92 protein-coding genes, 1 riboswitch and 1 other annotated feature (2 of these 94 cut by a window edge) are annotated in these 115,343 nt (G+C 47.1%); of the genes, 78 read left to right on the top strand and 14 right to left on the bottom strand.

Going from position 1 to position 115,343, the window contains the following annotated elements:
• The 3 genes from Q0339_RS05695 to Q0339_RS05685 all read left to right on the top strand — a co-directional run.
• Positions 1 to 769, top strand: partial view of a hypothetical protein gene (locus Q0339_RS05695; protein WP_298077852.1) — the 3' portion only. Its footprint begins 53 nt before the window's first position; only the last 769 of its 822 coding nucleotides appear in the window; the start codon falls outside the window, past its left edge; it ends in the stop codon at positions 767 to 769.
• Positions 770 to 999: 230 nt separating this feature from the next.
• Complete coding sequence (locus Q0339_RS05690; protein ID WP_298077851.1) at positions 1,000 to 1,842, top strand: MurR/RpiR family transcriptional regulator; 843 nt, start codon at positions 1,000 to 1,002, stop codon at positions 1,840 to 1,842.
• 403 nt (positions 1,843 to 2,245) lie between these two features.
• Positions 2,246 to 3,145, top strand: coding sequence for a haloacid dehalogenase-like hydrolase (locus Q0339_RS05685; protein ID WP_298077850.1), 900 nt, complete (start codon positions 2,246 to 2,248; stop codon positions 3,143 to 3,145).
• A 57-nt stretch (positions 3,146 to 3,202) separates the two neighbouring features.
• Here Q0339_RS05685 and Q0339_RS05680 read toward each other — a convergent pair whose 3' ends face one another.
• A complete protein-coding gene (locus Q0339_RS05680; RefSeq protein WP_298077849.1) occupies positions 3,203 to 4,390 on the bottom strand; it encodes an ROK family transcriptional regulator in 1,188 nt (395 codons plus the stop codon).
• A gap of 208 nt (positions 4,391 to 4,598) precedes the next feature.
• Here Q0339_RS05680 and Q0339_RS05675 point away from each other — a divergent pair, with 208 nt between their 5' ends.
• The 26 genes from Q0339_RS05675 to Q0339_RS05550 all read left to right on the top strand — a co-directional run bounded on the left by Q0339_RS05675 (position 4,599) and on the right by Q0339_RS05550 (position 31,873).
• Positions 4,599 to 4,916 carry a PTS sugar transporter subunit IIB gene (locus Q0339_RS05675; RefSeq protein ID WP_070756269.1) on the top strand — a complete coding sequence of 106 codons (318 nt, stop codon included), beginning with the start codon at positions 4,599 to 4,601 and terminating at the stop codon, positions 4,914 to 4,916.
• 12 nt (positions 4,917 to 4,928) lie between these two features.
• The gene (locus Q0339_RS05670) at positions 4,929 to 5,246 is read left to right on the top strand and encodes a PTS lactose/cellobiose transporter subunit IIA (protein ID WP_298077848.1); all 318 of its coding nucleotides are present in this window, start codon (positions 4,929 to 4,931) and stop codon (positions 5,244 to 5,246) included.
• Between the two features lie 87 nt (positions 5,247 to 5,333).
• Entirely contained in the window at positions 5,334 to 6,698 is a 1,365-nt protein-coding gene (locus Q0339_RS05665; RefSeq protein WP_023391244.1) for a PTS transporter subunit EIIC, read from the top strand.
• Positions 6,695 to 8,497 (top strand): beta-galactosidase, encoded by a 1,803-nt coding sequence (locus Q0339_RS05660; RefSeq protein ID WP_298077847.1) that lies wholly within the window; start codon positions 6,695 to 6,697, stop codon positions 8,495 to 8,497. Before Q0339_RS05665 ends, Q0339_RS05660 begins: the two co-directional genes overlap by 4 nt.
• Entirely contained in the window at positions 8,494 to 9,423 is a 930-nt protein-coding gene (locus Q0339_RS05655; protein WP_298077846.1) for an aldo/keto reductase, read from the top strand. Before Q0339_RS05660 ends, Q0339_RS05655 begins: the two co-directional genes overlap by 4 nt.
• Positions 9,424 to 9,579: 156 nt before the next feature.
• On the top strand, positions 9,580 to 10,758 hold the full coding sequence (locus tag Q0339_RS05650) for a nucleotide disphospho-sugar-binding domain-containing protein (RefSeq protein ID WP_298077845.1): 1,179 nt from the start codon (positions 9,580 to 9,582) through the stop codon (positions 10,756 to 10,758).
• A gap of 171 nt (positions 10,759 to 10,929) precedes the next feature.
• Complete coding sequence (locus Q0339_RS05645; protein ID WP_298077844.1) at positions 10,930 to 12,012, top strand: spermidine/putrescine ABC transporter substrate-binding protein; 1,083 nt, start codon at positions 10,930 to 10,932, stop codon at positions 12,010 to 12,012.
• A 9-nt stretch (positions 12,013 to 12,021) separates the two neighbouring features.
• A complete protein-coding gene (locus Q0339_RS05640) occupies positions 12,022 to 13,644 on the top strand; it encodes an amidohydrolase (RefSeq protein WP_298077843.1) in 1,623 nt (540 codons plus the stop codon).
• A gap of 246 nt (positions 13,645 to 13,890) precedes the next feature.
• On the top strand, positions 13,891 to 14,742 hold the full coding sequence (locus tag Q0339_RS05635) for a PRD domain-containing protein (RefSeq protein ID WP_298077842.1): 852 nt from the start codon (positions 13,891 to 13,893) through the stop codon (positions 14,740 to 14,742).
• Between the two features lie 5 nt (positions 14,743 to 14,747).
• On the top strand, positions 14,748 to 15,209 hold the full coding sequence (locus tag Q0339_RS05630; protein WP_298077841.1) for a PTS sugar transporter subunit IIA: 462 nt from the start codon (positions 14,748 to 14,750) through the stop codon (positions 15,207 to 15,209).
• A 15-nt stretch (positions 15,210 to 15,224) separates the two neighbouring features.
• Positions 15,225 to 15,503: a PTS sugar transporter subunit IIB gene (locus Q0339_RS05625; protein ID WP_023391235.1), complete on the top strand. Its 279-nt coding sequence runs from the start codon at positions 15,225 to 15,227 to the stop codon at positions 15,501 to 15,503.
• Between the two features lie 50 nt (positions 15,504 to 15,553).
• On the top strand, positions 15,554 to 16,906 hold the full coding sequence (locus Q0339_RS05620; protein WP_070756280.1) for a PTS transporter subunit IIC: 1,353 nt from the start codon (positions 15,554 to 15,556) through the stop codon (positions 16,904 to 16,906).
• Between the two features lie 3 nt (positions 16,907 to 16,909).
• Positions 16,910 to 17,710, top strand: a complete 801-nt coding sequence (gene rhaD / locus Q0339_RS05615; protein WP_298077839.1) for a rhamnulose-1-phosphate aldolase — start codon at positions 16,910 to 16,912, stop codon at positions 17,708 to 17,710.
• Positions 17,711 to 17,961: 251 nt separating this feature from the next.
• Positions 17,962 to 19,431, top strand: a complete 1,470-nt coding sequence (locus Q0339_RS05610; protein ID WP_298077838.1) for a PRD domain-containing protein — start codon at positions 17,962 to 17,964, stop codon at positions 19,429 to 19,431.
• A complete protein-coding gene (locus Q0339_RS05605; RefSeq protein ID WP_298077836.1) occupies positions 19,432 to 19,908 on the top strand; it encodes a PTS sugar transporter subunit IIA in 477 nt (158 codons plus the stop codon).
• 17 nt (positions 19,909 to 19,925) lie between these two features.
• Positions 19,926 to 20,798 carry a ketose-bisphosphate aldolase gene (locus Q0339_RS05600; RefSeq protein WP_298077835.1) on the top strand — a complete coding sequence of 291 codons (873 nt, stop codon included), beginning with the start codon at positions 19,926 to 19,928 and terminating at the stop codon, positions 20,796 to 20,798.
• A 17-nt stretch (positions 20,799 to 20,815) separates the two neighbouring features.
• The gene (locus Q0339_RS05595) at positions 20,816 to 21,127 is read left to right on the top strand and encodes a fructose PTS transporter subunit IIB (RefSeq protein ID WP_291430188.1); all 312 of its coding nucleotides are present in this window, start codon (positions 20,816 to 20,818) and stop codon (positions 21,125 to 21,127) included.
• Positions 21,128 to 21,153: 26 nt separating this feature from the next.
• Positions 21,154 to 22,245, top strand: coding sequence for a PTS fructose transporter subunit IIC (locus Q0339_RS05590; protein WP_298077833.1), 1,092 nt, complete (start codon positions 21,154 to 21,156; stop codon positions 22,243 to 22,245).
• A 22-nt stretch (positions 22,246 to 22,267) separates the two neighbouring features.
• Positions 22,268 to 22,789, top strand: coding sequence for a D-lyxose/D-mannose family sugar isomerase (locus Q0339_RS05585; RefSeq protein WP_298077832.1), 522 nt, complete (start codon positions 22,268 to 22,270; stop codon positions 22,787 to 22,789).
• A 17-nt stretch (positions 22,790 to 22,806) separates the two neighbouring features.
• A complete protein-coding gene (xylB, locus tag Q0339_RS05580) occupies positions 22,807 to 24,282 on the top strand; it encodes a xylulokinase (RefSeq protein WP_298077830.1) in 1,476 nt (491 codons plus the stop codon).
• A 179-nt stretch (positions 24,283 to 24,461) separates the two neighbouring features.
• On the top strand, positions 24,462 to 25,568 hold the full coding sequence (locus Q0339_RS05575) for a competence protein CoiA family protein (protein WP_298077829.1): 1,107 nt from the start codon (positions 24,462 to 24,464) through the stop codon (positions 25,566 to 25,568).
• 142 nt (positions 25,569 to 25,710) lie between these two features.
• Positions 25,711 to 27,522, top strand: coding sequence for an oligoendopeptidase F (gene pepF, locus Q0339_RS05570; protein WP_298077828.1), 1,812 nt, complete (start codon positions 25,711 to 25,713; stop codon positions 27,520 to 27,522).
• A gap of 157 nt (positions 27,523 to 27,679) precedes the next feature.
• A complete protein-coding gene (locus tag Q0339_RS05565) occupies positions 27,680 to 28,372 on the top strand; it encodes a sugar transferase (RefSeq protein WP_070756291.1) in 693 nt (230 codons plus the stop codon).
• Positions 28,373 to 28,385: 13 nt separating this feature from the next.
• On the top strand, positions 28,386 to 29,615 hold the full coding sequence (locus Q0339_RS05560) for a DegT/DnrJ/EryC1/StrS aminotransferase family protein (protein ID WP_298077827.1): 1,230 nt from the start codon (positions 28,386 to 28,388) through the stop codon (positions 29,613 to 29,615).
• Positions 29,616 to 29,619: 4 nt separating this feature from the next.
• The gene (locus Q0339_RS05555; protein ID WP_298077826.1) at positions 29,620 to 30,657 is read left to right on the top strand and encodes a glycosyltransferase family 2 protein; all 1,038 of its coding nucleotides are present in this window, start codon (positions 29,620 to 29,622) and stop codon (positions 30,655 to 30,657) included.
• 22 nt (positions 30,658 to 30,679) lie between these two features.
• Entirely contained in the window at positions 30,680 to 31,873 is a 1,194-nt protein-coding gene (locus Q0339_RS05550) for a pyridoxal phosphate-dependent aminotransferase (protein ID WP_298077825.1), read from the top strand.
• A gap of 98 nt (positions 31,874 to 31,971) precedes the next feature.
• Here the strand turns inward: Q0339_RS05550 and galT are convergent, their stop codons facing one another.
• Positions 31,972 to 33,471 carry a UDP-glucose--hexose-1-phosphate uridylyltransferase gene (gene galT, locus Q0339_RS05545; protein ID WP_298077929.1) on the bottom strand — a complete coding sequence of 500 codons (1,500 nt, stop codon included), beginning with the start codon at positions 33,469 to 33,471 and terminating at the stop codon, positions 31,972 to 31,974.
• A gap of 57 nt (positions 33,472 to 33,528) precedes the next feature.
• Complete coding sequence (locus Q0339_RS05540; protein WP_298077824.1) at positions 33,529 to 34,704, bottom strand: galactokinase; 1,176 nt, start codon at positions 34,702 to 34,704, stop codon at positions 33,529 to 33,531.
• 190 nt (positions 34,705 to 34,894) lie between these two features.
• Here Q0339_RS05540 and Q0339_RS05535 point away from each other — a divergent pair, with 190 nt between their 5' ends.
• The 6 genes from Q0339_RS05535 to Q0339_RS05510 all read left to right on the top strand — a co-directional run bounded on the left by Q0339_RS05535 (position 34,895) and on the right by Q0339_RS05510 (position 41,307).
• Positions 34,895 to 35,803 carry a magnesium transporter CorA family protein gene (locus tag Q0339_RS05535; RefSeq protein ID WP_298077823.1) on the top strand — a complete coding sequence of 303 codons (909 nt, stop codon included), beginning with the start codon at positions 34,895 to 34,897 and terminating at the stop codon, positions 35,801 to 35,803.
• A gap of 15 nt (positions 35,804 to 35,818) precedes the next feature.
• Complete coding sequence (locus Q0339_RS05530; RefSeq protein ID WP_298077822.1) at positions 35,819 to 36,730, top strand: magnesium transporter CorA family protein; 912 nt, start codon at positions 35,819 to 35,821, stop codon at positions 36,728 to 36,730.
• Positions 36,731 to 36,757: 27 nt separating this feature from the next.
• The gene (locus Q0339_RS05525; protein ID WP_298077821.1) at positions 36,758 to 37,354 is read left to right on the top strand and encodes a CYTH domain-containing protein; all 597 of its coding nucleotides are present in this window, start codon (positions 36,758 to 36,760) and stop codon (positions 37,352 to 37,354) included.
• Between the two features lie 354 nt (positions 37,355 to 37,708).
• Complete coding sequence (locus tag Q0339_RS05520) at positions 37,709 to 38,377, top strand: DsbA family protein (RefSeq protein ID WP_070756299.1); 669 nt, start codon at positions 37,709 to 37,711, stop codon at positions 38,375 to 38,377.
• A 364-nt stretch (positions 38,378 to 38,741) separates the two neighbouring features.
• Positions 38,742 to 40,385, top strand: coding sequence for an AAA family ATPase (locus Q0339_RS05515; protein ID WP_298077820.1), 1,644 nt, complete (start codon positions 38,742 to 38,744; stop codon positions 40,383 to 40,385).
• Positions 40,386 to 40,440: 55 nt separating this feature from the next.
• Positions 40,441 to 41,307, top strand: a complete 867-nt coding sequence (locus Q0339_RS05510) for a DNA adenine methylase (RefSeq protein WP_298077819.1) — start codon at positions 40,441 to 40,443, stop codon at positions 41,305 to 41,307.
• A 324-nt stretch (positions 41,308 to 41,631) separates the two neighbouring features.
• Here the strand turns inward: Q0339_RS05510 and Q0339_RS05505 are convergent, their stop codons facing one another.
• Positions 41,632 to 42,258, bottom strand: coding sequence for a CpXC domain-containing protein (locus tag Q0339_RS05505; protein WP_298077818.1), 627 nt, complete (start codon positions 42,256 to 42,258; stop codon positions 41,632 to 41,634).
• Positions 42,259 to 42,482: 224 nt separating this feature from the next.
• Here Q0339_RS05505 and Q0339_RS05500 point away from each other — a divergent pair, with 224 nt between their 5' ends.
• From Q0339_RS05500 to Q0339_RS05485, 4 genes are all read left to right on the top strand, one after another.
• On the top strand, positions 42,483 to 43,793 hold the full coding sequence (locus Q0339_RS05500) for an alpha-L-fucosidase (RefSeq protein ID WP_298077816.1): 1,311 nt from the start codon (positions 42,483 to 42,485) through the stop codon (positions 43,791 to 43,793).
• A gap of 164 nt (positions 43,794 to 43,957) precedes the next feature.
• Positions 43,958 to 44,785, top strand: coding sequence for an MBL fold metallo-hydrolase (locus Q0339_RS05495; RefSeq protein ID WP_298077928.1), 828 nt, complete (start codon positions 43,958 to 43,960; stop codon positions 44,783 to 44,785).
• Positions 44,786 to 44,985: 200 nt separating this feature from the next.
• Positions 44,986 to 49,551: a bacterial Ig-like domain-containing protein gene (locus Q0339_RS05490; protein ID WP_298077814.1), complete on the top strand. Its 4,566-nt coding sequence runs from the start codon at positions 44,986 to 44,988 to the stop codon at positions 49,549 to 49,551.
• 158 nt (positions 49,552 to 49,709) lie between these two features.
• A complete protein-coding gene (locus Q0339_RS05485; RefSeq protein ID WP_298077812.1) occupies positions 49,710 to 52,748 on the top strand; it encodes a glycoside hydrolase family 2 TIM barrel-domain containing protein in 3,039 nt (1,012 codons plus the stop codon).
• Positions 52,749 to 52,827: 79 nt separating this feature from the next.
• Here Q0339_RS05485 and Q0339_RS05480 read toward each other — a convergent pair whose 3' ends face one another.
• The 4 genes from Q0339_RS05480 to Q0339_RS05465 all read right to left on the bottom strand — a co-directional run bounded on the left by Q0339_RS05480 (position 52,828) and on the right by Q0339_RS05465 (position 55,633).
• Positions 52,828 to 53,430, bottom strand: a complete 603-nt coding sequence (locus tag Q0339_RS05480; protein WP_298077811.1) for a hypothetical protein — start codon at positions 53,428 to 53,430, stop codon at positions 52,828 to 52,830.
• Between the two features lie 16 nt (positions 53,431 to 53,446).
• Positions 53,447 to 54,043 (bottom strand): hypothetical protein, encoded by a 597-nt coding sequence (locus tag Q0339_RS05475; RefSeq protein ID WP_298077810.1) that lies wholly within the window; start codon positions 54,041 to 54,043, stop codon positions 53,447 to 53,449.
• 94 nt (positions 54,044 to 54,137) lie between these two features.
• Positions 54,138 to 54,725 carry a serine O-acetyltransferase EpsC gene (gene epsC / locus Q0339_RS05470; RefSeq protein ID WP_070756490.1) on the bottom strand — a complete coding sequence of 196 codons (588 nt, stop codon included), beginning with the start codon at positions 54,723 to 54,725 and terminating at the stop codon, positions 54,138 to 54,140.
• Complete coding sequence (locus Q0339_RS05465; protein WP_035363955.1) at positions 54,725 to 55,633, bottom strand: cysteine synthase family protein; 909 nt, start codon at positions 55,631 to 55,633, stop codon at positions 54,725 to 54,727. The genes epsC and Q0339_RS05465 overlap by 1 nt, the downstream gene beginning before the upstream one ends.
• A gap of 191 nt (positions 55,634 to 55,824) precedes the next feature.
• Here Q0339_RS05465 and pcrA point away from each other — a divergent pair, with 191 nt between their 5' ends.
• From pcrA to Q0339_RS05430, 7 genes are all read left to right on the top strand, one after another.
• A complete protein-coding gene (gene pcrA / locus Q0339_RS05460; RefSeq protein ID WP_298077809.1) occupies positions 55,825 to 58,224 on the top strand; it encodes a DNA helicase PcrA in 2,400 nt (799 codons plus the stop codon).
• 198 nt (positions 58,225 to 58,422) lie between these two features.
• On the top strand, positions 58,423 to 60,432 hold the full coding sequence (ligA, locus tag Q0339_RS05455; protein WP_298077808.1) for an NAD-dependent DNA ligase LigA: 2,010 nt from the start codon (positions 58,423 to 58,425) through the stop codon (positions 60,430 to 60,432).
• Positions 60,433 to 60,446: 14 nt separating this feature from the next.
• Positions 60,447 to 61,682 carry a CamS family sex pheromone protein gene (locus tag Q0339_RS05450; RefSeq protein ID WP_298077807.1) on the top strand — a complete coding sequence of 412 codons (1,236 nt, stop codon included), beginning with the start codon at positions 60,447 to 60,449 and terminating at the stop codon, positions 61,680 to 61,682.
• Between the two features lie 60 nt (positions 61,683 to 61,742).
• Positions 61,743 to 62,039, top strand: a complete 297-nt coding sequence (gene gatC, locus Q0339_RS05445; protein WP_070756494.1) for an Asp-tRNA(Asn)/Glu-tRNA(Gln) amidotransferase subunit GatC — start codon at positions 61,743 to 61,745, stop codon at positions 62,037 to 62,039.
• Between the two features lies 1 nt (position 62,040).
• Positions 62,041 to 63,507 carry an Asp-tRNA(Asn)/Glu-tRNA(Gln) amidotransferase subunit GatA gene (gatA, locus tag Q0339_RS05440; RefSeq protein ID WP_298077805.1) on the top strand — a complete coding sequence of 489 codons (1,467 nt, stop codon included), beginning with the start codon at positions 62,041 to 62,043 and terminating at the stop codon, positions 63,505 to 63,507.
• A gap of 9 nt (positions 63,508 to 63,516) precedes the next feature.
• On the top strand, positions 63,517 to 64,950 hold the full coding sequence (gene gatB, locus Q0339_RS05435; RefSeq protein WP_298077804.1) for an Asp-tRNA(Asn)/Glu-tRNA(Gln) amidotransferase subunit GatB: 1,434 nt from the start codon (positions 63,517 to 63,519) through the stop codon (positions 64,948 to 64,950).
• Between the two features lie 45 nt (positions 64,951 to 64,995).
• Complete coding sequence (locus tag Q0339_RS05430; protein ID WP_298077803.1) at positions 64,996 to 66,375, top strand: L,D-transpeptidase/peptidoglycan binding protein; 1,380 nt, start codon at positions 64,996 to 64,998, stop codon at positions 66,373 to 66,375.
• A gap of 140 nt (positions 66,376 to 66,515) precedes the next feature.
• Here Q0339_RS05430 and Q0339_RS05425 read toward each other — a convergent pair whose 3' ends face one another.
• Both Q0339_RS05425 and Q0339_RS05420 read right to left on the bottom strand, forming a co-directional pair.
• Entirely contained in the window at positions 66,516 to 67,730 is a 1,215-nt protein-coding gene (locus Q0339_RS05425) for a serine hydrolase (protein WP_298077802.1), read from the bottom strand.
• A gap of 101 nt (positions 67,731 to 67,831) precedes the next feature.
• Positions 67,832 to 68,131, bottom strand: a complete 300-nt coding sequence (locus Q0339_RS05420) for a hypothetical protein (protein WP_298077801.1) — start codon at positions 68,129 to 68,131, stop codon at positions 67,832 to 67,834.
• A 153-nt stretch (positions 68,132 to 68,284) separates the two neighbouring features.
• Here Q0339_RS05420 and Q0339_RS05415 point away from each other — a divergent pair, with 153 nt between their 5' ends.
• From Q0339_RS05415 to Q0339_RS05390, 6 genes are all read left to right on the top strand, one after another.
• On the top strand, positions 68,285 to 69,265 hold the full coding sequence (locus tag Q0339_RS05415; RefSeq protein WP_298077799.1) for an aromatic acid exporter family protein: 981 nt from the start codon (positions 68,285 to 68,287) through the stop codon (positions 69,263 to 69,265).
• 362 nt (positions 69,266 to 69,627) lie between these two features.
• Entirely contained in the window at positions 69,628 to 71,571 is a 1,944-nt protein-coding gene (gene thrS / locus Q0339_RS05410; protein ID WP_298077798.1) for a threonine--tRNA ligase, read from the top strand.
• 296 nt (positions 71,572 to 71,867) lie between these two features.
• A complete protein-coding gene (locus tag Q0339_RS05405; protein ID WP_298077796.1) occupies positions 71,868 to 73,100 on the top strand; it encodes an O-antigen ligase family protein in 1,233 nt (410 codons plus the stop codon).
• Between the two features lie 117 nt (positions 73,101 to 73,217).
• Positions 73,218 to 73,484 (top strand): co-chaperone GroES, encoded by a 267-nt coding sequence (locus Q0339_RS05400; RefSeq protein WP_268442103.1) that lies wholly within the window; start codon positions 73,218 to 73,220, stop codon positions 73,482 to 73,484.
• A gap of 35 nt (positions 73,485 to 73,519) precedes the next feature.
• Positions 73,520 to 75,139: a chaperonin GroEL gene (gene groL, locus Q0339_RS05395; RefSeq protein ID WP_070756504.1), complete on the top strand. Its 1,620-nt coding sequence runs from the start codon at positions 73,520 to 73,522 to the stop codon at positions 75,137 to 75,139.
• Between the two features lie 95 nt (positions 75,140 to 75,234).
• Positions 75,235 to 75,927 carry a DUF6796 family protein gene (locus Q0339_RS05390; protein WP_298077793.1) on the top strand — a complete coding sequence of 231 codons (693 nt, stop codon included), beginning with the start codon at positions 75,235 to 75,237 and terminating at the stop codon, positions 75,925 to 75,927.
• A 42-nt stretch (positions 75,928 to 75,969) separates the two neighbouring features.
• On the opposite strand, the gene uvrC is transcribed toward Q0339_RS05390, so the two are convergent.
• Positions 75,970 to 77,784 (bottom strand): excinuclease ABC subunit UvrC, encoded by a 1,815-nt coding sequence (uvrC, locus tag Q0339_RS05385; RefSeq protein WP_298077792.1) that lies wholly within the window; start codon positions 77,782 to 77,784, stop codon positions 75,970 to 75,972.
• Between the two features lie 177 nt (positions 77,785 to 77,961).
• On the opposite strand from uvrC, the gene Q0339_RS05380 reads away from it, so the two are divergent.
• From Q0339_RS05380 to Q0339_RS05355, 6 genes are all read left to right on the top strand, one after another.
• On the top strand, positions 77,962 to 78,732 hold the full coding sequence (locus Q0339_RS05380) for a hypothetical protein (RefSeq protein WP_298077791.1): 771 nt from the start codon (positions 77,962 to 77,964) through the stop codon (positions 78,730 to 78,732).
• A gap of 22 nt (positions 78,733 to 78,754) precedes the next feature.
• Complete coding sequence (locus tag Q0339_RS05375) at positions 78,755 to 79,906, top strand: alpha/beta fold hydrolase (protein ID WP_298077790.1); 1,152 nt, start codon at positions 78,755 to 78,757, stop codon at positions 79,904 to 79,906.
• A gap of 40 nt (positions 79,907 to 79,946) precedes the next feature.
• Positions 79,947 to 81,161, top strand: a complete 1,215-nt coding sequence (locus tag Q0339_RS05370; RefSeq protein WP_298077789.1) for an acetyl-CoA C-acetyltransferase — start codon at positions 79,947 to 79,949, stop codon at positions 81,159 to 81,161.
• Between the two features lie 134 nt (positions 81,162 to 81,295).
• The gene (locus tag Q0339_RS05365) at positions 81,296 to 82,141 is read left to right on the top strand and encodes a DegV family protein (protein WP_298077788.1); all 846 of its coding nucleotides are present in this window, start codon (positions 81,296 to 81,298) and stop codon (positions 82,139 to 82,141) included.
• Positions 82,142 to 82,183: 42 nt separating this feature from the next.
• Positions 82,184 to 82,810 carry a hypothetical protein gene (locus tag Q0339_RS05360; RefSeq protein ID WP_298077787.1) on the top strand — a complete coding sequence of 209 codons (627 nt, stop codon included), beginning with the start codon at positions 82,184 to 82,186 and terminating at the stop codon, positions 82,808 to 82,810.
• 140 nt (positions 82,811 to 82,950) lie between these two features.
• Entirely contained in the window at positions 82,951 to 83,472 is a 522-nt protein-coding gene (locus Q0339_RS05355; RefSeq protein ID WP_298077785.1) for a hypothetical protein, read from the top strand.
• Between the two features lie 474 nt (positions 83,473 to 83,946).
• On the opposite strand, the gene Q0339_RS05350 is transcribed toward Q0339_RS05355, so the two are convergent.
• Positions 83,947 to 84,747: a hypothetical protein gene (locus Q0339_RS05350; RefSeq protein ID WP_298077784.1), complete on the bottom strand. Its 801-nt coding sequence runs from the start codon at positions 84,745 to 84,747 to the stop codon at positions 83,947 to 83,949.
• Between the two features lie 62 nt (positions 84,748 to 84,809).
• A riboswitch (SMK box riboswitch) is annotated at positions 84,810 to 84,898 on the top strand.
• Here Q0339_RS05350 and metK point away from each other — a divergent pair.
• A complete protein-coding gene (gene metK, locus Q0339_RS05345) occupies positions 84,896 to 86,077 on the top strand; it encodes a methionine adenosyltransferase (RefSeq protein ID WP_298077783.1) in 1,182 nt (393 codons plus the stop codon). It overlaps the preceding riboswitch by 3 nt.
• 41 nt (positions 86,078 to 86,118) lie before the next feature.
• Here the strand turns inward: metK and Q0339_RS05340 are convergent, their stop codons facing one another.
• On the bottom strand, positions 86,119 to 86,688 hold the full coding sequence (locus Q0339_RS05340; protein WP_298077782.1) for a class I SAM-dependent methyltransferase: 570 nt from the start codon (positions 86,686 to 86,688) through the stop codon (positions 86,119 to 86,121).
• A 137-nt stretch (positions 86,689 to 86,825) separates the two neighbouring features.
• Between Q0339_RS05340 and Q0339_RS05335 the strand changes: the two genes are divergently transcribed.
• The 15 genes from Q0339_RS05335 (at position 86,826) to Q0339_RS05265 (ending at position 107,859) form a co-directional block, all read left to right on the top strand.
• Positions 86,826 to 88,826 (top strand): LysM peptidoglycan-binding domain-containing protein, encoded by a 2,001-nt coding sequence (locus tag Q0339_RS05335; protein WP_298077781.1) that lies wholly within the window; start codon positions 86,826 to 86,828, stop codon positions 88,824 to 88,826.
• 29 nt (positions 88,827 to 88,855) lie between these two features.
• Positions 88,856 to 89,057: a binding site (T-box leader), on the top strand.
• A 62-nt stretch (positions 89,058 to 89,119) separates the two neighbouring features.
• Positions 89,120 to 91,528 carry a leucine--tRNA ligase gene (gene leuS, locus Q0339_RS05330; RefSeq protein ID WP_298077779.1) on the top strand — a complete coding sequence of 803 codons (2,409 nt, stop codon included), beginning with the start codon at positions 89,120 to 89,122 and terminating at the stop codon, positions 91,526 to 91,528.
• Between the two features lie 13 nt (positions 91,529 to 91,541).
• Positions 91,542 to 94,907, top strand: a complete 3,366-nt coding sequence (locus Q0339_RS05325; protein ID WP_298077778.1) for a polysaccharide biosynthesis protein — start codon at positions 91,542 to 91,544, stop codon at positions 94,905 to 94,907.
• The gene (locus tag Q0339_RS05320) at positions 94,904 to 95,635 is read left to right on the top strand and encodes a pseudouridine synthase (protein ID WP_298077777.1); all 732 of its coding nucleotides are present in this window, start codon (positions 94,904 to 94,906) and stop codon (positions 95,633 to 95,635) included. The genes Q0339_RS05325 and Q0339_RS05320 overlap by 4 nt, the downstream gene beginning before the upstream one ends.
• A 17-nt stretch (positions 95,636 to 95,652) precedes the next feature.
• Positions 95,653 to 97,062: a dipeptidase PepV gene (gene pepV, locus Q0339_RS05315; RefSeq protein WP_298077776.1), complete on the top strand. Its 1,410-nt coding sequence runs from the start codon at positions 95,653 to 95,655 to the stop codon at positions 97,060 to 97,062.
• A gap of 8 nt (positions 97,063 to 97,070) precedes the next feature.
• Positions 97,071 to 97,838, top strand: a complete 768-nt coding sequence (locus Q0339_RS05310) for an RNA methyltransferase (RefSeq protein WP_298077775.1) — start codon at positions 97,071 to 97,073, stop codon at positions 97,836 to 97,838.
• 185 nt (positions 97,839 to 98,023) lie between these two features.
• On the top strand, positions 98,024 to 98,761 hold the full coding sequence (locus Q0339_RS05305; protein WP_298077774.1) for an excalibur calcium-binding domain-containing protein: 738 nt from the start codon (positions 98,024 to 98,026) through the stop codon (positions 98,759 to 98,761).
• Between the two features lie 65 nt (positions 98,762 to 98,826).
• The gene (locus Q0339_RS05300) at positions 98,827 to 99,303 is read left to right on the top strand and encodes a thermonuclease family protein (protein ID WP_298077772.1); all 477 of its coding nucleotides are present in this window, start codon (positions 98,827 to 98,829) and stop codon (positions 99,301 to 99,303) included.
• Between the two features lie 191 nt (positions 99,304 to 99,494).
• Positions 99,495 to 100,505, top strand: a complete 1,011-nt coding sequence (locus Q0339_RS05295; protein WP_298077771.1) for a LacI family DNA-binding transcriptional regulator — start codon at positions 99,495 to 99,497, stop codon at positions 100,503 to 100,505.
• 155 nt (positions 100,506 to 100,660) lie between these two features.
• Positions 100,661 to 101,971, top strand: a complete 1,311-nt coding sequence (locus Q0339_RS05290) for a sugar ABC transporter substrate-binding protein (protein WP_291428750.1) — start codon at positions 100,661 to 100,663, stop codon at positions 101,969 to 101,971.
• A gap of 62 nt (positions 101,972 to 102,033) precedes the next feature.
• Positions 102,034 to 102,912, top strand: a complete 879-nt coding sequence (locus Q0339_RS05285; protein ID WP_070756527.1) for a sugar ABC transporter permease — start codon at positions 102,034 to 102,036, stop codon at positions 102,910 to 102,912.
• Between the two features lies 1 nt (position 102,913).
• Positions 102,914 to 103,759, top strand: coding sequence for a carbohydrate ABC transporter permease (locus Q0339_RS05280; protein WP_268442065.1), 846 nt, complete (start codon positions 102,914 to 102,916; stop codon positions 103,757 to 103,759).
• Between the two features lie 15 nt (positions 103,760 to 103,774).
• Positions 103,775 to 105,256, top strand: a complete 1,482-nt coding sequence (locus Q0339_RS05275; protein WP_298077769.1) for a glycoside hydrolase family 32 protein — start codon at positions 103,775 to 103,777, stop codon at positions 105,254 to 105,256.
• A gap of 232 nt (positions 105,257 to 105,488) precedes the next feature.
• Positions 105,489 to 105,770, top strand: coding sequence for a DUF6110 family protein (locus tag Q0339_RS05270; protein WP_023391164.1), 282 nt, complete (start codon positions 105,489 to 105,491; stop codon positions 105,768 to 105,770).
• A gap of 1 nt (position 105,771) precedes the next feature.
• Positions 105,772 to 107,859: a heavy metal translocating P-type ATPase gene (locus Q0339_RS05265; protein ID WP_298077766.1), complete on the top strand. Its 2,088-nt coding sequence runs from the start codon at positions 105,772 to 105,774 to the stop codon at positions 107,857 to 107,859.
• 141 nt (positions 107,860 to 108,000) lie between these two features.
• On the opposite strand, the gene Q0339_RS05260 is transcribed toward Q0339_RS05265, so the two are convergent.
• On the bottom strand, positions 108,001 to 109,854 hold the full coding sequence (locus Q0339_RS05260) for an amidase family protein (protein WP_298077765.1): 1,854 nt from the start codon (positions 109,852 to 109,854) through the stop codon (positions 108,001 to 108,003).
• A gap of 536 nt (positions 109,855 to 110,390) precedes the next feature.
• Here Q0339_RS05260 and pheS point away from each other — a divergent pair.
• The 4 genes from pheS to mgtE all read left to right on the top strand — a co-directional run.
• A complete protein-coding gene (gene pheS / locus Q0339_RS05255; RefSeq protein ID WP_298077763.1) occupies positions 110,391 to 111,452 on the top strand; it encodes a phenylalanine--tRNA ligase subunit alpha in 1,062 nt (353 codons plus the stop codon).
• Entirely contained in the window at positions 111,452 to 113,878 is a 2,427-nt protein-coding gene (gene pheT, locus Q0339_RS05250; protein WP_298077762.1) for a phenylalanine--tRNA ligase subunit beta, read from the top strand. The genes pheS and pheT overlap by 1 nt, the downstream gene beginning before the upstream one ends.
• Positions 113,879 to 113,995: 117 nt before the next feature.
• Positions 113,996 to 114,526, top strand: coding sequence for a hypothetical protein (locus tag Q0339_RS05245; RefSeq protein ID WP_298077761.1), 531 nt, complete (start codon positions 113,996 to 113,998; stop codon positions 114,524 to 114,526).
• A gap of 331 nt (positions 114,527 to 114,857) precedes the next feature.
• On the top strand, positions 114,858 to 115,343 hold the start of the coding sequence (gene mgtE / locus Q0339_RS05240; protein ID WP_298077760.1) for a magnesium transporter. Its footprint extends 849 nt past the window's final position; the window shows 486 of its 1,335 coding nt (coding positions 1-486); the start codon lies at positions 114,858 to 114,860; the stop codon falls past the right edge of the window.

Genomic DNA, 115,343 nt, shown 5'->3' with positions numbered 1-115,343 from the left:
AGTCTTCAAGGTCTTGGCTGGTTTATGGATTTACCAGAACATCTTCAACTGGGACTTCATTAACTTGCCTTTTGCTGCCTGGTTGCTAGCTATGGCAGTCACCTGGCTGGCCTGGTTATTCCAATCTGGGGCTAGCATGCGATGGGCCTATCGATTGGAGTGGCTAGGGCTAGTGGTGCTCTGGGGGCGTCTACTGATGGGGCTGCTTGTGCCAGGGCAAGGAAGCACAAAACTAAGGACTGCTTACGAAGTCGACTTGATGATTCGGTCAGGGGTCTTCTTCCTCGCTTCGCTAATATGGAGCCATCGACTTAAAAACTTTGCCCAAGCTTGGCCTAAAACAGAAGGGGCTCGAAACAAGAAGCCAGTAGCCTTGGAACGTTATCAGTTGGGCTTGGCTTACTTACAGACGGGGATGTTGCTCTATTTCTTAGTCCCTTTATTGAATAATCTGCGTTTTGGCTTTAATAATTTGGATTGGCGTGAGGCAGCGCTTCTCAATGGTCTATTAGTCTTGGGTGCTATTCTAGCGACGGTGGCTCGTTATGGTCAGACCTGGCGGCTTTATCTTGGGCTCTCTGGAGTCAATCTCCTGCTCTTCAGCTATCCTTTTCTTTTTTGGCTCATGATGCGGAGCGGTGTGGGCGTCGGTCCTGCCTATTGGCGAAGCCTGGTCTTGTACCTGCCTTTTGCCTATTTGTCGGCGCAAAGCGTATGGCTGGCGAAATGTCTGGGTAAAAAGGCGCTACAAAATAAACAGTGTGGATAGAGAAGAATGTAAAATACGACCATGATGTAAAATTAGTCAGCTAAAAACAGGCTCTTAGAGCCTGTTTTCTTTTGGATAACGACAAAAATATCTCTCTGTTTGTGAATCACCATAGGTAAAGCTAGTTGCTGTAAGCGATTTATTGTGATATACTGTAGGCGAAAATGGGCTAGGCGTGGCTATCATGGAAAGTAGGATTCAGTGTTTGGTATAACAAAGGAGAGAATCGTATGAGTTGTATTACCAAGATCAAAAGTGCCCTAGGATCAATGACAGCGACTGAACAGATGATCGGTCGCTATATACTGGAGCACCGGCATGAAGTGTTAGATATGAATACTGTGGAGTTAGGTTATGCTTCTGGAACATCGGGGGCGGCCTGGACTCGCTTTGCTAAGAAGATGGGTTATAAAGGCTTGCCTGCCTTAAAATTGGACTTGGCACAGGACCGGACTGATGAGGAAATGCCTGAGGTGGATCTCTTTTTAGATCCTAAAGATTGTCTGTCTAAGCTCATCCATAAGACCCAAAGTATCCTAGAACAGAATCTACGTCAGACCTATGAGCTCATGGATGAAACAGATCTTGCGCAAGCCATTGATTGGATGGCTAACGCCCATCGTCTCTTTCTCTGCGGAATTGGAGGCAGTGGCGTAGTCTGCATGGACTTAGTTCATAAGTTGACGCGAATTAATCGTCCAGTCACCTATGATCGTGACACTCATATACTCATGGCGCAAATGGCGCACTGTATGCCTGGCGATGTGGTGTTGGTAGTCAGTTATAGTGGTAGCACCCATAGTGTCAATCAAATGGCCTACCTTGCTAAGGAGCAGGGTGCCAAAATAATCGCTATCACGGGACATAATCTCAAGGCGCCCCTCGTCAGTCTAGCTGATATTTGCCTTTTCATCCCCCAAGACGAAAAAGAAATACGCCTAGGCTCAGTTACCTCCCGAGACGGGTCCTTGATTATTACCGACTTGCTCTACTATGGGGTGGCTCAACGCCAATTTCATGCAACCAAGGAGCATTTGGTTAAAACTCGGAAGATGATTCGAAAGATGGATTAAAACAAAAGGTTGGGTTTAGGCCCAACCTTTTTTGTCCATATGGGGTGAATAAACTAGGAGCTCAAGTTCCTAATGATTAGCAGATTTTATAAGTCAATTCAACAGATTTTTTAAAAGGCGTTTTGAACAGAATTTATTTCGACCAATGCTTATATAAAGGAGAAATGAGCCTGAAATATAATTTTCTTAAGCGGTCACGATTTTATGGTGAGTTTGGGTTAACCCGAACTCGATGTATAAAATTGAACTAATATAGTTATTCTAGGCGCTATGCCCCTACGATATAAACCGTTTACATATCCGGCGAATCATGCTATACTAATTAGTAACAAAATGTAAACAAAAGGGCGTAATCAAAGGTTAGTCTTATCTTTATTATTATCAAAAAGAAAGAAGGATTTACATGGTGAAACGTTTGATTAGTGCCAACACGTCGGAAATTCTGGCCATGTCGGCGGCAGAATTAAAGCAGAGTATTAAGGCCTGTGAGGGCCGAGTGATATTGTCGGAAAATGTGGGCTTTAAGGAGTCCTATATTGGGGATATTACCAACTCAGAGATGGCTCGCGCCTTTGGGGCGGATCTCATTTTACTAAATGGGGTAGACTTACTAAACCCTGTTATATTTGCTATTGATCCTGATGCACCCAATTTTGTCGCAGAGCTCCATCGACTGGTGGGCCGCCCGATTGGCGTCAATTTGGAGCCTGTCGATCTTAACGCTAAGATGAATGAAGAACGGCAAGAATTAGTGACTGGGCGCCAGGTCAATGTGGCATCGCTACAGGCGGCCGAAGCTTTTGGTCTTGATTTTATCTGTTTGACGGGTAATCCTGGGACTGGTGTGACCAATCATACCATAGCGGAGGCCATCCGACTAACCAAGCAGCACTTCTCAGGTTTAGTCATTGCCGGTAAAATGCACGGGGCAGGCGTTGATGAGCCGGTAGCAGACCTTGAAGCAGTCAGCCAATTCATTGAGGCTGGAGCCGATATTATTTTGGCGCCGGCTGTAGGCAGTGTACCAGGCTTCGATGAGGCGGATCTCAAGGCCATAGTTCAGCGAGCCCATCAAGCAGGGGCCCTGGTGATGAGCGCCATTGGAACTAGCCAAGAAAGCTCGGATACCGACACTATTAAGCAGATGGCTATCCGCAATAAGATTTGTGGGGTAGACATCCAGCACATTGGGGACTCTGGCTACGGCTGTCTGGCTCCTGTGGAGAATATTTTTGCCCTCAGCAAGGCAATCCGCGGTCAACGGCATACCATTTCCATGATTGCCCGTTCCATTAATCGCTAATTAAGGCAATAAAAAGAGCGGACCTACTACTAGCTTCAGTAGATGGTCCGCTTATTTTTATGCTGATAAGAAGCTGGCTTTGACACAGAGGCTAGTGGCTGCCCGCGCGATATTGAGTGGGCTATAGGCCAGGGGAATGAGTCGTATTTTCTTTTGCTTGTGGAAGAGCGGGGTGGTCGCCGCTAGCTCCTGGTGCAAGAGGGTGTCGACTAGTGGATAGGAGAAGAACTGGCCGTCAAGGTAGATAGCATCACTGTCAATCAGCTGACTGAGATTGGATAGGGCAATCGACAGGTAGTGACAGGCTTGCTGAATCAATTGGAGACAGCTAGTATCGCCTAAGGCGCAGGCATCCATAATAGTAGCAAGCGTAATCGCTTCAGACTCTGATACCAGGCTAGGCAGGAAGGTGGATTGGGCTACCCGATAGAGGGTTTGGGCCTTAGCAATCAAGTTAGATTCGCTAGCATAGACTTGCAGACAACCCCGTTTACCACAGGTGCAGGCTTCCCCTTGTGGATTCAAAATCGTATGGCCGATTTCGCCAATCAGGAAGTTCTGTCGCCCGTAGATTTGCCCTTGATACATATAGGAACAATGAATACCGTTAGCGACATGGAAGACGATAAAATTATGATCGTTTTTGTCATCTTGGCCATAAAGTCTTTGGGCCAGGGTCAAGCAGTGAGACTTATTATCAAAATAAAGCGGCAGTCTAAAGGCCTGGGCTAGCTCTTCCAGATTGAGATTCTGCCAATGCTGATTGTTGGATTGAATATAGGGACTCAAGTCGAAGTCTACGTGGCCCGGTAGCCCGACGCCAATGGCGGTCAAGGGAAAGTCAGGGTGTTGCGCTATAAATTGATGAATGAAGTCGGCTAAGTCAGCGCTAGTCGGGTAGTTACCTAGCTGTTGGAAGGTCATGCTGTAGTCGCTGGCTTGAATCTCGCCAAGGTTATCAGTAATGACCAAGGCTAGGTATTTCTCAGAGATTTCGACACCTAGATAGTAGGCACGATGGGGCATAAGACTAAGTAAGGTTTTCTTGCGGCCTACAGTATCATCTTCAGCTTCCCCAACTTCATAGACGAGTTCTTGACGAATTAAATCCCCGATAATAGACCCCGTAGTAGCAGGCGTTATGCCCGTTTCTTTGGCAATATCAATACGTGATAGTGGTGCTTTTGCATATAGTTTATCTAGAATGGTGGCCCTTAGTGTGGCCTGTTTTTTGGTTATTGTCATGTCTGGTCACTTCCTCACGAATATCATAACAAAAAACAAATAAATCCTCAAATGAAAACGTTGACATTTAGGATCTCATGTCCTATAATATTAATAGAAAGTAAATAATTGTTGAGAATCGGTTCCTTTTCACGCCTGCTTGTTTACATTTTCAAAATAATAGGGACCGATTATTTTTCTTTCGAATTTTAAGGAAAGGGTGTTGTAAATGGAAACTAAGCAAATCATGTTAGTCTGTGCTGCTGGCATGTCGACCAGTCTCATGGTATCCAAGATGGAAAAGGCCGCGCAAGATCAAGGGTTAGATGCCCATATTTTTGCTGTGCCAGTGCCAGAAGCCAAGGAATATCTCCAAAACAATGCAGTAGATGTCTTATTGTTAGGCCCCCAAGTCCGCTATTTGAAGAACGAGTTTTCCGCTGACTTGTCAGCCCGTGGCATCCCAGTGGAGGTCATCCCCATGACAGATTATGGCATGATGAAAGGCGATAAGGTCTTGGCCTTAGCCGTAAGTCTCATGGGATAAAGGAGCAAGCCTATGTCACAAGAAGCCGCATTAGAAGTAGCCATGCAGTTAATTATGTATGGCGGCGAAGCCAAATCCTGTGCCATCGAAGCCATGGCAGCAGCTAAGAAGCGAGATTTCCAGAGCGCGACGGAGCGAATGGCAGCGGCTCGAGCAGCCCTCTTAGAAGCCCATCACGCCCAGGCCGGAGCCTTGGCTCAAGAAGCGCAAGGGATTGAGCAGCCCCTCAGTCTCTTTATGATTCATGGTCAGGATCATCTCATGACCAGTATCGCCTTTGTCGATTTAGCTCAGGAATTAATCGAAGTCTACCAAGTCTTACCCCAATAAGTGGCTTGGGAGCAGTCCGAGCTAGGTTGGTAGACACCCAAACCGTGGTTTTAATTAATTTATGTAAAAATTTAAGGAGGAATTATCATGGCAAGTTTAGTCGATCGTTGGCAAGAGCGTCTGATGCCTATCGCCAACAAAGTCGGGAACCAACGGTTCCTTGTTGCACTTCGGGATTCATTTATTGGGACCATGCCGGTTATTATGGCCGGATCATTCGCTCTCATGATTAATGCCTTTTTGGCGGATTTACCTGGCCAATTTGGCAATACCTTCATCCCGCAGACTTTTGGTTGGTTGATTGATATCAACTACATCCTCTTCAAAGGGTCTATCCCAATTGTTGTCTTCCTCTTTCTCTTTAACTTTGGTGTTAATATCGCCAAGATTTACAAGGTGGATACAGTCTCCGCTGGTTTGGTGGCTGTTGCTTCCTATGTCATTACCATTGCTAATACGGTAACGCAGAACTTTAAGCTAGAAAATGTTGACTCTAAGGCCTTAGCTGGCCTTCTGGGTGATAAGCTACAAGGTGTAGCAGTTCAAGGGGAGGAATTAGCGGTTACGGTACGTAATGCCATTCCACTAGACCAAATCGGGGCCAAGGGTTACTTTACAGGGATTATCATTGGTTTCGTATCGGTTATCATCTTCTGTAAGGTCATGAATCGGAACTGGACCATTAAGTTGCCAGATTCAGTACCACCTGCTATTGTTAAGCCTTTCCTATCCATCATTCCGGCAGCTATTGCCATGTATGTAGTCGCTATTGCCACTTATGCCTTCAATCAATTGACCGGTGAATTGATGATTACCTGGGTTTATAAGGTCTTACAAGCGCCACTGCTTAATATGTCGCAAAGCTTCTTGGCTGTCCTCATTATTGTCATCTTAAACAAGATTTTCTGGTTCTTCGGCCTCCACGGCGGCAACGTCTTGGCGCCTGTTATGTCCAGTCTCTTCGGGGTGACCATGCTAGCCAATTTAGAAGCTTACCGCGCTGGTACCACTATTCCTTATCTATGGACAGATAACTCCTTCGGTGCCTTTGTATGGTTCGATGCCATTGGCTTAGCTATCTCCATTCTCTGGATGGCACGTAGTCGTCATTTGCGTGAAGTGGCTAAATTAGGGATCTTCCCTATGGTCTTTAACATTGGGGAACCTGTCATGTACGGGGTACCAATCGTCCTTAACCCAATTATGTTCATCCCCTTTGTCCTCAGCCCAGTGCTGATGGTAACAGTGGCTTATTTTGCGACAACGATGGGCTTGGTAGCACCGGTTACTCAGAACGTAACTTGGGTAATGCCACCTGTCCTCTATGGTTTCTTCGCAACAGCCTTTGACTGGCGGGCTATTGTCCTGTCCTTGATTAATATCGGGATTTCCACTGCCGTCTACTATCCATTCGTTAAGATTGCTGATAAACAACAGGAGATGGGCGCATGACACAGTTCGAAATTCGCGACCAATTCTATTTAGATGGTCAGCCCTTCAAAATCTTGTCCGGGGCTATCCAGTATTTCCGTCTGCATCCAGATCAATGGGAAGACACCCTCTACAATCTCAAGGCGCTAGGTTACAATACCGTCGAGACTTACATCCCTTGGAATTTGCATGAGCCTCATGAAGGGGTCTTTGAAGACCGCGGCTTGCTGGATTTCAAAGCCTACTTTGACCTAGTCAGTCGTATGGGCCTTCACTTGATTGTCCGCCCCTGTCCCTATATTTGTGCGGAGTTTGATTTTGGGGGCCTGCCGGCTTGGTTGCTCAACTATCCCGGCATGCGATATCGCACCTATGATCAGGCCTTTCTGTCCAAGGTAGCGGCTTATTATGATTGGCTTCTACCACAGCTAGTACCTTATCAGTTCACTCATGGGGGCCCTATCTTGATGATGCAAGTCGAGAACGAGTATGGCTCCTATGCAGAAGACAAAGACTATTTACGGGCCGTGGCCCAAATGATGCGTGACCGGGGTATAGATGTGCCACTCTTTACCTCGGATGGCACCTGGATTGAAGCGCTAGAGTCCGGTACCTTGATTGAAGATGATATCTTTGTCACTGGTAACTTCGGCTCGGATGCACCGGGCAATACCCAAGCCCTCCAAGCCTTCTTCGACCGTCATGGCAAGCAATGGCCACTAATGTGCACGGAGTTCTGGGATGGTTGGTTCAACCGTTGGAATGAGCCTATTGTCCGCCGTGACCCGGAGGACTTGGCCCATGATGTTAAGGAAATGATGGCTGTCGGCAGTGTCAACCTCTTCCTCTTGCGAGGCGGGACCAACTTTGGCTTTATTAATGGCTGTTCTGCACGCAAGCATCGGGATCTCCCACAGGTCACTTCTTATGACTTTGATGCCCCAATTAATGAATGGGGCCAACCAACTGCCAAATATTATGCAGTTCAGCGGGTGATCCATGAGCTTTTCCCAGACTTACCTCAGTTTGAGCCCCGTAGTCGCCAGGCTAGAGCCTATGGCACCTATCCAGTGCTTGGCTGGGCCGACTTGTTAGAAGTCGCCGACCAGTTAGGAACCGGCCAAGAAGTGGACTACCCGCTAGCCATGGAAGCCTTGGGTCAACACTATGGTTATACTCTCTATCGGACGCGGGTCGCACACCATGGCCATCCGGAACGACTTAAAATCATCAATGCCCATGACCGGGTTCAAGTCTTTATCCAAGGCAAGCACCTAGTGACCCAATACCGAGAAGACATTGGCGATGAAGTGCTCTTTGATTCCGACCAAGCTTCTGCTCAAGTCGATGTTTTGGTAGAAAATATGGGGCGCGTCAATTACGGCTTCAAACTCAATAGTCCGACTCAATCTAAGGGCATTAAGGGCGGCGTTATGATTAACCACCAGTTCCGCAAAGGCTTCAGACAATATGCCCTAGAATTCAAGCCAGACATGCTAGCAGCAGTTAGCTATCATGAAGGTCCGCGACCTACACAACCAGAAAGTCCCCATTTCTACCGCTTCGAGGTTGAGCTGGATCAGATTCAGGATACCTTTATTGATTGCTCTGCCTATGGTAAGGGTTGCGTCTGTGTCAATGGTTTCAACCTTGGCCGTTACTGGTCTCAGGGACCCATCCAATACCTCTATGTTCCGTCAGGCTTCCTCAAGAATCACAACGAGTTCGTGGTCTTTGAGACGGAGTCGGTGCCAGTAGAGAGCTTGAATTTAGTAGATCGGCCTGTTTATCGCCCAGAAGAAGGGGAGGTTGAGGCATGAAGACCTTAAACTTAGGAGGTCAGCTAGCAGGTGCCAGTGCCATCGCCTTAGGTTGTATGCGCATGGATAGCCTAAGCTTGGCTGACAGCCAAAAGGCCCTAGCGACCTGCCAAGACCTAGGGATTAATTTCTTCGACCATGCTGATATTTATGGCAAGGGTCAATCTGAATTACGTTTTGGCCAAGCTTGGACAGGCCTGGGCCTAGCTCGACAGGATCTCTTAATTCAATCCAAATGTGGCCTGGCCGATGTCTGGTCTAACTACCATTTCGATTTCTCCAAAGCCCACATTATCCAAGCGGTGGAAGGCAGCCTCAAGCGACTCCAAACAGATTACCTAGACGTCTTGGCCCTGCATCGGCCAGATGCCTTGATGGAACCAGAAGAAGTAGCCGAGGCCTTCCATGACCTTCATCAGTCGGGTAAAGTCCGCTACTTTGGCGTCAGCAACCAGAATCCAGGACAAATGAGTCTCTTGTCTTCCTACTTAGATCAAGCCCTCATTGTCAATCAGTTGGAATTTGGGCCAGCCCACACGGTGCTTTTAGATGCTAGCTTGAATGTCAACACCAAAGGCTCGGAAAGTATCAATCGTGATGGCGATGTCCTCAATTATTGTCGCCTTCATCAGATAACCGTTCAGGCTTGGTCGCCTTTCCAAGTGGATTTACACCAAGGCCCCTATATGTTACACCCAGACTATCAGGACTTAAGGGATTGTTTAGCTAGCTTGGCTTTAAGCTATGGTGTCAGTTCGGATGCCTTGGCTCTAGCTTGGATTCTACGCCATCCTGCTAAAATGCAAGTCTTAGTTGGTTCCATGCAGCCTTGGCGCTTAGTGGATTTGGCTCAAGCCTGTCGCATTGAAGTCAGTCGTGAGGACTGGTATCGTATCTATAAGGCGGGGGGCAATCGGCTCCCATAAGTAAGTCAGTCACCATCCTATGCTGCCTAGCATAGGATGGTGTTTGTCTATTTTGGCTAGGGTAATTTTATTGGGGTTTAGTGGGGCACCATGTTATAATAGGATTAGTATATTGTCTCTATTATTTGCTCTTGTCTTGTAAATGAGGTGATAAGAATGAAAATTGCATGGTTCTGTATACCAGCTCAAGGCCATACCAATCCAACTCTAGGTTTGGTGCGCTATCTGATGGAAGCCGGGCACCAGGTAACTTATTTTTCCTTTGAGCGCTTCAGACAAGCCATTCAGGCGACAGGTGCTCAATTTGTGGCTTGCGATGACTATGGGGATTTTGACTTGGGGCTAGATGAGCGTGAGAGCTCAGACCGCTCGGGCAAGGACTTGGCTTTTGCCACACATTTGCTAGTCCAATCTACCTTGGCGTTTGAAGGGCCAGCTCTAGAGGCCTTGAAAGAACTCCAACCGGATTTAGTTGTGGGAGACTCGATGGCAACCTGGGCCAAGCTTCTAGCTAAGAAATTGAATCTGCCTTATGTTTGCTCCAACACGACCTTTGCCTTCAATAAGGAGTCCTCACGTTATATGAGGCAGAGTATCTGGGCCTTATTGAAATTGCTCTGGTCCATGCCAAGTATTAATCGAGAGCTCAATCGCTTGCGGGAGCGAGGCTATGAAATTGGTAGTGTCCTAGACCTCATTCAAAATGATGAGGCTACCCCTACCATGGTCTATACTTCCCCTTACTTTCAACCATGTTGGGATAGTTTTGGCTCCAACTATCGCTTTATTGGACCGTCAATTCGACCGGTTGAAAAACCTTATCCTAAGACACGAGCCAAGACCATCTACGTGTCCTTGGGGACAGTCGTTCATAATGAGGACTTCTATCGTGCCGTAATAGAGGCCTTTAGGGATTTGCCGGACTATCAAGTCATCATAGCTTTAGGCCAGAGTGAGCTTAGCGACTGGCAGGGCTTGCCTGACCATATAGAAATTCACGATCGAGTAGACCAAATGGCGGTATTGGCCATTGCTGACGTCTTTATGACCCATTGTGGTATGAATTCTGCCTCAGAAGGGCTCTATCATCAGGTACCCCTTATTCTCTGCCCCCAAACGCCTGAACAAGGAGCCGTAGCCAAACGGACTGCTGAACTGGGAGCCGGTTACTGGCTCAAGCTCATGACACCAGTCACCATTCGGCATGCCGTCCTAACCGTTTTGGAAGAGCCTCATTATCGTGATGCAGCGGGACGTGTGGCCAAGAGCTTTAAGGCCAGTGGCGGTTATCAAGAAGCCCTTGCCTTTATGGAGCAAGTGGCCCAAAATACTTAAGTATCAGGTGCTCTACTGAATGGTAGGGCGCCTTTTTTGATAGCTTAGCTAGGAAAAGCCGAACGTTTAAGGCCTCCGCTACTAAGACCGGCAAACAGGGCTAGTAGCGGAGTGGCGACTATGATAGAATGAAAGAAGTGAATGAATCAGGTTTAGAAAGGGGGACGCGCAGTGCGGCGTTTGGTACAAGGATTAGTAATTTTGGTAGGGGTAATGGCTGCCCTGTGGGGGATACGCCATCATTTGGAGCAGTCCCTTCAAACAACCGCCCAAGGGGTGGAGCGTCAGCCCCTCTATATCTTTAACTGGGGGGATTATATTGACCCTGAACTGATTACTGCCTTTGAAGAAGAGACTAATTATCGGGTTATCTACGAGACCTTTGATTCCAATGACGCTATGGAAGCCAAGCTTAAGCAAGGCGGAACACCCTATGATTTAGTCTTTCCTAGTGAGTCGATTGTTGCGCGTCTTAAAAATCAAAACTTACTTAAACCGCTAGATTATAGCCGCTTAGAAGGGACAGAGCATCTAACGCCTTGGTTACTCAATCACGCTTTTGATCCAGGTAACCAGTATAGCTTGCCTTATTTCTGGGGGACCTTTGGGATCATGGTCAATACAGAGCAAGTTGACCCAGCCACTATTGAGAATTGGTCGGATTTATGGAAACCAGAATTTAAGAATTCTATCCTAGTCCTAGATGGCCATCGCGAGACTTTGGGGATGGCCTTGCAGGCGCGCGGCTATTCGCTTAACAGCCAAGATCCAGGGGAGTTAGCCATTGCCGGTACCTACCTCAAGGCACTGGCACCTAATGTTCGAGCAGTCTTGACCGATGAAATCAAACCCCTCATGCGCTTAGGCGAAGCGCCGATTGGCATGGGTTATTCCGGCGATGCTGCTAGTGTCATAGCGGACAATCCTAATATTGTTTATATCTTGCCAAAAGACGGCTCGGCTGTATGGACAGATAATTTCGCTATTCCTAGCACCAGTAAAAATGAAGCCGGGGCCTATGCCTTCATTAACTTTATGCTACGACCAGAAAATGCCGCTAAAAACGCAGAATATGTAGGTTACGCCACTCCAAACGAGTCGGCTAAGGCCTTACTGCCGCAAGAGACGCTGGACAACCCCGCCTTCAATCCGCCTGCTGAAATCTTGCAACAACTTGAACACTATGAGTTCCTACCGGCGGATATCATTAAGGAATTTAACGAACAATTCTTAGGCTTCAAGATGGCCTTATAGGAGGAAATCATGCACTATCTATTGAAGACACAGGCCCTCTATAACCCGACTAAGGGGACCATCGGGCCAGCCCTTGTGGAAATTCGTGACCAACGAATTGCGGCTGTCTATGAGCCAGACAAGCAAGTGACTATGGCAAGCCAAGCTGATGTTGATAGCTTAGTGCCAGAAGCACTCAAGCACTTGCCACTTAAGGACCTAGGTCAGCAAATGTTGCTGCCTGGCTTTATTGATGCGCATGTCCACTTCTATCCTTCTAGCTTGATTCAAGCGGGCATTTTGGGGCAAGTAGGGGGCGCGACGCCCGAAATAGTCGCGCGCCAGGCCCAGGAGCTACCTCTGCGCCAGGGTTGGCGCTTAGGCATTGGTTGGTATGCTAGCGAGTTTCAACCGTCTCAGCAACCCCATCGTCGTATGCTTGATCGTTACTGTTCGGAGCCGACTATGCTCTTGTCCGGCGATGCCCACTCTATTTGGCTCAATACCGCGGCTTTGGAGGCCTTGGGCTTGAATCCTGATAATGTTGTGACCCTGTCAGGCCAGGCTCTAGTTGATGAGGCAGATGGCCAATTAACGGGAACTTTCCTAGAAGCTGCCGCAGTCTACTATCAGACGGAGGTCTTCCGACGCTTCCATGAAGAAGCAGTTCTAGCAATGCAAGATTTTAGTCGTCACCTTCATGCTATGGGGGTAACGGCGGTAGGGGATGTCGCCATTACGGGTGAGAGTCCTGATGATATGGTCTATCCGGAACTCTATGAACGCGCCCTAGCCCAGGTTCCTCTGCGTCTTAGCTTTTTCCCAGCTATGCGAGCCAATCGTGAGCCTCTGCGTCAACTCTATCAGCGCTATCGTGGCCCTTGGCTACAAATGGGCGGGGTCAAGCAGTTTTTTGACGGCGTGACTTCTTCTCATACAGCCTATCTCAAGTCAGAGTATCCGGAACCCTATTACCCGGGAGATGTGGGCGGGCCCTTAATCCCGATTGAGACCCAGCATGACTTTATCTTAGCTGCCAGCCAAGAAGATTGGCCGATGCGGATCCATGCCATTGGTGACCGGGCCATTGAGTTGACCTTGACCTATTACAAAGAAGCCCTAGCCAAATTCCCTCTCAGTCTGGGAAAATTCCACACTATTGAGCACCTAGAAGTAATGGATTGGGACGATTTAGACCTAGTGGCCCAAGAGCAGCTAGTGGTTTCGGTACAACCAAGCCATCTGATGGTGGGCTATGATAGCTTGGATGAAGAAGTAGGACCTGAACGTGCTAAGCACATGTTTCCTTTTAAGGAATTCTTGAAGCAAGGCGCAACTCTGGCCTTTGGAACCGACACGCCCGTAGTGGTCAATGTAACACCATTGGAGAGCCTGCATTACGCAGTCCATCGCCAGACCTGGGATGGGCTACCGCCTCAAGGCTTGATGCCAGAACAACGCTTGACACTCGAAGAGTCCCTCTATGCCCATACACTTGGGGCAGCTAAGGCCTTAAGTCGAACCGATATTGGGGGAGTGGAAGCTGGTATGTGGGCAGACCTAGTTGTCCTGTCCCATGATTTGCGAAGCGTCAAGGACTGGCGACAAGTCAAAGTGACCGCCACCTATTTGGCCGGTCAGCAAGTTTATTAAGAACATAGAAACTGAGACCTGTTTAGGTCTCAGTTTTGCTTTTAAGAATGGCTTAACAAAGGGCTTTTGCTGGAACCAGTTCTGAATATTGTAGGCAAAAAGATGGATTTGTAAAGAAAATACCCTTGAATTTAGGTAGCGCATACATTATAATGTAGATAATAAGTGGTGTAACTATTAGATTAGGCATAACTTTCCCATATAGGGAGAGTTGTGCCTATTTTTTGTCGAAAGGGGAGGTGCGCAGTGAAAGTCATTCAATCACTCAACCAAAATGCTGTCTTAGTCGCCAGAGATGATGGGGCGGAATTGGTAGCATTAGGGAAAGGTGTAGGGTTTGGCAAGAAAAAAGGGGACACCATTGACCCAACTGCTGTGACCAGGGTCTTTAGTTTAGCGTCTAGTTACCGGCAGGAACAGTTGCTAGGCTTAATTAAGGAACTGGAACCATGGGTGTTCGAACTAGCGCAAGACATTACCGTCATCGCCGAGGCCTGTTTGAAGAAATCCTTGATGGAAACCTTCATTTTCACCATTGCTAAACATTTGCAATATGCCTTGGACCGGGAGCCTAATGAAGGGGACGATTACGACCCTTTCCAGTACCAGCTCCATTATCTTTATCCGGATGAGTATCAGGCGGCGGCCGAGGCCATTGGTCAGGTCAATGCCAAGTATCAACTTCGACTGGCCCAGGAAGAGGTTTCCTTCCTGACCTTGCATTTGGTCAATGGCCAGATTGATCAGGCGGGCTTCCATAATGTAGTAGAACTGAGCGAAATCCTTAATCGTTTGATTCAAGTGATTGAGACTCAGACGGGAGAGCCCCTTGATAAGGAGTCACCTGACTATGGGCGCTTCGTGGTCCATATCCGCTACTTCCTGATTCGGACCCTAAGCCATCAGCCAGGCCAAGAGGCCGTCTCACCACAAAAAATCGAGACTGTCTTAGAGACGACTGCAGGCGTCTTTCCCCGGGAATGGGACTTAGTAAAGGCCCTTAAGGAGACCCTGCAAGAGGAATTCAATCTAAGCTTTGGCCAGGATGAAGATTTTTATCTCTTATTGCACCTTGTACGTATTCTAGGAAGGAAGTGACCCGAATGGGGGTTGTAGCAAGTTTAATTCAGTCGGAATTGATTGATTTGGCGTGTGAGGAGACAGACCAAGCCCTCTTCTTCGCCCACCAGGCTGCCAAGTTGCAAGACTTGGGCTATGTGGCCGATAGCTTCGGTCAGGCTTTGGCGGAGCGCGAGGCAGAGTTCCCGACAGGATTGGCCTTGGAACATGTGACAGTGGCTATTCCCCATACCTATGTTGAACATGTCAAACGTCCCTTTATCGCCTTTTACCGTCTGGTAGAGCCGGTAATGCCTTTTATCCAGATGGGGACCGATGATTTGATAATTTATCCGCGTTATATCATGATTTTGGGCATAAAAGAAGCCAAGGCTCAGGTGGATCTCCTAGCAGAGCTCATGGCACTTTTAAGCCAGGGGGACTTGGTAGCCAAACTAGAAGCTGCCCAGTCGCCAGAAGCAATTGTAGACTTATTAAGCCATTAGAAAGGATGATTGATTATGAAAAAGATTATTGTTGCCTGTGGTTCTGGGGTTGCGACCTCTCAAACAGTAGCGTCCAAGTTAGATAAGTTGCTCAAAGGCAAGGGCGTACCTGCTCAAGTCGAAGCAGTGGATATTAAATCACTCAAACATCATGTCAAAGATGCGGATGCCTATGTCTCCATCGTTAAAACTAAGGATCAAATCGACATCCCAACCTTTAACGGCATTGCCTTCCTGACAGGTATGGGGCAAGATGCTGAATTACAAAAGATAATTGATTTCTTAAAGGCCTAGGACCTAGCTTCCTAGCAACGACGACCGTGTGAATCAAGGAGGAATGACACATGGATATCTTACAAACAGTTGTTAATTATGTCTTAAATGATTTGGGAGCAGCCGTTTTTGTTCCCCTCTTAATGTTGATTATCGGTCTTCTTATGAAGATGAAATTCTCCGAGGCTTTCCACTCAGCGCTGACCTTAGGGGTAGCCTTCTCTGGGATGGGGCTATTGATTGGTTACATGATGACCTCTATGGGGGATGCAGCTGCCTCTATGGCTACGAGAACAGGCTTCTCCTTGCCAGCCGTAGACGGGGGCTGGCCTGGTATGGCGGCCATCTCTTGGGCTTGGCCATATGCCTTTCTCATGTTCCCACTGACCATTGGGGTCAACATTGTCATGCTGATGCTCAAACAAACCAAGACCGTCAACGTGGACATGTGGAATGTCTGGGGTAAAATCTTTACCGCCGTTATGGTTTCTTATATTACCGGCAATGTCATCATGGGCTTTGTCGCAGCCACGATTCAAATTATTTTCGAGCTCAAGGCGGGCGATATGTACGGACCTGAAGTGGAACGTTTGACCGGGATTCCAGGGGTAACCGTGCCGCACTTTATTGTCTTAATCTCCGTTATTCTCTATCCAATTGATGAGTTGCTGAAGAAGATTCCTTTCTTCAACAAGCCAATGGATGCCGATGCTCTTAAGGAAAAAATCGGGATTTTTGGCGAAAACTCCGTTATGGGGGCCATCATTGGTTTCGTCTTGGGCTTGGCAGCTGGTTATGGCTTATCCGGTTCCCTCAAGTTAGCCGTCCAAGCGGCGACCGCTATGACCCTCTTCCCGATGATTTCTAAGCTCTTCTCTCAAGCCCTATCGCCTGTATCTGAAGCCATCTCTGAGTTTATGCGGACTAAATTTAGCGACCGTGAAGTCTTCATCGGTTTGGACTGGCCTATCTTGGCAGGGCGTAACGAGCTATGGGTAGCCGTGATTATTACCATCCCAGTGCTCTTGATTATGTCTGTTATCTTACCTGGTAACATCGTCTTACCATTTGCGGGGATTATCAACTTGTCCTTCGTTGTAGGGGCCTTGCTCCTAACCAACGGGAACTTGGCGCGGATGATCTTCCATGGGGTGGTGTCTGCACCGCTCTTCCTCTATGGGGCAACTTTCTTCGCTACTTATATTACCCGTTTGGCTAATGAAACAGGGGCTGCGGTAGTAGAAGCTGGCAAGCTCTTGTCTTGGTCAACCTTTGAAGGTCCTGATTTCCGTTATCTCTTATCTACTGGTTTGTCTGGCAATATTGTCAGCATCCTACTCTTCGTCTTATGGGCTGGCCTCTTCTATGTGCTCTACCGTGCACGTATGGCCTACAACAAAAAAATGGAAGAGGCAGGTGAATAGAAGATGTTCCAAAACAGCACCATCGTTGCGGAATTTGCTGATATTACACACGTTATGTGGTCTATGGGTTGGGATGAGAAGAATGGGGGCAATATCTCCGCTATTCTGACTGAAAAGCAACTCACACAAGTTGATCAAGTGGCATCCCCACGTTTTGTTCCCTTGGAACATGTGCCGGAGAATATGGTAGGTCGTCATGTCCTGATTACAGCGTCAGGCTCAGAATTTCGCCGGGTACGGGATTCCCTGACGGAGACTTTGGGTGTGATTCGAGTAGAGCCCAATGGTTACGCCATTGTCTGGGGCTTCGAAGGGGACAATAAACCAACATCAGAGATTTATATGCACCTACTCAGCCATAGCACCCGACTGGCGGTGGATCCTCATCATCGAATTGTCCTCCACAACCATGCGACAGAAGTATCTGCCCTCAGCTTTATCCTGGATCAGACAGACCAAGCCTTCACTCAGACCCTCTGGCGTATGATTACCGAGTGCTTGATTGTCTTCCCGGATGGTATCGGGGTCGTGCCTTGGATGGTCTGCGGGACCGAAGCCATTGGTCAGGCGACAGCAGCCAAGCTCAAGAACAGTCGCATCGTCGTCTGGGCTTATCATGGCATCTTAGCCACTGGCTCAAGCATTGCGGACTGCTTTGGCCTCATTGAGACCGTCAACAAGGCAGCCAAGGTCTACCTCAGCATCGCTCACTTGCCACATCAAGATGGCATTAGCGATAGCCAATTACATGCCCTAGCTGACTTCTTCAAAGTAACCCCACGTTGGGAACTACTAGAAAAATAGCCCACTAGTAGGTGGCGGGCACCAGCCCCCGGCAGCCTTATAGCTGTCGGGGGCTTTTTACATAGAGAAAAGTTGAAGACTACTAGGAAAAGAGAGGAGACTAAGGACATTTTGGTTAATAAATTTCAAAGGTTGTCTATAGATAAGGCCACCTTCCAGTCCCAATACTAGCAGAGTGGCTCGTCCTAAAGACAGTGATTGACGTAAAAAATGCAGTATCTTAACTATAATAAAGATAAGAGGTGACAAGTATGACATTCAGTTTGAAAGAAGAGTCGGTCTTGAAGGCTTTGAATTTCGATGACTACGTGTCCGCATCTGATTTATCCAAGCATATGTCTGTATCATCTAAGACCGTTTATCGAATGGTTAAAAAAATAAATGAGGTGGCGATTAGCCAATATCAAGAACCAATTATTCTAGCAGAGACAGGCAAGGGCTACAAACTCAGCAGTTATTACCTCGATAAAGATTGGACGCAACTTTTCGAGGGCGACAGTGATGAGACCAATCGATTATTGCGCCTACTCTTTAAGTATCCTTACCGTCTAGATTTGACTAGTATCATGTCAATTGATTACATGAGTAAAAGTACAGTTGAACGCCATTGCCGAAAAATGGAGGATACGCTAGCGGCCTTTCAGCTTAAACTGGTTGTAGAAGGACAAAAAGTAAGAGTTGAAGGTAGTGAACAACAGGTTAGAATAGCCATCAACACCTTATTTATACAGCAAAATAAAAGCGCCTATATGAATAATGCTGAGCACGAAGTAAGTTCTTTTGATCATCATTTTATTATGAGTCAACTGACTTATATCGAGACCGAATTAGGACAAGCTATTTCTTATCCTTATGATGTGAATTTATACTCGCATCTCTATATGGTGATGAAGCGATATAGAGAAGGGAATGTCAGTTTTCTAAAAAGTCAATCCCCCTTAACAACAGAAGAGGAAGGATTAATGCAAGATAACCAAGCTTTAGTGAATTTGTCCCACCAAATTATTGGTCATATGGAGCAGTTTCTGCATCAAGAGTTACATGAATTAGAAGTTTATTTTCTCTTCCAAAACATCTATGCCATTAACTTAAAGGAACGTTCCACTAGCCAGTTTGACCAAAGCCTAGCAGCACTCATGACAGAGTATTATATTTTGAATTTCTTTTCTCTTGAGCAGTTTAATAGAGAAAACAAATTCTACTCTAGTCTTTATAACGACCTCTATTATCATATACTACCCATGATTCATCGACTCAAAACGGGGATCAAAGTAGGCAACAGCATGTTGGAAGAGGTCAAGGTAGAGTTCCAGGCAACTTTCGAACGTATCAAGCAAATCACAGAACGGTTGAGCCGTGACATACCGGGTAATCCCCTTATTAATGAAGCTGAAATGGGCTACTTAACCCTATATTTTGAGAAATTTAAACTGAAGCATCCAGATATAAACCGTGTGCTACTTATTTGTTCTACAGGCATTGGAACCTCAGAACTGCTCAAGATTCGCCTTAAGCATCTCTTTCCCACTTTGGAAGTGGTGGCTACTATGGGAACACGGCAATTAGAACGGCAGGCCGAAATACTAGACCAGGTGGATGTGGTGATTTCTACGGTACGAACAGTGCCGGGATTTATAACCCAGCCTGTCATAATCATTAGTCCTGTCTTGATAGAAAAAGATATCCAATTAATTCGCAGTATCTTGGAAGGAGGAATATAGATGACGACACTTAGCCTAGATCAGCTAATTGATAAAGATATTATGGTCGTCAATTCTACGGCTAGAAACAAACAGGAGGTGTTAGAAGAACTTGGAAGGCTTTTGGAAACCAAAGGCTATCTAAAAGATGTTGATACCTTCATTGAGGATGTTTACCTTAGAGAAAGTGAGGGTATTACAGGTATTGGAGGGGGAGTTGCAATTCCTCATGGCAAGTCGAAAGGAGTGAAACAAACAACAGTTGCCATTGCCAAATTAGCGCATCCTATTGAGTGGGAAACACTTGATGAGGGAAAGGTGTCAGTGGTTTTTCTCTTTGCAGTGAGGGATGTAGATGCCAATACGACACATATTCTTTTGTTACAACAAGTAGCGATTCTACTTGCGGATGATAGCTTTATTCAAGCGGTTCAAGAAGCCAAGTCAGTAGATGAACTCTATCAGTTAATTGTTAGCCATCAAGCTAATATCCAATAAACTAAGGAGGAAAATATATGTTAATCAGTGGTAAAAAAATTCTAAGTGTAGCAAATCAACATGGTTTTGCTGTTCCGGCCTTTAATGCGGGCTCCGGTCAATTATTAGAAGCTGTCATGCAAGCCTGCGAAGAATTGCAGTCACCTGTTATGATTGCCATCCACCCAGATGAACTCTCATTCCTAACAGACTCATTTGTCGATCAAGTCAAGTATTATGCTAACCATACAAAACTACCGGTCTGCATTCATTTAGATCATGGGGCATCCTATGAACAAGTAATTCACGCCATTCAACTAGGCTTTACCTCCGTTATGATTGATGCTTCTCATCTCCCTTATGAGGAGAATGTGGCAATCACGCAAAAAGTGGTGGCAGCCGCTCATCCTGTGGGCGTATCTGTAGAGGCAGAGCTTGGGACTATAGGTGACACAGGGAATAGCATTGAAGGAGGGGTGACAGAAGTTATTTATACAGATCCTGATGTGGCGCAAGATTTTGTAGAACGGACGGGCACTGACAGTTTGGCAGTTGCCATTGGCACTGCGCATGGTATTTATCCGAAAAATATTAAGCCTCATTTACGGCACGATATTCTAGAAGAAATCACCAAGAAGGTATCTATTCCACTTGTTTTGCATGGGGGATCAAGTAATCCAGATGAAGAAATTGCTAAGGCGGTGAAGATGGGGATTAATAAGATTAATATTTCGAGCGATATCAAGATTGTATTTGCCAATAGATTGCGGGAGCAACTTAATAGTGGGGATAGCGAAATGCGTGAGCCAAATGTGCTATTTCCACCATGTATGCTAGAAACTAAGAAAGTGGCAGAAGATAAGATCCGTCTCTTTAATTCAGCAAATAAAGCACAGCTCTACTATCAATAAGGTGAGGAGGGTTTCGTATGAAAATTGTTGGGATTGCAGCTTGTACAGCTGGAATTGCTCATACCTATATTGCGAGGGAAAAAATCATGAAAGCCGCGCAAGCCTTAGGGCATGAGATAGCCATTGAAACACAGGGATTAGCAGGTACGCAGAATAATTTATCTGCCCAAGAAATTTCAGAAGCGGACATCGTTTTAATTGCAGCTGATATTAAGGTTGGTGGCCGTGAACGCTTTAACGGTAAGAAAGTAGTGGAAGTTCCAACAGGTGTGGCGGTTAAGTCACCCACAAAATTAGTTGAGAAATTACAAGAACTCGTTCAACAATAACCTCAAATCTAAAAGGAGTGAGTCTTATGAGCAAGAAGATTGAAATTAAAAAGCACTTGATGACCGCTATTTCCTTCTTTCTTCCTATTGTTGTAGCCTCAGGTTTCTTATTGGCTATCGGGAATATGATGGGAGGTACGACCATTACGGACTTCAAGGCAGGCTTTAGTTTTGCAGATACGATGACGACCATGGGGGGCTATGGTTTAGGCCTCTTGCCAATGATTGTTTCTACAGCAATTGCCTACTCTATTGCGGATAAACCAGGTATTGCTCCTGGCTTAATCGTTGGGATGGTAGCCTCAGGGATTGGGGCTGGATTCCTTGGTGGCTTGGTAGGGGGCTACCTTGCAGGTTATACCGTGGTTACGATTGTAAGGAGTCTTAAGGTGCCGGAATGGATGCAAGGTTTAATGCCAACCTTAGTGATTCCATTTACTAGTTCTTTCATTGCCGGGCTAATTATGTATTACATTATCGGCACGCCAATTAACTGGGTAGCTTCTCAAATTACTGGCTACCTAGGTGGACTGGATCGGTCTCAATTACTCTTTTATGGCGCTATTATTGGGATTCTTAGTTCAATTGACTATGGTGGCGCTATTAACAAGGTCGTTTTCGCCTTTGTCTTCACGCTGTTCTCTGAACAAATCTATGAGCCTATCACCGTCTTAATTTTAGCTTCTATGGTGACACCATTTGGCTTGACCATGGCTTACTTCATCGGCAAGGTATTTGGTAAGAATATCTTCAATAAACAAGAAGTTGAGACCCTAAAAACAGCCTTTCCTATGGGGGTATGCCAAATTACAGAGGGTTGCTTCCCAATTGTCTTGAATGACCTCTTTAAGAATGTCATTGCGACAGGTGTCGGCGGAGCTGTTGGTGGTGCGCTCAGCATGCTCTGGGGAGCAGATAGCCATATCCCAGCCTCTGGTATGTTTGCCGTCTTTACTATGACTCGTCCATGGGCCTTTATTGGAGCCTTGCTATTAGGTTCCTTGGCAACCGCCATCACAATTTTAATTTTACGTCCACAAGTGGATCCAGAAGCAGAAGTTGTAATCCAAGAAGTGGAAGAAGACGAGCTATCATGGGATGATTTGAAAATTAGTTAGATTGCGAAAGGAGGGGTACTGTATGATATCACCTGAAGTGAAGTTAGCCGTTCAACAACTATATCGTGAGTCAGGAATGGTTTTTCGCCCAGATGAGCTAGAAGCAATTGAGTATGCAGATTTTGGGCTTAATGATTTTGAACGAGAAGGATTAAGTCTTATCATTTATGATAATAACGAACGCTACTGTGCTAAAGAACTTGTATTATTACCAGGGCAAATTTGCCCTGAACATCGTCATCCTGAGAGAAATGGTCAGCCAGGAAAGCAGGAAACTTTTCGCTGCCGCAAGGGCTCAGTAGACTTATTCGTTGAAGGTCCTGAGTCAGGTGGAAGAGATCAGGTTCCTTCAGGCAAAGAGTCAGTATATACGGTTTTCCACCATATTCATTTGGAACCAGGGCAGCAGTTTGTGATTAGTCCTAACACAAAACACTGGTTTAAGGCAGGACCTGAAGGCGCGATTGTCTCGGAATTTTCTTCTTCTAGCGATGATGCTAGCGATATTTTCACGGATCCTAATATTCGACGTGTGGAACCATAAAAAGGAGGTGAAGTTTCATGGCGTATGTGCTAGGGATTGATTTAGGAACAACGAGCCTTAAAGGCTTAGTCGTGGATAAACAAGGACAGCTTGTTGCCCAGGCGCAGGTTGGCTATGAAACGCAGCACCCACAGCTAGGTTATTCTGAGCAAGATCCGGCTGTCTGGACAGGCGCTATGGATGAGGTGATGGAGCAATTAATCAGGTCTTTACCTGAGATTGCGAGTGGCTTAGAAGCCATCTCTTTCTCTGGGCAGATGCATTCACTTGTTATGCTAGACCAGAAAGGCCAAGTTTTGCATCCCGCTATCTTATGGAATGATGGTAGGACCCACGAGGAGTGTCAAATTCTGGAACATACTTTAGGGAAAAGGCTAATCGAAATTAGTAAAAACGTTGCCTTACCTGGATTTACACTACCTAAATTACTTTGGGTAAAAAGAAACTTACCTGAAATTTGGGCTCAGATACAATATTTTCTCCTGCCAAAAGACTATTTGCGCTATTGGTTGGGTGCTCCTATGCAAATGGATTATTCAGATGCCTCAGGCACCTTGTTACTTGACATGAAGCAAAGCAAATGGTCGGAAGAATTGTGTCAGAGTTTGGATATTTCATTGGAATGGTGCCCGCCTTTGGTCGAATCTAAGTCGGTTGTTGGTTGGCTTCGGCCGGAACTTGCCCAAAAGTGGGGGCTGAAAAAGCCTGTTAAGTTGGTAGCCGGTGGAGCAGATAATGCCTGCGGAGCTTTAGGGGCTGGATTAGTTTCAGAACAAGGCCTTGTAAGTATCGGGACTTCGGGAGTCTATCTGCAACTAGGGGCCTTACCTGATGAAACTTCTGGACGGACTCATGTTTTCCAACATGTTGTGCCTGACCAGTACTATCAAATGGGGGTTACGCTAGCAGCAGGAGATAGTCTCAAGTGGTATAAGACACAGTTTATGCCTGACTTAAGTTATGAGCAGTTATTTGAAGCAATAGCAGAACATGACGCTAAGGAGGCTATTCCATTATGGTTCACTCCTTACTTACAAGGTGAACGCTGTCCTTATCCTGACAGCATGGTGCGAGGAAGTTTTATGCATCTCGATATTAGTCACGGCCCGCTTGATTTAGCGCGTAGCGTCGTAGAGGGGGTTACTTTCTCCTTACGAGATCTGATTCAACTAGTAGAAGAAGAAACTAAGGTCACCCCGACTTTACTTCGATCTATTGGAGGTGGAAGTCAATCTGGCTATTGGTGCCAGCTCCAAGCTAATATCTTCGCTAAACCTATTGTCACGATTCAGCCTGAACAAGGTCCTGGCTTAGGAGCTGCCATGCTAGCTGCGATGGCGATGGGATGGTTCGAGAGTTTTCAGGCCTGCCAGGAACAGTTCCTAAGACTGAATCAGCAGTTTAATCCTGAAGAGGATAAAGTCCAACATTATCAAGAATTATACGAGGTATACGGACAGATTTATTCTCGTACGCGCAACCTGACAGATTAGTTTTTTGGTCTGACCATAAATAGCCGAGCCATAGCAAATGAATGGAGCCAAGATCTTAGGGAAGATAAGGTCTTGGCTCTATGATTATTCTAAGAGAACCCTGCTCTGTAACCAAACTGTAAGCCACAAAAAAATGCGAGAGGCAGCTCTTTGGGCTATATATAGAGGGAGGGGTCTTTATGTATGCGGCTTTGAATGGAGCAGGTAAGTTGGTCTATGCCAGTCAGGTGGCGGGATTAGTGGGGGAGGGGCCCTGGTTCTGTCCACGCTGCCATCAACCGCTTAAATTGCGGTCAGGGAGACGGGTTAGACCCCATTTTGTTCATGTGGAAGGGGTCTGTGGGCAAACTAAATTAAGTAAACGCCAGGTCATGGAGTCGGAGCGGCATCAAGCGGCCAAGCGCCTTTTAGGTCAGACCTTCCAAGCCCAAGGCGAGCGTGTTAATTTGGAGTATTATTTGCCTTCTTCGGGGCAATTTGCGGACCTCTACCTGCCCCAACGTCAGTGGGTGGTGGAGTACCAACAATCGATTATTTCTGCTCAGCTTCTAGCTAGTCGGCAGGCGGATTACCAAGCCTTGGGTCAGACAGTGGTCTGGCTACTATCAGCTGATGTTCTAAGCGGTAAGTTTAAGACCCGTTGGAAACAAACTTGCCTGCATTATGCCCCTGCTTGGGGCTATTATTGGCTAGCCCTAGATGTGGAGGGCGCCTGCCTAGTTCAGGATTTTAATCTGCCCTTGGTCTATTCTCGCTTGTCCTATACTTACCAAAGTCGTACCCTCTTACTGAAGTCTTTGTCTCAGCAGGCCTGGCAGGCGGATTGTCTGGCTTATAGTGCTTGGCTGTGGCCAAGGGCTTGTCACTGTCGAGAAGGCCAAGCTGTTAGCCAGGTACGTAGCCATTTGCTGGCTGGTCACCAATCTTATTGGCGTCAACTCTATCAGGAGAGGATTCAGGTAGGCGACTTGCCGGCTTGGTGCCTGCAAGGGTGCTATCAAGTCCTAGTCAGCCCTGAGCCTGGCTGGGTCTGGTTGGCCTATCAGGCTACTTTTTTGAAGGAAGTTAGGGAATCTAATCAAGGTTTTACAAGACATGACTGGTTGCTTTTCCATGAAAGGCTAGTTCGGTCTGGCAAAGTTCATCTTGTTCCAACGCCTTTGTTAGGCGAGGAGGGGCGAGCTAGACTGCTGCCTGAAATTTGCCAATCATTCCTTCGGCTGTGGCAGTGGCAAGGCCACCTAGCCTTTGATCGAGATAGGGGGCTTTATCGCGTTGTTAGCTAAGGATTGGCATGTCAAACATGATCCATGTGACTAAAAGGGCACTTCTTCCTCCTCTTCAAGGGCTTTCAATTCAATTTACAAGTGAATTGTGCTAGAATTTATTATGTCTAACTATTTACTAACTTTAAGATGAGGTGACCTTATGTCAGAAGAAACATTACGCACGCGTGAACAACAACCTGAAGCCTTTACCTGGGACCTGACTTCGCTCTATGCCGATGCCGACCAATGGCAGGCTGAATATGACAAGGCAGAGGCCATGGTAGCGGACTTAACATCCTACAAGGGCACCCTGGATCAAGGTGGCGCCCACTTAGTGACTGTTATTGAGGCTATTCAAGCGGCTTGCTTAGTGGTTGAGCGTCTCTACGCTTATGCCCACTTGACCTATGATCAAGATTCAACCAATAGTGCCTCTCAAGTTCTCAATGCTCGAGCTATGCAACTATACAGTAAGTTGGCAGAAGCCATTGCCTTCTTCGACCCTGAACTTTTGAGCTTGCCATCCGAAACGCTGGAAGCTTACTTCCAAGAAACACCTGAATTGGATTTCTACCGTCAGTACTTGGATGATATTACCCGTGGGCGTGCCCACACCTTGTCGGCTTCTGAGGAGACGCTCTTAGCGCAATTAGGTGAGATTTTCAGTAGCTCTTATTCTACTTTCTCCTTGTTGGACAATGCTGACTTTGTCTTCCCAACCATTGAAGGGCCGGAAGGGCAAGCGGTACAATTAACACACGGGACCTATGGTCGTCTCTTGGAAAGCACTGACCGCCGTGTTCGCCGCGATACTTTCCAACAATACTACACTGTCTACAACCAGTTCAAGAATACCCTGGCCAATGTCTTATCCACTAACATTAAGACCGATAACTACAAGGCCAAAGTCCGTCACTATCCATCAGCGCGGGCAGCCGCTCTTTTCCGCAATAATGTGCCGGAATCCGTTTATGACACCTTGCTAGAGACAGTGGGCGATCACTTGGGCTTACTCCATCGTTATACCGCCTTACGTAAGGATCTCTTAGGTCTAGATTCGCTAGAAATGTATGACCTTTATACGCCACTTCTTGGGGATGCTCCAATCAAGTTCAGCCAAGCGGAAGCGCGGGATATCGTTATGGAAGCTCTGGCGCCGATGGGACCAGATTATTTGGAAATCATGGCTAAGGCCTTCGACGAACGTTGGATTGACTGGTATGAGAACAAGGGCAAACGCTCAGGCGCATACTCAGGTGGGATGTATGACAGCAAGCCTTATGTCTTACTCAACTGGCAAGACAATATTAATTGGCTCTTCACCTTAGTTCATGAGTTGGGTCACAGTGCGCATTCTTACCTATCTCGCACTAACCAACCTTATGTTTACAGTGATTATTCAATTTTCTTGGCTGAGATTGCCTCAACTACTAATGAAAATCTCTTGACGGACTACCTCTTGAAGAAATATCAAGATCCGCAAATCCGCCTCTATGTCCTCAACCACTTCTTAGATGGGGTTAAGGGGACGGTCTTCCGTCAAACCCAATTTGCGGAATTCGAGCACTTCATGCACCAAGCAGATGCAGACGGGACACCATTAACTCACGAATTCTTGACGGAGAACTACCGTAAATTGAATGCTAAGTACTACGGACCAAGCGTTAACTCTGACTCTGAAATCGGGCTAGAGTGGTCGCGGATTCCACACTTCTACTACAACTATTATGTCTTCCAATATGCGACTGGCTTCTCTGCGGCCACCTTCTTCGCAGACAAGATTGCCGCTGGTGACAGTGACTTACTTGAAGCCTACAAGGGCTTCCTTAAGTCAGGTTGCAGCCTCTATCCAATCGATACCATGAAGAAGGCTGGTTTGGATATGACGCAACGTGATTATATTGAGGCAACCCTCAAAGTATTCGAAGCACGTTTGAACGAGTTTGAAGCCCTCTTGGCAGAAACTAAATAATCCAATAAACTGGGGAAGCGAGCCTTCTCCAGTTTTTTCTTAGCTATGGGGTTTAGAACTGAGCACTACTTTTATTTTCCCACCACAACTGCTAGAAATCTGGCGCTATCCGTGATAAAATTTAAGTATGCGACTTTCTGAGAATATGAGGGATTGAATGAAAAAATTTGAATCATTACCGGCGGAACTGCAGACCGAGCAGGTGCGCCCATATTACGAGGCCTTGGCCGCTAAACGCGGGCAACTATTCTTGAAACGGGCCTTCGATATCTTGGTGAGTGCTATCTTGCTACTCTTACTCTCACCAATTTTACTCTTCTTCGCTATTTGGATTAAGCTGGACTCACCAGGGCCTGTCTTCTATCGCCAGGAGCGGGTGACAACCTACGGCAGAATCTTCCGGATTTTCAAGTTCCGGACCATGAAGGTGGATGCGGATAAGATGGGGTCTTTAGTGACCCTCAAAAATGATGACCGTATTACCCGTGTTGGACATGTCATTCGCCGTTATCGCTTAGATGAACTACCTCAATTGTTGAACATCTTAACAGGGGATATGAGTCTGGTTGGTACGCGACCTGAAGTAGCCAAGTACGTGGCTGCTTATACGCCTGAGATGAAGGCTACCTTGCTCTTGCCAGCAGGGGTAACCTCTACGGCCAGCATCCTCTTCAAGGACGAGGAAGAATTGATTGCTAAGTTCATCTTGGAGGGGATGGAAGTGGATGATATCTACATCACCAAGGTCCTACCAGAGAAGATGCACTATAACTTATCCTATCTCAAGAATTATAGCTTTCTAGGCGATTTGAAACTCATGGTTCGAACTGTCTTGAAGGTCTTCAAATAAAGGAGCGTTTGCTATGAAAAAATGGAATATTCCCTACTCACCACCTGACTTAGGCCAGGAAGAAATTGATGAGGTAGTGGATACCCTCAAATCCGGTTGGATTACCACCGGCCCTAAGACTAAAAAATTAGAAGTAGAGCTTTCCAACTACACTCAGACGCCACGGACAGTCTGCTTAAATTCAGCTACTGCAGCATTAGAATTAATCTTACGCGTCTTAGGCATTGGGCCTGGCGATGAAGTCATTGTGCCAGCCTTGACCTATACGGCTTCTTGTGCGGTGATTGAACACGTAGGAGCGACGCCTGTCTTAGTTGACTTGCAGTCGACTGGCTTTGAAATGGATTATGACTTATTGGCAGCTAGCCTAACGGCTAAGACCAAGGCGGTAATCCCGGTTGAAATCGCTGGGATTCCTTGTGACTATGACAAACTCATGTCAGCCCTAGAAGCCAAGAAGGATCTCTACCAAGCTAATCCTGATCATGCGATTCAAGCGCTTTTTGATCGAGTGATTGTTATTTCGGACTCTGCTCACGCCCTAGGGGCAACTTATAAGGGTCAACCAGCAGGGACTTGGGCGGACTTCACTTCCTTCTCCTTCCATGCTGTTAAGAACTTTACGACTGCAGAAGGCGGAAGCGTGACCTGGAAGGCTCGTCCAGGCCTTGATGATGACGAACTCTATCGTCTCTTCCAAGTCTTCTCCCTACATGGGCAAACCAAGGATGCCTTGGCTAAGACCCAGCTAGGGGCATGGGAATATGATATTGTCATCCCAGGTTTCAAATGTAACATGACCGATATCATGGCCAGCATCGGCTTGGTACAATTACAACGTTATCCAGGTCTCTTGGCTCGTCGTCAAGAATTAGTGGCACAATATGATCAAGGTTTCGCTGGCACAGCCATTAAGCCTTTGCCTCATCAAGGCGCGGATTATGAATCTTCTCGCCACCTCTACATTACCCATATTGAAGGGGCTAGTCTGGAAGACCGTAACCGCATCATCAACTTGATGGCGGAGCGGGGCATTGCAACCAATGTCCACTACAAACCACTGCCACTGCTCACCGCCTATGCTAATATGGGCTTTAAGATGGCGGACTACCCAAATGCCTATGCTTATTATGAAAATGAAATTACCCTACCTTTACACACCCGTTTGACGGATGAAGAGCTAGCCTACATTATTGAAAGTTTCCGTGAGGTTGTGACCCAAGTCCTTGAGAAAGGAGCCTAGTCCTATGTTAGTATCAATTATCACGACAGCAATGAACGAAGAGTCCTATTTGCCAGGCCTCTTCTCAGATTTCCTCAATCAGACCTATCCCCACGATCAAATTGAAATTATCCTCATGAATTCCATGTCGACCGATAAAACCCGAGATCTGATGCTAGATTTTCAAGCTCAGTTCCGCGATGAATTCTACGATATCCAAGTCCATAACAACCTACGCAAATCACTGGCGGCCGGCTTGAATGAAGGCATTAAGGTGGCACGCGGGGAATGTGTCCTTAAGGTAGATGCCCATGCGACCATTCCTGAAGATTTTGTGGAACAGAACGTGGCGGTTATTTCTCAGGGAGAATTCATCTGTGGCGGTAAGCGTCCGACCATCATTGAATCAGATGATCCATGGAGCAAGACCCTGCATCAGGTGGAAGAAGCCATGCTAGGTAGTAGCATTGCCTCTTACCGTAAGGCTGATAGCCCTCGCTATGTCAAATCGATTTTCCATGGCATGTATAAGAAGTCTGTCTTCGACCATGTTGGGGAACTAGATGAGCGTCTAGGCCGAACAGAGGACAATGAAATCCATGACCGTCTGCTTAAGGCTGGTTATCAGATTAAGTACGATCCTAGAATTGTCTCCTATCAATATATGAGACCTAACTTCCAAAAGATGGTTAAGCAAAAATATAGCAATGGTTACTGGATTGGCATGACCAGTCATGTTCGGCCATCTTGCCTATCGCTCTATCATTTTGTACCATTTGTCTTCACCTTAGCGGTGATTTTCTCTATCCTTATGTTGCCTGTAACAGGCTGGTTCTTAGGACTCTTGGCCCTGGCCTACTTTGGCGCTATGGCTACCGTAACAGGTCTCACGATCCGTAAGGAAGGCTTCCTACCACACTATTTGGCCATGCCCTTCCTCTTGTTAGCAGTCCATCTAGCCTATGGGGTAGGAACCATTGTAGGGCTCTTCAACGGTTTACGTTGGCGACAAGAATACTTTGCTGCTGAGCAAGACCAAGAAGAGACAAAGAAATCCGTCTAGCCCTTATGAAAGGAAGATATCTATGTATTCAAAACAAATCGTAAAGAACTGTGCTAATGCAAGTTTTATCCGTAAGATGTTCGAAAAAGGCCTGGAGTTGGCCAAGCAATATGGTCCAGAGAATGTCTATGACTTCTCCATCGGGAATCCCTTTGCTGAACCACCAGTAGACTTGCGTGAACGCATGAAGGAATTGGTCGACCAACCTGGTGTACACCGCTATATGCCAAACGCTGGTTTCCCAGATGTACGCGAGAAGGTGGCTGCTTATTATAGCGCACGCTCTGAAAAGCCAATCCCTGCTAGCCATATTGTCATGACGACCGGGGCAGCAGGTGCTCTTAACGTCTTGTTCAAGGCTATCTTGAACCCAGGCGAGCGCATCGTGACCTTCGCACCTTACTTCGTTGAGTATGGTTTCTATGCTCAAAACGTGGGCGCTCATTTGGATACAGTAGAAACCGAATCAACTGACTTCTTACCAAATATCGAAGGCTTGCGCCAGGCCATTCAACCTGATACTCGGATTCTCTTGTTGAACTCTCCTAACAACCCAACCGGTCGCATCTATTCACGTCAAGATTTAGAGGCAGTAGCTGGGGTATTACGTGAAAAGTCAGCAGAATTTGGTCAACCAATTTTCTTAGTGTCAGATGAACCTTATGCGACCATTACCTACGATGGCCACCAAGTGCCGAATGTTCTCGATATTTATGAACATGCTATTGTGGTTAACTCCTTCTCCAAGTCCCTAGGCTTGGCGGGTGAACGGATTGGTTACATCGCGGTTGGGGCAGATGTGCCAGAAGTGGAAACTTTAATGGATGCCCTGATCTTCTGTAACCGGACCTTGGGTTTCAACAATGCGCCTGCTTTGGCTCAAAAGGTCGTAGCAGAGTTCCTGGATGTCTTGCCTGATGTAGCGGACTACCAAGCTAAACGTGACCTGCTCTATAAGGAACTAACGGCCCTTGGTTTCGAGACCAACTTGCCAGAGGGGGCTTTCTACTTCTTCATGAAGGTGCCAGCTAATTTTGAAAGTTCTGTTGAATTTGCTAACTATGTAGCGGACAAACACCAAATCCTGGTCGTGCCAGGTTCTGGTTTCGGCTGTGAAGGTTATGTCCGTCTGTCCTACTGTGTCAAGATGGAAGTAGTTGAGCGTTCGCTCAAGGCTTGGCAGGCTCTAGCGGCTGAGTTAGGCCTCAAGAAATAAGCAAATTATTTAAAACTCCTCCTTGTATCGACAAGGAGGAGTCTTTTTGCATAAAGTAAATCCCAAGTGACATTGAGCCACTTGGGATAATCATTGCTTTAAGCCTGGTTAAAGGCATCTAGAAAGCGACGAAGTCCGGCGCGACCTTCTGAGGTTTGTTTGTAGACTCCAGCGTCTTCAAGGACGCGGGCGAATTTAGCGCCCACAGCTGCTTGGAGTAGACGATCGACTTGGTCAGGGATTACATCAGGATGGCTAGCAGCCAAGTCTTGAGCCCAGCTTTGATGATAGTCAGCTACTTGATCCAAGGAGGCTTGGCCTAGTAAGAAGTCCTTGATGGTGGCTAGCTCGCCCACTAGGCGAGGTGGCAAGATTGCCAAGCCCATGACTTCAATCAGGCCGATATTTTCTTTCTTGATGTGTTGCACGTCAGGATGTGGATGGAAGAGGCCATCCGGATAGGTCTCGCTGGTCCGGTTGTTGCGCAGCACCAAGTCCAACTCGTAGGCGCCATCTCGACGTCTAGCGATTGGCGTAATAGTATTATGCGGGGTTTCTCCACTAAAGGCCAGGATGTCACAGGATTCATCACTGTAACCACGCCAGAAGTCGAGGAGCGCCGTCGCTGCATCCACCAGTGGGGCTTTATCCTGGCTACGTAGGCGAATAACAGATAAGGGCCATTTGACTAACTCAACGCTTAAATCTGGAAAGGCAGTGAGATTGGCAGTGTCATAGGCCGGAGCCTGATCCATAGGGAAGGTGTGACGCCCGCCCTGATAGTGGTCGTGGGAGAGAATTGAACCGCCCACAATTGGTAAGTCGGCATTGGAACCGGCGAAATAATGTGGTAGTACCTCGATAATGTCCAGCAGATGCTCAAAGCAAGCACGGTCGACCTTCATGGGCACATGCTCCTGGTTGAGGAAGATGCTGTGCTCGTTATAGTAGACATAAGGCGAGTACTGCATGCCATAGTTTCCGCCACCTAGCGATAGACGAATCAGGCGGTGGTTCTGGCGAGCGGGATGATTGGTGCGTCCACGGTAGCCTTCGTTCTGCATACAGAGCAGGCACTTAGGATAGTGGCTTGGCTTAGCTAATTTAGCCGCGGCAATATCCTTGGGATCCTTCTCAGGTTTGGAAAGGTTGATGGTAATCTGTAAGTTGCCGTAGTCGCTGGCCGCGCTAAAGGCAATATTCTTGGCAATGTGGCGGGTCTTAATATAGTCATTGGCCCGCGACAAGGCATAGAAATAATCGGTCGCCCGTTCAGGCGCTTCTTGGTAAAGAGCCCAGAAACGTTGGTTGAGCACAGAAGGTAGAGGCGTCAACAAATCCATAATAGCCGCCTCAAAGGCTTCGCGGCCGAAGGCAGAGTCTGCAATTAAGCCTTGTTCCAGGGCATAGGCTTCTAACTGGTCTAGATAATCCAAGAGAGTCAGCCCAGAATCTAGGGCTTGGTCACAAGGATCTAGTCCGTCTAAAGCTAGACGTGCTAAAAGCTGGTTGACGGTGTAATCGTAATCTAAGGGGTCTAGCCAGCCATCTTGGATGGCGCGGCTGACAAAATGGTGGATGGTTTGGTCAATTGGAATAGTCACAGCGTTCGTCCTCTCTGCTTGCCTGGTTTTTTGACAAGCATTCATCATGATTTAGTCAGCTAGAGCGTGGGCGCCAGCGCCAACTTGGGCAATATAGAAGCTAGCAGGGTAGCCAATACTTGCCTCATAGGCTTGGCCAATGGCTGCTTGAACAGCCTCAACGGCATCTTTAGCTACTAAGGCAATGGCACATCCGCCCATGCCGGCACCCGTCATGCGAGCGCCTAGGACGCCTTCTTGTTGCCACGCCGTGTGAACTAGGGTATCGAGCTCACGACCGGTCACTTCATAGTCTTCCTGTAAGCTCAGATGAGAAGCATTAAGGAGTTGGCCGAAAGTCTCCAAATCACCAGCAGTCAAGGCTTCTTTGGCTTGGACCGTCCGTTGATTCTCGTAGACCGCGTGTTTAGCCCGGCGCTCTAAGACTTCGTCATTAATCAGATGACGGCTAGTTTCAAAGCCATCAGGGCTCAATTGGCCCAGACTTTGGATTTGCATGCCACCTGCTTGCAGACGGCGCAGGGCTTCCTCGCACTGGCTACGACGTTCATTATATTTTGAATCTGCTAACTCGCGGCGTTTGTTGGTATTCATAATCAGTACTAGGTGTTCGCCGAAAGCCGCAGGGACTAGTTCATAATCTAGGCTATTAGTATCCAGATAGATGGCCATGTCTTTGGCCCCCATGCCGATGGCGAATTGATCCATGATACCAGAATTAACGCCAATGAAGTGGTTCTCGACTTGTTGGCCAATCTTGACTAAATCTAGACGGGTTAAGGTCAAGTCGAAGAGGGATTCCAACGTAATACCTACCAATAATTCCAAGGAAGCAGAACTTGAGAGACCTGCCCCGTTAGGGATATTGCCATATACCAAGAGGTCGAAGCCTTGGTCGATGGTGTGGCCGGCTTGGCGCAAGAATTTGACTTCGCCTTTGACAAAGTTAGTCCAGCTATCTTCTGGTCGATTGACTAGCTCTTGTGATAGATCAAAGCTGATGAGGCCAGCTTCTTCGAAGTTGAGAGAATAGCAACGAACTAAGCTATCTTGACGTCGACGGGCAATACCGTAGGTCCCTTGGGTGATGGCACAAGGGAAGACCCGTCCACCATTATAGTCTGTGTGTTCACCAATCAGGTTAATTCGCCCAGGCGCGAAGAAGGCCCGGCCGGGTTCAGATTCAAAAACTTCTTGAAATCGAGTGTGTAAAGCAGATAATTCCATACAAGTTCCTCCTAGTACTAGCTAGATAATTGAGTAATATAGTTCTATTATACGACTAAATGTAAGGGTGTTCAATGTTATTTCTAACAGAATTTTTATCCTTTTTGGGTAAGGACCCTTTACGTTTACTTTTTAAGTCCAATTTCGGTATAATAAGGAGGTGAGAAAAATAGGAAAGGAGGGTGGCGCCATGATTCGCAGTGTCCCCCTGAACGCCCAGGATGTCTGGATTAATATTGAAGCGGATGCCCTAGAAAAACATCCCGAGTGGATCGAGGAGTTCGACTTGGACGATGAGATAATCGAATATGCGGCCGACCGTAATGAGCGGGCTCGGGTGGATTATGATCGCCAGAGCCATACCTTCGTCCTGATTTTCAATGTGCCCAATCGCATTAAGCAGACCCGGCACTATGAGACCGTACCGATGACCTTCATCGTTCAAAAGCATCGCCTGATTACAATCAGTAACGAGGAAAATGCCTATATTTTACAACGTATGCATCGCAATCTAGAGTTAGAGCCAGAGCAAAGCCTCTTCGGCTTTCTATTCGAAGCCCTCTATCGGGTGACGGATGAGTACTTCCCTTTGGTTGAAGAAATCAACCGTGAACGAGATCAGTTGACCCGGCTCTTGCGTGACAAGACCACGAGGGAGAATCTCCTGGCCTTATCGGATATGGAGACCGGCATGGTCTATTTCATCACTGCCAGCAAGCAGAATACCGTCCTCTTGGAGCAATTACGGACCTTATTGGTTTTCCGCTCGCTAACAGAAGTGGAGCGGGAGCAATTGGAAGATACCCTGATTGAAGCGCGCCAGTTAGTGGAAATGACCCAGTTGACCGGCCAAACCCTACAACAACTGTCAGACACCTATAACAATGTCTTAAATAATAACTTGAACGATATTTTTCGAATTCTGACCAAGCTAGAGATTATCCTCATGGTACCGACCTTTGTGACCGGCTTCTTCGGTATGAACGTGCCGATTCCCTTTGCCAATCATCCTCTGGGCTGGTTGATTACCTTGATTATTAGTATTGCTGGATGCTTAGTGATTAATGGCGTCCTCAAAAATCTCTTGGCCCGAAAATAAGAAAGGAGGCTCCCCATGATTAGCATGCGACCAATCAACGAGACAGATAGCTGGCTCAATATTGACGTGGACACCATTGCCTCCCGGCCGGACCTCCTCAGTCAATATGGCTTAGATGAAGAGATTGTCGAATACGCCCTGGACCGTAATGAACGGGCTCGGACCGAATATGACCGTGAACGCAATACCTTTATTATCATCTATAATGTCCCTAATCCCATTAAACAGGATTACCACTATGAGACGGTGCCAATGACCTTTATTGTCCAGCCCAACCGACTCATTACGATCAGCAATGAGGCCAATGCTTACCTAATCCCAGAATTCAGCCGTTATCTAGATGCCAACCCTGGGGTTTCGGTCTTTACCTTCCTATTCGCTTCACTCTATACCGTGTCTGAACAGTATTTCCCTTTGGTTGAGAAAATCAATCAGGAGCGCGACCAGCTTAACCAGGTTCTCAGACAGAAGACCACCAAGCAGAACCTCTTCGCCCTGTCGGACTTGGCTACTGGGGTTGTTTACTTTGTCTCCGCCACCAAGCAGAATGTGGTGTTGTTGGAACAACTGCGGACCCAGTTCATGTCTCGCCTGCTAGATGAGGCAGCGCGCGAGGAGTTGGAAGACTCCTTGATTGAAGCCAAGCAATTGGTGGAAATGACCCAGTTGACCTCGACTATTTTGCATCAATTGTCGGGCACCTATAACAACGTCCTGAACAACAACCTGAATGACACCATGAAACTCTTAACCATTGTGTCCATTCTCCTGACGATTCCAGATATTATCACCTCCTTCTTCGGGATGAATATGCCTTTGCCTTTTGAGCAAGATGCCATGGGCTGGGTCTATATCTTGTTAATCTCGGCAATTGGCTGGGTGATTGGCCTAAGAATCCTCAACTATCTCATGGATAAGAAACAATAGCGATTAAGAAAGGGGGGTAGGCGCCGTATGGCCTTGATTGAACAAGAAGTAAAAATTGCCTTGGAGGCTGAGAGCTTTGCTCGACTTAAGGCGGGTTTGGGGCTAGATGGGGTGGCTCCGCGCCAACAGGTTAACCACTATTACGATAGTAAGCAGAGCGCCCTTAAGGATGCCCGGGCTGCCTTGCGCCTACGGCAATATGACCAAGTGAGTGAGTGGACCTTCAAGCAGGCTTTGGATCAGTTCCAGGCTCTGGAGATTACACAGACTAATGTGGGGCGTCTTGATTCGGTGCCTACTAGCCTGGCAGGCGCTTGGATTGAGGATAAGGGCCTCTTAGCCGCCTTAGCCCAAGTAGGCCTAGAGCCCAAGGACTTAGTTATGCGCTATGGTTTTCAGACTCATCGCTGGACCCTAGACTTAGGCTGGGGTGAGTTGGTGCTAGATCAGACTCTTTATGGTGATCAGGTCGATTATGAGCTAGAGTTAGAATCTCAAGACCTGTCCTTGGCTCAAGACTATATAGCCAAATTAAGCCACACCTACGATTTTCCGCTCCTAGCAGCTGATAAGAAAATTGCCAGAGTTAGCGCCTATTACGCCAAATTAGAGAAGAATAAATGAGCCAGTGGTCCACTCTTTGGAGTGGACCACTAGCAGCATGGGAAAAGGACGAAAAGGGCCCAAAATGCCGAGAAAGCCGAGAGCCAGTGGTCCACTTTAAAGAGTGGACCACTGGCTGCATGGAAAACGTCGGAAATAGCCCAAAACGATGAAAAAGCCGAGGGCTAGTGGTCGATTTAAAGAGTGGACCACTAGCTAACTGAGAAATAAAGGAGAACAGTCCGCTTGATCCCAGCAGAGCAAGATTCAGTCTCAATGTCTTTTAGCCGGGCTATAAGGCATTTCATTAGAACTTGTCTATTCTTTGTGTTAAGATAAATTTAAGAAATCCAGTCGGAGAGGAGGGAATGTCGCATGCCACAAGAACAAGTGGCCTATCAAGTATCAGGCCATGGTCAGGCCAGATTATTTGAGTTGTATCTCTTTGTTAACCCCCTAGGGCAAGATTGCCGCAGAGTAGAACGCGAACTCAGCCGTGCGATTAAGCAAATGCCGGCCAAGACGGATGTGCATATTCTCTGCTTTACCAGTCAGCCCCTCATTGCCCGTTACATGATGCAGCTAGGTTATGAACCTCAGGATTTGCGTCATCGCAACGAGATCTTCCAGAAGATTTATTCTGCCACCTTGGCTTACCGGGCAGCGGGTCTGCAAGGCAAGCGCCGTGGCCGTCAATACCTCTACGAAATGCAAAGCCGCATTAATTCTGATTTAGAACGGCTGACGGATGACTTTTTGGCCAACTTAGCCTGTGATATTGGCTTGGACTTGGCTCTCTTCGAGAGCGACCGACGTTCTCAATACGTCAAGGAACTCTACTATCGTGATCAAAAGATTGCGCTCGAGATGAAAGTACAAGATACACCGTCACTCATTATTTTTGAACAGTGTTCCGGAGACTCCGGCATCCTCTTACAAGGACCGATGGAGTGCCAACACATTCTGGAACAAGTGGACTTATTAATGGATAAAACCTGCTGCCCTCGACCTACTCGGTTGAAGCTGGTCGCAACAAAAAAATAATAAGAGAGAGGCTAGAACTTGGTTCTAGCCTTTTTTTATACAGCAAAGAAAGTCATGAAAATATATCATAATAATTGAATTATTTAACTTTTTAATCGATGGCGGATATATAGGGCTCTATATGCACTAATTCAAGTAAGTTAGGTATATATATTAAGATAATATAAGAAAGCTAAAAAAGATAATAGATCCACTAAAAATGACGCAGAGGGATCTATTGTGACAATATTCTTCTTGGTATATACTAGGGTAAGGTTATATAGTTAATCATTGAATGTGGACAATGAGTTTTTATTCGAGTCTTTTATGGAACTCTCAGTAGGTAATGAATATCATATCCACTGCAAATATAGGAGGGGTTTGAATGGTGAAAAAACTACAAATAGAAAAATACCGAAAGTTAAAGAATATAGACATTGACTTTTCTGAAAATGTAAATATTATTGCGGGTACGAATGGGACATGTAAAAGTTCAATCTTGCATTTGGTAAGTAACTCATACAAGGCGCCTATTGCGAAACGTAATCCCATTATGAAATTGATTAGCCAACTAAATAAACTAACTAATCCTAAGATAGAGTCTTTAACTCGAGGAGATAAAAAAACATACAAAGATCCAGCTAAAGGTGTGACAGGGACATTATATACTGCGTACTATTCGGAGAATAAGAAGCTAGGCTTTCGACGGCATAATTCAGATAAGAATATGCGTTTTGCAATAAAGCCAAAGTACGGTAATAAAAGTGGAGAAAAGCTCCCAGAACTACCCGTAATCTATCTTGGACTCTTCAGACTTTTCCCATATGGAGAGTTTCTTTTAGATGAATCTTTAAAAAAAATAACAGGACAATTACCGGACGAAATGCTTAAGGTGTTAAGTGATTTATATTATGAGTTTACAAATTTTCAGATTGAGTTTTCTCGCCCTCAAAATATGGGTGGGATTAAGACTAGGCAAGAGTTTGATTCCACATCCCCCGGAATAGATTCTAATACTATTTCCGCTGGAGAAGATAATCTTCTAATTATTTTGTTGGCATTAGTATCTTTACAATATTATTTTAAAGAGCATACTGATAAAAAAGAAGGGATCAGTAGCATATTACTTATAGATGAATTTGATGCTTCTTTGCATCCTGCTTTTCAGATTAAGTTATTAAAAAAGATAAAGGAATATAGTAAAGACTATGGAATTCAGGTTATGTTTACGACACATAGCTTAACGTTATTAAAAAGAGAAAACATAAAGGATGATAAAATAAAACTCATATATCTAATTGATGATAGCAACAAAGTAAGGCTAATGCAGGATCCTGACTACTATAAAATTGAGACACAACTTAATGAGATTGTTGGCCGAGATAGAGGCTTTGCTAACAAGATACCCATTTTTACAGAAGATGCAGAAGCTCGATTATTTTTAGAATTAATCTTTGAATATATGGAGAGAAAAACACAATTAGATGTTAAGAAGTTCTTTTACTTGGTAAATGCAACGTTTTCCGCAGAGACTATTAAAACACTGTCTAATGATGACGTTTTACTAAAATTCACTTTTCGTTCAATCTATATATTAGATGGGGATCAATCAAAAAACGATCTTAATAGGCATCTAATATGTTTGCCTGGGAAATTGTCTCCGGAAGAACTAGCATTTAATCATAGCAATAGCCTATCTGATGGTTTTTGGAGTGATAATTATACAATTTTAGATCATGATGGATATAATGGAAAGCAATTAGCAAAATTACGTAATGAGATTGATGAGAACGCGTCGAGATTGAAAACTAGGCAGCAAGAAAGAAAAAGCAATAAAGGAAAACAGAGAGAGTTTAATAAAAAAATGTTTAATAATCATTCTATATTGTGGAAATCGGTCCTCGAAGACTGGATTAACTGTAATACAAAGGATATAGATAGCTTTATTGAAAATTTACGCATAGTTTTCCATAAAACAGCTGAATTCTACGGAATCCAACCCGAAAGATGGGATTTATCAAAAAGGTAGCGAAAATTGGCAAATTCTGTTATTCTATTAGGGATTGTGAATGGGAGGGGAGTTTATGCCTCATACGAAAACGCCATTAAGGTATCCAGGGGGTAAAACCCAGCTAGCAGGTTTTGTTTCGCATTTAATTAACGAAAATGAAATGGAACATGTTATATACTGTGAACCGTATTCTGGTGGATTTGGAGCGGGACTAGAGTTATTATTCTCAGGTGTAGTCGAAGAGGTAATCATTAATGATTTAGATTTAGGTATATATAGTTTATGGTATGCTATACTATATGAATCTCACAGATTGATTGATTATATTCAGGATACTTGTGTGGATATTTCCATGTGGAAAAAGCAAAAAGCTATATACCATCAATTAATTGATGGTAACGCGTATGATTTTAAACTTGCCTTTGCTACACTGTTCTTAAATAGAACTAATAGATCCGGCATAATAACAGGGGGACCGATTGGAGGTAAAGAGCAATTAAGTAAGTATACGTTAGACTGTAGATTTAATAAAGATACTCTAACTAAAAAGATTAAGCGCATTAGTAAATTTAGAAATCGAATACATCTTTATAATTTAGAAGCAAACACACTAATTAAAGAGGTGTTGCTATCGAAATCTGCAGACCATCTTTTTATTTTCTTTGATCCTCCATATTATAATCAAGGTAAAAATTTATACAAAAATTTCTTTCTTCATGAAAACCATGAAGTTCTACGGAATCATATTGAATTGCTTAATAACTATAAATGGATTGCGACTTATGATTACGAGGAGCCTATAAAAATTCTGTATCAAGATTTACCCAGTTACGTGTACACTATAAGATATTCGGTAAATAGAGTACGTAAAGAAAAAGAATATCTATTCCATAGCCCCGCCATTAAAGTTACGAATCACCCTTCCATACAATTTATATGAATATAGATTTGTGATAATCCTACAAGTAGCTAATATATAGATTCTTTACGTCTAGCGGCAAGTAAGGAGATTTTACCAGAGTTTCAAATTTAAAATTCAATTTTAAATGTTTGATAATGTTAGACTAGGAGCTTAGGATTGAGCTGTGAATATGGGATAAATGAATTGTTGGATTATTTACTTAAGTAAACCGACTAGATGCCGTGTACCCAAATTGCCTATTCTAGAAAATTTTTTTGGTGCCTACTCAATCTTTGACTAAAATAGTTACCTAATCGCAAAACAAGAGACTGGATACTCTAGCTTCCAGTCTTTTTTTGCTTTCTAAATCCAAGTTTCTTGAGCCAACCACTCTTGATTTACCACAAAAACTTGATCTTGGCCAAATTCAGGGGCCCGCTCAGCTACTTGCTGGTAGAGTGCCTCATCAAAGTCTAGCCCCAGCAAGCCAGAAGGAGTGTAGAGGTAGAACAATTTGTCTCCTTCAGGGTTAAGTCCGAAGTAGAGGTCGACTAGGTCATTAGGAAGGCTGTCGGCTTGTTTTAAGGCCTGTTTGACTGCTTCCATGATACGATCATCATAGCCGGCAGTGAAGATGGCTACTTTCTCCATGAAGTCCAAGGGATTGGTTACTAGGCGGACTTGGTAGTCGGCATAATCAGGTCCGTAAGAGGCGACCGTCTCGGGCAATTGCTTGAGGAGTTGAGCGGCTTCCACTTCGTTTGGCTGGTAGTGTATTCTGACCTTGCGAACGCGGCCTTCGTAGAGGGTAGGGTAGAGGATACGTTCCTGCTTTTGACACTTCTGGCAACTAAAGGTCGCCCAATCGCCAGAGATAATGCGGTCACGCAGAGGGGGCTCCATATCGCCAGTCACAAGCAAGAGAACTTCGAAATCTTGGACATGCTGGCAATAAGGGCAGGCCATTTGGACAGTATCACGAACAATCATGAGGACAACTCCTTCGAATTTAATATGACAAGATTAATTTACACCTACTAGTTTACACCGGAATGATGGGGCTTACAAGTATTGGTTTTATTGGAATAGTAGGGGGATCTAGCAAGTTTGTTGTAAACGCTGTCTTTTAGGGCTATAATAGATGTGCAATAATGACTATTTTTAGGAGGACACAAAATGAAGTTATCATCTATCAACCTTGGAGGTGGGCCTTCATGACCCAGACTCTGGCTCAAATTATGGAACGGACTCAATGGTTCCGTCAGGCGCGTTTTGGCATGTTCCTACACTGGGGGCTTTACAGCATTCCTGCTCGAGGTGAGTGGGTCTACAGCCATGACCCAGGAATCGTGGAAAGATACCCCAGCTACCTAGACTGTTTCAATCCCGAGGGCTACCAACCTCAGGAATGGGCGCGACAGGCCAAGGCGGCAGGCATGCAGTATATGATTCTGACGGCTAAGCACCACGACGGTTTCTGCCTCTTTGATAGTCAGTGGACGGACTACAAGGCAACTAATACCCCTTGTGGCCGTGACTTGGTACGAGAATTTGTTGACGCTGCACGTGCTGAAGGACTAAAGGTTGGCCTCTATTACAGTCTCTTAGACTGGCACCACCCTGACTATCCTCATGCAGGCGACCCTTATCATCCCCGCAAGCACCAAGCAGCTGATCCGGGGCAAGATTTCAATCGTTATGTTGAATATATGCACCGTCAGGTCGAAGAATTAGTGACCCAGTATGGCCGATTGGATATCCTCTGGTTTGACTTCTCTTATGGCAAAATGTGTGGACAGGCTTGGCGGGCCCAAGAATTGATTGAGCTCGTTCGGGGCCATCAACCTTGGATTTTGATTGATAACCGTCTAGAGACTTCTGGCGAGGGCTTTGGCAGTATTGTAACGGAGACCATTAGCGACTATGCTGGGGACTTTGTCAGTCCTGAGCAAGTGGTGCCACATGAGGGCATCCGTAACGAAGCCGGGGACTTTGTCCCTTGGGAACTCTGCTTGACCATGAATAATAACTGGGCCTATCACGCTAGAGACCATCACTATAAATCATCGGCAACGCTCATTCATAAGCTAGTGGAGTGCGTAGCTAAGGAGGGCAACATGCTGCTCAATATCGGGCCAACTGCTCAAGGTCGCTTCCCAGCCGAGAGTCAGGCTATTCTGCGTGATTTTTCTGACTGGATGAATTTACACGCGGAAAGTATCTATGGCTGCGGCTATGCAGACCTGCCAAAACCTGACTGGGGCTACTATACGCGCAAAGGCCAGACCATCTACGCCCATCTCTTCGAGCAACCGATTGGGCCCCTTTATTTGCCGGGCATTGACCGCGATCAAATCAAACGTATTTCTTGGTTGAATGATGGCTCAGAGCTTCAGGTTTCGGATAGTTGGAATATCAAGGCCTTTCCAGGCTTGACCTTCGTCCAAATGGGGGAAGTGGAGCATTATACTTATCTCCTACCTAACCAAATTGATGCCGTACTGAAGATTGAATTGAAGGATTAAAAGGATATAGAGGCTAGGTCAAACTGGCCTCTTTTTTATACGCATATTACTAGCACTGAAGGGTCCTTTTGCGTATACTAGACAGTGGAGATGAGACTAGGAAATAATTCCAGAGGGTCTTAGATAGCGTGTGATTTGAAGATAGGGAAGTAGGCGAGTGTGTGATTGTAAGAGCGCAGGAAATAAGCCAGAATGCCAATGGCTTAAGATTTTCAATCTTGGCGTCCGGTAGTAGCGGCAATGTCACCTATGTGGAGTCAGACCGCCAACGACTCTTGGTCGATGCGGGTTTGAGTGGCAAGAAAATAGAATCTTTGATGGCCCAGATTGACCGCAGTGTGGCCGATGTGGATGCCATTTTGGTGACGCATGAACATAAGGACCATATTCATGGGGTAGGCGTTCTATCCCGCAAATATAATTTGCCAGTATATGCTAATAAGGCAACCTGGCAAGCCATGGATGGGATGCTGGGGGCCATTGACCCTGACAACCGTCGCGAGTTAGAACCAGATCAGTTGGTGACCTTCGGGGACTTGGATGTCTTAACCTATCAAGTCAGCCATGATGCGGCCATGCCTCAATTCTATGCCTTCCAACAGGGAGATAAGCAGTTCGTCATGTTGACGGACTCAGGCTATGTCAGCGAAAGACTTCGTAGCCTCTTGCAGAATGCCAACGCCTATCTGATTGAATCTAACCACGAGATTGAAATGTTACGCTATGGCGCCTATCCTTGGTCGCTTAAGCAACGGATTTTGGGTGACAAGGGCCATTTGTCTAATGAAGATGGCGCCCTGGCCATGGTCGATATGCTAGGGACTAGCACCCAAGATATTTATTTGGGCCACTTGAGTAAGGAAAATAACACCAAGGAATTAGCCCTCTCTACCTGTACGGGTATTCTAGAACAACATGATATTGAAGTCGGTCGTCGACTCAAGGTTCATATGACCGATCCAGAACTAGCGACGCCACTTAAGTACCTTTAATCACCTGAATTCAAACCCGCCTTTTGGCGGGTTTTTTATCTTATGTAGAGGTAGATAAGAACAAGTCTTTGCTAGTCAAGAGGGTGGCATACAACAGCCATAATTTCTGATAATTTATCTATAGTTTTGAGATAGTTATTGTGTAAGCGCAGTCATATAATGGGGGTAAAGCAAGACCAAATATGAAAGGAGTTAGAAGTATGAGCAAGACAAGTGTTTCCCCCCATTGGCAGATGAAGGCAGCCCTAGCCTCTTCCCTGGCCATTGGTTTGTTGTTGGCCGGAGCCCCTCGGGTAGCGGCGGAAGAAGTGGTGACTTCAGATACAGAGGCTACCATAGACCAGCTTAGTCCCGAAACTGAGGTCAGTCAGACTGCCACGTCCCCTAGTGACAATTCGAGCCTAAGTGAAGAGCCAGCCTCAAGCCCAGCTAGCAGTGAGTCAGATCAGACCAGTCAAGCGAGTGCAGAAAGCAACCAAGCAGTTGCCAATCCTGCCCCTGCTCAAGAAGTGCCTGACACACCGCAAAAGCAAGGTGGAGAGGTCAAGCCAAAGGAAGTGAAGTTCCAAACCTGGCAAGAACTCCTAGATTGGCAACCGGGAGCGCGTCAGGATGACGAAATTAACCGGGCCAGTGTCCCCCTAGCTTCGCATTATCAAGGACATGTAGTCAACCCAACGGCTAACCCAGATGCTAAGGTTCAAGCCCTATCGAATATGAACGCCAAGGCGGAAGACCATTCCTCTGTTGGGGGCGAGGAGTTTAAGACCTATGCCTTCGACCACTGGCAATACCTGGATTCCATGGTATTCTGGGATGGTTTAGTGCCAAGCCCTGATGTCATTGATGCTGGCCACCGTAATGGGGTGCCAGTCTATGGGACCCTCTTCTTCAACTGGTCCACGAGTCGTGCTGACCGCAAACGTTTCTTGGAGTTCTTGCAAGAGGATCAAGAAGGCTCTAACACCTTCCCGCTCGCGCGCAAGCTAGTTGACGTAGCCAAATACTATGGCTATGATGGCTACTTTATTAACCAAGAAACCACCGGCCATGGCCTCTATGGCAAGGGTGAGAAGATGCGGCAGTTCATGCTCTATGCTAAACAATATGCGGCCGAGCAAAAAGTGAATCTCAAATTTTCTTGGTATGATGCCTTTGATATTAACGGCCAACGTAATCACCAAAACGCCTTAACAGAAGTTAACCGCGATTATATGAAGGCAGAAAAACCACAAGGTCCTGTTCCAGTCGACGAGTTCTTCGCCAACTTCAACTGGGGTAAGGCATCAGTGGATGAATCGGTCAATAGCGCTAAGGCTGTCAATCGTTCCCAGTATGATGTCTATATGGGCTTTGAATTACAGAAGAACTCTTATAAGACCCAGGTGCCATTCTGGGACTTGCTAGATGACCAAGGCAAGCTTCGGACTTCCTTGGGGCTCTTTGCACCGGATTCCATCCTAGGGATTGGGACCACCGGGGAAAGTTACCACCGGGAAGAAAACAACTTCTGGACGGGCTTGCAACAAGACCCAACCAAGCCAAAACCAGAAGATAGCACTTGGTATGGCTTGTCTGGCTACATCGCTGATAAAACAGCCATTCTAGGCGACCAATTCCACACCAGCTTCAATACGGGTCACGGTAAACGTTGGTATGTAGATGGCCAAGTCTCTAAAGACTCTGAATGGAACTACCGGTCGGTGTCTGGTATTTTACCAACCTGGCGTTGGTGGATTCGTTCTAAGAATGGGGAAGCTGGCCTTAAGGGTGACTATGACTTTGAAGATGCCTATAACGGCGGGAACTCACTTCAATTTTCTGGTCATTTAGGGGCTAAGAATCCCGAAGAAGCCATGCTTTATGCCACCAAGTTAGCTGTGGGTGAGACTACGCAGTTGAAGCTAGCCCACAAAGGTGGCCTAGGAAGCCGTGTCCGGGTCGGCTTAGCCACCCAGGCCAACTATAGCGCCGATAGCTTCCATTACTTTGATTTAACGCCAGGCAAAGACTGGCACCAAGATACTTTGGACCTATCTAGCTTGAAGGGCAAAACGATCTATGCCATTAAGTTTGCCTTTGAGAGTGAGACAGATCAAGCTGCTTATCGCTTCAACCTAGGGCAAATCGACCTCTTGAAGACGGCAACAGCCCCTGTGGCCCCAAGCCAAGTACAGGTTGTGTCTAAGCAACTCAGCTCTAGCCGTCAGGCACAAGCCCATCTAGCCTTTACACCAAGTGCCAATGCGGATTACTATGAAGTCTATCAAGAAGTCGCACCTAATAAATGGCATCTACTGACTGGTTCATCTAACCACCATATTTATTTAGCTAAAGTGACTCGACCACAGGATGCTAATGGGACGACTCAACGGCTCAAAGTGGTGGCCGTGGGCAAGAATGGCTTGCGGTCCGAAGCCGGCTATGCGACTTTTGACTGGCAAATGACTACGTCTGATACGACACAACCACAAGAGCAGGCACCTAATATTGTGCCAGGAGCTACTGTGACCTTTGCATCCGGGCCTAGCGATGGTTCTGAGCCAGCTGACGCCATGTTGAACGGGACCATTACCTCTAATGCCGACAAATGGTGTATTCTAGATCCTCAAGGTCATGTCGACATTAAACTCAGCCAAGTCAGAACGGTCCGTCGCTGGGTGGTTGAACATGCTGGGGCTGGTGGCGAGTCTGTCAATGACGGTCTCATGAATACCCGCGACTTTGACCTCTACTACAAGGATATGACCACCGGAGAATGGTTACTGGCTAAATCAATTCGTGGCAACCGTGCTCATGTAACGGATGTGGACCTAGATCGACCAATCACCGCTCAAGAATGGCGTTTGGACGTGGTGACTTCCCATAACGGAACGCCTTGGGGAGCGATTCGAATCTATAACTGGAAGATGTATGAACAAGCTGCTTCCAAAGAATCCACCAACCTGCCAATGGCTAATGTGGCCGCTCAATCTTTGGGGGATGGCTATGTCCAAGTTGGTTTGAACAAGGTGCCTGCCAAGGCCACAGTGAGACTTTATGCTGACCGGGAAGCGACTCAGCTACTAGGGGAAGTAAAGGCTGATCAAGCGGGAGACTACAGTTTCCAACCAGTTCGCTTAGCAGAAGGCAGCCATTTGCTCTACTATAAGACCTGGGAAGAAGGCAAGGAAGCTAGCAACCTATCCGCAGTCTTAGTAGATTCCACGAGCGCTCACCAAAAGATTCAGGAAGTCAGCTTGGAACATGGCTTAGAGCAAACGGTCTATCATGTCAAGGATGGCTTGAATCTAGCAGGTGCTAAATTGCGAGTTCGTCTAGAAGGAGCCAAAGAGGATCAATTCATTAACCTGACCCACCCAGGGGTGACAGTCAGCGGTTATGATGCGACTAAGCTGGGTGCTCAAGATCTAACGGTCAGCTACCTGGGCCAAACCCTAGCTCAAACGCTGAGAGTCTATGTAGCTAAGGCCGATTCGAACGATGACAGTAAGGAAATTACCCATCTGGCTATTACGACTCTGCCAAATCAACACTATCGTCCAGGCCAAGACTTGGATTTATCCAAGGGCAGATTCCAAGTAGTGTATTCAGACCAAAGCCACCACACCCATACCTTCCAAGATCCAGGTGTTACAGTCTCTGGTTATGACCCTCAACGATTAGGTGAGCAGAAAGTAACTCTGCACTATCAAGACTTTACCGTGGACTTTTCTGTTTGGGTGGAAAAAGAAGAGGCTAACTTGGAATATCTCAACCAGAAATTAGCTGAAGTTGAGCGCCTGCTTCCGCACTACCGCTATCAATTTGCAACCCCAGAAGAACAGGCGGCCCTTAAGGATAGTGTCAGCAAGGCTCAGGACTTAGTTAAGACAGCACAGACCGCTGAGCAAGCTCAGGTAGATGCGGCACTCGCTAATTTGAATAAAGCCCTAGGCAAGCTATCGGGCCAGAAAGGTCGCGATGAGGCGCGCCTAGTTCTAGGCGCAGTGGCCTCATTAGGTCAGGACTGGGCGGACCGTCTACAAGATCCTGAATTAAAGGATAAACTAAGCAAACAAGTCAGTCAGGCACGGACCTTGATGGACCAAGACTTGGTAAGTCCGGCAGACTTTGCGACAGCTAAGGCTCAACTTGAAGAAAGAATCTTAGCAGCTAAGAAAGTCACGCCGACCGTCTTGCATGACCCAAGTCACGATGTCACCGTCGCCTTCTCAGGGCTGGAGCCAAGTCGGATTGCGGGTCTCAAGGTTGGTAAGCTAGGGCCAGAAGACCTGACGGAAGCTGAAAAACAAGCCTTAGCGGGACGGCAAGCCCTTGTCTATGATATTGAAGGCCAAGACGCTCAGGGTCGGGATGTGGATACTCAATATCCAGCTAAGGTCAGTCTACCAGCGCCTCAAGGCCAAAAAGTAGAACAAGTACTCTTCTTGCCTGAGGACGGGCCAGCACAAAGTTTGCCTTTCCAAGTGCAAGATGGCCGGCTTGTCTTTGAGGGGCCACACTTTACCCACTACGCCTTAGTCTTCGCTAAAGCGGAACAAAGCCAAGAACCGAGTCAACCAGGGCAAAGTGATCCGGTTGGGCCAGAAGAGCAAACACAAGCAAGCCAAGCTAGACCGGCTGGTGACAAGGTGCTAGCAGTTGCTAGCCATGAGGACCGCCTACCCGAAACGGGTGAGAGCCCATCTGGCTTTGTCCTAGGTGGACTGGTCCTCTCATTCTTAGGAATCTTAGGACTCCGTCCTAAACGTGAAAGAGAGTAAGAAGGCAAAAAAACTGCCCCTTAGGGGCAGTTTTTTGTGGAGAATTGATAACAAGTTTGGGGTGCGTGGGTTCCTGGCCAAGGGACTTATGCTATAATAGAAGAGAAGGAAGCGTATCCAGGTGTTTCGACCTGGTCATGCGCTGAAGGGGGATAGCCATGTTAATAAGTAACTTTTTTGAAGACCTGAGTCTTCAGTCTGTTGGCCAAATGCCACAGGCGGCCTACTTCATTCCCTATGGGAATTTAGAAGAGGCCAAGCGAGCCAAGCGGCGACAGGAATCGTCTCGTTTTGTGAACTTGAATGGGGATTGGGATTTCCATTATTTTGATAATGTCCGCTTGATAGAAGCGCCTTATTGGTTGACGACTCACCAAGAGGACTTGGATTGGACCACGATGCCGGTGCCGAGTTGTTGGCAGTATCAGGGATACGATCACTTTCAATACACCAATACGGAATATCCCATTCCATTTAATCCGCCTTATGTGCCTTATGCCAATCCTGCCGGGCTTTATAAACGAAGCTTTGAGATTAGGGATTTAGCAGACCTGCCTGGGACAGAACTGGTGCTAGAAGGAGTAGACTCAGCTGCTTATGTCTGGGTCAATGATCATTTTGTCGGTTATGGGCAAATTTCGCACAGCTTGCAAGTTTATGATTTAACCCCTTATATCAAAGAAGGGCAGAACCAGCTAGCAGTGCTAGTTCTCAAATGGTGTGATGGGACTTATCTGGAAGATCAGGACAAATTCCGCATGAGTGGTATTTTCCGCGATGTCTATCTGAGACGGCGGTCTGTTCAGGGACTAGTTGATTTTCATCTGCGTCCCCAAGTAGCGCCAGATGGCCAGTCGGCCCAGTTGGAATGGTCTTGGTCCCTTAATCAGACAGGGGGGAGCTGGTCCTATCGCTTGGAAGATGCGGAGGGGCAGCTAGTCTTGGAGGAGACCAATCTGCCACTGGATTCTAGCCAGCAGACCTTGACCTTGTCCCTTGATGAGCCTCATCTCTGGTCGGCTGAAAAACCATACCTATACACGCTCTACTGGTCGGTGGCAGGCGAGACCTATAAACAAGCCATTGGTCTGCGTGAGTTAGCCATCGATAAAGCTGGCCTCTACTGTAACCATCAGGCTATCCGACTCATAGGGGTTAACCACCACGATTCTTGGCCGGATACGGGAGCGACGGTGACCTTGGAACGCCAAGTTCAGGACTTGATGCTCATCAAGCACCATAACTTCAATGCTATTCGGACGGCTCACTATCCAAAGTCACCAGAATTCTATGAGCTATGTGATCGCTTGGGCTTTTATGTGGTCAGTGAGGCCGACATAGAGTGTCATGGGGTGGTAGATCTATATGGCCGTGGCTATAGCCGCAACTTTAATCAGATAGCGGAGGATCCTGAGTGGCAAGAGGCTCTAGTAACTCGTATGGCAGCCAATGTCTTGCCATTGCGGAACTTTTCCTCCATTATCATGTGGTCGGCGGGTAATGAATCAGGCTTTGGCGTCAATTTCGAAGTCCTGCTGGCCCAAGCCAAGTCTTGGGATCCGACACGGATTCTGCACTATGAAGGCTATTATTTCCGTGACCCAGCTAAGGCGCACAATAAGCAGCATGTGGAAGTCTACAGTCGGATGTATCCTTCTATTGAAGAAATCGAGACGCTCTATTTCAGCGAGGGGGGCCAATATGCACCACTTGATCGGCCGCTCATGCTCTGCGAGTATGCCCATGCCATGGGCAATGGACCGGGTGGTCTGGAAGATTATTATGACTGCATGCAGCGACATCCTCAATTGATTGGACTCTTCGTCTGGGAATGGTGTGACCATGCTATCGCAGTGCCACAAGCGGGGCAAGCAGAACTTGCCTACCGTTACGGGGGCGACTTTGGCGACTATCCGCACTTCGGCAACTTCTGCATGGATGGCTTGGTCTATCCTGATCGGACCTTGCATACGGGTCTCTTAGAGCATAAACAGGTCTTCCGGCCAGTCCGCTTAATTGACTTTGATTTACAAGCCCATCGAGCTTGCTTCCGTAATGACTATGCCTTTTTGAATTTGGCAGAGGCCCTCTACTTGCGCGTGGAAGCCTTTAATCGGGAGGGCTTGCTCTTAACTAGTCAAGACTGTGCAATTTGGCAGGCTGAGCCAGGTCAAACTACTTGGGTCGACTTAACTTGCTGTGGGGACCTAGCTAGTATGGCCAGTGTCCGCTTTGTCTATTTGGGCCTGGAAAATGAAGAGGAATATGGCTTCGACCAGGTAAGCTTGGCAGCCTATGAAGTCCCTAGTCTGAGCCAAGCGCCACAAGCCGTCAGTGGCCAGGAAGGCCTGGCCAGTTATCAGTTGACCTGGGGCGACCTAGTCTTGACCTTTGATAAGGGGAGAATGGCGCCAAGTCAAATTAGCTATGCCGGTCAGGAACTGCTCAAGCAAGCTGCCTTCTGGCAAATTTGGAGGGCTCCAACAGATAATGATCGCCATGTTCGTAAGGAATGGGAAGCGGCCAATTATCATCACAGTCAGCTTTGGATTCGAGACAGTCACCTAGAAGTTCAAGCAGATGGTGTTAGCCTACATTTCTCAGGGGCTATGACGGCGCTGGCGCGGCAGAATCCATTGAGTCTGACAGGGGCTTGGAAACTGGCTAAGGATGGCCAGTTAAGTTTGGAAGTCCAAGCTAACTTGGATAGCCAAATGCCTTTCTTGCCACGCTTTGGCCTTTGCCTGCCATTGGTGGATGCCCAGACGGTTCATTATCTGGGGCAGGGACCTTTTGAAAATTATGCCGACAAGCAGGCGGCTAGCTACCGGGCCCAATTCAGTTTGGATGCCGGAGATTTCTATGAGCCTTACATTAAGCCGCAAGAAAATGGCAACCGTAGCCAGGTGTCATGGCTAGAAGTTGTCCAGGCGCCGGTTCTCTGGCAAGTTCAAGACCAGACTCCAGCTAGTTCGGGGCTTAATTTCAGTCTATCGCCTTATAGTGCGCAGACCTTGAGCCAGACTAGCCACCGCGATCAATTGCCGGAGCCATCGGGCTATTATCTCAACCTGGATTTAGCTCAAAGTGGTCTAGGGACCAACTCCTGTGGTCCTGCCTTGCCAGATGCCTATCGCATTACAGGACCTAGCTTGTCCTGTCGCTGGACCATGGCCTGGCGGCCCCTGGACAACTAAGCCTCAAACAAGAAATCCAGGGCTCTTGTCCCTGGATTTTATAAAAATAAGGCTAAGTTCTTTACTTAGCCTTTTATGTTTATTCAAAGTCTTTGACCATGGCCTTGTAGAAATCATGGTTGTAAATAAGGAAGAGATCGTACTGTGGTTTGTCAGGCTTTTTCTCGTCCTGACCGATGCGGTGGCCACTTAGGATAAGGCCGAAATCCTTAGTCTCGACAAAGACCTTATCGACAGGCGAGGGTTCCCGATTAAGCAATCGCTCCATTTGGGCTTCAGGTTTGACCCCTAGGCCTGCCATGCGTTGTCGGATGCTATCGGCGTCTAGCTTAGCCATAGCGAAGGCTAACACCTTGTTATCGGGAGTTGATAGGAGCACTGCCTCAGGACCGAAGCGGTGGATGGTGTACTTGAAGTCGGTATTAGCTAGTTGAGATTCCTTGCTGTCCGTTACTTCCCATTTGAAGACTTGAGCGAGATTGTCAAGAGTCTTCTTAGCATCCTTGAGGTCTAAGGCTTCCTTCAGTTTAGGAGTCAACTCGTTGCTAGCAGCTTCTAGGCTTTCGTAAGAAGTTTGACTTGAGCCAGACTGGCTAGATTCAGATGACGATTGGGCCAGTACGGGGCTAGTCGTTAAGACCAGACCGGCTGCTAATAGGCTAAGTTTCTTGAATAGAGACATATACTACCTCCTTGACTTACTTGTCTGAGATGGCATCTTCAAAACGAAGACTTGGTTTGACTTGCATCAGATAGCGGAAGAGTTCAATGAGATTGTCGTATTTTTGCTGACTGACAGTCCCCATATCTAAAGAATGCATTTCCTGCTCACCTTCTCTCATGTAGAGGAAGAAGAGGTGGTTGGATGAGACATGTGGGCCGTCTTTCATGCGTTCAATCTTTACACCGATTAGGCTTAACTCTTCGATTTGGTAGTCAATGAAGCCGTTTTTGATATAGAAGAGGGTATCGCGGTAGACATAGAATTGGTTGAGTGGGTCCACAAAGCTAGCTTGCTCCGTCAGCAAGGAGAGGTTGTCACGCAATTCAGGGTAGCGTTGGTAGGTCGCTTCGTAGCGTGCCTTGGTTTCCCGTCTGATTTTGAAAGCCAGGAAAATGAAGCTGATGCCCATAGGGATAAAGAGTAGGCCAAAGATACTAGATATGATAAGGCCAACCTGATCCTGTTTATTGATTGCACTCGGGATATTGAGAACAGCCCAAAGACCCATGAGGATGAAGAAAATCCCGAATGGTAAGGCTGTGAACATCGCATGATTATTATTCTGTTTCATTGAAAACCTCCTAAGATAGTCTTTGCCTTATTATAGCATAAGGTTAGGTTTCTTGTCTTTGATTGCCAATCAAAAAGAGGCTGAGACACTTGTCTCAGCCTTTAGCCTTTGGCTCTGAAGCAGAGCTAGTAGAAGTCTTGTAGAAAGGCACAATTTGGTCCTGCCCCGGGTACTTAATCCAGACGGGGGCTTCGTATACGATGGCACCTGCAGGCACATCTTGCTTGATGACGACATTACAGCCGATTTTGGCTCCTTGGCCGATTGTGACATTACCCAGAATCTTGGTGCCCGCTCCAATCAGGACATGGTCTTCAAGCGTTGGGTGGCGCTTGACGGGGTCTAACTTGGTCCCGCCGAGGGTCACGCCCTGATAGAGGGTGACATCCTTGCCAACTATGGCTGTCTCGCCAATGACGATGCCCATGCCATGGTCCATAAAGAGGCCAGGGCCAATTTGGGCGCCAGGATGAATTTCAATACCGGTCACGCGACGGGCGCGTTTGGCTAAGAGTCTAGCCAGAAGTGGATGGCCTTTGACATAGAGCGCATGGGCAATGTAGTGGTAGTTGAGAGCCTTAATATGTGGATAGGTCCAGAAGACCATCCAAGGCGACTTGGCAGCAGGGTCAAGGGCCATGACGCGTTGAATATTATAGGAAAGTCGTTGCCAGAAAGACATTAAACTTGGACGTAGTTCCCACCTTCAAAGTCCAAGACGGAGAGATATTTCTCTACGCCATCAGGTAAGATGGTCACAATTTTTTTGTCAGGATATTGGGCAGCTAGTTTCTTAGCCCCGGCCAAGGCTGCACCAGACGAAATACCGACCCCAATACCAGTCGTCCGGATAAAGTCTTTGGCTTCAGCGAAGGCTTCGTCATTGCTGATAGTTAGGACTTGGTTGGCTAATTCAGGTTTGAAGTTACCTGGCAGGAAGCCAGTCCCAATCCCTTGAATCTTATGGGCGCCGGCCCGGCCTTGGCTGATAACAGGTGAATCTTCTGGTTCTAAGGCCACTGCTAGGACGCCTGGTTTGTGTTCATTCAAGTATTCCACGACCCCTGTGAAGGTACCGCCAGTCCCAATCCCTGCGACAAAGATATCAAGGTCTGGCACTTGTTCTAGGATTTCCTTACCTGTAGTTTGGTGGTGGTAAGCTGGGTTAGCTGGATTATCAAATTGGCTCAAAATAATAGCGTTTGGATAACGGCTCTTGATTTCTTCCGCCTTAGCGATAGCTGCCTTCATGCCGCCTTCTTTTGGAGTCAAGACGAGTTGCGCCCCGTATGCTTTGATAAGTTGGCGACGCTCCACGCTAAAGCTTTCAGGCATGATGACAACTGCCTTGAGACCCAAGACAGAGGCCAGAAGGGCGACTGCAATCCCAGTGTTACCAGAACTTGGCTCAACAAAGATGGTTTCAGGCGTTACTGCACCTGCTGCTTGAGCTGCTTGAATCATACCCAGAACGGCACGATCTTTGACGCTGCCACCCAAGTTGTACTTCTCGAGTTTGACATAGATATTGCTATTGTCTAATTGATAGACAGGGGTATTGCCGATAAATTCTAATGATGTTTGGGACATATAGTTCAACTCCTTCATATTTGGCTGTCATCAGCCGACTTATTGTTGATAAGTATAACACAGTTTGGTATGTCTGGCGCGGGTTTAGGGCTATTTTGGCTATCTTAATTTCATATAACCAGCTATAGTTTTTGACTTGAAAGGTGAGTTTAGTCTCAGGATTTGTTATAATGGGAGTTGAGATTTAGAAGATGGAGGTTGGGCATGTGACGGCGCTAGATACGTTGATTAAAGGCTTAAATTCAAAACAAAGAGAGGCGGTTCTGACTACGGAAGGGCCTGTCCTCATTGCAGCCGGAGCAGGGAGTGGTAAGACGCGGGTTTTAACCCACCGCATCGCCTACCTGATTCAGGAGCGGCAAGTCAATCCTTGGAATATCCTGGCCATTACCTTCACCAATAAAGCAGCAGCCGAGATGAGAGAACGGGTCCAACGTCTAGTGGGGGAAGAGGCTTCTTCTATTTGGGTGGCTACCTTCCATGCCATGTGTGCCCGTATTCTGCGTCGGGAAATCGAGACGCTGGGCTATGCCAAGAACTTTACCATTATTGACCAGGGCGAGCAGCAGACCCTGATGAAGCAGGTCTTGCGGGACTTGAACTTGGACAGTGACCAGTATAACTACAAGGACTTGCTTTGGGTCATTGATGCGGCTAAGAACCAAGGCTACTTGCCGGATGACTTCCTAGCTTCTGATAGTGGCTATATTCATGAGATTCATGCCAATATCTACCGTAATTATCAGAAGCGACTTAAGGCCGCCAATGCTCTGGACTTTAATGACCTGATTTTGCTGACCGTGCGACTTCTTGAGCAGAATCCGACCATCCGCCAGTTCTATCAGCAGAAATTCCAATATATTCATGTAGATGAGTATCAAGATACCAACCATAGTCAATATCGCCTAGTTCAACTCCTGGCGGGGTTGCTTAAGAATATTTGTGTGGTGGGGGATGCTGACCAATCTATCTATGGTTGGCGGGGGGCCAACATGGCTAATATCCTTAACTTCGAGCAGGACTACCCTCAAGCTAAGGTAATCTTGCTAGAACAGAATTACCGTTCAACTCAAACTATTCTTAAGGCCGCTAACAGTGTGATCGAGAATAACCTCCAGCGTAAGGATAAGCAGCTCTGGAGTGACGGCCAAGTAGGGGAAAAGATTCAAATCTATTCTGCCGATAGTGATTTGGAAGAAGCTGATTTTGTTACGCGAACTATCCGGCATTTGCGGGACCAAGAAGGCGCCAACTATAGCCAAGTAGCCGTGCTCTATCGGACTCAGGCCCAATCACGGGGGCTAGAAGAAGCCCTCTTGCGGTCCAATATGCCCTACAAGGTAGTAGGGGGACTTAAGTTCTATGCTCGCAAGGAAATCCAGGACACTTTGGCTTATCTGCGGCTTTTGGACAACCCACATGACAACCTCAGCCTTAACCGAATCATTAATGTGCCTAAGCGGGGGATTGGGGCAACAACGGTGACCAAGTTGGCTGAATTCGCGGATTCCCTGGGGGTCTCCTGGTTTGAGGCCATTGGGCGCCTGCATTTCTCCAATTTCTCAGCCAGTGTTCAGAAAAAGCTGCTGGACTTTGCCCAGTTGATTGAAAGCCTGCGCCAGCAAGTGCCTTTCTTACCACTCCGGGACTTAACGGAAGAAGTTTGGGATAAGACGGGTTACCTTAAGTCGCTTAAGGAAGAAGGGACGGTAGAGGCGGCCAACCGCTTGGAGAACTTGGAAGAATTTGCCTCAGTCGTCACCCAGTTTGACCAAACGGAGCGGGAGGCGATCTTGGAACAAGATCCTGATTATTTGGCTCAGACTCAGGGCCAGGAAGAAGTGGCTTTGGCGCCACTGACCCAATTTTTAACTGATGTCTCCCTTATGACCGATGCAGACAATCAGGAAGAGGCCTTAGATCAGGTGACCCTTATGACCCTACATGCAGCCAAGGGTTTGGAATTTCCTTATGTCTTTATGGTAGGCATGGAAGAGGGACTCTTCCCACTGCGTCGGGCTAGTGAGAATCCTGACGAGCTAGAAGAAGAGCGACGTCTGGCCTATGTGGGCATGACCCGGGCTGAACGCGCCCTCTATTTGACTGCTAGCAAGCGACGCCTGCAATATGGCCGAACCGTGACCAATCCACCTAGTCGATTTTTAGATGAAATCCAACCTGATTTAGTCGAGTGGTTAGGTTCTGGCCGTCAATCAAGCGCCTACGGCCAAAGCAGCTGGAAGCAGACCTGGTCTGATAGCCCTTCTTCTTGGACGGGCTTGCATCATCAGCCAACCGTCAATGTCGCGCCTAGTCGGACCATTCGCAAGCAAGAAGCGGGTGACCGTCGCCTTAAGAATCAAGCGGCCCTTCGTCATAAGGGGCCAGTAGCTGGGGCTAGCACTTCCGCAAGTGGAGCAGGTCAGACTTGGCAGGTCGGTGATAAGGTCCTTCACAAGACCTTCGGCCAGGGCACCATCGTTAAGGTGGCTAAGGCTGGCAAAGACCAACTATTGAGCGTGGCCTTTGCCTCGCAAGGCATCAAAGATTTGATGGCAGCCTATGCCCCTTTGACTAAGGCAAATGAATAAAATAAGCCAAGCTGAGACTGAAGTCTCAGCTTTTTTGCATGACTGATGTCCTTGATGGTGGCCAAGCCACAAGGGCATATTGCACTTTTGTAAAAAGTTCGCATTTTCCGAGAAAAATTCGCTCAAATGCGCTATAATGTAGAATAGGGTAGTGGGCCCATGGCTCACTAGCTGACCTGGATATGAAGGAGAATGAAAATGCCAAGCCAAAACCTTCAGGCACGCCTTGAAGAAGTCAAGCACTTATTAAATGACTATGCCTACCATTACTATGTTCTAGACCAATCCTTGGTCAGTGACGCAAGCTATGATGCCCTCTATCGGGAACTGGAAGAAATTGAAGCGGCGCATCCAGAGTGGATTACGCCAGATTCACCCACCCAACGGGTTGGGGACCAGCTCCTAGAAGGTTTTAGCAAAGTGGCTCACGCAGAATCCATGTATAGTCTAGGCAATGCCTTCAGTCCAGAAGAAGTGACACAATTTATTGAGCGGGTGACCCAGCAAGTCGAGGGCCCTGTCTCCTTTATGTGTGAATGTAAAATCGATGGCTTAGCCATTGCCCTTACCTACCAGGACGGTGTCTTTGTTCGTGGCGCCACGCGGGGGGATGGGACAATTGGCGAAGACATCACCCAGAATCTTCGTACCATTCGCTCCTTACCTCTACGTTTAAGACAAAATCTGTCAGTAGAAGTGCGTGGTGAATGTTACATGCCTAAGGCTGTTTTCCTAGCGCTCAATGAGGAGCGTGAAGCCCAAGGTCAAGAAATCTTTAAGAATCCCCGCAATGCGGCGGCTGGTGGCTTACGCCAGTTAGACCCGCGTGCGGTGGCCGACCGCCAACTCAATATCTTCCTCTACAGTGCAGTCTATACGGATCAATTTCATCCTGAGAGTCAGGCCAGTCTTTTTGCGGCTTTTGAGCAATTGGGGCTACGGACCAATCCGCTCAGACGTGAATGTCAGACGGCTGAAGAAGTGATTGACTATATCCAAATGATTGGCCAACAACGCCATGACTTGCCTTATGAGATTGATGGCGTGGTCATCAAGGTTAACCGCATTGACCAGCAACAGGCCTTAGGCTTTACGGTCAAAGCACCACGCTGGGCCATTGCCTATAAATTTCCGGCTGAAGAAGCTGTGACCACCCTACGTGAGGTGGAATGGACCGTGGGGCGGACGGGTGTCGTGACACCAACTGCCATTATGGATCCCGTGCCATTGGCAGGGACAACGGTCCAACGCGCCAGTCTCCACAATGTGGACTTGATTGAGAGCCTGGATGTGCGCTTGGGCGACCAAGTTACCATCCACAAGGCGGGCGACATTATTCCTGAGATTACCTCAGTGCTTCTAGCCAAGAGGCCACAAGACAGTCAGCCCCTGCTTATTCCGACCCATTGTCCGGAATGTCAGACGACTTTAGTACGTCAGGGTGAAGAAGTAGCTCTACGCTGTCCTAACCTAGTCTGTCCGGCCCAACGCCTAGCCCTCTTGAGCCATTTTGTCTCTCGGGGTGCTATGAACATTCAGGGCTTGGGACCACGTATTCTTAACCAGCTAGTCGCTAGTCAAGCAGTCACGGAATTGGATGACCTCTATCGTTTGACCTTAGAAGATCTCTTAGGTCTAGATAAAATCCAAGAAAAATCCGCCCAGAAATTACTGGCTGCCATTGAAGCTAGCAAGTCCAACTCCGCTGAGCGTTTGCTCTTTGGCTTGGGCATTCGACATGTGGGCGCCAAGGCAGCGCGCTTAGTCTTGCAAGTCTTTGGCGATTTGAATAGGTTAAGCCAGGCGACTGCCGAGGAAATTGGGGCCATTGAAGGGCTAGGGCCAATTATCAGCCAATCTCTAGTACAATATCTAGCCTTGGAATCAAGCCAAGCCATGCTTAAACGCCTAGCAGAGGCAGGCGTTAACCTGACCTATCAGGGGCCACAGCCTCTTGAAGTGGCAGAAAGTGACACAGTCAATGATTTCTGGTTAGGTAAAACTGTTGTCCTGACTGGGACCATGGAAAGCTATTCGCGTTCTGAAGCCAAGGAGCTCTTAGAAGCGCGGGGGGCTAAGGTCACCGGTAGTGTCTCTAAGAAGACCGATTATTTGGTGGCAGGTCAGGAAGCCGGAAGCAAATTAAGCAAGGCGGAATCCTTGGGTGTAACCATCCTTGACGAAGCCAGTTTCTTAGCAAATCTATAAAAAGTGGTGAAAATATGAAAAATAAATGGCAGAAGGGACTGACCCTCGCGGCAGTCAGTCTGACCCTGGCAGGGTGTCTTAACAACCTAGAAGCCGAAAAAACCAAAAAGCCAGTGGTAGGACCTAACCAGGTGGTAGTTCAGACCACTCAGAACCAGCTGTCTAGTGAGAACTATCGGGCAGTTATCAGCAATGGTCGCTACCAATTAGGGGTAGCCAGCAGCTCTGACAGCAACCTTAGTTCCGCCGGTAATATCCGTGCCTTTGAAGAAGGGCTCCTGCGGATTGCCAAAGGCGTCTTTCCAACCAACCAATATTTCCTGCAAGAAGGAACCCTGATTAATCTGGAGACCATGACCCGTTGGACGGGCCGTGAATCAGATGATAACCCAGAAGGGCTTAACCCTCGTCTGCCCGATGATGCCGAGCAACAGCGTAAGGCTGAAAGCACCATTTCGGCGCAAAGCAGTGAGTCAAGCCAGGAAGAATCGTCTAGTGCAGAATCTAGCTCCAATGACCAGGTGATTACGGACGCGGCTGCAACGCCAATTTATCTGGCCCAAATCATGGAAAAAGACATTATGGTGGAAACCAACGATGGCTACTCTCTATCTGGAATTGTCATCGGTTTGGCCATGAATAGTGAATACCAATATACCGACTCCAATAACGTGGTGCACCGTCAGGAAATCTCGATCGGCGAAATGCGGGAACGGGGTAAAGCCTACGCCAACACCATCGTGGGCCGTTTGCGGGCAACTCCTGAATTGCGTTCCGTGCCAATCTCTGTGGCTATCTTCAGCCAAGCCCCTGCCAATAATGTGGTGGGTGGGACCTTTGTCTTAGATGGGATTTCCCGTGAGGGGAATGCCGTAACCGATTGGACCGAGCATAACGAAAGCCGGGCTCTCCTGCCATTTGTAGGGACCAACCAAGGTAGTAACGATCAATACCCAGGTTTTGAAGAATTCCGGACCAAGGTCAGCGACTTCTTCCCTAAACTTAATGGGATTACGGCTGAAGCCCTCAATATCAACGGCAGCCTAGCTTCGCTTAAGATTAATATCGTGACCCAGTTCTATGATTTAACGGAGATTACCGCTCTAACCCAGCATGTGACGGATGTCGCCCAGAATATATTCCCTGAAGGACTGGATCTGCAAGTGAAGATTGAGTCATCAGAAGGGACTGAAGCCGTTATTACCAAGCCGGCGGGTAGCAACCAGTATCAATCGCAAATCCTAAAATAAGGGGTCGCTCGTCCCTTCATTAACTAGCAAATAAAGTCAGTATCAGAAAGGAAGAATCGCATGGTCCAACCAGCCGATATCAAACACGTCGCCAAATTGGCGAAACTCTCATTCGATGACAGCAAGATTGATGCCTTTACCGAGGAATTCAATGCTATCATCGACTTTGTTGAGCAACTCGAACAAGTGGATACCCAAGGGGTCGCACCGACTTACCATGGCAACCAACTCCTCAATGTCTTCCGTGAAGACAAGGCCCAAGCAGGGGTTGAGCGGGAGCAATTATTAGCTAATGTTAAAACTAGCAAGGATGGCTTCATTCAAGTACCAGCCATCATGGAAAGTGAGGAAGCCTAAGATGACCCAATATCCAACGACAATCTTAGCCATGAAAGAAGGATTAGCAGCCGGTAAATTTACATCCCAAGACTTGGTGCGGGCAGCTTTCGAACGTATTGAAGCGACAGATGGACAAGTAGCAGCCTTCTTGGCCCTCAACAAAGACTTGGCCCTAGCAGCCGCAGCTCAAGCGGATGCACGTGGCTATGGGGCGGATGCGCCGATCCTTAACGGGATTCCGATTGGGGTTAAAGATAATATCGTAACTAAGGGCTTGGTAACGACTGCTGCCAGCCGTATGCTGGAAGACTTCGTGCCAACCTATGATGCAACGGTCGTAGAAAAGCTCCACCAAGCCGGTGCCATCATTGTAGGGAAGCTCAACATGGACGAGTTTGCCATGGGAGCTAGCTGTGAGCGCTCTGCCTTCAAGACAACGCGCAACCCTTGGGACTTGAACCGCGTACCAGGTGGGTCATCTGGTGGTTCTGCGGCAGCTGTTGCAGCCCGCCAAGTGCCTGCTAGCTTAGGGACCGATACTGGGGGGAGTATTCGCCAACCGGCTGCCTTTACTGGTTTAGTTGGGATGAAGCCAACCTACGGTTCTGTTTCTCGTTATGGGCTTATCGCCTTTGGTTCTAGTTTAGACCAAATTGGGCCAATGACCTTAACCGTGGCCGATAACGCCTTGGTCTTAGAAGCCATTGCCGGCCATGATGCCAAGGATTCCACTTCCTTGCCTGAAATTGACACTGACTATAGCGCTAAGATTGGCCAACCTTTAGCTGGTCTGAAGATTGGTTTCCCAGTGGATTATCGCTCAGAAGCCATTAACCAGGAAATTCGCGAGCGCATGGATCAAGCCGCTGCCTACTTTGAAAGCCAAGGGGCAGAGATTGTGAAGATTTCCTTGCCACATTCTAAGTACGGGATTAATGTCTACTATATTATTGCCTCTTCAGAAGCCTCTTCTAACTTACAACGCTTTGACGGGATTCGCTATGGCTACCGTTCGCAAAGTGCGCAAACTCTGGAAGAAGTCTATGTACAATCACGGACTGAAGGTTTCGGGCCAGAAGTACAACGTCGGATCATGTTAGGGACCTTCAGCTTGAGCTCAGGTTATTATGATGCCTACTTCAAGAAGGCCGCCCAAGTTCGGACCTTGATTATCCAAGACTTCGAGCAAGCCTTCCAAGCCTGTGATGTAATCATGGGGCCTGCGACCACCTCAACCGCTTTTGAAATCGGAGGCCGAATCCAAGACCCAATCGAAATGTATGTGGCTGACCTCTTGACCGTGCCAGCCAACTTGGCCGGGCTACCAGCCTTGTCAGTGCCAGCTGGTTTAGACCAGGCCGGGCTTCCTATCGGCTTGCAACTCATGGCTAAGCCATTGGATGAAGCAACCATCTATCAAGTGGCTGCTAACTTCGAAGTCGGACATGACTATGTCAACCAATCCCCACGGGCAGCCGTAGAATAGGAGACCGCTATGAATTTTGAAACGATTATCGGACTTGAAGTCCACGTGGAATTGAAGACTGATTCCAAGATGTTCAGCCCATCACCTGCGCATTTCGGGGCAGAACCTAACACCAACACTAACGAAATCGACTGGGGCTATCCTGGTGTCTTGCCAGTGGTCAACAAACGGGCCATTGAATTTGGTATGCGGGCAGCTTTAGCGCTTAACTGCCAAATCGCGCCTGAAATGAAGTTCGACCGTAAGAACTACTTCTACCCAGATAACCCTAAAGCCTACCAAATCTCTCAATTTGATACGCCAATCGGGTCAAATGGGTACATTGATATTGAAGTCGATGGCCAAACCAAGCGTATTCGCATCGAGCGTCTGCACTTAGAAGAAGATGCGGGTAAGAACACCCATGCCACTGATGGTTATTCTTATGTCGACCTTAACCGTCAAGGGACGCCTCTAATTGAGATTGTCTCTGAAGCGGACATTCGCTCACCAGAAGAAGCCTATGCTTACCTGGAAGCTTTACGTGAGAAAATCATGTATACCGAAGTTTCTGACGTTAAGATGGAAGAAGGATCTATGCGTTGTGACGCCAACATTTCCCTCCGTCCTTATGGTCAGGAAGCCTTCGGGACCAAGACCGAGCTCAAGAACCTCAACTCCTTCAACTTCGTTAAGAAGGGCTTGGCTTACGAAGAGAAACGTCAAGCTCAAGTGCTCTTAGCGGGTGGTAAGATTGGGCAAGAAACTCGTCGTTACGATGAAGCGACTGGTAAGACCTTGCTCATGCGGGTTAAGGAAGGGTCTGCGGACTACCGCTACTTCCCTGAACCTGACCTACCATGGATTACTATTGCTCCTGAATGGATAGAAGCAGTAAAATCTACCATTCCTGAAATGCCAGATAGCCGTCGGGCACGCTATATCAAGGAGTTTGGCCTACCTGCCTATGACGCCATGGTCTTAACCTTGACCAAGGAAATGTCTGATTTCTTCCAGGCAACCGTAGCCGAAGGGGCAGATCCTAAACAAGCCTCTAACTGGCTCATGGGTGAAGTGTCTGCTTACTTGAACAGTGCCAAGACTACCTTGTCTGGGACTCAATTGACGCCACACAACCTTGCGCAAATGATTCGTCTGATTGAATCAGGGACCATTTCTTCTAAGATTGCTAAGCAACTCTTCAAGATTTTGGTTACTGAAGGGGGCGATGCGGATGTCATTGTCCAAGAACGTGGCATGGCACAAATTAGCGACCCAGCGCAAATCCAAGCCATCATTGACCAAGTCTTGGCAGCTAATCAAGCCTCTGTCGAAGACTATCGTAACGGGAAAGACCGTGCGGTTGGCTTCTTAGTTGGTCAAATTATGAAGGTATCTAAAGGGCAAGCCAACCCACAAGTCGTCAACCAATTGTTGATTAAGACTTTACAAACTTTCATCTAAACGTATAATAGAGAGTAACGATAATTTTAGATAGGGGATTTGCCAATGAAACGCTTTTTGAAATACAGCATGATTCTTCTGGGTTTATTAGCAGTAGCCTACATCGGGGGCTTGATTTTCTTCCTAGATCGCTTTACCTTCGGTAGCTACTTTGGAGATATTCCGCTCATGGGCTTAACTCAAGCCCAAGCCCAAGAGAAGATTGCTGAAGAACTTGGCAAGCGCCAAATTAATCTGCAAGAGAATGGGAAGACCACGGCTCAAGTAACCTTGGCTGAATTATCACCAAGTTATGACTTGGATAAGGCTGTGGGTCAACTCTTCAATCAGCAAGATCCAGTTATGTGGCCCTTGAGTTTTGGTAGCCACCAAGATGTTAAGGTGGACTCCAACATGGTCCATGTAGATAAAACCAAGGCAGCTCAAGTTCTAGCAGCCAAAGGCATTGATAACAGCCAACGTCAGGCGGCGACAGATGCTAGTATTGAATATACAGAAGCAGATGGCTATCAAGTCAAGTCAGATGCGACAGGGACTCAGGTTGATACCGATAGCCTGGCCCAAGATATGTTGGTCGCTGCGACACAAGAAAAGTCGAGTGTGGATGTCAGCCAAGCCTATGCTAAGGCAACTATCCAAGCAGATAGCGACACTATGAAGTCAGCGATTGGCTTAATCAAGCAGTATAGTGAAAACCCAATCGTCCTTCAGATTGCTGGCGATGATGTTCAAATTCCGACCAAGACTATTGAATCTTGGATGCACTTTGACGAGAACAACCAAGTCAGCTTCGACCGCGAAGCCATTAAGGCTTACGTTCAAGAATTGAATGAAAAATACTCTACCTATAATAAGACGCGTGAGTTCAAATCAACCTTACGCGGTACAGTAGAGGTGCCACCTGGTATTATGGGCTGGGGCATTGAAGTGGACCAGGAAGTCGACAAGATTGAGCAAGAGCTGCTAGCACATCAACCAGTTAAGCGTGAACCTGCCGTTAACTCGACTGGTGGCGTCCCTAACGCCAAGGATGATATCGGCCCAACCTACGTGGAAGTCGATATCGCCAACCAAACCATGTTCCTCTATAAAGACCACAAGAAAATTTTGGAGGCACCTGTTGTCACAGGTCAACCAGCAGCCGAAACGGTTCCTGGGGCAGGGGCTATCATTGAAAAATTGGCTGGGACCCGACTCAAGGGTTACAACCAGTTCTATCGAGTAGACTACTCTGTACCGGTTAACTACTGGATGCGTTTCGACGATAAGGCCCAAGGGATTCATGACGCCCCATGGCAAAGCCAATTTGGTGGCGAAGTCTGGACCCATAGTGGTTCATTGGGCTGTGTTAACTCACCACTGGACGCAGCAGCAACCATCTACGAGAACGTAGAGTACGGTACACCTGTTATCGTCTTTAACTAATAGCAAAAAACGAGACCCTAGGGTCTCGTTTTTTTAGGTCTTGAGGTAAAAATAACTTCCCATTATATCATATATGATATAATGGGAAGTTTTCTTAGCTAGAAAAACCGGCTGAGGACGAGCCTCAGCCGGTATAAGTCTTAGTTAAAGATCCCAAAGATACTACGCATAAAGTTAGTAAATGGGTTATTACGGCGGTTAGGGAGACTCTCAACGTCTTCTTCCTTGCTGCCTGCTGCTTGAGCCTTGCTTGCAGCTTCTTCTGAAGCGGCTTTGGCTGCTTGAGCTTCCTTCTCTGCTTGAGTAGGCAGGAGATTGGTAGCCAAGCCTTCTAATTGGTAGAGTTCAGGGTGCTTGTCCAAGCCGTCCAAGAGAATCTTGGTTTCTTCGTAAGAAGAGTAAGGTTCTTGAACCCCCATGACAACGGCAATAATCTTACGGCCATTTTCAGTAGTGGTGGTGACGAAGCATTTGCCGGCTTCATCGGTATAACCTGATTTTAGACCCGTCACGCCTGGACGGCCGTATTGAGCTCCTTCAAGGAGTAGGTTGTTATTAGCCATTTTAATTGGATGGTCACTGTCTTTGGCCATGGTGTATTCACGGGCAGAAGATAGTTCCAAGATTTGTGGATACTTCTCGGTGATGTATTGAGCCATAAGCGCAACATCCGCCGCGGACATCTTGTTTTGGCTGTCCTTGGTTGACCCTTCAATCCAGTAGCTTTCTGGTAGGTACTTGTTAGGCGCCCCAGAAGTGGTGTAGAACTCATAGTTCTCGATTCCCCATTCATCTAACTGGCGACGAATGGCAGCGACTGCTTCTTGTTCAGAACCGTAGATATGCGACATCAAAAGGGTGGTCGCATCGTTACCAGATGCTAACATAATCCCGTACAAGAGGTCCTGGACGGTGTATTCTGCACCCGCTACTAGGCCGGCATTAGATAATTCCGCATTATCGGTAAAATCACGGACAATAGATTCAGGTGTCTTAATCTTATCGTCTAGTTTAATTTTGCCTTCCTCGATGGCTTTGTAGGTCAAGTAAACTGACATAATTTTGGACATAGAAGCAATTGGATAAGGCTTATTCCCTTCACGTTCCATCAAGACTTTGTGGGTATCTTGGTCAATCACGACATAAGAACGAGTGTCTTCTGTTAAGCTGTTCAATTCTTCAGGGTAGCCACTAGGCATGGTGAAGCTAGATACTTGGCTGGCCTGAGTCTGGCTAAAGTCCTTAGTTAAATCTGGGGTTTTCTTTAGCTCTTGGGCCATAATAGGGCTAGCTAAACCTAGTAGGGTAGTGCTCGCTAGGGTGACTAAAACGAGCTTAGTATGTAACTTGGTCATCGAGTCTAATCCTCCTGTTATTTGGACGTATATGGTCATTGTATCAGAAAAAAGAAGCATATGCCAATAAATTTAGCCCATAGTTCCTATTGGATAGGCAATTAGAAGAGTGCTTCTGGGCTAGCGCCAGCGTCTAGGGCGGCTAGATTGGCTGGGTCCAGGTGAATGAGGGCCTGGATTTGGCCTTGCGCATCCAAACCTAGCACGGCTAAACCGTCTTGGCTCCCTTCAAAGTCAAGTTGGGCTTGCCAACCGGCCTGGCTCATGTAGGTCATAAGCCTTTGGGACCAGTACTGACGACGGGCCAAGTAGCGCTCGACTTCTTGCCGGGCAATCCAGTAATTGTCAATCAGCACAGTGGCTGCTAGGCGAAATCCCTTGGTAAGCTTGGGGTTAGGCATGGATATGGCTCCTTTTCGGGGTGTACTTTCATAGTATAGCTAATAATTGCGAAGATTTTGTGAAGATAGCTAAAATTACTAGCGGGGATTGTTATTTTTCAGCCCAGATGGTATAACAATAGAGGAAAATGATAAGAGAAGGGAGGGGGCGCTATGTCCCTGCCATTACGAACTGCTAAATATACCCTGGCTGTCTTAGCGGCGGCGCTGACGGCTCAGGCGCTAGGGCTCTTGAATCCGATGACAGCAGGGGTCATTGCCCTTTTGAGCTTGTCGGATACGCGCCGGACCACACTTAAGTTGGCCCAAGAGCGTCTAGTGTCCATGGTGTTGGCCTTGGCCCTGGCTTGGCTGCTCTTTGCTAGTCTGGACTTTAATATGCTTAGTCTAGCCCTCTTCCTTGTCATCTATGTACCCCTCAGCTATCGGCTTCAGCTCATGTCGGGGCTAGTGGCTAGCACGGTCCTAGTGACCCAACTCTTAGGTTGGCAGTCGCTAGCAGTCTCTTATTGGCTCAATCAAGTCGGTCTTTTTGCCATTGGGGCAGGGCTGGCCCTAGCCTTTAATAGCTATATGCCGTCCAAAGAAGACCTGATTCTGGCCCACAGAGCGCGTATCGAAGACCAGCTACGCCAACTGCTTTTGACTATTCATGATTCCTTACGCCAGCCCCAAGCCAGACGGGGCGCGGACTTAGCTGCCATAGCGACCCTTAATCAGGAACTAGAAGCAGCCCTGACCACGGTCTTAGCTGAGCGAGATAACCGACTCTTCAGACAGACCAATTATGATGTCCACTATGTCGAAATGCGTCAGGCACAGGCCCAGCTTTTGGAGCAGATGATGACCACCTTGCCTGACTGCTTCTTAGAGAGCGAAGAAAGCAAGGTCTTAGCCGGCATTTTCTATCTGACGGCTAGTCAGCTAGAAACGGCCAATCCAGGCACCTATCTTATGGCCGATATCCAGGCCTTGCTAGCTTATTATCGGGAGCGACCCTTGCCAGTCAGCCGGCAGGAGTTCGAAAATCGGGCCCGACTCTTCCAACTCTTGAATGACCTGAGTCGCTTTATCGCTCTTAAGTTAGCCTTCTACCAGACCTATGCCCAAGATTGGCGGGCTGGCCAGGATTAGGGCTTGAATTCTTCAAGCAAAAGTGGTATAACATATCTAGAATCTTAATCGAGAGTGAAGCCATGAGTGGCTAGTCGCGTTGACAAGAGAGGGATGGGTTGGTGCAACATCCTGGCGCTATAGTTGCTTACCTCTTCACTGATTCTTGACCTAAGGGCAATCACTCGCCTGTTAAGTCAAGACGGTCGCTCCCGTTACTAGCACCAAGAGGCTTTTGCCAGTGGCAGAAGCAAATTTGGGTGGAACCACGTTTATCAACGTCCCATTGACTCTGTGTCGCAATACCAGAGTCAATGGGATTTTTTATTTCCAATGATTAAGACTGTCGACCAAGCACTATTATCCAATGAGGAGGAACTACTATGTCTCAAATCGCCTTAACTTTCCCAGACGGCAGTGTCCGTCACTATGACAAGGGCGTCACTGTCGATCAAGTTGCCGCTAGCATCGGCTCTTCTTTAGCCAAAGCAACCCTAGCCGGTAAATTCCAAGGTCAATTAGTTGACCACGACCGGCCTTTGGAAGCTGACGGGACCATTGAAATCATCACTGACAAGAGCCCTGAAGCCTTAGAAATCATGCGCCACTCAACCGCGCACTTGATGGCTCATGCCTTAACTCGCCTCTATCCTGGTATTCATTTTGGGGTGGGGCCTGCTATTGAATCAGGTTTCTATTACGATACTGACAAGGAAGTTCAATTAACTGAAGACGACCTACCTGCAGTTGAGAAGGAAATGAAGAAAATCATCAGCCAGAACTACCCAATTGTAAGACGGGAAGTATCTCGCGCTGAAGCCTTGGAACTCTTCAAGCACGACCCTTACAAGGTTGAATTGATTACCGACCTGCCAGAAGATGAAGTTATTAGCGTCTACCAACAAGAAGACTTTACTGACCTCTGCCGTGGGATTCATGTGCCATCAACAGGCAAGATTAAGGTCTTCAAGCTGCTTAGCTTGGCTGGGGCATACTGGCGTGGTAACTCTGACAACAAGATGATGCAACGGGTTTACGGGACGGCCTTCTTCAAGCAAGCTGACCTAGATGAATTCTTGCGTCTACGCCAAGAAGCGAAGGAACGCGACCACCGTAAATTAGGGAAAGAACTGGGTATCTTCATGGTATCTAAGGAAGTAGGCTCTGGTTTACCATTCTGGTTACCAAAAGGGGCAACCATCCGTCGTGTGATCGAACGTTATATCATGGACAAGGAAATCAGCCTGGGCTATGACCATGTTTATACCCCAATCATGGCCAAGGTAGACCTCTATCAAACATCTGGCCACTGGGCTCACTACAAGGACGACATGTTCCCACCAATGGACATGGGCGACGGCGAAATGCTAGTCTTGCGGCCAATGAACTGCCCACACCACATGATGATTTATAAGAATGACATCCACTCTTACCGCGAATTACCAATCCGGATTGCGGAATTGGGTATGATGCACCGCTATGAAAAGTCCGGGGCCCTATCTGGTTTGCAACGGGTTCGTGAAATGACCCTGAACGACGCCCATATCTTCGTACGTCCTGACCAAATCAAGGAAGAATTCATCCGCGTACTGGACTTGATTAAGGCCGTTTACCATGACTTTGGCATCACTGACTACCGCTTCCGTCTCAGCTACCGTGACCCAGAAAACAAAGAGAAATACTTTGACGACGATGCGATGTGGGAAAAGGCACAAGCCATGCTTAAGGAAGCCATGGATGAGTTGGGCTTAGATTACTTCGAAGCCATCGGGGAAGCTGCTTTCTACGGTCCTAAATTGGACATTCAGTTCAAGACTGCCATTGGCTTGGAAGAAACCATGTCTACCATTCAGTTAGACTTCCTCTTGCCAGAACGCTTCGACCTGACTTATGTTGGGGAAGATGGTCAAGATAACCACCGCCCAGTGGTCATCCACCGTGGGGTTGTGTCTACCATGGAACGTTTTGTGGCTTACTTAATTGAAGAGTACAAGGGAGCCTTCCCAACTTGGTTGGCACCTGTTCAAGTGGCCCTCTTGCCAGTTAGCCTAGAGGCTCACAGTGACCGCGTTCAAGAAATCTATGAAGACTTGAAGGCCAAAGGTTTCCGTGTGGATATGGACTTGCGTAATGAGAAGTTGGGTTATAAGATTCGTTCCGCTCAAACCGCTAAGATTCCTTACCAAATTGTTATTGGGGACCAAGAAGTGTCTGAAGGCACAGTGAACGTTCGCCAATACGGTTCTGCCAAGTCAGAAAGCTACAGCTATGACGACTTTGTCCGCCTCTTAAGCGAGGACGTTGCTAACAAGAGCCGTCTTAACTAATAGGATTGAATAAAAAAGGGCTAGATCCTGCCTGCCGTCCTAGGGGACCAGGCAGAATCTAGCCTTTTGGCTTTTGTCATAGGCAAGCCAAGCACAACTTGTGTCTGATAGAGCACGTAAATTTGCTGGCTCATACCCTATCTATCAATAGATAGATTGATAGATAGGGTGGCAGATACAACTAGAAGAGACCATGCTAAAGACAGATTTTGCTTATGGCATGATTGGAAATTTTCGGCCAAATAGGGTAAAATAAGAAGGTAATAATTGACCCTGATCAACGAGGAGTAGCTTATATGGAAACTACTGAAAGCAAGCAGGCGTCACGGCCAACGTTCCGCGATCTAATGTCGCAGCCTGCACTCATTATGACTTATGTAAGTATCTTAATTCTTTTTCCGTTTTATATTAGTGTGCCAGCGGCTGTTTTGGCCGTGAGTTTGATTTTCTGGAAGTACCGTCGGCGTCTAGGTAAGATTGCCCTAGGAACGGGTTGGTTTGGAGCCGGGGCCATCTTTAGCTTTGTTATTGCCTTTGCCAACCGCAACCAGTACGGCATCTGGGCAGCCATTGGCTTTATCCTAGTTTGGACCTTCTTCCGGATTTATCGCAATTTTGTAACGCCGGACCTGCTGATTAAAATGCTCAATATTATTGGCCTAGGAAGCATTGGCACTAGTCTCTATGCTATTTATCACTACCTAGTCTTTATTGCCAGTCATGGTTTCCCGCTAGATTATATTGTGCGGGATCCTAATCCTAAGCATCGGGCTATGTCCACGCTCTTTAATGCCAACTATTATGGGCTCTTCTGTATTTTTGCCCTCTTGGTGGGGGCCTACCTCTTTGTCAAGGCAGGCACTAAGAAGGCCAAGGTCTGGTATGGTCTCAGCATGGTCTTGAATGTGGTCGGCATCTTGCTGACAGCCTCCCGCATGGCCTTGCCGGCCCTGGTAGTGGGAACCATCACCTTTGTTTTCTTCATTAATCGCCGATTGGTCTTGTGGCTAGGAGGGATTGGGTTAGCAGGGGCCTGTCTGGTCTTCTTCTTCCCGGAACTTTTGGCGCGCTTTACCTCGGCTTCCTTCTCTCATAGCTTAGAAGAGCGGGAAATGATTTGGCGGGCGGCTTGGGGCATCTTCACCGATTATCCTTTAACAGGGCGGGGACCTATGTCCTACTTCAGTTTCTTCTATCTCTATGGTGGTAAGGGACAACCTCACGCCCATCAGATTTTCCTAGAGTTCCTCTCTTCTTATGGTCTCTATGGGACGGCAATCTACTTGATTGGGACGGTTGGCTACTTCCGTGAGCGGGTGGCTCTCTGGTTCAAACCAGAAGTTCAAGCTGAGATTGGGCTAGTGACCGCCATGATTGTCACCGTCTTGGTCCATGGTCTCAGTGACGTTGCCGTAATGTGGTTACAGACTGGCTATATCTTCCTTTTCATTGTGACTTGTCCAGTGGCAGTTTGGGAAGCCTTAGCTTCTTATCGCTCAGAAGATGGCTATCTAAAAATTAAATCATAAGTTTCAAAAAGCAAGTGCCTATCACTTGCTTTTTTGACTATTTTAGACTATTATAAAAGAGTGGTTAGCACTTGAAGTGTTTGAGTGCTAAGTTTCAGAATGAATGGAGGAAATCCCATGTTAAAACCATTAGGCAAACGACTGGTAATTGAAGTAGCCCCAGCAGAAGAAAAAAGCGTAGGAGGCTTGATTTTATCTAGTGCCGCCCAAGAAAAACAAGAGACCGGGACGGTCCTAGCAGTCAGCAAGGAAGTAGCAAGCGCTGGCGAAGTAGCAGTCGGCGACCGCGTTGTCTTTGAATCTTATGCAGGCGTGACCGTTAAGCAAGACGGCCAAGAATATTTAGTAATTGAATTAGACCATGTCTTGGCCGTTTTAGGCTAAGCACAAGACATAGAATAGAAAAGGAGTGACTCTTAATGGCAAAAGAATTGAAATTCTCAGAAGACGCTCGCGCAGCTCTCTTGCGCGGGGTAGATATTTTAGCAAACACAGTAAAAACAACCTTAGGGCCTAAGGGCCGTAATGTGGTCTTAGACAAGACCTTTGGCTCCCCTTTGATTACCAATGATGGGGTAACCATCGCACGTGAAATCGAATTAGAAGACCGCTTCGAAAACATGGGGGCGCAATTGGTGCTGGAAGTGGCTAGCAAGACCAATGATGTAGCGGGTGACGGAACCACGACTGCAACTGTCTTGACCCAAGCCATTGCTAATGAAGGGATGAAGAACGTGACGGCTGGGGCTAACCCAGTTGGCATCCGCCGTGGGATTGACAAGGCCACTAAGGCAGCAGTTGAAGCTTTACAAGCCTTATCTCAACCCGTTTTATCCAAAGAAGCCATTGCCCAAGTAGCCGCAGTCTCTTCTGGCGACCCAGCTATTGGTGACTTGATTGCGGACGCTATGGAACGTGTCGGCAACGACGGTGTGATCACCATTGAAGAATCTAAGTCAATCGAGACGGAATTATCAGTGGTCGAAGGGATGCAATTTGATCGGGGTTATCTCTCTCAATACATGGTAACCGATAATGAGAAGATGGTTGCTGAATTGGAAAATCCTGTTATCTTCGTGACCGACCGCAAGATTACCAACATTCAAGATGTTTTACCACTCTTGGAAGGCATTATGCAATCTGGTCGTCCGCTCCTTATTATTGCGGAAGATGTAGACGGCGAAGCTTTGCCAACCTTAGTCCTCAACAAGTTACGTGGGACCTTGAACGTGGTGGCCGTTAAGGCGCCTGGTTTTGGGGACCGTCGTAAGGCCATGTTGGAAGACATCGCAGTCTTGACTGGGGCAACCGTTGTTTCAGAAGAATTAGGTTTTGAACTGAAGGATGCGACCGTAGAACATCTAGGTCATGCCGGTAAAGTAACGGTAACTAAGGACTCTACCACTATCGTAGAAGGGGCAGGCAACAAGCAAGCCATCGCAGACCGTATTGCGGTCATTCGCGCCCAAGCAGAAGAAAGCACCTCAAGCTTCGACAAGGAAAAACTCCAAGAGCGTTTAGCTAAATTGTCAGGTGGGGTAGCCGTTATTAAAGTAGGGGCAGCCACTGAAACTGAGCAAAAAGAACGTAAACTCCGCATCGAAGACGCCCTAAACGCGACCCGTGCGGCCGTGGAAGAAGGGATCGTGCCTGGTGGGGGTACTGCCTTGGTTAATGTTCAAGAAATCGTGGCAGCAGTAGAAGCTGAAGGCGACGAAGCAACTGGGGTTAAGATTGTAGCTCGTGCTTTGGAAGAACCAGTTCGTCAGATTGCAGCTAACGCTGGTAAGGAAGGCTCTGTCATTGTTGACACCCTCCGTCGCTCTGAAAAAGGTGTAGGTTATAACGCCGCAACGGATGTTTTTGAGAACATGATTGAAGCAGGGATTGTGGATCCAACTAAGGTAACCCGTTCTGCCCTTCAAAATGCAGCCTCTGTAGCAGCCTTGCTCTTAACGACAGAAGCCGTTGTAGCAGACATTCCAAAAGAAAGCCCTGATATGCCAGCCGGAATGGGCGGCATGCCAGGTATGATGTAATAAATTTGGCTGAGACCTCGGTCTCAGCCTTTTTGTTATATAAAATGAAGAGGGTGTGCTAGACTGAGGGTAACAAGTGTGGAGGAGGGATTTTGATGATCCTAGTACAAGCTTCATTTTTGGCAGGCCTTTTTGGGGCTCTGGCCTGGTTGGTGGGCGATATATTACTAGTAGGTTTTTCGCCGGTGACGGAAGAAGGCTTGGCCCGCTACCAAGCAAGGGGCTTGACCAATTTACGCCTGGCTCTTTATATGAGATCAGGGGCAGACCGTCGTTTACGCTGGGGTGTTTGGCTGGCTCAATTTTCTATTTGGCTACCACTTCTAAGTCTCTATGGTCTCTGGCAAATGGCCCAACCAGTAAGTAGCTTGGCCTGGGCCGGACTGCTCTGCCTCCTCATGGGCTTCAGCCTGTCCCCTTTGGCTCATGGCGCCTTCTATGTAATAGCCATTCTAGGCAAGGCTTATTGTCAGGATTACGAAGAAGCAGGCCAGGCCAATAAATTCTTGGTACAAGCGCTTAATCAGGCCAATCACTTACTCAATGTGACCTGGCTATCGGCTCTTGTAATAACCTACTTGGGTTGGGCTCTGTATGGCCTGGCTATTGTGACCGGTCAGACCCAGTGGCCGACTTACTTTCTACTGGCCACCCCACTAGTGACTACGCCAATCTGGCTGGGCCTTAGCCATTATGTCATCCGTCGCTGGACGCCAATCTTTAATGGCGCTGCCCTTAACTTAGCCTGGGTGAGTTTTTATGTCCTGGCTTTATGGCTACTCACTTAAAATCATGACATGCAAAAAGGACTGAGCTTAGGCTCAGTCCTTTTATTTACTTAGATAGGCAATAATCCGTTCAGCCAATTCAGCCCTAACACCGAGCTTGGCGTAGTCTTCAATAGAGGCTTCTTTCATAGCCTTGAGGGACTTGAAGTGCTTGAGCAATTTGGTGCGGGTTACCTTACCCACGCCAGGAATGGCGTCTAACTTAGAAGCGAATTGTTGCTTGCTCCGTACTTGACGATGGTAGGAAATGGCGTAACGGTGAACTTCTTCTTGGATTCGTTGGATATAGTGGAAGACAGGCGACTGGCGGTCTAGCTCTACCACTTCCTCACTATAACCATTCATGAGGGAAGCGGTCCGGTGTTTGTCGTCTTTGACCATGCCGGCGACAGGAATAGAGAGGCCTAGTTCCTCTTCAATCACCTGGCGGGCTGCCCGGACCTGGACCTTGCCCCCGTCCATCAAAATCAGATTGGGCAGGGGTTGTTCCTCACGCAGTAAGCGCGAATAACGACGGCGAATGACCTCTTGGGTGTGGGCAAATTCATTGGTTTGGTTGGATTCCTTGATTTTGAACTTGCGGTAACTCTTGCGGTCTGGTTTGCCTTCTTTGTAAACTACCATACCGGATACTAGGCCAGTCCCCGAAATGTTGGAGTGGTCGAAGGCTTCGATATGATAGGCCAGAGGGATGCCCAAGGCAGCCGCCAGGTCTTCGCTGACGCCACGGGTTTGCTGTGCTTGGATGTCCAAGAGGTTGAGGCGCTCGTTAAGAGCCAGCTGGCTGTTCTTAGCGCAAAGGTCCAACATGGACTTTTTCTTGCCTCGCTGTGGCGTGCTGATAGGGACTGAAATCACTTGCGATAACAAGTCCTTGTCTACATCCTCAGGGACCAAGATAGCCTTAGGAAGTAAGTGGTTTTCTTCCTGATAGAAGCGGGCGATAAAGGTCGTTAACTCCTCGTCTGGGTCCGTGTAAGCAGGGTAAATGGCAGCCTCACGTTTGAGAATGCTACCTTGTCTGAGCATGAAGACCTGGATGGAAATCCAACCCCGTTGGAAATCATAGGCGAAGACGTCTGTATTGTCGTAGTCCTGGCTCATGATAATCTGCCGCTCGATAGTGGTCTCAATGTATTGGAGTTGGTCCCGGTAGTCAGCGGCCTGCTCGAAGTCCAGGCGCTCGGCAGCTGCCTGCATCTTGTCCTTGAGCTGAGTCATAATGGGTTGGATATCGCCGTTGAAGAACTGCTTAATCTTCTGAATCTGTTGCTGGTACATGTCCTTGGTGATTTCATGGTCACAAGGACCAATGCACTGGCCTAGATGATAATAGAAGCAAGCCCGCTTCTCATTTTTGCCACAACGACGTAGGGGATAGACTCGATGCAAGAGTTGCTGGGTCTGGGTGGCCGCTCCTACATTAGGGAAGGGGCCAAAATAGAGACCGCCGTCCTTGGTGACATTGGATGTGATGATGAGTTGGGGATGGCGTTCCTTGGTGATTTTAAGGTAGGGATACATGGTCCCTTCCTTGAGTCGAATATTATAAGGAGGCTTATACTGTTGAATCAGATTGATTTCCAGCAAAAGTGCTTCTTTATTACTATTGGTGATGATGGTCTCGAAATGGTCGATTTCGGACACTAATTTGGTGGTTTTGGTATCGTGGGCGCCACGGAAATAGGAGCGCACCCGGTTTTTAAGGTTCTTGGCCTTGCCGACATAGAGAATCTGATCGGCTGCATCTTTCATGAGATAGCAGCCAGGTAAATCTGGCAAGAGCTTGAGCTTGGCTTCAATCCGTTCTTGAACCTTGGCCCGTTCTTGGGCACTCTGGGACTGGGCATCCGACATGGGGGGCCTCCTTCCTTAAATCTGGGGGCAGGGAGCCCCGTCTACTCTACACATTATACGCGTTTTTAGGACTTGGGACAAATGTCCTGTTCAAATCTTAAGAAAGGGTAAATCTCAGTCATCAAGATTGAAATCTCTGTCAGAATTGCCTAAGATGGTAGAAGAAGGAGACTGACCATGAAAAAACGATCTACGACCCCTTTGAAATTAGCGGCGATTATTGTCGTCCTCTGCCTGGCCCTCTTTGCCAGACGAGATATGATTCAGGCTGTCTGGCGGGATAATAGCCTCAGCCGCCCGCAAGCCATGCTGACTATTGCCCAAAAATTATTGAATATTCCACAAAATAAGCCTCAGGATAATCAGTCCCATGTCATTCAATCCGGGACCAACCAAGAACCCCATCAAGTAGCAGCTAATGTTGCGACTAGCCCTGTTTACCAAAAAGCAGCCCGCACAGCCCAAACCTTCAATCAGGGTTTGGATTTGACTAGTCTAAACCAGGCCTTTGTCAATCAAGTCAACCAACATCGTAGCCAAGTTGGTTGGCCGGAGATTCAGGTCGGCCATCAGTTAGCTGCAGGGAGTCAAACTCGGGTTCGTCAATTATCTGATTACTATTACTTGAGTAGCCGGACCTTAGATGGGCAAGATTTCCGGACGGCGCATCCAGCTATTGAGGATGCTAATTCCAGATTAGGGGAATCTACCTTTGAGCTCTACATTGCAGCAGATGATGTCCACCTAGATACTTGGCGCCAGCACCCTGACATCCTGGCTGACTACCTTTATAAGGCCTTTGCCAAAATGGAAGGCCAGGATACAAGCGCCTATATTGCTAGTCAATATGTGACCCTCTACGCCCAGCCTAGCGACCAATTAGTTGGCGATGTGGCCTACGTGCGTTTAGTGGCAGTTGTCACCTCCGATACGCTGGCCAGTCCTTAATTCAACTTAAAGGAGCCCCACCATGACCTCACCTTATGCTTATCTATTGCCTGGTCTAGTCGGCCTGGGGCTAGCGACTTGGACCTATGGCCAGGTCTACCAGCGTCGACATGGCCTCAAGCCAAGTAATGACCGCGAGCAAGTCTTCGACGTCACCCGCTGGCAGGCTCAAGCTAGCACTCAGCATGCTTGGTTATCGCAAGACCGGTTCGACCAGGAAATGACAGACTGGGTGCAGCCTTATCTGGCCCAACATGGTCAGTCAGAGCACATTACCCTAGAAGACGGCCAGACCTTAGCCTTTGATTTCTATCCTCATGCTGAGGCCCAGGCTACTCTCCTGATCATCCATGGCCTCAATGAGTTTAAGGAAAAATTCCGGGAGTTAACCTACTACTGGCATCAAGAAGCCTGCCAGGTTATTGCAGTGGACCTAAGAGGGCATGGCGCCAGTGGCCCCTATGGTCCCAAGTCCAGCATCCATAGCCTGCGTTTTGATCAATATGCTGAAGACCTAGCTAGACTCTTAGACCATTTAGACAAGCAAGGAAAAATCCAAGGTCCCTTAGTCCTATTCGGCCACTCCATGGGTGGAGCGGTCGCGACTCGCCTATGCCAACTCTATCCCGGCTTGGCTCAGGGCCTCATCCTTTCCTCGCCCATGATGGCAATTGATACAGGCAAGATTCCTTTTGCCTATGCGCATTTGTTAAGTCGAGTAGTCAGCTCTTTAGGTGGTGGCAAAGCTTATGCTCCACGTCAGGGCGCCTTTGACCCTGAACGTCATAGCCAGTATCCTCGCCAGAATCGCTGGACCACTCAATATGAACGTGGCCATTATTTCCATCATTGGCATCTAGCCAACCATCCGATCCCTAGCTGGGGCGCTACTTGGTCTTGGTTAGCAACTAGTCTAGCTAGCTCGCGCAATATTTTGTCTGGCCAAGGCCTTGTCCAGCTTACTTTGCCAGTCCTAGTCTGGCGAGCGGAGCTCGATGACCATGTTTTAGCTAGTGGCATTCATGGCTTGACGTCGAGCTTGGTTCAAGCCCAAGCTTACTGTGTGCCGGGGCGTAAGCATGAATTGTATTTGGAGGATGATGCCTTCATACAAGCATATGTCACCTGCATTCGTCATTTTATTGCCAGTCTTGCGCCAGCAAGCGACCATTGATTTAATCCTTGGTTGAATTTTGAACTAAAGGGAGTTACTTATGACACGCGTATATATTACAGAAGTTAAGCGCTCGGCCATTGGTCGCTATCTTGGCGCCTTATCCAATCTCAGTCCGCTAGACTTGGGCAGCCAAGTGCTCCGGGCAGTGCTAGAATCAGACCAAGTACCATTGGAAGCTATTGAAGAAGTTATCCTTGGAAATGTCTTATCGGCTGGCCATGGTCAAAACCTGGCCCGTCAAATTGCGCTAGAGGCAGGACTACCGATGTCGACTCCAGCCTACACCGTCAATATGGTCTGTGGGAGTGGCTTAAAGGCAGTCTATGAAGGCTATACCAAGATCAAAGCCGGCGAGAACCAAGCCCTGATCGTTGGGGGCGTAGAAAGTATGAGCCAGGCCGCCTTCGTCTTAGATGGCAAATCGCGCAAGGGCATGGCTTATGGTGGCAGTCCACTAGTGGATACCCTCTATCGGGATGGCTTGTCTGATGCCTTTGGGGGCTATGCTATGGGTGTGACGGCTGAGAATTTAGCTCAACAATATGACATTAGTCGCCAAGCTCAAGATGCTTATGCCTATCAATCTCAAGTCAAGGCTCAAGCTGCTCAACAAGAAGGCCTATTTGACCAGGAAATTGTGGCTGTGACAGAAGTCGACCGCAAGGGCAATCGTCAAGTGATTGATCGTGATGAGTATATTAACTATAAAACTAGTCCCGAGAAATTAGCTAGTTTGCGTCCTGCCTTCCAGGCGGAGGGGACGGTAACAGCCGGTAATGCGTCAGGCATTAACGACGGCGCAGCCTTTCTCTGCCTAGTGAGCCAAGACATCCTAGACCGCTACCAGCTGACGCCACTAGCTGAGGTCCTAGGTTTTGGTCAGGCAGGGGTTGACCCTAGCATTATGGGAATTGGGCCTGTAGGAGCTATTGAGCAGGTTTTAAAGCGTACTGGCGTGCCTTTTGAAGCAGTTGACCGCTTTGAACTCAATGAGGCTTTTGCGGTTCAAGCGCTGGCTGTCTCACATGATTTAGTCGCCCATCACGGGGTGTCGACTGATTGGTTGGCTGAGCGCACCAATGTTCATGGTGGCGCCATTGCCTTAGGCCATCCTATTGGGGCTTCCGGAGTCCGAGTCTTAGCGACTCTCTGCCATGAGTTAGTTCGCTCTGAGAGTCAATATGGCCTTGCTTCCCTTTGTATTGGCGGGGGCATGGGGATTGCTGCCCTGGTTAAACGATATCAAGCTTAGTTACTTATAGAGAGGCTGGAAAGTGCTAGCCCTTAAAGATCCTAAAATAAAAAGAGAGGCCCACGCGTGATTTTGTTTGCAAGTTGCCGTGGGCTTTTATATACTTAGGGAGAAGACAGAGGGAGGAATTACCTATGAAATGGAAGTTAGTAGCCGATTCAGGCGCGACTATCTCGCCGGACCTTTTTGCGGGGACGGATGTCGCTTTTGAATTAGTACCTTTAATGATTAATATTGGCACTCAGGTTTATGTGGATGATGCCAACTTAGATATGGCAACTTTTGTAAAGGATATGCATGACAGCAAGGAAGCATCTTCGACTGCCTGCCCATCCCCTCAAGCCTATGCCAATGCCTTCGAGGGAGCAGAAAATGTTATCTGTTTTACACTATCTAGTGGCTTATCAGGTTCTTATAATAGTGCCCAACTGGGTCGCAATATGACTTTGGAAGAAAATCCATTGGCCAATATCTATGTCTTTGACTGCTTGTCTGCTGGGACAGAGAATGACCTCTTAATTGCTAAGGGTTTGGAGTTAGTACAAGCTGGCCTGGATTTTGACCAAGTGGTAGCTAGCCTAAAGGATTATCATCAAAAGACGGATGTCGTCTTCATCTTAGAGTCAGTAGATAACTTGGTCAAAGCCGGTCGTGTCAACCGTCTTGTCGGCGGTATGATTGGCCTCTTGGGCATCCGTTTGATTGGGGTTCGTACAGCTGAAGGTAAGATTGAGATTGGGACCAAGTCTAAGGGGAGCAAACGGGCTGTGAAAGCAACCGTAGAAGAAATGCTCAAGCATGGCTATCAAGGTGGTAAAGTGGCGATTTCTCATAGCGACAATCCAGAAGTGGTTGAAGCGGTGAGCGCTTTACTTCGTGAACACTACCCTCAGGCTCAAATTGAGGTAGTGGATTTTAATGGGCTCTGCACCTTCTATGCCCAGTACCACGGTCTCATTATTGGCTTTGAAAAAGCTTAGTGTAATCTATTAAAAAACATTGATAAGAAAGATGGTGTCGGTATGTTTATTGGGAAGTTGCACCGCTTTAATGTGGTGTTATTAGCAGGTTTGTTTTTTGCAGCGACAGGGATCGGGTTCGCCTTTCATCGTGAACTACAGTATGCCCTTGTTTCCTTGATTATTGCCTCCATCATCGACTTGTTCGTCGGAGGCTTTATGAATCAATTCCAGTCTTCGGTGGCGGAGGCTGCCTTCGCCAAGGAGCTCAAGACCTTGAGTAGTTTCCTCATTTATGGCGTCCTCCCGGGCGTCTATCTGATGGCGGTAACCAATGCGGGCGCCTTTAGCCTCATTGTCTTCGCACTTTACATCTTGGCAGTCGGAATTCGCCTGGCCTACTTCAACCAAGCGGCCGAATTCCAAGATCCAGTGGACAAGCGCCACAGCGTCGGGTTGCCACTAGAACTAGGCGTCTTCGCGATTCAGGTCGTGTCCTTAGTAGGCTTCCTGCTCCCGCTGACTGTCTTCCAAATCTTCCTGATGTTGGTCTACGCGCTCCTAGCGGTAGCCTTCGTCTACAAGCTGAAGATACCGCGCCTACCAAGCCAATGGTTATTCTACATGGTGGGCGTCCAAGTGGTACTCTGCATCCTGTGGGTATTCCTGGGAAATTTCATTACAGGCTAAACAACGAGAGGCTAGGGCGTGCGTCCTAGCTTTTTTTGGGGCGCAGATTGTGTAATTAAGTGCAAAACCGAAAAAGGAAGATTGCAAGAATAAGTGCGGCAACCCAAATCATTGCTTAAAATGACTCATAGGAGAAAGATATGAAATCAAAATGGAAGTTATTTATAATTGTATTTATAGTTACCGTTGTAGGACTTTTTGCATGGACGAAAGTGTCAGACAACTTATCAACTTATAGCGTATACTACGCAAAACACACCGAAGGAATATACTCGCCCTTGCAAGAAGCAATGCGAAACTTTAATCAAATCGAGCATCCTGAACTTGATAATTATAAGTACAAGAGAGATAATTTAAGCGGGGATTGGGAATTTACCACGGCGTATAATGGAGCCAAAATTCGTTATATCGTAATTGCGGACAGTAGACAACTCTATTATAATGATGAGGCCATCCACTACTCGCTAACTCCTTTGGGTCAAGTTGAGTATATACCTGTAGATACTCCCTTATTAACTAGTCTGAGACATGACATTTCAGATGAGGAGCAAATATTCGTAGATGAAGCACTTGCTACAATTTTTGAACCTATCATTCAAGCACAGCCTGCTCCAGACTGGAACCTTCAATGGCTCTATAATTTACTGAATCAGAGGAGGTGAGAATACCTTGAAGATAAAACAAGTCTTACTCCCCTTCAATGCTTTCTTTTTGGTGTTCTCAATCGGAAATTTCCTAATCTTAAGAGACACTATCGAGGCGCTAGAAATAGCTCTGAGCATCCCGTCGCCCATTATGTTAACAAGTTTGGGTAGCCATTGGCCGCTTCGTATTTATCTTGGCAGTATGCTAATCTCGATAATCCTAGGTATTATATTATCCCTATGGAGTCTTCGTGGCCAGAAGACCACACTGGAGAAATTGGTGGTGGGATGTACCTTGTTCGGATATATTGCCCTATTAGGACTCCCTTTGTCATGGAGCTACCTTCCAATCTTGGTGATGTTAATCGTGACAGTTGTCAGCATCATGCGCAACCGTGCGATACCATGATTTTTGGGTTAAGTTGCCTGACTAGACACCAAAAAACAGCCGTCCCCACCTACGTGTGGGGACGGCTGTTTTTGCCATATATGTTAGAAGCAGAAGGCCAAGCCATACAGGATGCTAATCAGCAAGTAACTAGTGCTGAGATAGTTGAGTTTATTTTGGTTTTGGTTATGTTGTCGAGTTTGGACCAAGAGAGGGGCTAGGGTCAAGACGCTCCCGGCGATAAAGAGGAGTTGGAGCATGAAATAAGATTTGGATGGGAAACTTAAGTAGGTCCCAGCAGCCACAGCTACTAGGCTCAAGATGAGCACCAGACTTGTTTTTAAGCCATGTGGCATGAGGGAAGGGTGTCCCGTTAGCTGACTAACTAGACTATTGCCTTCAGCTTGAAAGGCCAGTTGCAAGGCTGCCAGAGGCAGGAGGCTGATGAGGAAGCCGGTCGTGATGGTTCCTGTCTGGCTGAAGTAGGCTAGGTTGTTGATAATGAAGGCCTGGAAGAAGACATTCAGAATCAACTGGTAGAGGCTGTTGGTCAGATTATAAGGATAATGCTGAATGTGAGTATAGGCGATATAGAGGAGGAGTAAGAGGTTAGCCCCCCAATGATGCTGCCACATAAAGCCCACGGTTGCTGCCCAGAGCAGAATCTCCATGGCGTATAGGATTACTGGCGAGCTAGCTTTGGCCTTACGGGTATTGAAGCGAACGAAGAAGTAGTGGTCAATCAACTGACTGCTGACTAAAATCAGGTAGAGATAGGCCAAGGCTAACCAGTTGATTTCGGTAGTGTGGTACATCCCTACGATTAAACCATATATCCCAAAGCCTAGTGGCGCCAGGAAGATTCGAATGAGGGGATGTCTTAGAAAGTGTGCAAAGTGTTTCATAGCTAATCCTCTTTTTTCGACATTTTTTACTATCTATATCTACTATACTAATGTATAATGGAGTCAGTTACAACAATAAATTCCCGATGGGATTCATTTTCTTAATGAAGTTGCCTTGTAACCAATCAACAAAATGGGGGAAATTACTATGGAAAGAAAGTTGTTTACATCTGAATCGGTGACGGAAGGACACCCAGATAAAGTTGCCGATCAAATTAGTGATGCCATCTTAGATGCCATCTTGACACAAGACCCACTAGCCCGGGTGGCCTGCGAGACCGCAGTCAACACTGGCCTGGTATTGGTCTTCGGGGAAGTCAGCACGACTGCCTATGTCGATATCCAACAAATTGTACGCGAAACGATTAAGGGCATTGGCTATGATTCAAGTGATTATGGCTTTGATGGCGATAATGTGGCCGTCTTGGTCGCGCTTGACGAACAATCACCTGATATCGCCCAAGGGGTAGATGCGGCCATTGAAACCCGGGACGAAGCAACCGATCAATTGATTGGGGCAGGTGACCAGGGGCTCATGTTCGGTTATGCCTGTGATGAGACGGAAGAATTTATGCCATTGCCAATCGCGCTTAGCCATCGCCTAGCTAAACGTCTGAGTGAGGTGCGCAAGTCTGGTCAATTGGCTTACCTGAGACCAGATGGTAAGTCCCAAGTAACCGTTGAGTACGGAGAAGACGGTCAAGCCCTACGGGTGGATACAGTCGTAATTTCGACTCAGCATGCCCCTGAAGCAACCTTAGAAACTGTGCGTCAAGACGTGATTGAACAAGTAGTGAAGCCTGTGATTCCGGCACATTTATTAGATGATCAAACCCGCTTCTTAATCAATCCAACCGGTCGTTTTGTCATCGGTGGGCCTAAAGGGGACTCCGGTTTGACAGGCCGTAAGATTATTGTCGACACCTATGGGGGCTATGCTCGCCACGGTGGCGGTGCCTTCTCTGGTAAGGATGCGACTAAAGTGGACCGGTCAGCTAGCTACATGGCTCGCTACATTGCCAAGAATATCGTTGCAGCCGGCTTAGCTAAGCGTTGTGAAGTACAATTAGCATATGCAATTGGGGTAGCACAACCAGTATCTATTCGGATTGAAACCTTTGAGACTGGCATCGTTTCTGAGAGTCGCCTAGTTCAAGCAGTGCGTCAACTCTTTGATTTAACACCAGATGGGATTATCCGCACCTTGGCCTTGCGTCGCCCAATCTATAAGCAGACAGCAGCCTATGGTCACTTTGGTCGTCAAGACGTGGTCTTACCATGGGAGCAAGTCAATAAAGTGGATGAACTTAAAGCCGTGATTGCTGAATAAGACAAAATGAAAAGCTGAGACTTAGGTCTCAGCTTTTTTACTTACTTGATACGTTCGATGATGAGAAGTTGCGGTGGATTATTCCGTTGGTTGATGAAGCCATAGTGAAGGACTTGGAATTCTTCTTGGGGCCAGCTGGCTAAGGCTTGGAAGAGGGCATCCTTTTCCTTGGCACCTTCGGGGTGACCACTGTAGATAACCAAAATGATTTGACCGCCAACACGAAGTTTGGTTCGCACCTGGTCTAGAGAGGCCAGGGTTGAAGTCTCTTGAGTTGTGATTTGGTGGTCGCCACCGGGTAGATAGCCTAGATTATAAATGGCACCACTGAATTGAGGAGTCTCAGCTAAAAGCGTATGGATTTGGTCGTGAGAGGCCAGGAAAAGCTGGGCAGACTCCCGGTTTGGAATATCAGCTAGGCGTTCCTGGGTCCAAGCCAAGGCCTGATCTTGGATATCAAAGCCCATGACTTGGCCACAAAAACCTGGTTGTCTGAGAATGAAGGCCGTGTCGTGTCCTTTTCCTAGGGTACCATCAATATAAACGCCATCTGGGAAACGTTGGATTAAGTCGGCTAAGAGGGTGTGACTGTAGTGAAGAGCGCGTTGCATAGACAAACTCCTTTGTATTACGTGAAAGTTACACAATAGTTAAAAGTAAACGAAAAGGGGGCTAGGCCCCTTTTTTTAGCGAGAGGCTTTCTATATAATGGTATTGTATCATAAAATGGCAGAATGGGGGAATATACGTGAAATTAACGCGTCAAGCGGTGATTAATCGTCGTAAACAAGCACAGCGCCACGAATCAAATAAGAAAATTGCCAAAGTGGTTAATGCAGGCTTAGTCTTATTCGCTTCTGCATCTACTTTAAGCACGCTCACTGCACCAAAGGTGACCGTACAAGCTCAAACAGCTACCCAACAAAACTTCTTATCAACTATTGGAGGGTATGCACGCGATATCGCTAAGAATAATGACTTGTATGCCTCTGTAATGATTGCGCAAGCAATTTTAGAATCAGGTTGGGGCCAAAGTGGATTAGCATCAGCACCTAACTATAACTTATTCGGGATCAAGGGTGACTACAACGGCAATTCCGTTCGTATGGACACCTTAGAAGACGATGGTAGCGGTAACTACTATGCTGCTAAGGAACCTTTCCGTAAGTATAGCAACTATGGTGAATCCCTGAATGACTATGCTTCGCTTTTAACTGGGGACAACAATCCTAACAGTTGGCGCTATAAATTCTATTATGGGGCGCGCGTGAGTGCGACCAACTCTTATCAAGACGCAACACGACATTTAACAGGTCGCTATGCGACAGATACTCGTTATGCGTCTAAGCTTAACCAATTAATCCAAACCTATGGTTTGACTCAATATGATGCAGGTGGTTCTAGCACAGCTAGCCCAGCACGCCCGCAAGCCCCAGCAACTGGTGGCGGTTCTTATACAGTTCAAGCAGGCGATAGCTACTGGCGCATTGCTAACAAATACGGCATTTCGATTGAAGAATTGCAACGCTTGAATGGTACCTCAAGCTACTTCCTCTATCCAGGTCAAAGCTTGGTAGTACCAGGTTCTGCTTCAAATACAAGTGGCTCTGCTGCTTCAACTTCAAGCTCAACTACAAGTACGCGCTCTGCAGCACCAGCAGCGGGTGGTTCATACACAGTTCAAGCCGGTGATAGCTACTGGCGTATCGCTAATAAGTACGGGATTTCTATCCAAGAACTCCAACGCTTGAACGGTACCTCTGACTACACCCTCCATCCAGGCCAAAGCATTAAAGTGCCAGGTTCAGGAACCAATGCATCAGCGTCATCAAACAGTGGCTCTGCTTCAACAAGTACAACAAGTGCAGCACCAGCAGCGGGCGGTTCATACACAGTCCAAGCCGGTGATAGCTACTGGAGAATTGCTAATAAGTACGGCATTTCTATCTCAGAACTCCAACGCTTGAACGGCACATCTGACTACAACCTCTACCCAGGTCAAAGCCTCAAGGTGCCAGGTTCAGGGTCATCTTCAAGCGCAAGTGCTTCATCAAACGGCACTTCTACTTCAACAAGCACAACAAGCGCAGCACCAGCAGCGGGCGGTTCATACACAGTCCAAGCAGGTGACAGCTACTGGCGTATTGCTAATAAGTACGGGATTTCGATTTCAGAACTCCAACGCTTGAATGGGACTTCAAACTACTTCTTGTACCCAGGCCAAAGCATTAAAGTGCCAGGCTCTGGTTCAGCAAATGCGACTCCTGCTCCTGCAGCAACCACTGCAAGTACAACATCAGCACCTGCTGAAACACCAGCCCCAGCGCCAAGCACAGGCGGTGGCAACTATACAGTTCAAGCCGGTGACAGCTACTGGCGCATTGCTAACAAGTATGGAATTTCAATTTCAGAACTTCAACGCTTGAATGGGACTTCAAACTACTTCTTGTACCCAGGTCAAAGTATCAAAGTACCAGGTGGTGGCGCCGCTGCTGAAACATCAGCTCCAACCCCTGCACCAGTTAGCCAAACACCAGCTCCTGCAGAGAGTCCAGCGCCAGCAGCTGCTGAAACACCAGCTCCAGCTGCAAACAACGCTAGCCAAGCAAGTGGCGGTTCATATACTGTCCAAGCAGGTGACACCTTGTATTCAATCGCCCGTCGTAATGGGGTAGATGTTTACAAATTGATCGCTAACAATGGGGGCTCCCATTTCATCCAAATAGGACAAGTCATCTCATTGAACTAGTCGCTAGTATCTGATATACTAGACTCAATAGTAATTCAATATTGGAATTAGTAGGCGGTACAACTGCTATAGAGAGCTTATGGGTGGTGGAAATAAGCCGGGAGTGCTACTGAACTCATCCAATTGAAGCTAGTCTGAATCTTCAGTAAGACTAGACGTCCGCCGCGTTAAGGCTAGAGATAAGCTATTCTAGCTTAAATTAGGTGGTACCGCGAAAATTTCGCCCTATGTGAACTGTGTTTAATACGGTTTACGTAGGGCTTTTTTTATCAGAAATGCAAGGAGGTTATGTGATGACCTATAATCACAAAGCAATCGAAGAAAAATGGCAAGACTATTGGCGCCAAAACAAAACTTTTAAAACTCAGGAGCGTCCTGGGCATCCTAAATTCTATGCCCTAGACATGTTCCCTTATCCATCTGGTCAGGGCTTGCACGTAGGGCACCCAGAAGGCTACACGGCGACAGATGCCGTGGCACGTATGAAACGGGCACAAGGCTACGATGTCTTGCACCCAATGGGTTGGGATGCCTTTGGTTTGCCTGCTGAACAATACGCTTTGGATACGGGGAATGACCCAGCTGATTTTACTGCTGCCAATATCGAAACTTTCCGCCGTCAAATCAATTCACTTGGTTTCAGTTATGACTGGGAGCGGGAAGTCAATACAACCGATCCTAACTATTATAAATGGACCCAATGGATTTTCTCCAAAATGTATGAAAAAGGCTTGGCCTATGAGGCTGAAGTAGCCGTTAACTGGTGTCCAGCCTTAGGGACAGTTTTGGCTAATGAAGAAGTCATTGATGGTAAGTCCGAGCGCGGAGGCCATCCAGTTTTCCGTAAACCAATGAAACAATGGATGCTCAAGATTACAGCCTATGCAGAGCGTCTTCTAGAAGACTTAGATCTCCTAGACTGGCCTGAAAGCCTTAAGGAAATGCAACGCAACTGGATTGGTAAATCAGAAGGGGCCTTGATTAACTTTGATATTGAGGGTCACGCCGACCAAGTGCAAGTCTTTACCTCACGCGCAGATACCCTTTTCGGGTCTACATATGTGGTCTTGGCGCCTGAACATGAGTTAGTGGCGAAAGTCACCAGCCCTGAACAGGAAGCCGCTGTAAAAGCCTATGTCGAAGCAGTGGCAACTAAGAGCGACATGGATCGGACCTCTCTTAATAAAGACAAATCTGGCGTCTTCACCGGGGGCTATGTTAAACATCCTGTAACTGGTGAATCCTTACCAATTTGGATTGCGGACTATGTCTTGGCTTCTTATGGGACCGGGGCGGTCATGGGCGTACCAGCCCACGATGAACGGGACTTCGAATTTGCTAGCAAGTATGATTTGCCGATTGTGTCTGTAATCGAACACAATGAATCGGGTTGCTATGAAGGTGACGGTCCCCATATTAATTCTGACTTCTTGAACGGCCTTTATAATGCAGAAGCCATCACTAGCATGATTGATTGGTTAGAAGCTCAGGGCAAAGGCCAACGCCAGGTCAACTACCGTCTACGTGACTGGCTCTTCTCACGTCAACGTTATTGGGGCGAGCCTATCCCAGTGATTCATTGGGAAGACGGCAGTATGAGTCTAGTGCCTGAGGATCAATTACCACTTCGTCTGCCAGTAACCGATAAGATTCAACCAAGTGGTACGGGCGAATCACCATTGGCTGCTATTGAAGATTGGGTCAACGTAGTGGATCCAGAGACAGGGCGTAAAGGTCGCCGTGAGACTAACACCATGCCACAATGGGCGGGTAGTTCTTGGTACTATCTCCGTTATATCGACCCACAGAACTCAGAGCGCCTAGCAGATCCAGATAAGTTAGCCAAATGGCTGCCAGTTGACCTCTATATTGGGGGCGCAGAACATGCCGTCTTGCACTTGCTTTACGCGCGTTTCTGGCATAAATTCCTCTACGACTTAGGCGTAGTACCAACTAAGGAACCTTTCATGAAGCTCTTCAACCAAGGCATGATCTTGGGGACGGACGGCAATAAGATGTCTAAGTCCAAGGGCAATGTGGTCAATCCAGACCATGTGGTAGAACAATACGGGGCAGATACCCTACGTGTCTATGAAATGTTCATGGGCCCATTGGATGCTTCGATTGCTTGGAGTGAGAACGGCTTGGAATCTACTCGTCGCTTCCTTGACCGGATTTGGCGCCTCTATGTGGCAGAAGACGGTAGCCTCAGCGAGCGAATCCAAGATGCTGAAAACCCTGCCCTAGAACGTGTCTACCATCAAACAGTCAAAAAGGTAACGGAAGACTATGAAATCCTCCACTTCAATACCGCAATTTCGCAAATGATGATCTTCCTCAATGCTACGAAAGACCAGGCCATCATTCCAAAAGCTTATGCCCAAGGTTTGATTCAATTGTTGGCGCCATTGGCCCCACATATTAGTGAGGAAATCTGGCAAAAGTTAGGTCACCAAGACAGCATTTCGCATGTCGCTTGGCCAAGCTATGAGGAAGCATTGACCGTTGAGGATCAAGTGGAAGTCGTAGTGCAAATTAATGGTAAGATTAAGGCTAAGGTCATGGTAGAGGCCAATATGGCAGCTGATGCCTTAGGTGATTTAGCTCTTAACTTGCCAGAAATTCAGGCGCAACTTGAAGGCAAGACCCTACGAAAAGTAGTAGCGATTCCTAACCGATTAGTCAATATCGTAGCAAATTAAGGAGACGATGCAGATGACAGAAAGAGACAAGCGCGATTTAGAGCGCGGCACACCAAGCCCGGATTTACAGGCTTTGTTGGCCGAAGAACAAAACTTGCATGAGACCGTCATCTTTTCCAAAGAAGACATGAAGAAACTACGTCGGCCTAATGTGCAACCAGAAGATGGCGATTACTTTAACCTTAATCTGCCGGCAGACTTGGACCTAGAATTAGACGATGATCAATTTGATGTAGACCCCATCTTCCAAGCAGATGCCGAGCCAACTCCTAGTGAACCAGCAAAGGATAAGGCAGACTGGGTAGTCAATGACTTACCAGCCTGGGAGGAAGAGGCTGAGTCAACGGAGCAAGCTGAAGTTGAGGAAGAACAAGGCCAGCTAGATGCTGATCTTCCAGAGTTAGAGCTAGAGAGAGCTGAAAGCAGCTCAGTAAGCAATCTTGATTTAGAAGGACAAGACGATCCAAACTACAATCCTTTTATCTATCGTCCAAAACATCCGAAACCTCAGCCGACAGAAGCCAAAGCATCAAAATCGCTTAAGCTACCTCGCTTAGATTTAGACGCTGTCTATGAAGCTCACTATAGCTTAGATCACTTAGATGACTTGGATGCCTATGATCAATTTGGGGCGCCAGAATTGACCCCAACCAAGATTGAGCGGCTGATGCAAAACTGGTGGCAAGGCATCACGCAAAGAGTCAATAACCTCAAACCTAAGGAAGAGGTCGTCGCACCAGAAGAAGAGTTAGCTGAAGAACCAGTAGTGCTGGAAGTTAATGACGAGTCTAGTCAGACTGGAAGTCAACCAGAACCAGAACTTGAGCTAACTGATGCAAAAGTTGAATTAGCTGAGGCAGAAGTTGAACCTACTGAGCAAGTTGAAGCAAACCTGGATAGTGTTGAGACTTTCCAAGGAACTGAAAGTCCAGAGCCGAGTCAGGAAGACCTAGAAAATCAAGGTCAAGCCCAAGAAGAGGCAGAAGAAGAAAGTGTAGACCTTAATCTGCTAGCTCCTGTTGAATTGGAAGAAGAAGTCGAGTTAGCTTCACAAGAGGACAAGCGTGATGATGACAATCAATGGGCGCCAGTATCTGTCTTAGATATAGATGAGCAAGAGGCTGAGCCAGAAGCTAACTCCGAGCCAGTAGCTGATGAAAACTTAGACTCAGATCAAGTGACGGAGCAAGAGCCTCAAGAAGAGGAAGCAGCTGAGCCAAAACTAAACCTTTGGCAACGTCTAGTACGTTGGATTCAAGAAGGCGAACCTAAGGAAGAAGAGGAGTTAGAGCTAGAAGCAACTTCTCAAGAGGCCTCCCAAACAAGTCAACCTTCTGATGAGTCAGATTCTGATCATGATGAAGATGATAGTCAAGGTAGTGCCAGTCTAACAGCTTGGGAGCAAGAAGTAGAGCCAGAGGCTGAGCATGATGCCTCAGAACTTGAAACTGACTCTGATACTTCCCTTAGTTCAGATTTTGATTTGGAACTAGAAGAAGAGGCGGTGGCCGGCCACCCGGAGCCTCAAGCGGCGCGTCCGACGGAAAGACCTCAGACCGCCAGTCCTGAAAGCCCATCTCTAGGCCAACAACTAGCCTTTGACTTAACGGACACACAGGCGATTACGCCAGAGGCCATTCAGGCCTACAGTGACCAGGTTAGCCAAGCAACTCAGGTCTTTGCGGAGCCTATTCTGACGGACCAGGTCCTAGAAGAATACCTGAATGAAGATGACGTCACCATTGAGGCGGAACTTAATGAGAAGCAAACCATCGTCAAAGGGGCGACTTGGCTGACTTTCGGGAACATCTTCTCCCGGATTTTGGGTGCCATCTATGTCATTCCTTGGGCGGCTTGGCTAGGGGCTGACTACCTCAATGCCAATACCCTATATAGTGCGGGTTACCAGCCTTATGCGCTTTTCCTAGCTATTGGGACGGCAGGTTTCCCAAGTGCCATTGCCAAACAGATGGCCTACTATCACTCCAAAAAGCAATACCGTTTTGCAGACCAACTCTTTAAGGCAAGTATGATTGTCATGAGTTTAATGGGCTTGGTTACGGCCACGGCGCTCTTCTTCGTAGCGCCAGCCTTAGCTGCAGCTACGCCAACCATTGACCATGCAGCAGCCACTTTGGTTATTCGTTCCTTAGTACCACCACTAGTTATCTTGCCGGTGATGAGCCTCTTGCGGGGCTATTTCCAAGGCTACAACAACATGGTGCCAACGGCAGTCTCCCAAATTCTGGAACAAATTGCCCGCGTCTTTTATATGTTGGCAGCAACTTATGCTGTCATGAAGCTCTTCAATGGGGCAGCGACAACGGCAGTTATCCATTCGACCTTTGCGGCCTTTATCGGGGCGGCAGTGTCTCTGGTCTACTTGATTTTCGTTTATCTTCGTCGTCTGCCCATGATTAAGGCTTTGATTGAGACTGACCAATCCCGTGAGGAATTCGATTTAATGAAAACCCTGCGGATTATGCTTATAGACTCTGTTCCTTTCATCCTGGTAGGATCCGGTATTATTATCGCACAAAACATCGATACCTATACCTTCGGTCAGATTATGGGCTACACATCTAGCCTCTTGCGTAGCGAAATCGCGGAACTCTATGGGGTATTGAGCCTAGACGTCAATAAGCTGATTATGATTATCATCTCCTTGGCCATTGGGATTTCCCTGTCTTCTCTGCCGGCTATCACCAAACGTTTTGCCGAGCAGGATAAGGAAGGAACGGGTGACTTAATTCAGCACGTTATCTTGCTCTTCAGCTTTGTGATGTTGCCAGCCGCAGTTGGTATGGCAAGCATTCCTACTGAAGTTTACCAACTCTTCTATGCTAATGGGAGTCAATCGGGGCCAGGCCTTCTAGTGACGGCCTCCTACATGTCGATTGTTTTAGGACTCTACACCATTCTATCGACTATTCTGCAGGCAATGAACTTCCGTCGTCTATCCATTTGGCATCTCTTGATTGGTTTAGTCGTCAAAGTGGTCCTGCAATTCCCACTTGTGGCGATTTTCCAAGCGCAAGGGACCTTCCTTTCCACAGGTCTTGCCTTCTTGGTGTCTTCCTTGCTCATGTGGCGGACCATTCACAAGTCGGTACCTTTACGCTATAGCGAGATGACACCAAAACTTGTTAAGATGCTAGTTGGGACAGCGCTGATGGGCGTTAGCACCAGCATCTGGGCTCAAGTCTTGAACGGCCTCATGGGGCCAGTTGGACGAGGCATGACTTTCGTCAAGGTAATCTTGGTTGTCTTGGTAGGTGTCTTCGTCTACATGACAGTGATGGCCTTATTTGGTCTCTTACCAATCCTCTTCGGTTCGCGTAAGAAAGACCTGCAAGATAAGATGAGGTTCTTCTCATGAGAATTGAGAAATATTTGGCGGATACGGGCTGGGGCAGTCGGAAAGACATTAAGCAACTGCTATCCCAAAAAATCGTCACCATAAATGATCAGGTTTGCAGCAAGGGCGGCACGCAAGTGACGCCCGGTAGCGACCGCGTTGCTGTAGGGGGCCAAGTGGTCCCCTATCAGCGATATCACTATTATTTACTTAACAAACCGGCGGGTATTTTGTCTGCCACAGAAGATCCGTGTCATCAGACCGTGATTGACTGGCTAGGGGAGGGCTACCAACATTTGGACCTCTTCCCTGTGGGACGTTTGGATATTGATACAACGGGGCTTTTGTTGCTTACCAATAATGGACAGCTAGCCCACCAACTCTTATCGCCTAAGAAGAAAGTTAATAAAACTTACACCGCCACCATCCGAGGTTTGGTGGACGAGACGGACATTGCGGCCTTTGCAGAGGGCTTGGACTTGGGTGATTTTATTAGCTTGCCAGCCGAGTTGACGGTTTTAAGTCAAGATGTGGATCAAGCGACTAGCCAAATTCAAGTCGTTATCCAGGAAGGTAAATTCCATCAAGTGAAGCGTATGTTCCAAGCCGTCGGCAAGGAGGTTCTGAGCCTCCACCGTTTGGCCATGGGGCCCCTGCGTTTAGAGTCAGATTTAGCCCATGGCCAGTGGCGCTCCTTGACTGAGCAAGAAGCGCAAGCGCTAGAGCCGTATGGCTATGTGGCAGAATAAGTTTTAGGAGGTAGACTATGACAAAGATTAATTGGTTACAAGAAGTCGAAGCGCGTAAAGAGGCGCTCTTCGCAGATTTATTCCGTTTATTGAAGGTGCCATCTGTTCGTGAAGACGATAAGGCAACACCAGAGGCGCCAGTAGGGCCAGGACCTAAGGCGGCCTTGGAAGAGTTTTTGAACATGGCACAAGAAGATGGCTTTGAGACTAAGCAGTTTGGCCCTTGGGCTGGACGTGTGGAAGTCGGATCTGGTGATCAACTGGTTGGTATTCTGGGCCACGTCGATGTGGTGCCAGTAGGAACTGGCTGGGATACCAATCCTTTTGAACCAGTAGTAAAAGATGGCCGTATCTATGCTCGTGGCTCTAGCGATGACAAGGGGCCAACAGTAGCAGCTTACTTCGCGCTCAAACTCTTACGTGAATTAGGGCTAGAACTTAACCAACGTCTCCACTTAATTGTTGGGACGGATGAAGAGAGTGGCTGGCAATGTATGGATTATTACTTCAAGCATGCTGAAATGCCGGACTATGGCTTCTCACCAGACGCTATCTTCCCAATCATTAACGGGGAGAAAGGCAACGTGTCAGCGACTTTTAATTTCCAAGCAGGGGCTAAGGCGGCTGGAGCTAACCACTTAGTTAGTTTTGAAGCAGGCTTACGTGAAAACATGGTGCCTCAAGATGCGACGGCTGTTGTTGAAAGTGCTAATTTAGCAGAGCTAGTGGTGGACTTTGAGTCCTTCCTTTTAGAACATCAATTAGGTGGCCAAGTGCAACTGCAAGGCAACCAAGCGACCTTCTCCTTGATTGGGAAGGCAGCCCACGGTTCGACGCCAAGCAAAGGGGTCAATGCGGCAACCTTCTTAGCTAAGTATTTACACCGTTTTGGATTTGATCGAGCAGGTGCAGAGAGCTTCCTTCATCTGTTAGCGGACCATCTGCACCAAGACTTTGAAGGGGTAAACTTAGGCGTGGCTCACCGTGATCCCGTCATGCAAGAATTGACCATGAACGTGGGCTTGGTTAACTACCAAGATGACAAAGGTGGTAGCATTGTAGCCAACTTCCGTTATCCAAAAGGCACTGATCCAGAAAAAATGGCTGCTCAAACTGCTCAACGTTTGGCTGGCCATGATTTAAGTATCGAGTGGGGTGAGTTCAAGGAGCCACACTATGTGTCAGTTGATGACCCAATGGTTAAGGAATTGTTAGCAGTCTATGAGGAGCAAACTGGCCTTGAAGGGCATGAAATGACCATCGGTGGCGGCACCTATGGCCGCCTGATGCCACGTGGGGTAGCCTACGGTGCTTTGTTCCCAGATTCGATTGACACGATGCACCAAGCCAATGAATTTATCGCGATTGATGACTTACTTAAGGCAACAGCGATTTATGCTGAAGCTATCTACCGTATTACACGCTAGGTCTTGCCATGGAAGTTATTCAGTCCAAGCAAAATCCTAAGATTAAGGCCTGGAAGAAACTAGCCACCTCCAAAGGGCGCCAGAAGGCGGGGCAGTACCTGATTGAGGGGACTCATCTGGTAGAAGAGGCCCTTAAGTCAGGTCAAAATGTCCGTCATTTGGTGGCTACACCGGATTATGATTTAAGTCAGTTGCCAAATCAGGCTCTTAGTTTACCACTTCTTCTGGTTAGTCCTGAGCTCTTGAAGGACCTGAGCGAGACGCCTACGCCCCAAGGGGTTCTGGCGGTTTTAGAATTACCGTCGCTACCTCGCGATTGGCAACCTTCCGGCCAACGTTATCTGATTTTGGATGCGGTGCAAGACCCAGGTAACCTGGGAACTCTGATTCGCACAGCAGATGCGGCAGCTTATGATGGCGTCATTCTAGGTAAAGGTACAGTAGATGTCTACAATGACAAAGTCCTAAGAGCGAGCCAAGGTTCACTTTGGCACCTGGAGGTCGTCAGTTTAGATATCTTACAGGAGGCCCGTCCAGCCTTTGAAGCCGCTGGTATTCCTTGGTTTGTGACGGCCCTTCACCAGGGGGCGCAAGCCTATCAAGAGGTGCCAGCCAATCAGAAGCTAGCCTTAGTGCTGGGCAACGAAGGACAAGGAGTCTCTGAAGCAGTTATTCAAGTAGCTGACCAGACCATCTACATTCCTATGCCAGGACAGGCTGAGTCACTCAATGTGGCAGTTGCTGGTGGCATTTTAATGTTTTATTTTCAAGCGTAAAAAGCAGGCCTAGGCCTGCTTTTTTTGAGTAAAAACTAGGATAAAACTTATCTGTTTTGTTTTTTTAAATGAAACCTATTGCAGATGAAGTGGAGAGTGCTAGAATGATGTTTGTGGATGATTATACTATTTAATAGTAAGAATTGTTCTGTGTTGCGTGAAAAAATGAGAGGGAAGTGTGTGCAATGAAAAAGTCAGTCTATATTAGCGCATCGTTTCTATTGTTATGCGCCGGTAGCACCCTAAGTGCAGATGTATCCGCTAAGGTTAGTCAAGATAGTTTGGGATATAAAGTTTTGGCTCAGCAAACGGGAGATAGAAAAGTCACCAAAGTAAAGTCTATTGAGGCCTTAGAAGGTGACTTAATCAAGGTGACTCTCCCTGATGATTCAAGTTATGAAGCACATTTAGCTATGGTCAATGCGCCCGAAATGAAAGGTAACAGACCTTTTGCCAAAGAGGCAAAAGAACGTTTAGAAAGTTTGCTAGAGGAGGCTGACACACTAAATGTAGAAGAGTCGGGAGGAGCAGAACAAACAATTGACGGTAAATCCACACTCTTTCTATGGGCGGATGATGTCTTGCTGCAGGAAGCTCTAGTAACAGAAGGATTCGCGCGAGTGGATTATATTCAGTCAGCTAATGAGCCTTACCTTAAAGTCATGCGGGAATCTGAAGACTATGCCAAGCAATCCAGTAGCAAAATTTGGTCTCAGAGCGGAGTGTATTCCAATGATCCAGTTCGCAAGGACTTGAGTGCTAGTCAGGCTCAAGCGCCGGCTTCTGCTCCTACTCAGCCTTCAGTTTTCTATAAGAACTGTAAGGAAGTCAAGGCTGCTGGTGCTGCACCTATCCGGCCAGGTGATCCAGGATGGGATCCCAAGTTTGATCGTGATGGAGACGGTATCGGTTGTGAACGATGAGACGGGCACTGTTTATACTTCTATTAGCATTAGTGACTATCTGTTTAGGTGGCCGACCAGTAGGAGTGATAGCTCAAGCTGCACCTAACCTACAGGCTAAGCCAATAAATCCCAAATTACTTGAAGTAGTAAATGCATACCAGGTAGTCGACGGAGATACTGCCTATTTTGACCTAGGCTCCGGTAAGTCGATTAAAGCGCGCTTGTTGCTGATAGATACTCCCGAGCTACATCATCCTCGATTGGGGCAACAGCCATATGGACTTGAGGCCAAACAGAGATTTCAGCACTTGCTTCAACAGGCTCACAAAATTGAAGTTGAATATGATATTGGAATGCACAAAGATAAGTATCAACGTGATTTAATTTATGTTTGGATTGATGGGCAACTTGTCCAAGAAATCTTAGTGAGTGAGGGTCTAGCTCAAGTTGCTTATGTTTACCCACCTAATACGCGTTATTTGAATTATTTAGAGGCATCGCAAAAAGAAGCCAAAGAAGCTAAAGTTGGTCTATGGTCATTGTATGGGTCTGAAAGGTAATGGACCTAGTGCGTGTGAGTTTAAGTTAAAAACTAATTGGTAATTAATTTATAGGAAAAGACTGGAGCTTGTTTCCAGTCTTTTCGTCTTGCATAGGAATTTGGGCAAGTTAACGAAAATTCAAAGACAAATTGAATGATACTTGAAAACGCTACATTTCATGGTAAGATTAAGAAGTAAGAGGTGATACTATGAAAGATGCTAATCAATTCTCAGCCAAAGCGACCATGAAAGATGTGGCGGAGCGGGCTGGCGTTGGTCTAGGGACGGTTTCTCGTGTGGTCAATGGCTTTCGAGTTAAGGATTCAACCTATGAGAAGGTCCAGACGGCAATACGAGAACTAAACTATCAGCCCGATGAATATGCCCGTGGGCTCAAAACCAATCGCAGCAATATTGTGGCACTGATTGTGCCAACCATTTGGCATCCATTTTTCTCACAGTTCGCCTATCATGTAGAGAAGGAGTTGCAGCAGCATCACTATAAGCTCCTCATTTGTAATGCAGATGGTGATGCGAGTAATGAGATTGAGTACATTGAAATGCTAAAGAAGAACAAGGTGGATGGCATTATTGGCATTACTTACTCTGATATCGATAAGTATATTTTGTCTTCTCTTCCTTTTGTTAGCATCGACCGGCACTTCTCCGAAAATGTCTATTATGTCACCGCAGAAAACTATGAGGGTGGGCAACTGGCGGCCAAGGAGCTTCTAGAACGAGGCGCTAAGCAGCTTGCTTATATTGGCGGTACCAATATCCATGAGAATGAGACAGTATTGCGCAAGGCGGGTTTCTATGATTACGCTGCTAAGCGAGGTTACTGCGTTGCTAAGCTAGATATGCCAGAACCTATTGAAGATGTAGAAAGCCGTATCCGGGCTTTTGTCGAAGAAAATACCGAATTAGATGGTTTCTTTACCGTTAATGATTTTATGGCCCTTCATGTGATGAAGGTCATGCAGGCATTTGGTAAGTCTTGTCCAGAGGATTATCAGCTGATTGGTTTTGATGGACTGAAGACGGCAGAAGGTCAAGACTATCTCCTCTCAACCATTGCCCAGCCTATTGATCAGATGGCCATTGCTGCGGTGGAACTCTTGATGACCCTGATTAAAGGTCAAGTTCAACCTAGTAGTCATCGCGTTATCTTGCCAGTACATTTTCGTGAAGGAGGCACCACGCGAAAAAAATTGGATTGAATTTCTAAAAATCTCTTGACAAGCCGTGAAAGCGGTATTATTATTAAGGTATAAATTGAAACGTTTCAAATCCCGAGCCCCAGCTAGACCCATTATCCTGCCGTGGGCTTGACTTTTAAAAAAGAATTGAAACGTTTCAAAAAGGAGGAAACAACATGAAAAAAGGATTCATCTTATCTGCTCTGACCACTTTATCGATGAGCTTCTTAGCAGGAGCAATGGCGCCAACCCCCGTAGCCCATGCTGCCGGCCAAGACATCAAGGTTTGGGTACAGTTTTCAGATGAGACCGCAGAAGGGAAGGCTTGGGCAAAAGTCGTAGAAAACTTCAACAAGAAGTACGATGGAAAGTACCAAGTAACAACAGAATACATTCCTCGTAGTGGTTCTGGTGGTGGTTATGAAGACAAGGTCAACGCGGGTATTACCACTAACACCTTGCCAGACGTTATTACTTTAGATGGACCAAACACAGCAGCCTATGCTAAGTCTAAGGTGATTGCGCCATTGGATGACTACTTAGCTGACGCTAATATGGATGATGTACTTGATTCCATTAAACAACAAGGGACCTATGATGGTAAATTCTATGCCTTTGGTTTCTCTGAATCCAACGTAGGGATTTATTACAACAAGAAAATGTTCAAGGAAGCTGGGATTGAAGATTCAGAACTTCCTACTCTGCAAAAACCATGGACTTGGGACGAATTTAAGGCAATCAGCAAGAAGTTGACAGACCACTTCAAACAACCAGCAATTGACTTCCGCCTCAATTCTATGGACGAAATGCTGCCATATGCCTATATGCCATTACTCTGGTCAAATGGTGGGACTGTTGTGAATGAAGACGGGACTAAGGCACAAGGTTACTTCAACAGTAAGGAAAGTGTTGAGGCCGTTCAATTCATTCAAGATTTAGTCAAAGAAGGTTACACCACGATTAGCCCAGTTGAAAAAGGCTTTGAAACAGGCGTTTACCCAATGCTCTTAAGCGGATCTTGGACCATTAATGACTTAAATGAAAACTATAAAGACATTGAATATGGTATCCTGCCTTACCCAGTATCTAATACTACTAAGAAATTAGTTTCCCCATCTGGTAGCTGGCAATTAGCTGTGACGGAAAAGTCAGAACAAAAAGAAGGGGCAGCTGAATTCATTAAGTTTGCAACCAACACCGAGTCTAGTGAAATCATTAGCCTAGGCAACAGCGTTCTGCCAATCCGTAAGACCACCATTGCGAATATCAAGGATAAGGTATCTGAGCCAATGCGCTTCTTGATGGAACAAAATGCTGCGACCGCCCACGCTCGTCCAGTAGTGGTCGCTTACCCACAAGTATCTCGTGCTTTCCAACAAGCCATGCAAGATATTAGTTACTATGAAGAAAATCCAGACGTGCAACAAGTCTTGGATCAACGTGCAGAAGAAATGCAAATTGCGATTGACGAAGCGCTCAATCAATAAGACCTTGGGCAGGTAGTTCCGCTAGGGGCTATCTGCCTTCTTTGAAGAAAGAGGAGTCTGACATGAACAAGAAAAAGAAATTCAAAGAAAATCTCTTAGGCTATGGTTTTCTGTCACCAGCCTTGATATTACTATTTATTTTCCTAATCATTCCGGTGGGTATGGTCATCTACTATGCTTTCACAGATTACTATATGCTAGCACCAGACGAACGTAAATTTATCGGATTGGATAATTTCTTCCGTCTAGCTAAGGACAAAACTTTTATTAAGAGTTTTTGGAACACTGTGCAATTCGTCGTCTGGATTATCCCAGTTCAACTGGGTGCAGCCCTAGGGATGGCTCTTATTGTCAATAAGAAGCGGAAGGGGAATATCTTTTTTAAGGTGGCTTTTTTTGCACCGGTTGTCATGTCCCTGGTCGTTATTTCCATTCTATGGCTATACCTCTTGAATCCTAATAATGGGCTTTTGAATGCTCTCTTGGAAAAAGTAGGCATTGCCAAGCAACCCTTCCTGACCAGCCCTAAACAAGCCATGTATGCCATCGTCTTTGTATCTGCCTGGCAAGGGGCCGGTTACCAGATGTTGCTCTTCTTAGGTGGCTTACAGAATATCCCGCAAGATGTTTATGAAGCAGCAGAAATCGACGGCATTAGCAAGTGGAATCAATTCCGCTATATTACCATGCCGCTGCTCAAGCCAACGGCCTTGTTCGTCCTTTTGACGACCTTAATTTCGGCCTTTAAGCTATTGGTCCAACCAATGGTTATGACACAGGGTGGCCCGGCCAACTCTACCATTACCATGGTTTACTACATTTACCGCAAAGGTTTCACGGACCGTTTGGTAGGGTACTCTAGTTCCATTGCCCTAGTCTTTACAACCTTAATTGGGGTTATTTCCCTGGTGCAACGCCGGGTCTTGAAGGAGGATGAATAGGATGAAACGCTTGAAACCAAGAAGCTTGCTTGAATATATTCTCCTGATTTTGCTGGCTGGCCTCTTCCTCTTCCCTATGATTTGGATGGTAGTCTCGTCTATGAAGCCAGAGGCTGATGTCTATAAGAACTTAAAAGGCTGGGAAGCCTTTTTACCAAGTCTCAATCCAGCCAACTGGTTTAAGACTTATGAAGAAGTCCTTCAACGCTTCAGTATTGTGACCTACATGGCTAACAGTGTTTTCTACGCTGTAACCTTTGCAGTAGGCTCTATCTTAATCAATTCCTTGGCCGGCTTTGCCTTTGCCCGTATTAATTTCACAGGTAAGAAGTGGCTCTTCGGATTTCTTCTGGCCTTACTCATTATTCCTGGCGAAATGATGTTGATCCCGCAGTTCACCATTATTAATGCCCTAGGACTCGTGAATAGCCGTTTGGCGGTCATCATTCCAGGTCTAGCGAGCGTCTTCAATATCTATCTCTTCCGCAACTTTTTCATCGCCATTCCGGAGGAAATTATTGAGTCTGCGCGGATAGACGGGGCAGGGATTGTTCGGATTTTCTTCCGCATCATGTTGCCAATGTCTAAGCCAGCAATCGCAACAGTCGGCGTGCTGTCCTTTATCTCTAGCTGGAACGACTATATCTGGCCACTGATGGTCTTAACAGATTCTTCCAAGTTTTCAATGCAGGTGGCGATTACGACCATTAATACCACGCAACCTGTTTATATTAACCAAGTGATGGCCGTGCTGACCATCTCAACGATTCCTCTGATTCTCGTCTATATTGTAGCTCAAAAATATATTCTTCAAGGCCTGGGTGGTTCCGGGACCGGGATTAAATAGTAAGTAGGTGACCAAATGCAAGAACAACTCTCACGGGCTAATGCCTACATTGCCCAACACTCAGCACAAGTAAATCCACGTTTTCGTCAGAGCTATCATCTCATGCCTCCTGTTGGCTGGATGAATGATCCCAATGGTTTTATCTACTATGAAGGATATTATCATCTTTTCTATCAATTCTATCCCTATGATAGCGTCTGGGGACCTATGCATTGGGGTCACGCACGTAGCAAAGATTTAACGCACTGGGAAGATCTTCCAGTTGCCTTAGCACCTAGCGAAGCCTATGATCAATCAGGATGCTTCTCAGGTAGTGCTTTGGTTATTGATGGTCAATTGGTCTTAATGTATACCGGCCATGTCGACCAGCAGGGGCAGGTGACTCAGACGCAATGTTTGGCGGTTTCTGATGATGGAATTAACTTCCGTAAATACGAGGGCAATCCTGTCATTGCCCATAAGCATATTGAAGGTGTGGCTGACATTGCTGATTTCCGCGACCCTAAAATTTTGCAACACAATGGTCGCTATTACTCAGTAATTGCCTCCAAGACCGTTGATCATCGCGGTCAGATTCTGCTCTTCGAATCCGCAAATGGTTTTGATTGGGACTTTAAGTCTGTTTTGCTTGAAGGGCAGGCCGGACATGGCGTCATGTGGGAGTGTCCGGATCTTTTCCCGCTAGACGGTAAATGGGTACTAATTATGTCACCGATTGAGCGTGAGCGAGATGGCAATGCTTATTGGAATCTGAATTCCACTGTCGCCTATATCGGTCAAATGGACTGGAATACTGGCCGCTTCCAGGTAGAAAATCAGCATGAAATCGATGGCGGCTTAGACTTCTATGCACCTCAAACTTGTCTGAACTCAGAAAATGAACGTATCATGGTAGCTTGGATGCAGATGTGGCAACGTAACATTCCATCCCATGAACTTGGTGATGGTTGGGCTGGAGCGATGAGCTTGCCAAGACAGGTGCGAGTTATGGATAATCGATTGTGTCAGTCAATTCCAAGCTCAGTACTAGCGCAATTTAGCGAGGACAAGACCTGGCAAGGACAACTAGAGCCTGGCCAAGAGTTCTATCTATCCGATTGGGTTAAGTCCCAACAAGTCTTAAAATTGAATTTAGAAGCCGTTCCTGGTGCTGTCTTCCAACTGCATTATGGTGGTAAACCCGATCATCCGGAAGGCCTCAGCTTAACTTGGCAAGCAGATCAAGCTCTCTTGACTGTCAAACGAGATGGGGTAGGCCATCAAATTATCGGTAAAGAAGAGCCTTATCTAGATAGTCGTCTGCTTGATATTTGGAGCGATACCCCTTATCGCTTGGAACTGGAAATTGTTCGCGACACTTCGTCCATTGAGGTTTTTGTTAACAAAAAACAAGTCATGTCTTTCACTTTTTATGCTGAGGGGCTTGGAATAGGCATAGGCTTAGTGTCAAGTCAGCTAGTAAAAGTTGAGAATTTGACCAACTATAGTCTCAGATAAAACTATAAGAAAAGGCTGGGAATGTGTAAGTTCCAGCCTTTTGCATGTCTTGAGGGGAGGCCCCCAATAAAACAGGGAAATCTTTATAGGTAGAGTGAATCAAATTAAGTCTGCTTTTTACGACGCTAGCAGGCAATTTAGGTCCCCCTTATTCTTGTAATCAAAATGTAACCAGACCTAAGAGTAGATGTGATATAATAATTCCATAGCAAAATTATAGGGGGTTATTTTTATGTCATTAAATGCATTAAAAGTCTTAAAAGGCATTTCTAAAGTACCGAGTGTTTTTCTAAGTGGCGTCGCTTTTGGGACGCTTGGACTCAAATTGTTGACAAGCAAAGAAGCTAAAAAAGGTTATGCGACTGTCTTAGCCAAAACCTACAAGGCTAAAGACGGTATCGACAGCATGGTTTCTGCCGTCAAGCAACATGCGGACGACATAGTAGCTGACGCTAAGGATCTCTATCAAGCAGAGAAAACAGCAGATCAACTCGCATCATTAGAGGGTGAATAACGTGCAATTTCAAGTGTTGCATCAGTCAAGTGGCCGGGTTCGACTTCGCGCCACTTTTCCTTTTACTGAAGATGTAAAATACTATCTTGAGGGCTTAACTTCGGACTTCCCCGACATTCTAAGATTGGACTTTTATGAAGATCCTTATGTGGTAGCTATCCATGTGATGCCTGGTCGTCAGGCCGTTGTAGCTCAATTATGGGACTTAATTCAGAAGGATAAATTAGAAGAACTTTATCGTCATCCCCAGCATCACGCAGCTTCAAGCCCTTATGCCTTAGTATCCTCAGCTGTGGGGCGTCACTACCTCTTCAAGTGGTTCATGCCAGTGCCTGTACGTTTGGCTAGAACCCTGTGGAAAGCTCTAGGCTACTTCCGTGATGCTTGGCGTGTTCTGCGACAGGGTAAGTTAACCATGGAAATTTTGGACTGTTCCGCCATTCTAGTGTCACTCGCGATGAAACAGACCGATACGGCTAGCGCCATCATGTTTATCCTAGAATTAGGGGAGACACTCAACTATTGGACCCAAAAACGCTCCCTAGAAGATCTTGAAGCCAGCATCGCTGGTCAAGGCCGCCAAGTATGGTTACTCAAGGGAGACCACTTGCTACAAATCGATAGCCAAGAAGTCCAAGTAGGTGATGTGCTTGTCTTCTATGAAGGCAGTGAGTTGCTCTTTGATGGGATTGTCTTGAATGGTCGAGCTAGTGTCAATGAGAGCTCCTTGACTGGTGAATCCTTCCCAGTAATCAAGGCTGTGGGGGATGAAGTCTACTCTAACACGGTCTTAACCAGTGGAGAACTACACGTTCGTGTAGAAAATCCAACCGCTAACTACCGTATACAAGAGCTAGTTAAGCTCATGCAAGAAGCGGCACAGCAGGAAGGAACCTACCAGTATAAGTACACCTCCATTGCTGATCGCATCGTCAAGTATAATTTCTTGGGAGCAGCGTTGACCTATATCCTAACAGGATCCTTTACCAAGGCAATTTCCTTCCTGTTAGTCGATTACTCCTGTGCGCTTAAATTATCGACTCCTATGGTGTACCTCTCCGCCATCAAGCAATTGATGCATCAGCAAGTTGTTGTGAAGAATTCGACAGTTCTGGACCAATTTGATGAAGTTGATACCTTAGTCTTTGATAAGACGGGGACCATTACCACTTCTCGTCCAGTTATTGAAGAAGTCATTCCTTTTCATGGCTATAGTGCAGAAGATGTCATCATGATTGGCGCCTGTTTAGAAGAGCATATTTACCATCCAATCGCTCATGCCTTGGTGGATAAGGCGGCTCGAGAAGGCATCATTCATGAAGAAATGCATACCGAGCTCAACCACATAGCTTCCAAGGGCATTCGTTCTGAAATCGATGGTAACGTCGTAGTGATTGGGAGCTTAGGTTTAATGGAAGAATCAGGGATTGAGATTGAAGCCGATCAGAGTCAATTGATTCGTCAGAAAGAAACACACTATAATTTACTCTACCTAGGTTATCGCCAGAAACTGATTGCCATGTTCTGCGTGGCGATTCCAGTTCGCCATGAGGCGCATAGTGTTCTACACGCTCTAAAAGGCTTGGGCAAGTATTTAGTCCTCTTAACAGGCGATACAGCGGCCAGAACCAATCGCTTAGTAGCAGACTTGCCTTTTGATGAAGTTCATACCAGTATGACGCCAGTGACTAAATTTGATTATGTCCAAAGGATGCAAGCGCAAGGCCACCGCGTCCTGATGATAGGGGATGGCCTCAATGATTCGGCTGCCCTATCTGCCAGTGATGTGGGCGTGGTTATGGGCGAAGGGGCGGAGGTTTCTAAGCAGATTAGTGACATTATGCTGCCATCCAATAATTTAGCTTCGCTTTTAACCTTGCATCAAGTCTCTGTCAATCTCAAGCAAGAAATTCAGGGGAATGTGCGGGATACTATTGCCATTAATTCAGGTCTTATCGGTTTGGGGGTACTGAATTGGCTTAAACCAAGTAGTTTGGCAATCTTGCATAACATGACGACCTTTGGGATTCTTTGCCGTAGCTATCTGAAGGGCAATGTAAGGCTAGAGAGTGAGGAAGAGGAGAAGTAATGACTTTGTTTAAATTACTTATCGAATGTGGAATCATACGGTGGAGACGACCACGATCAACATAGTAAAAGCAAAAGGCCCCCATGACTTAGAATGTTAAGTCATGGGGGTCTCTTCTACATTTTCTAAGGGGTGTGGAAGCTAATTCGGATTGGAGCCATCTATTTTTGTTTGGGACAGCGTAATTAGCCCTAGTAAGGTGAAGAGTATGGAGAGGACCTGAGAGCTAATACTTGATAGATCACCAGTCTCAGGGAGTTTAGCTGAAATCTGCTTACTTCCTTCTGCTCCACCAATTAGCTGTTGGTTTTCAGAGGAGCTAAACAATTCGTTCGAGCTGGTGTCTGCTGCCAAAGTGCTGGGTTCATTCTGGCTTGTTTCTAGTTCTGGACGGTTAAATTGTTGATTTGCCGCCATCAAATCGCCTAATTGGAGCAGGTAACGGTCATTTCCTATGGCAGCATTAAACTGAATGCCTAAAGGAAGGCCAGATTTGGTGACTAAAGCAGGGAGACTTAGGGCAGGCTCACCTGTCAAATTGGCGAATTGTGTGTAGGGCGTAAGGGCAAGAGATGGGAGCCAGTGATCATAAATCAGTTGCATCTTGGCCTCATGGCTCAAATTTTCCGAATTCTTAATCAGTTCAAGGTCTTGGTCAGACACTAGAGCTTGATCAATGCGCGGAGCGGTGTAGGCCGTTGTAGGTGTTAAGAAAAGAGGATAGCGTTGGTGGAAATCAGCCATGGTTTGACGGACTTGCTGGATGCGAGCCCAGGCCTGATTTACTTCTTCCTTGGTCATGGTCTTGCTTGCCTGGTAGAGTAGCCAGCTAGTAGGGTCTACATCATCATAGCGTAGCTCTCGTTTGAGCTTGGTCTTGGCTAGATAACCTACTACACCCATTTGGCTAGCATTGATTGTATAGTAATCCTTCATTAATTGGACACCATCAAAAGGCCAGTTTACTTCTTCCAAACGGAAACCTTTGCCTCGCAAAAAGGCTACGGTTCGCTCAACTGCCAGTTGAGCCTCGGGGCTGACTTGCGTTCCAACGGGAGATAAGCTGGTATAGCCAATTGCTAGTCGTTTTAACTCTGCTTCGGTCAAGGCTTGAGCCAAGGAAGCATCCGGTTTCTTCATCGCTTCAAACAAGCTCTTGGTATCTTCCATGGTTTTGGTCATCATAAAATGGGCCACTGTATTTTTGTCGATGGAGGCATTGCCCACTATGACGCCACGACTAGGCTTAAGGCCAATAAGTCCATTCCAGGAAGCCGGAATACGTATGGAGCCACCCGCATCACTACCGGTCGCAGTTGGGGTCATGCCAGCGGCTGTAGCTGCACCAGAGCCACCGCTGGAACCGCCTGCCTGATAGTCAGGGTTCCAGGGGCTGCCAGTAGGGCCATAGAGCTTGGAATCTGTAATGTTCTTTAGTCCCATTTCAGGATAATTGGTCTGGCCAATGAGGATAAAGCCTAAGTCTTGCAAGGACTTAACGAAGGGACTTGTCGAGCCAGCTTTTTGGTTGGCTAAGAAGGTCAGGCCATTGGAGTTGGGCATGCCCTTAATGGTGTGACCTAATCCTTTTACCAATAATGGAACGCCTAAGAAGGGTTGGCCTTGATCTTTAATTTGCCTAGCTTCAGTCAAGGCCTCTTCAGCTCTTAGACTAATCACTGCATGCAGGGCAGGGTCTTTTTCCTTGATAGTGGTTAGAGCAAAATTTACCAATTCTTCACTTGTGACTTTACCAGAGCGGACCCATTCAGCCTGTTGACTAGCATCAGCCGCTTGATAGGCAGCAAGGTCTATCTTAGATTCGGCTTGATCGTTAGCTTGACTGGCTGATCCATCGTCTCTTGAGGATACTTGACTGCTTTCGATGTCTGAACTTGAAACGTCTTGTGCCCAGGCAATCGGATGGCCAGCGCTTGTTAGCAACCATAGGGATAATAGGGCCAGTAAGCGCATCTTAATTTTCTGTTTTAGCATTTTTTACACATCCTTTCATAACTTGCCAGTTTATTATACGCCTTATCTTAAGCGCTTCCTATACCCTTGGTCATTTAAGCCACCAAAAAAACATCATCATTCGCCATTTGACTCTAGGAGGGGAGGGCAAAGGAAAGAAAAGTGAACATTTGCGAATCATATGACTTGAATTCCCATCTAACGAGCTATCCTCTGTTGACTAAGCATTTGCTTTAAGCTATACTAGTAGCTATCACAGATGAAGCATAAAGCAATGAGGAAATCCGTTAAGTTCGCACAAGTCAGGGAGGCACTTCACCGACTGCAAGGGTGCCAAAGGTAAGCCGAACTTAGCCTTCAATTTCTTAGCTTGACCGTTAAGTTTTTAGTCAATAGAAATGAACAGGTCACCGCCCGCCACGGTTAAGGGCGTCAAGTGCTCGAAGGGCCAGTCCCTTCGAGAACGAGGGTGGTACCACGGTAGCTCGTCCCTTATAGGGGCGGGCTATTTTTATTACCTTGTTTCATCTGAAATAATGATAAAGGAGTCTTGCACCATGTCAGATATCAATACGCATATTGAGGCTTTAGAAGCCTTGCGTCAACAAGCGATTCCGCAATTAGAAGCAACTGAATCCATCAAGGATTTAGAGAAAGTTCGTCTAGATTACCTGGGTAAGAAAGGACTTTTTGCTACTGTTGCGCAAGCTATGCGCGAGCTATCAGCAGAAGACCGGCCTAAATTAGGTCAGGTTATGAACCAAGTGAAGTCAGCCTTCGAAGAAATGTTGGAAAGTCGTCGCCACAAACTAGAAGAAATGGCCTTGGAAGCTAAATTAGCTCTGGAGACAGTAGATGTGACCTTGCCAGGTCGCAAGCCAGCTGGGGGCGCCCGCCACATCATTACCCAAACCATGGAGGAGATTGAAGACCTCTTTATCGGCATGGGCTATCAGGTCGTGGAAGGTCCAGAAGTAGAGTTGGACCACTATAACTTCGAAATGATGAACCTGCCTAAGACCCACCCAGCGCGTGATATGCAGGATACCTTCTATATTGACAGCGAAGTCTTGTTGCGGACCCACACTTCGCCAGTTCAAGCCCGGACCATGGAAAAACATGATTTCAGTCAAGGGCCATTGAAGATGATTTCACCAGGTAAGGTCTTCCGTCGCGATAGTGATGATGCGACCCACTCCCACCAATTCCACCAAATTGAAGGGTTAGTGGTAGACAAACATGTGACCATGGCCGACCTCAAGGGGACGCTTCAAGCCTTTGCCCGTACACTTTTTGGGGCGGAACGTGAAATCCGTCTTCGCCCATCCTACTTCCCATTCACCGAGCCATCAGTTGAAGTAGATGTAAGCTGCTTCAAGTGTGGCGGGGATGGCTGTAATGTCTGCAAACATACTGGCTGGATTGAAATCCTAGGAGCAGGTATGGTTCATCCAAATGTCTTGGAAATGGCCGGCATTGATTCAACCGTTTATTCCGGCTTTGCCTTCGGTTTAGGCCCTGACCGGGTAGCGATGTTGAAGTATAACATTGACGATATTCGTCACTTCTATCAAAATGACTTGCGCTTCTTAAGCCAGTTCAGAGGAGGTCAGAACTAATGTATTTATCATTCGAATGGCTCAATGATTATTTAGACTTAACAGGTTTAACAGGGGAAGCTCTAGCCGATCGTATGTCCCGGACCGGGATTGAAATCGAAGCAGTTGAAAACTATGGGGCTGAATTATCTGGTTTAGTGGTCGGGCAAGTTTTGTCGGTTGAAGACCATGCTGATAGTGACCATCTCCATGTCTGCCAAGTGACTGTAGGCGATCAGGAGCCCCTGCAAATTGTCTGTGGGGCAGCTAATGTGGTGTCTGGCGCTAAAGTTATTGTGGCCACTATTGGGGCTCGTTTAGCCGGTGGTTTGAAGATTAAGAAGGGCAAATTACGTGGGGTCGAGTCCCATGGGATGCTGTGTGCCCTCCAGGAACTAGGCTTCCCTGACAGCGTGGTGCCAAAAGTCTATGCAGAGGGTCTCTTCCTCTTGCCAGCAGATGCGCCAGTCGGGACAGATGTGGTGGAATACCTCAAGTTAGATGATCCAATCTTAGAACTCTCGATTACGCCTAACCGGGCAGATGCGCTCTCTATGCGTGGGGCAGCCTATGAAGTAGGAGCTATTATCGACCAGGTACCTAACTTCGATAATATTCATCGCCAAGCGACACAAGCCGCTGATGCATCCCTCTTGTCTGATGTGACGGTAAAAATTTCAGATAGTGATTTGTCTGCTTGCTACCAAGCTCGAGTGATTGACCAAGTGGAGATTAAAGAAAGCCCGCTTTGGTTGCAAATGCGTCTGATGAAAGCAGGGGTTCGGCCACATAACAATATCGTGGACATCACCAACTACTTCCTCATGCTATACGGCCAACCACTTCATGCCTTTGACTATGATACCTTAGAGCACAAGGCCTTGGGCGTCCGCCCAGCTCGTGAAGGCGAGCTACTTGTGACCCTAGACGGTAGCGAGCGCCACTTGTCAGCAAGCGACATTGTCATCACCGACCAAGACCGGGCGGTTGCGCTAGCCGGGGTAATGGGGGGCCTAGATACAGAAGTGACCGACAAGACCCGTCGTGTCCTCTTAGAATCAGCCGTCTTTAATCCGATTGCTATTCGTCAAACTTCTAAGAAATTCAACCTTCGTTCTGAATCTAGCATGCGTTTTGAAAAAGGCATTAACCAAGCGACTATCAGCGAAGCGGGCCAGGAAGCCGCTAACTGGATGGCCTACTATAGTGGGGGCCAAGTGGTGCCTGGTTTAGTCGAAGAGAATCATTTGGACCTGAACCCAATTGTGGTCACTGTACCTTATCGCGCTATTCAAGATAAGATTGGGATTGACTTGAGCCATGAAGAGCTGAGTCATATCTTCCGTCGTCTTGGCTTTGACTTAGCCTTAGGCGAAGATAGCTTCACCGTAACCGTCCCTAAACGTCGTTGGGATATCAGCATTGAAGCTGATATTCTAGAGGAAGTAGCTCGGATTTATGGCTATGATAACCTACCAACGACCTTGCCGGTAGTACCAAGTACGCCAGGTCGTCTCAATGCCAAACAAAAACTGGTGCGTCAGACTCGCAATATCTTGGAAGGCCTGGGCCTCAACCAAGTCATCAGCTATGTACTGACTTCACCTAAGCAAGCCGACTTGATGAAGTCGAAAGACTACCCAGTAGTCGCTTTGGACTTCCCGATGAGTGAAGACCGTTCTGTCTTGCGTCAGAGCCTCTTCCCAGCTCTCTTAGAAATCGCCAAGTACAATGCTGCGCGTCAGAATCCAAGTTTAGCCTTTTATGAGACAGGTAAAGTCTTCTATGGTCAAGGAAGCAATGTTCAACCACTCGAACAAGAGCGTCTAGCCATTCTCTTATCAGGGGTTAAGGAAAGTAAATCCTGGTATGGGCCAGCTCAATCCTATGATTTCTTTGATCTCAAAGGTGCTCTTGAAGGCTACTTGGCAGCCATTCGCTTGGATAAGCAAGTCAGCTTCCAGGCTGTCTCTACCTATCCTGAGCTCCATCCTGGTCGGACTGCTCAAGTCCTCTTAGGTGACCAAGTGATTGGTGTTATGGGACAAATCCATCCAGTCTTAGCTAAGTCTTACGACTTGGATGAAGCTAGCTTCTTCGCTGAATTAGACTTTGATGCTATTTTAGCGGTTCAACGTCCAGCCTTAGTTCAACGTCCAATTCCTAAGTATCCTTCTACCTCACGTGACCTAGCTCTCTTAGTAGATTTAGAGCAAGACCAAGCAGGCCTAGCTCAGCTTATGAAGGCCCATGGTGGGGAAAACTTAGTCTCGGTTGAGCTCTTCGACTTATTCATTAACCTTGACCTCTTCCGAGGCAAGAAGTCGCTAGCCTACCGACTGATCTTCCAAAACCCAGATAAGACCTTAACAGACGAGGATGTTCAATCCGCTATGGATCGGATTAGAACTGTACTCGAGACAGTGTCAGGTTTAGAAATTCGCTAAGCCCATGAGAGACTAGAAGCTGCTTCTAGTCTCTTTATTTTGGCCTAGGCTTTTCATTTAGCAAGTGAGAAGGTATACTGTAGCTATGAACAAATGAGGAGTAGGAGGCCGTGTGGCATGAGACGAGAGCGGGTATTAAGAACGTTTGGGGTAGGTTTATTGCCACTGGTAGGACTAGCCGTCTTACTGGAAAAGCCCCTTTGGTGGGGGAGTCTGGCCTTATTTGTCGCGCTTCTAGCCTTGGCTGCCTTTCTCTTCCGTCAAACGGACCAGTTTGCAAGCTCAAGCCAAGAAATTATCGCGGCTTCCATCAGCAATTGGTTTCTGATCTTAGCGGCCTTTTATCTGAGTCCAGACAACTGGCTACTAGCGGGTCGTAGTATTAGTCGTATTTGGGGCTTGGTTCTTGTGGCCCTAGTCCATCTGGGAGTCTTGGTCCTACACGTGACCAGTCGCCAAGTTAGTCGCCAAACCGCTAGCCAAGTCATGGTGATTAGCTTAGGTTATGTAATCATCATGGGCTTGCTTGTGGCGGGGCTCCTAGCTATGGGGATGGCGTCTGTCATAGGTGTCTGCCTCTTGTTAGCTTCCATGATATACTTCCTACTTACTTTAGCTTACTTAAGTAAGAAAGCCGAGGCTAAATAAAGCAGAAACCGCTCGTGATTACGGGCGGTTTTAATCTTTCTTTCCCTATTTATCTATTACATAGATAAATAGGGTCTGAGTCAGCCAAATTACGTTCTTAAAAGAGCACAAATTATGATTTCAAGACTAAAAATTCTAATAGAGCTCTCTTTATGTAAATCAAACAGTTGGAAGTCATGTTCAACTGTTTTTTCTTTGGCTTTTGGGCTGACTCGAGGGGCTTCTTATGGTATGATAGAGGGTGGAAAAACCGAAGCAAAGGGGTTGGTCGATGTGAGTCCCGACTTAAGGAGTGACAATATAAACTAAGACTCAAAGGAGGAAATCCCCTATGCTCGTAGAAGAAATTCAAACAGCCCTAACAAATGAACATTCTGAAGCCATTTACCGTATGATTCGGGAACACCACCCGGCTGATATTGCCTTGGCTCTAGAAGAGCTTGAAGACGAAGAAGTTTTCAAGTTTGTCAGCTTTATCTCGGACAAGGCCCTGGCCTTGATCCTGGAGACTCAGATTTCTGAAGAACTCCAGGTTAAGATTGTTGAAGCCGTGCCTTTTGCCCGCATGCTCAATGTCTTCACCTACATGTCCCAGGATGACATCGTTGATATCTTGGGCAACCTATCCATTTGGCAACGTAAGCAATTCCTGAATATGATGAAGAATCGTGATTCGGATGACCTGGAAAAACTCCTGGCCTACGATCCGGATACTGCCGGCGGTCTCATGACTACTGAGTTCATCGCCTTGAATGAGAACTTAACGGTTTATGAAGCCTTCGAGACCATTCGTAAGATTGCGCCAGAGAAGGAAGTT

The sequence above is a fragment of the uncultured Abiotrophia sp. genome (genome assembly GCF_938010525.1).
Lineage (GTDB): Bacteria > Bacillota > Bacilli > Lactobacillales > Aerococcaceae > Abiotrophia.
The sequence above is the reverse complement of the archived record's forward strand: the minus strand, read 5'-3'. Positions and strand labels throughout refer to the sequence as shown.

Excerpts from the sequence above, each read along its gene's own strand:
- Q0339_RS05485 (WP_298077812.1), top strand. The coding sequence starts at position 49,710 with ATGTTAATAAGTAACTTTTTTGAAGACCTGAGTCTTCAGTCTGTTGGC.
- Q0339_RS05245 (WP_298077761.1), top strand. The coding sequence starts at position 113,996 with ATGAGACGAGAGCGGGTATTAAGAACGTTTGGGGTAGGTTTATTGCCA.
- Q0339_RS05560 (WP_298077827.1), top strand. The coding sequence starts at position 28,386 with ATGAAAAAATGGAATATTCCCTACTCACCACCTGACTTAGGCCAGGAA.
- Q0339_RS05535 (WP_298077823.1), top strand. The coding sequence starts at position 34,895 with ATGATTCGCAGTGTCCCCCTGAACGCCCAGGATGTCTGGATTAATATT.
- pepV (WP_298077776.1), top strand. The coding sequence starts at position 95,653 with ATGACAAAGATTAATTGGTTACAAGAAGTCGAAGCGCGTAAAGAGGCG.
- Q0339_RS05650 (WP_298077845.1), top strand. The coding sequence starts at position 9,580 with ATGAAAATTGCATGGTTCTGTATACCAGCTCAAGGCCATACCAATCCA.
- Q0339_RS05415 (WP_298077799.1), top strand. The coding sequence starts at position 68,285 with ATGTCCCTGCCATTACGAACTGCTAAATATACCCTGGCTGTCTTAGCG.
- xylB (WP_298077830.1), top strand. The coding sequence starts at position 22,807 with ATGGCGTATGTGCTAGGGATTGATTTAGGAACAACGAGCCTTAAAGGC.
- Q0339_RS05360 (WP_298077787.1), top strand. The coding sequence starts at position 82,184 with ATGTTTATTGGGAAGTTGCACCGCTTTAATGTGGTGTTATTAGCAGGT.
- Q0339_RS05690 (WP_298077851.1), top strand. The coding sequence starts at position 1,000 with ATGAGTTGTATTACCAAGATCAAAAGTGCCCTAGGATCAATGACAGCG.
- Q0339_RS05370 (WP_298077789.1), top strand. The coding sequence starts at position 79,947 with ATGACACGCGTATATATTACAGAAGTTAAGCGCTCGGCCATTGGTCGC.
- groL (WP_070756504.1), top strand. The coding sequence starts at position 73,520 with ATGGCAAAAGAATTGAAATTCTCAGAAGACGCTCGCGCAGCTCTCTTG.
- Q0339_RS05505 (WP_298077818.1), bottom strand. The coding sequence starts at position 42,258 with ATGATTGTTCGTGATACTGTCCAAATGGCCTGCCCTTATTGCCAGCAT.
- rhaD (WP_298077839.1), top strand. The coding sequence starts at position 16,910 with ATGTTCCAAAACAGCACCATCGTTGCGGAATTTGCTGATATTACACAC.
- Q0339_RS05325 (WP_298077778.1), top strand. The coding sequence starts at position 91,542 with ATGACAGAAAGAGACAAGCGCGATTTAGAGCGCGGCACACCAAGCCCG.
- Q0339_RS05590 (WP_298077833.1), top strand. The coding sequence starts at position 21,154 with ATGAGCAAGAAGATTGAAATTAAAAAGCACTTGATGACCGCTATTTCC.
- Q0339_RS05480 (WP_298077811.1), bottom strand. The coding sequence starts at position 53,430 with ATGTCTCTATTCAAGAAACTTAGCCTATTAGCAGCCGGTCTGGTCTTA.
- Q0339_RS05420 (WP_298077801.1), bottom strand. The coding sequence starts at position 68,131 with ATGCCTAACCCCAAGCTTACCAAGGGATTTCGCCTAGCAGCCACTGTG.
- ligA (WP_298077808.1), top strand. The coding sequence starts at position 58,423 with ATGCCAAGCCAAAACCTTCAGGCACGCCTTGAAGAAGTCAAGCACTTA.
- Q0339_RS05260 (WP_298077765.1), bottom strand. The coding sequence starts at position 109,854 with ATGCTAAAACAGAAAATTAAGATGCGCTTACTGGCCCTATTATCCCTA.
- Q0339_RS05400 (WP_268442103.1), top strand. The coding sequence starts at position 73,218 with ATGTTAAAACCATTAGGCAAACGACTGGTAATTGAAGTAGCCCCAGCA.
- Q0339_RS05630 (WP_298077841.1), top strand. The coding sequence starts at position 14,748 with ATGGGGGTTGTAGCAAGTTTAATTCAGTCGGAATTGATTGATTTGGCG.
- Q0339_RS05620 (WP_070756280.1), top strand. The coding sequence starts at position 15,554 with ATGGATATCTTACAAACAGTTGTTAATTATGTCTTAAATGATTTGGGA.
- pcrA (WP_298077809.1), top strand. The coding sequence starts at position 55,825 with ATGGAGGTTGGGCATGTGACGGCGCTAGATACGTTGATTAAAGGCTTA.
- Q0339_RS05450 (WP_298077807.1), top strand. The coding sequence starts at position 60,447 with ATGAAAAATAAATGGCAGAAGGGACTGACCCTCGCGGCAGTCAGTCTG.
- Q0339_RS05490 (WP_298077814.1), top strand. The coding sequence starts at position 44,986 with ATGAGCAAGACAAGTGTTTCCCCCCATTGGCAGATGAAGGCAGCCCTA.
- Q0339_RS05475 (WP_298077810.1), bottom strand. The coding sequence starts at position 54,043 with ATGAAACAGAATAATAATCATGCGATGTTCACAGCCTTACCATTCGGG.
- Q0339_RS05640 (WP_298077843.1), top strand. The coding sequence starts at position 12,022 with ATGCACTATCTATTGAAGACACAGGCCCTCTATAACCCGACTAAGGGG.
- Q0339_RS05320 (WP_298077777.1), top strand. The coding sequence starts at position 94,904 with ATGAGAATTGAGAAATATTTGGCGGATACGGGCTGGGGCAGTCGGAAA.
- Q0339_RS05655 (WP_298077846.1), top strand. The coding sequence starts at position 8,494 with ATGAAGACCTTAAACTTAGGAGGTCAGCTAGCAGGTGCCAGTGCCATC.
- gatC (WP_070756494.1), top strand. The coding sequence starts at position 61,743 with ATGGTCCAACCAGCCGATATCAAACACGTCGCCAAATTGGCGAAACTC.
- Q0339_RS05290 (WP_291428750.1), top strand. The coding sequence starts at position 100,661 with ATGAAAAAAGGATTCATCTTATCTGCTCTGACCACTTTATCGATGAGC.
- Q0339_RS05550 (WP_298077825.1), top strand. The coding sequence starts at position 30,680 with ATGTATTCAAAACAAATCGTAAAGAACTGTGCTAATGCAAGTTTTATC.
- Q0339_RS05465 (WP_035363955.1), bottom strand. The coding sequence starts at position 55,633 with ATGTCCCAAACATCATTAGAATTTATCGGCAATACCCCTGTCTATCAA.
- leuS (WP_298077779.1), top strand. The coding sequence starts at position 89,120 with ATGACCTATAATCACAAAGCAATCGAAGAAAAATGGCAAGACTATTGG.
- pheS (WP_298077763.1), top strand. The coding sequence starts at position 110,391 with ATGTCAGATATCAATACGCATATTGAGGCTTTAGAAGCCTTGCGTCAA.
- metK (WP_298077783.1), top strand. The coding sequence starts at position 84,896 with ATGGAAAGAAAGTTGTTTACATCTGAATCGGTGACGGAAGGACACCCA.
- Q0339_RS05605 (WP_298077836.1), top strand. The coding sequence starts at position 19,432 with ATGACGACACTTAGCCTAGATCAGCTAATTGATAAAGATATTATGGTC.
- Q0339_RS05555 (WP_298077826.1), top strand. The coding sequence starts at position 29,620 with ATGTTAGTATCAATTATCACGACAGCAATGAACGAAGAGTCCTATTTG.
- epsC (WP_070756490.1), bottom strand. The coding sequence starts at position 54,725 with ATGTCTTTCTGGCAACGACTTTCCTATAATATTCAACGCGTCATGGCC.
- Q0339_RS05520 (WP_070756299.1), top strand. The coding sequence starts at position 37,709 with ATGCCACAAGAACAAGTGGCCTATCAAGTATCAGGCCATGGTCAGGCC.
- Q0339_RS05430 (WP_298077803.1), top strand. The coding sequence starts at position 64,996 with ATGAAACGCTTTTTGAAATACAGCATGATTCTTCTGGGTTTATTAGCA.
- Q0339_RS05340 (WP_298077782.1), bottom strand. The coding sequence starts at position 86,688 with ATGCAACGCGCTCTTCACTACAGTCACACCCTCTTAGCCGACTTAATC.
- Q0339_RS05405 (WP_298077796.1), top strand. The coding sequence starts at position 71,868 with ATGGAAACTACTGAAAGCAAGCAGGCGTCACGGCCAACGTTCCGCGAT.
- Q0339_RS05375 (WP_298077790.1), top strand. The coding sequence starts at position 78,755 with ATGACCTCACCTTATGCTTATCTATTGCCTGGTCTAGTCGGCCTGGGG.
- Q0339_RS05510 (WP_298077819.1), top strand. The coding sequence starts at position 40,441 with ATGCCTCATACGAAAACGCCATTAAGGTATCCAGGGGGTAAAACCCAG.
- Q0339_RS05500 (WP_298077816.1), top strand. The coding sequence starts at position 42,483 with ATGACCCAGACTCTGGCTCAAATTATGGAACGGACTCAATGGTTCCGT.
- Q0339_RS05565 (WP_070756291.1), top strand. The coding sequence starts at position 27,680 with ATGAAAAAATTTGAATCATTACCGGCGGAACTGCAGACCGAGCAGGTG.
- Q0339_RS05305 (WP_298077774.1), top strand. The coding sequence starts at position 98,024 with ATGAAAAAGTCAGTCTATATTAGCGCATCGTTTCTATTGTTATGCGCC.
- Q0339_RS05355 (WP_298077785.1), top strand. The coding sequence starts at position 82,951 with ATGAAATCAAAATGGAAGTTATTTATAATTGTATTTATAGTTACCGTT.
- Q0339_RS05285 (WP_070756527.1), top strand. The coding sequence starts at position 102,034 with ATGAACAAGAAAAAGAAATTCAAAGAAAATCTCTTAGGCTATGGTTTT.
- Q0339_RS05275 (WP_298077769.1), top strand. The coding sequence starts at position 103,775 with ATGCAAGAACAACTCTCACGGGCTAATGCCTACATTGCCCAACACTCA.
- gatB (WP_298077804.1), top strand. The coding sequence starts at position 63,517 with ATGAATTTTGAAACGATTATCGGACTTGAAGTCCACGTGGAATTGAAG.
- Q0339_RS05625 (WP_023391235.1), top strand. The coding sequence starts at position 15,225 with ATGAAAAAGATTATTGTTGCCTGTGGTTCTGGGGTTGCGACCTCTCAA.
- Q0339_RS05670 (WP_298077848.1), top strand. The coding sequence starts at position 4,929 with ATGTCACAAGAAGCCGCATTAGAAGTAGCCATGCAGTTAATTATGTAT.
- Q0339_RS05530 (WP_298077822.1), top strand. The coding sequence starts at position 35,819 with ATGATTAGCATGCGACCAATCAACGAGACAGATAGCTGGCTCAATATT.
- Q0339_RS05610 (WP_298077838.1), top strand. The coding sequence starts at position 17,962 with ATGACATTCAGTTTGAAAGAAGAGTCGGTCTTGAAGGCTTTGAATTTC.
- Q0339_RS05350 (WP_298077784.1), bottom strand. The coding sequence starts at position 84,747 with ATGAAACACTTTGCACACTTTCTAAGACATCCCCTCATTCGAATCTTC.
- Q0339_RS05600 (WP_298077835.1), top strand. The coding sequence starts at position 19,926 with ATGTTAATCAGTGGTAAAAAAATTCTAAGTGTAGCAAATCAACATGGT.
- Q0339_RS05680 (WP_298077849.1), bottom strand. The coding sequence starts at position 4,390 with ATGACAATAACCAAAAAACAGGCCACACTAAGGGCCACCATTCTAGAT.
- gatA (WP_298077805.1), top strand. The coding sequence starts at position 62,041 with ATGACCCAATATCCAACGACAATCTTAGCCATGAAAGAAGGATTAGCA.
- Q0339_RS05270 (WP_023391164.1), top strand. The coding sequence starts at position 105,489 with ATGTCATTAAATGCATTAAAAGTCTTAAAAGGCATTTCTAAAGTACCG.
- pheT (WP_298077762.1), top strand. The coding sequence starts at position 111,452 with ATGTATTTATCATTCGAATGGCTCAATGATTATTTAGACTTAACAGGT.
- uvrC (WP_298077792.1), bottom strand. The coding sequence starts at position 77,784 with ATGTCGGATGCCCAGTCCCAGAGTGCCCAAGAACGGGCCAAGGTTCAA.
- Q0339_RS05310 (WP_298077775.1), top strand. The coding sequence starts at position 97,071 with ATGGAAGTTATTCAGTCCAAGCAAAATCCTAAGATTAAGGCCTGGAAG.
- Q0339_RS05585 (WP_298077832.1), top strand. The coding sequence starts at position 22,268 with ATGATATCACCTGAAGTGAAGTTAGCCGTTCAACAACTATATCGTGAG.
- Q0339_RS05685 (WP_298077850.1), top strand. The coding sequence starts at position 2,246 with ATGGTGAAACGTTTGATTAGTGCCAACACGTCGGAAATTCTGGCCATG.
- Q0339_RS05280 (WP_268442065.1), top strand. The coding sequence starts at position 102,914 with ATGAAACGCTTGAAACCAAGAAGCTTGCTTGAATATATTCTCCTGATT.
- pepF (WP_298077828.1), top strand. The coding sequence starts at position 25,711 with ATGTCAGAAGAAACATTACGCACGCGTGAACAACAACCTGAAGCCTTT.
- Q0339_RS05660 (WP_298077847.1), top strand. The coding sequence starts at position 6,695 with ATGACACAGTTCGAAATTCGCGACCAATTCTATTTAGATGGTCAGCCC.
- Q0339_RS05390 (WP_298077793.1), top strand. The coding sequence starts at position 75,235 with ATGATCCTAGTACAAGCTTCATTTTTGGCAGGCCTTTTTGGGGCTCTG.
- Q0339_RS05575 (WP_298077829.1), top strand. The coding sequence starts at position 24,462 with ATGTATGCGGCTTTGAATGGAGCAGGTAAGTTGGTCTATGCCAGTCAG.
- Q0339_RS05425 (WP_298077802.1), bottom strand. The coding sequence starts at position 67,730 with ATGACCAAGTTACATACTAAGCTCGTTTTAGTCACCCTAGCGAGCACT.
- Q0339_RS05295 (WP_298077771.1), top strand. The coding sequence starts at position 99,495 with ATGAAAGATGCTAATCAATTCTCAGCCAAAGCGACCATGAAAGATGTG.
- Q0339_RS05595 (WP_291430188.1), top strand. The coding sequence starts at position 20,816 with ATGAAAATTGTTGGGATTGCAGCTTGTACAGCTGGAATTGCTCATACC.
- Q0339_RS05365 (WP_298077788.1), top strand. The coding sequence starts at position 81,296 with ATGAAATGGAAGTTAGTAGCCGATTCAGGCGCGACTATCTCGCCGGAC.
- Q0339_RS05675 (WP_070756269.1), top strand. The coding sequence starts at position 4,599 with ATGGAAACTAAGCAAATCATGTTAGTCTGTGCTGCTGGCATGTCGACC.
- Q0339_RS05540 (WP_298077824.1), bottom strand. The coding sequence starts at position 34,704 with ATGGAATTATCTGCTTTACACACTCGATTTCAAGAAGTTTTTGAATCT.
- Q0339_RS05525 (WP_298077821.1), top strand. The coding sequence starts at position 36,758 with ATGGCCTTGATTGAACAAGAAGTAAAAATTGCCTTGGAGGCTGAGAGC.
- Q0339_RS05515 (WP_298077820.1), top strand. The coding sequence starts at position 38,742 with ATGGTGAAAAAACTACAAATAGAAAAATACCGAAAGTTAAAGAATATA.
- Q0339_RS05665 (WP_023391244.1), top strand. The coding sequence starts at position 5,334 with ATGGCAAGTTTAGTCGATCGTTGGCAAGAGCGTCTGATGCCTATCGCC.
- thrS (WP_298077798.1), top strand. The coding sequence starts at position 69,628 with ATGTCTCAAATCGCCTTAACTTTCCCAGACGGCAGTGTCCGTCACTAT.
- Q0339_RS05380 (WP_298077791.1), top strand. The coding sequence starts at position 77,962 with ATGAAAAAACGATCTACGACCCCTTTGAAATTAGCGGCGATTATTGTC.